The organism is Micromonospora sp. WMMA1998, from assembly GCF_027497375.1.
Classification (GTDB): Bacteria; Actinomycetota; Actinomycetes; order Mycobacteriales; family Micromonosporaceae; genus Micromonospora; species Micromonospora sediminicola.
In genome coordinates this window covers 3591497-3705173 of sequence record NZ_CP114911.1, presented here as the reverse complement: position 1 = coordinate 3705173, position 113677 = coordinate 3591497, and the positions used below count along the sequence as shown (strand labels likewise).

At 72.3% G+C, this 113677-nt stretch carries 107 protein-coding genes, 1 tRNA gene, 1 pseudogene and 1 riboswitch (2 of these 110 cut by a window edge); of the genes and pseudogenes, 50 read left to right on the top strand and 59 right to left on the bottom strand.

The features are described from left to right. The 4 genes from hisC to hppD form a co-directional block, all read right to left on the bottom strand. On the bottom strand, positions 1-565 hold the 5' portion of the coding sequence (gene hisC, locus O7600_RS16705) for a histidinol-phosphate transaminase (RefSeq protein ID WP_281588457.1). The gene continues 539 nt to the left of window position 1, outside the view; only the first 565 of its 1104 coding nucleotides appear in the window; the start codon lies at positions 563-565; the stop codon falls past the left edge of the window. Continuing rightward, complete coding sequence (locus tag O7600_RS16700) at positions 562-1572, bottom strand: RDD family protein (protein WP_281588455.1); 1011 nt, start codon at positions 1570-1572, stop codon at positions 562-564. The genes hisC and O7600_RS16700 overlap by 4 nt, the downstream gene beginning before the upstream one ends. Before the next feature lie 82 nt (positions 1573-1654). Continuing rightward, a complete protein-coding gene (locus O7600_RS16695) occupies positions 1655-2356 on the bottom strand; it encodes an RDD family protein (protein WP_281588453.1) in 702 nt (233 codons plus the stop codon). 10 nt (positions 2357-2366) lie between these two features. Further along, entirely contained in the window at positions 2367-3572 is a 1206-nt protein-coding gene (gene hppD, locus O7600_RS16690; RefSeq protein ID WP_098747629.1) for a 4-hydroxyphenylpyruvate dioxygenase, read from the bottom strand. Positions 3573-3712: 140 nt separating this feature from the next. On the opposite strand from hppD, the gene O7600_RS16685 reads away from it, so the two are divergent. The 6 genes and pseudogenes from O7600_RS16685 to O7600_RS16660 all read left to right on the top strand — a co-directional run bounded on the left by O7600_RS16685 (position 3713) and on the right by O7600_RS16660 (position 12856). Beyond that, positions 3713-4219, top strand: coding sequence for an Lrp/AsnC ligand binding domain-containing protein (locus tag O7600_RS16685; RefSeq protein ID WP_181570690.1), 507 nt, complete (start codon positions 3713-3715; stop codon positions 4217-4219). Between the two features lie 103 nt (positions 4220-4322). Continuing rightward, positions 4323-5756, top strand: a complete 1434-nt coding sequence (locus tag O7600_RS16680) for a PQQ-binding-like beta-propeller repeat protein (protein ID WP_281588448.1) — start codon at positions 4323-4325, stop codon at positions 5754-5756. 76 nt (positions 5757-5832) lie between these two features. Continuing rightward, positions 5833-7500 carry a fumarate hydratase gene (locus O7600_RS16675; protein ID WP_281588446.1) on the top strand — a complete coding sequence of 556 codons (1668 nt, stop codon included), beginning with the start codon at positions 5833-5835 and terminating at the stop codon, positions 7498-7500. Between the two features lie 265 nt (positions 7501-7765). Further along, a pseudogene (locus tag O7600_RS16670) lies at positions 7766-10746 on the top strand (BTAD domain-containing putative transcriptional regulator). Positions 10747-10789: 43 nt separating this feature from the next. Further along, positions 10790-12199 (top strand): class II fumarate hydratase, encoded by a 1410-nt coding sequence (locus O7600_RS16665; RefSeq protein ID WP_281588444.1) that lies wholly within the window; start codon positions 10790-10792, stop codon positions 12197-12199. Positions 12200-12262: 63 nt separating this feature from the next. Then, the gene (locus tag O7600_RS16660; RefSeq protein ID WP_091568777.1) at positions 12263-12856 is read left to right on the top strand and encodes a GNAT family N-acetyltransferase; all 594 of its coding nucleotides are present in this window, start codon (positions 12263-12265) and stop codon (positions 12854-12856) included. Here O7600_RS16660 and O7600_RS16655 read toward each other — a convergent pair. Further along, positions 12823-13368 carry a CGNR zinc finger domain-containing protein gene (locus tag O7600_RS16655; RefSeq protein WP_281588442.1) on the bottom strand — a complete coding sequence of 182 codons (546 nt, stop codon included), beginning with the start codon at positions 13366-13368 and terminating at the stop codon, positions 12823-12825. The two genes, O7600_RS16660 and O7600_RS16655, sit on opposite strands and share 34 nt — an antisense overlap. A 72-nt stretch (positions 13369-13440) precedes the next feature. On the opposite strand from O7600_RS16655, the gene O7600_RS16650 reads away from it, so the two are divergent. From O7600_RS16650 to O7600_RS16640, 3 genes are all read left to right on the top strand, one after another. Next, positions 13441-14403, top strand: a complete 963-nt coding sequence (locus O7600_RS16650; RefSeq protein ID WP_281588440.1) for an EamA family transporter — start codon at positions 13441-13443, stop codon at positions 14401-14403. After that, positions 14400-15098: an HAD family hydrolase gene (locus O7600_RS16645; protein WP_281588438.1), complete on the top strand. Its 699-nt coding sequence runs from the start codon at positions 14400-14402 to the stop codon at positions 15096-15098. Before O7600_RS16650 ends, O7600_RS16645 begins: the two co-directional genes overlap by 4 nt. Before the next feature lie 88 nt (positions 15099-15186). Next, complete coding sequence (locus O7600_RS16640) at positions 15187-16875, top strand: S8 family serine peptidase (RefSeq protein WP_281588436.1); 1689 nt, start codon at positions 15187-15189, stop codon at positions 16873-16875. A 157-nt stretch (positions 16876-17032) separates the two neighbouring features. On the opposite strand, the gene O7600_RS16635 is transcribed toward O7600_RS16640, so the two are convergent. Continuing rightward, positions 17033-18070 (bottom strand): hypothetical protein, encoded by a 1038-nt coding sequence (locus O7600_RS16635; protein ID WP_281588433.1) that lies wholly within the window; start codon positions 18068-18070, stop codon positions 17033-17035. A gap of 225 nt (positions 18071-18295) precedes the next feature. Next, positions 18296-18943: a helix-turn-helix domain-containing protein gene (locus tag O7600_RS16630; RefSeq protein WP_281588431.1), complete on the bottom strand. Its 648-nt coding sequence runs from the start codon at positions 18941-18943 to the stop codon at positions 18296-18298. 62 nt (positions 18944-19005) lie between these two features. Here O7600_RS16630 and cysS point away from each other — a divergent pair, with 62 nt between their 5' ends. Both cysS and rlmB read left to right on the top strand, forming a co-directional pair. Continuing rightward, positions 19006-20421 carry a cysteine--tRNA ligase gene (gene cysS / locus O7600_RS16625; RefSeq protein WP_281588429.1) on the top strand — a complete coding sequence of 472 codons (1416 nt, stop codon included), beginning with the start codon at positions 19006-19008 and terminating at the stop codon, positions 20419-20421. Continuing rightward, a complete protein-coding gene (gene rlmB / locus O7600_RS16620) occupies positions 20421-21536 on the top strand; it encodes a 23S rRNA (guanosine(2251)-2'-O)-methyltransferase RlmB (protein WP_091568801.1) in 1116 nt (371 codons plus the stop codon). Before cysS ends, rlmB begins: the two co-directional genes overlap by 1 nt. A gap of 60 nt (positions 21537-21596) precedes the next feature. On the opposite strand, the gene ugpC is transcribed toward rlmB, so the two are convergent. Then, positions 21597-22688, bottom strand: a complete 1092-nt coding sequence (gene ugpC / locus O7600_RS16615) for a sn-glycerol-3-phosphate ABC transporter ATP-binding protein UgpC (RefSeq protein ID WP_099163439.1) — start codon at positions 22686-22688, stop codon at positions 21597-21599. Between the two features lie 364 nt (positions 22689-23052). On the opposite strand from ugpC, the gene O7600_RS16610 reads away from it, so the two are divergent. After that, positions 23053-23129, top strand: a tRNA-Thr gene (locus O7600_RS16610). A 73-nt stretch (positions 23130-23202) separates the two neighbouring features. Here the strand turns inward: O7600_RS16610 and O7600_RS16605 are convergent. The 10 genes from O7600_RS16605 to O7600_RS16560 form a co-directional block, all read right to left on the bottom strand. Then, positions 23203-24444, bottom strand: a complete 1242-nt coding sequence (locus O7600_RS16605) for a site-specific integrase (protein ID WP_281588424.1) — start codon at positions 24442-24444, stop codon at positions 23203-23205. Beyond that, the gene (locus tag O7600_RS16600) at positions 24444-24641 is read right to left on the bottom strand and encodes an excisionase family DNA-binding protein (protein WP_281588422.1); all 198 of its coding nucleotides are present in this window, start codon (positions 24639-24641) and stop codon (positions 24444-24446) included. The genes O7600_RS16605 and O7600_RS16600 overlap by 1 nt, the downstream gene beginning before the upstream one ends. A 59-nt stretch (positions 24642-24700) precedes the next feature. Then, positions 24701-26425 carry a replication initiator gene (locus O7600_RS16595; RefSeq protein ID WP_281588420.1) on the bottom strand — a complete coding sequence of 575 codons (1725 nt, stop codon included), beginning with the start codon at positions 26423-26425 and terminating at the stop codon, positions 24701-24703. 68 nt (positions 26426-26493) lie between these two features. Beyond that, a complete protein-coding gene (locus O7600_RS16590; protein ID WP_281588418.1) occupies positions 26494-27108 on the bottom strand; it encodes a DUF2637 domain-containing protein in 615 nt (204 codons plus the stop codon). After that, positions 27105-28532: an FtsK/SpoIIIE domain-containing protein gene (locus tag O7600_RS16585; RefSeq protein WP_281588417.1), complete on the bottom strand. Its 1428-nt coding sequence runs from the start codon at positions 28530-28532 to the stop codon at positions 27105-27107. The genes O7600_RS16590 and O7600_RS16585 overlap by 4 nt, the downstream gene beginning before the upstream one ends. Further along, entirely contained in the window at positions 28523-28816 is a 294-nt protein-coding gene (locus O7600_RS16580; protein ID WP_281588415.1) for a hypothetical protein, read from the bottom strand. The genes O7600_RS16585 and O7600_RS16580 overlap by 10 nt, the downstream gene beginning before the upstream one ends. 95 nt (positions 28817-28911) lie before the next feature. Then, positions 28912-29340, bottom strand: a complete 429-nt coding sequence (locus O7600_RS16575) for a hypothetical protein (RefSeq protein ID WP_281588413.1) — start codon at positions 29338-29340, stop codon at positions 28912-28914. 114 nt (positions 29341-29454) lie between these two features. Beyond that, positions 29455-30186 (bottom strand): GntR family transcriptional regulator, encoded by a 732-nt coding sequence (locus O7600_RS16570; RefSeq protein WP_281588411.1) that lies wholly within the window; start codon positions 30184-30186, stop codon positions 29455-29457. Positions 30187-30223: 37 nt separating this feature from the next. Next, on the bottom strand, positions 30224-30478 hold the full coding sequence (locus O7600_RS16565) for a DivIVA domain-containing protein (RefSeq protein ID WP_281594177.1): 255 nt from the start codon (positions 30476-30478) through the stop codon (positions 30224-30226). A gap of 54 nt (positions 30479-30532) precedes the next feature. Further along, positions 30533-30844, bottom strand: a complete 312-nt coding sequence (locus O7600_RS16560; protein WP_281588409.1) for a hypothetical protein — start codon at positions 30842-30844, stop codon at positions 30533-30535. A gap of 683 nt (positions 30845-31527) precedes the next feature. Between O7600_RS16560 and O7600_RS16555 the strand changes: the two genes are divergently transcribed. The 4 genes from O7600_RS16555 (at position 31528) to O7600_RS16540 (ending at position 34416) form a co-directional block, all read left to right on the top strand. Next, complete coding sequence (locus tag O7600_RS16555) at positions 31528-32808, top strand: hypothetical protein (RefSeq protein ID WP_281588407.1); 1281 nt, start codon at positions 31528-31530, stop codon at positions 32806-32808. 14 nt (positions 32809-32822) lie between these two features. Beyond that, the gene (locus tag O7600_RS16550; RefSeq protein WP_281588405.1) at positions 32823-33368 is read left to right on the top strand and encodes a GNAT family protein; all 546 of its coding nucleotides are present in this window, start codon (positions 32823-32825) and stop codon (positions 33366-33368) included. Continuing rightward, positions 33347-33790 (top strand): hypothetical protein, encoded by a 444-nt coding sequence (locus tag O7600_RS16545; protein WP_281588403.1) that lies wholly within the window; start codon positions 33347-33349, stop codon positions 33788-33790. The genes O7600_RS16550 and O7600_RS16545 overlap by 22 nt, the downstream gene beginning before the upstream one ends. Positions 33791-33936: 146 nt before the next feature. Next, positions 33937-34416, top strand: a complete 480-nt coding sequence (locus tag O7600_RS16540; RefSeq protein ID WP_281588401.1) for a hypothetical protein — start codon at positions 33937-33939, stop codon at positions 34414-34416. Positions 34417-34440: 24 nt separating this feature from the next. Here O7600_RS16540 and O7600_RS16535 read toward each other — a convergent pair whose 3' ends face one another. From O7600_RS16535 to O7600_RS16520, 4 genes are all read right to left on the bottom strand, one after another. Then, a complete protein-coding gene (locus O7600_RS16535) occupies positions 34441-34698 on the bottom strand; it encodes a hypothetical protein (RefSeq protein WP_281588399.1) in 258 nt (85 codons plus the stop codon). A 6-nt stretch (positions 34699-34704) separates the two neighbouring features. Then, positions 34705-35799 (bottom strand): type VII secretion target, encoded by a 1095-nt coding sequence (locus tag O7600_RS16530; RefSeq protein WP_281588397.1) that lies wholly within the window; start codon positions 35797-35799, stop codon positions 34705-34707. A 9-nt stretch (positions 35800-35808) separates the two neighbouring features. Next, complete coding sequence (locus tag O7600_RS16525; RefSeq protein ID WP_281588395.1) at positions 35809-36195, bottom strand: hypothetical protein; 387 nt, start codon at positions 36193-36195, stop codon at positions 35809-35811. Positions 36196-36340: 145 nt separating this feature from the next. Then, on the bottom strand, positions 36341-36733 hold the full coding sequence (locus tag O7600_RS16520) for a hypothetical protein (protein ID WP_281588393.1): 393 nt from the start codon (positions 36731-36733) through the stop codon (positions 36341-36343). A 775-nt stretch (positions 36734-37508) separates the two neighbouring features. On the opposite strand from O7600_RS16520, the gene O7600_RS16515 reads away from it, so the two are divergent. Beyond that, positions 37509-38054: a hypothetical protein gene (locus tag O7600_RS16515; RefSeq protein WP_281588391.1), complete on the top strand. Its 546-nt coding sequence runs from the start codon at positions 37509-37511 to the stop codon at positions 38052-38054. A gap of 33 nt (positions 38055-38087) precedes the next feature. On the opposite strand, the gene O7600_RS16510 is transcribed toward O7600_RS16515, so the two are convergent. The 4 genes from O7600_RS16510 to O7600_RS16495 all read right to left on the bottom strand — a co-directional run bounded on the left by O7600_RS16510 (position 38088) and on the right by O7600_RS16495 (position 43711). After that, positions 38088-38324 (bottom strand): hypothetical protein, encoded by a 237-nt coding sequence (locus O7600_RS16510; RefSeq protein ID WP_281588389.1) that lies wholly within the window; start codon positions 38322-38324, stop codon positions 38088-38090. A gap of 879 nt (positions 38325-39203) precedes the next feature. Then, positions 39204-40883, bottom strand: coding sequence for a hypothetical protein (locus tag O7600_RS16505; RefSeq protein WP_281588387.1), 1680 nt, complete (start codon positions 40881-40883; stop codon positions 39204-39206). A 590-nt stretch (positions 40884-41473) separates the two neighbouring features. After that, positions 41474-42046 (bottom strand): GIY-YIG nuclease family protein, encoded by a 573-nt coding sequence (locus O7600_RS16500; RefSeq protein ID WP_281588384.1) that lies wholly within the window; start codon positions 42044-42046, stop codon positions 41474-41476. A 1173-nt stretch (positions 42047-43219) separates the two neighbouring features. After that, positions 43220-43711: a hypothetical protein gene (locus O7600_RS16495; protein WP_281588382.1), complete on the bottom strand. Its 492-nt coding sequence runs from the start codon at positions 43709-43711 to the stop codon at positions 43220-43222. 1110 nt (positions 43712-44821) lie between these two features. Between O7600_RS16495 and O7600_RS16490 the strand changes: the two genes are divergently transcribed. Then, positions 44822-45046, top strand: a complete 225-nt coding sequence (locus tag O7600_RS16490; RefSeq protein ID WP_281588380.1) for a hypothetical protein — start codon at positions 44822-44824, stop codon at positions 45044-45046. A 406-nt stretch (positions 45047-45452) separates the two neighbouring features. On the opposite strand, the gene O7600_RS16485 is transcribed toward O7600_RS16490, so the two are convergent. The 4 genes from O7600_RS16485 to O7600_RS16470 form a co-directional block, all read right to left on the bottom strand. Then, positions 45453-46094 carry a hypothetical protein gene (locus O7600_RS16485; RefSeq protein WP_281588378.1) on the bottom strand — a complete coding sequence of 214 codons (642 nt, stop codon included), beginning with the start codon at positions 46092-46094 and terminating at the stop codon, positions 45453-45455. 410 nt (positions 46095-46504) lie between these two features. After that, a complete protein-coding gene (locus O7600_RS16480; protein WP_281588376.1) occupies positions 46505-47398 on the bottom strand; it encodes a hypothetical protein in 894 nt (297 codons plus the stop codon). Positions 47399-47480: 82 nt separating this feature from the next. Then, on the bottom strand, positions 47481-48290 hold the full coding sequence (locus O7600_RS16475; protein ID WP_281588374.1) for a hypothetical protein: 810 nt from the start codon (positions 48288-48290) through the stop codon (positions 47481-47483). A 112-nt stretch (positions 48291-48402) separates the two neighbouring features. Continuing rightward, a complete protein-coding gene (locus O7600_RS16470; RefSeq protein ID WP_216642296.1) occupies positions 48403-48867 on the bottom strand; it encodes a carboxymuconolactone decarboxylase family protein in 465 nt (154 codons plus the stop codon). Between the two features lie 128 nt (positions 48868-48995). Between O7600_RS16470 and O7600_RS16465 the strand changes: the two genes are divergently transcribed. The 4 genes from O7600_RS16465 to O7600_RS16450 all read left to right on the top strand — a co-directional run bounded on the left by O7600_RS16465 (position 48996) and on the right by O7600_RS16450 (position 51404). Further along, positions 48996-49853 (top strand): sigma-70 family RNA polymerase sigma factor, encoded by an 858-nt coding sequence (locus O7600_RS16465; RefSeq protein ID WP_281588368.1) that lies wholly within the window; start codon positions 48996-48998, stop codon positions 49851-49853. Continuing rightward, positions 49850-50251, top strand: coding sequence for an AraC family transcriptional regulator (locus O7600_RS16460; RefSeq protein WP_281588366.1), 402 nt, complete (start codon positions 49850-49852; stop codon positions 50249-50251). The genes O7600_RS16465 and O7600_RS16460 overlap by 4 nt, the downstream gene beginning before the upstream one ends. A 35-nt stretch (positions 50252-50286) precedes the next feature. Then, entirely contained in the window at positions 50287-50721 is a 435-nt protein-coding gene (locus tag O7600_RS16455; protein WP_091568982.1) for a VOC family protein, read from the top strand. A 68-nt stretch (positions 50722-50789) separates the two neighbouring features. Next, positions 50790-51404 (top strand): histidine phosphatase family protein, encoded by a 615-nt coding sequence (locus tag O7600_RS16450; protein WP_281588364.1) that lies wholly within the window; start codon positions 50790-50792, stop codon positions 51402-51404. Between the two features lie 60 nt (positions 51405-51464). Here O7600_RS16450 and O7600_RS16445 read toward each other — a convergent pair whose 3' ends face one another. Beyond that, the gene (locus O7600_RS16445; protein WP_281588362.1) at positions 51465-52121 is read right to left on the bottom strand and encodes a type 1 glutamine amidotransferase domain-containing protein; all 657 of its coding nucleotides are present in this window, start codon (positions 52119-52121) and stop codon (positions 51465-51467) included. A gap of 72 nt (positions 52122-52193) precedes the next feature. Between O7600_RS16445 and O7600_RS16440 the strand changes: the two genes are divergently transcribed. Further along, a complete protein-coding gene (locus O7600_RS16440) occupies positions 52194-53078 on the top strand; it encodes a LysR family transcriptional regulator (RefSeq protein WP_281588360.1) in 885 nt (294 codons plus the stop codon). 9 nt (positions 53079-53087) lie between these two features. Here O7600_RS16440 and O7600_RS16435 read toward each other — a convergent pair whose 3' ends face one another. Next, entirely contained in the window at positions 53088-53543 is a 456-nt protein-coding gene (locus O7600_RS16435) for a protealysin inhibitor emfourin (RefSeq protein WP_281588357.1), read from the bottom strand. A gap of 172 nt (positions 53544-53715) precedes the next feature. On the opposite strand from O7600_RS16435, the gene O7600_RS16430 reads away from it, so the two are divergent. The 3 genes from O7600_RS16430 to O7600_RS16420 all read left to right on the top strand — a co-directional run bounded on the left by O7600_RS16430 (position 53716) and on the right by O7600_RS16420 (position 57632). Next, entirely contained in the window at positions 53716-56115 is a 2400-nt protein-coding gene (locus O7600_RS16430; protein WP_281588355.1) for a M4 family metallopeptidase, read from the top strand. A gap of 78 nt (positions 56116-56193) precedes the next feature. Next, complete coding sequence (locus O7600_RS16425) at positions 56194-56961, top strand: enoyl-CoA hydratase/isomerase family protein (protein WP_281588353.1); 768 nt, start codon at positions 56194-56196, stop codon at positions 56959-56961. 59 nt (positions 56962-57020) lie between these two features. After that, complete coding sequence (locus O7600_RS16420) at positions 57021-57632, top strand: hypothetical protein (protein ID WP_281588351.1); 612 nt, start codon at positions 57021-57023, stop codon at positions 57630-57632. On the opposite strand, the gene O7600_RS16415 is transcribed toward O7600_RS16420, so the two are convergent. Next, a complete protein-coding gene (locus O7600_RS16415; protein ID WP_281588349.1) occupies positions 57607-58158 on the bottom strand; it encodes a peroxiredoxin-like family protein in 552 nt (183 codons plus the stop codon). The two genes, O7600_RS16420 and O7600_RS16415, sit on opposite strands and share 26 nt — an antisense overlap. Positions 58159-58227: 69 nt before the next feature. On the opposite strand from O7600_RS16415, the gene O7600_RS16410 reads away from it, so the two are divergent. Next, the gene (locus O7600_RS16410) at positions 58228-58851 is read left to right on the top strand and encodes a TetR/AcrR family transcriptional regulator C-terminal domain-containing protein (RefSeq protein ID WP_281588347.1); all 624 of its coding nucleotides are present in this window, start codon (positions 58228-58230) and stop codon (positions 58849-58851) included. A 145-nt stretch (positions 58852-58996) separates the two neighbouring features. Here O7600_RS16410 and O7600_RS16405 read toward each other — a convergent pair whose 3' ends face one another. The 3 genes from O7600_RS16405 to O7600_RS16395 form a co-directional block, all read right to left on the bottom strand. Continuing rightward, entirely contained in the window at positions 58997-59437 is a 441-nt protein-coding gene (locus O7600_RS16405) for an HNH endonuclease (protein ID WP_281588345.1), read from the bottom strand. Between the two features lie 272 nt (positions 59438-59709). Next, positions 59710-61236 carry an FAD-dependent oxidoreductase gene (locus O7600_RS16400; protein ID WP_281588343.1) on the bottom strand — a complete coding sequence of 509 codons (1527 nt, stop codon included), beginning with the start codon at positions 61234-61236 and terminating at the stop codon, positions 59710-59712. 217 nt (positions 61237-61453) lie between these two features. After that, on the bottom strand, positions 61454-61933 hold the full coding sequence (locus O7600_RS16395; protein ID WP_281588341.1) for an MSMEG_6728 family protein: 480 nt from the start codon (positions 61931-61933) through the stop codon (positions 61454-61456). Positions 61934-62074: 141 nt separating this feature from the next. On the opposite strand from O7600_RS16395, the gene O7600_RS16390 reads away from it, so the two are divergent. Beyond that, the gene (locus tag O7600_RS16390; RefSeq protein ID WP_281594176.1) at positions 62075-63805 is read left to right on the top strand and encodes an NAD-binding protein; all 1731 of its coding nucleotides are present in this window, start codon (positions 62075-62077) and stop codon (positions 63803-63805) included. Positions 63806-63811: 6 nt separating this feature from the next. Here the strand turns inward: O7600_RS16390 and O7600_RS16385 are convergent, their stop codons facing one another. The 3 genes from O7600_RS16385 to O7600_RS16375 form a co-directional block, all read right to left on the bottom strand. Beyond that, positions 63812-65041, bottom strand: coding sequence for an APC family permease (locus O7600_RS16385; protein WP_281588339.1), 1230 nt, complete (start codon positions 65039-65041; stop codon positions 63812-63814). 72 nt (positions 65042-65113) lie between these two features. Then, positions 65114-67645, bottom strand: a complete 2532-nt coding sequence (locus O7600_RS16380) for a glycosyl hydrolase family 18 protein (RefSeq protein WP_281588337.1) — start codon at positions 67643-67645, stop codon at positions 65114-65116. Positions 67646-67729: 84 nt separating this feature from the next. Beyond that, positions 67730-68467, bottom strand: a complete 738-nt coding sequence (locus O7600_RS16375) for a phosphatase PAP2 family protein (RefSeq protein ID WP_348651383.1) — start codon at positions 68465-68467, stop codon at positions 67730-67732. A 130-nt stretch (positions 68468-68597) separates the two neighbouring features. Here O7600_RS16375 and O7600_RS16370 point away from each other — a divergent pair, with 130 nt between their 5' ends. Then, positions 68598-69806: a DUF4032 domain-containing protein gene (locus O7600_RS16370; protein ID WP_281588333.1), complete on the top strand. Its 1209-nt coding sequence runs from the start codon at positions 68598-68600 to the stop codon at positions 69804-69806. 8 nt (positions 69807-69814) lie between these two features. Here the strand turns inward: O7600_RS16370 and nagA are convergent, their stop codons facing one another. From nagA to O7600_RS16355, 3 genes are read right to left on the bottom strand one after another with little or no spacing between them, the layout of a single operon-like run. Then, a complete protein-coding gene (gene nagA, locus O7600_RS16365; protein ID WP_281588331.1) occupies positions 69815-70924 on the bottom strand; it encodes an N-acetylglucosamine-6-phosphate deacetylase in 1110 nt (369 codons plus the stop codon). Continuing rightward, on the bottom strand, positions 70921-71853 hold the full coding sequence (locus tag O7600_RS16360) for an ROK family protein (protein ID WP_281588329.1): 933 nt from the start codon (positions 71851-71853) through the stop codon (positions 70921-70923). Before O7600_RS16360 ends, nagA begins: the two co-directional genes overlap by 4 nt. A 55-nt stretch (positions 71854-71908) precedes the next feature. Then, a complete protein-coding gene (locus O7600_RS16355) occupies positions 71909-72838 on the bottom strand; it encodes a sugar isomerase (protein WP_281588327.1) in 930 nt (309 codons plus the stop codon). Between the two features lie 199 nt (positions 72839-73037). Between O7600_RS16355 and O7600_RS16350 the strand changes: the two genes are divergently transcribed. The 4 genes from O7600_RS16350 to O7600_RS16335 all read left to right on the top strand — a co-directional run bounded on the left by O7600_RS16350 (position 73038) and on the right by O7600_RS16335 (position 76511). Then, positions 73038-73823 carry a DeoR/GlpR family DNA-binding transcription regulator gene (locus O7600_RS16350; protein WP_281588325.1) on the top strand — a complete coding sequence of 262 codons (786 nt, stop codon included), beginning with the start codon at positions 73038-73040 and terminating at the stop codon, positions 73821-73823. Positions 73824-73966: 143 nt separating this feature from the next. Further along, complete coding sequence (locus O7600_RS16345) at positions 73967-74968, top strand: ATP-binding cassette domain-containing protein (RefSeq protein WP_281588323.1); 1002 nt, start codon at positions 73967-73969, stop codon at positions 74966-74968. After that, a complete protein-coding gene (locus O7600_RS16340; RefSeq protein ID WP_099163465.1) occupies positions 74965-75978 on the top strand; it encodes an ABC transporter permease subunit in 1014 nt (337 codons plus the stop codon). The genes O7600_RS16345 and O7600_RS16340 overlap by 4 nt, the downstream gene beginning before the upstream one ends. A gap of 137 nt (positions 75979-76115) precedes the next feature. Next, positions 76116-76511: a DUF3263 domain-containing protein gene (locus O7600_RS16335; protein WP_281588320.1), complete on the top strand. Its 396-nt coding sequence runs from the start codon at positions 76116-76118 to the stop codon at positions 76509-76511. 6 nt (positions 76512-76517) lie between these two features. On the opposite strand, the gene O7600_RS16330 is transcribed toward O7600_RS16335, so the two are convergent. After that, entirely contained in the window at positions 76518-76730 is a 213-nt protein-coding gene (locus O7600_RS16330; protein ID WP_091569036.1) for a hypothetical protein, read from the bottom strand. 157 nt (positions 76731-76887) lie between these two features. On the opposite strand from O7600_RS16330, the gene O7600_RS16325 reads away from it, so the two are divergent. From O7600_RS16325 to O7600_RS16310, 4 genes are all read left to right on the top strand, one after another. Beyond that, on the top strand, positions 76888-77790 hold the full coding sequence (locus tag O7600_RS16325) for a hypothetical protein (protein WP_281588318.1): 903 nt from the start codon (positions 76888-76890) through the stop codon (positions 77788-77790). A 150-nt stretch (positions 77791-77940) separates the two neighbouring features. Further along, a complete protein-coding gene (locus tag O7600_RS16320) occupies positions 77941-78450 on the top strand; it encodes a GNAT family N-acetyltransferase (RefSeq protein ID WP_281588316.1) in 510 nt (169 codons plus the stop codon). Between the two features lie 256 nt (positions 78451-78706). After that, entirely contained in the window at positions 78707-79159 is a 453-nt protein-coding gene (locus O7600_RS16315) for a hypothetical protein (RefSeq protein ID WP_281588314.1), read from the top strand. 2 nt (positions 79160-79161) lie between these two features. Beyond that, entirely contained in the window at positions 79162-80319 is a 1158-nt protein-coding gene (locus O7600_RS16310) for an SRPBCC family protein (protein ID WP_281588312.1), read from the top strand. 52 nt (positions 80320-80371) lie between these two features. Here the strand turns inward: O7600_RS16310 and O7600_RS16305 are convergent, their stop codons facing one another. From O7600_RS16305 to O7600_RS16275, 7 genes are read right to left on the bottom strand one after another with little or no spacing between them, the layout of a single operon-like run. Further along, a complete protein-coding gene (locus tag O7600_RS16305) occupies positions 80372-82588 on the bottom strand; it encodes an AAA family ATPase (protein WP_281588310.1) in 2217 nt (738 codons plus the stop codon). Between the two features lie 39 nt (positions 82589-82627). Continuing rightward, the gene (locus tag O7600_RS16300; protein ID WP_281588308.1) at positions 82628-83125 is read right to left on the bottom strand and encodes a hypothetical protein; all 498 of its coding nucleotides are present in this window, start codon (positions 83123-83125) and stop codon (positions 82628-82630) included. Between the two features lie 46 nt (positions 83126-83171). After that, complete coding sequence (locus O7600_RS16295) at positions 83172-83933, bottom strand: ATP/GTP-binding protein (protein ID WP_176558981.1); 762 nt, start codon at positions 83931-83933, stop codon at positions 83172-83174. Continuing rightward, positions 83911-84360, bottom strand: a complete 450-nt coding sequence (locus tag O7600_RS16290; protein WP_281588305.1) for a DUF742 domain-containing protein — start codon at positions 84358-84360, stop codon at positions 83911-83913. The genes O7600_RS16295 and O7600_RS16290 overlap by 23 nt, the downstream gene beginning before the upstream one ends. Continuing rightward, positions 84357-84821, bottom strand: coding sequence for a roadblock/LC7 domain-containing protein (locus O7600_RS16285; protein ID WP_091569071.1), 465 nt, complete (start codon positions 84819-84821; stop codon positions 84357-84359). Before O7600_RS16285 ends, O7600_RS16290 begins: the two co-directional genes overlap by 4 nt. Then, positions 84818-87655, bottom strand: coding sequence for an ATP-binding protein (locus O7600_RS16280; protein ID WP_281588302.1), 2838 nt, complete (start codon positions 87653-87655; stop codon positions 84818-84820). Before O7600_RS16280 ends, O7600_RS16285 begins: the two co-directional genes overlap by 4 nt. After that, the gene (locus O7600_RS16275) at positions 87642-88814 is read right to left on the bottom strand and encodes a hypothetical protein (protein ID WP_281588300.1); all 1173 of its coding nucleotides are present in this window, start codon (positions 88812-88814) and stop codon (positions 87642-87644) included. The genes O7600_RS16280 and O7600_RS16275 overlap by 14 nt, the downstream gene beginning before the upstream one ends. A 375-nt stretch (positions 88815-89189) precedes the next feature. Between O7600_RS16275 and O7600_RS16270 the strand changes: the two genes are divergently transcribed. The 3 genes from O7600_RS16270 to O7600_RS16260 all read left to right on the top strand — a co-directional run bounded on the left by O7600_RS16270 (position 89190) and on the right by O7600_RS16260 (position 93686). Next, a complete protein-coding gene (locus O7600_RS16270; RefSeq protein WP_281588298.1) occupies positions 89190-92057 on the top strand; it encodes an alpha/beta fold hydrolase in 2868 nt (955 codons plus the stop codon). After that, entirely contained in the window at positions 92057-92938 is an 882-nt protein-coding gene (locus tag O7600_RS16265; protein ID WP_281588296.1) for an ABC transporter permease subunit, read from the top strand. The genes O7600_RS16270 and O7600_RS16265 overlap by 1 nt, the downstream gene beginning before the upstream one ends. A gap of 298 nt (positions 92939-93236) precedes the next feature. Next, on the top strand, positions 93237-93686 hold the full coding sequence (locus O7600_RS16260; protein ID WP_281588294.1) for a DoxX family protein: 450 nt from the start codon (positions 93237-93239) through the stop codon (positions 93684-93686). Positions 93687-93737: 51 nt separating this feature from the next. Here the strand turns inward: O7600_RS16260 and O7600_RS16255 are convergent, their stop codons facing one another. After that, positions 93738-94415: a DUF4232 domain-containing protein gene (locus O7600_RS16255; RefSeq protein WP_281588292.1), complete on the bottom strand. Its 678-nt coding sequence runs from the start codon at positions 94413-94415 to the stop codon at positions 93738-93740. 7 nt (positions 94416-94422) lie between these two features. Beyond that, complete coding sequence (locus tag O7600_RS16250) at positions 94423-94731, bottom strand: metalloregulator ArsR/SmtB family transcription factor (RefSeq protein ID WP_281588290.1); 309 nt, start codon at positions 94729-94731, stop codon at positions 94423-94425. Positions 94732-94821: 90 nt separating this feature from the next. On the opposite strand from O7600_RS16250, the gene O7600_RS16245 reads away from it, so the two are divergent. From O7600_RS16245 to paaN, 3 genes are all read left to right on the top strand, one after another. Beyond that, complete coding sequence (locus O7600_RS16245) at positions 94822-95796, top strand: DMT family transporter (RefSeq protein ID WP_281588287.1); 975 nt, start codon at positions 94822-94824, stop codon at positions 95794-95796. Between the two features lie 72 nt (positions 95797-95868). After that, a riboswitch (SAM riboswitch) is annotated at positions 95869-96001 on the top strand. Between the two features lie 12 nt (positions 96002-96013). Beyond that, positions 96014-97303 carry a threonine synthase gene (thrC, locus tag O7600_RS16240; RefSeq protein WP_281588285.1) on the top strand — a complete coding sequence of 430 codons (1290 nt, stop codon included), beginning with the start codon at positions 96014-96016 and terminating at the stop codon, positions 97301-97303. Between the two features lie 350 nt (positions 97304-97653). After that, complete coding sequence (paaN, locus tag O7600_RS16235) at positions 97654-99327, top strand: phenylacetic acid degradation protein PaaN (RefSeq protein ID WP_281588283.1); 1674 nt, start codon at positions 97654-97656, stop codon at positions 99325-99327. A gap of 58 nt (positions 99328-99385) precedes the next feature. Here paaN and O7600_RS16230 read toward each other — a convergent pair whose 3' ends face one another. After that, positions 99386-99901: a GNAT family N-acetyltransferase gene (locus O7600_RS16230; RefSeq protein WP_091569099.1), complete on the bottom strand. Its 516-nt coding sequence runs from the start codon at positions 99899-99901 to the stop codon at positions 99386-99388. A 223-nt stretch (positions 99902-100124) separates the two neighbouring features. Here O7600_RS16230 and O7600_RS16225 point away from each other — a divergent pair, with 223 nt between their 5' ends. The 3 genes from O7600_RS16225 to groL all read left to right on the top strand — a co-directional run bounded on the left by O7600_RS16225 (position 100125) and on the right by groL (position 103683). Then, positions 100125-100328 (top strand): cold-shock protein, encoded by a 204-nt coding sequence (locus tag O7600_RS16225; RefSeq protein ID WP_067305333.1) that lies wholly within the window; start codon positions 100125-100127, stop codon positions 100326-100328. Positions 100329-100452: 124 nt separating this feature from the next. Continuing rightward, entirely contained in the window at positions 100453-101787 is a 1335-nt protein-coding gene (locus O7600_RS16220) for a hypothetical protein (RefSeq protein ID WP_281588278.1), read from the top strand. A gap of 273 nt (positions 101788-102060) precedes the next feature. Further along, a complete protein-coding gene (groL, locus tag O7600_RS16215; RefSeq protein ID WP_018787968.1) occupies positions 102061-103683 on the top strand; it encodes a chaperonin GroEL in 1623 nt (540 codons plus the stop codon). A 69-nt stretch (positions 103684-103752) separates the two neighbouring features. Here the strand turns inward: groL and O7600_RS16210 are convergent, their stop codons facing one another. The 3 genes from O7600_RS16210 to O7600_RS16200 form a co-directional block, all read right to left on the bottom strand. After that, a complete protein-coding gene (locus O7600_RS16210; RefSeq protein ID WP_281588276.1) occupies positions 103753-103995 on the bottom strand; it encodes a hypothetical protein in 243 nt (80 codons plus the stop codon). Positions 103996-104057: 62 nt separating this feature from the next. After that, positions 104058-104984: a GNAT family N-acetyltransferase gene (locus O7600_RS16205; protein WP_281588274.1), complete on the bottom strand. Its 927-nt coding sequence runs from the start codon at positions 104982-104984 to the stop codon at positions 104058-104060. Between the two features lie 43 nt (positions 104985-105027). Beyond that, a complete protein-coding gene (locus O7600_RS16200; RefSeq protein WP_281588272.1) occupies positions 105028-107487 on the bottom strand; it encodes a S8 family serine peptidase in 2460 nt (819 codons plus the stop codon). A 68-nt stretch (positions 107488-107555) separates the two neighbouring features. On the opposite strand from O7600_RS16200, the gene O7600_RS16195 reads away from it, so the two are divergent. Both O7600_RS16195 and O7600_RS16190 read left to right on the top strand, forming a co-directional pair. Further along, positions 107556-109358, top strand: a complete 1803-nt coding sequence (locus tag O7600_RS16195) for a glycerol-3-phosphate dehydrogenase/oxidase (protein ID WP_281594175.1) — start codon at positions 107556-107558, stop codon at positions 109356-109358. A gap of 69 nt (positions 109359-109427) precedes the next feature. Next, entirely contained in the window at positions 109428-109937 is a 510-nt protein-coding gene (locus O7600_RS16190; RefSeq protein WP_281588270.1) for a hypothetical protein, read from the top strand. 1 nt (position 109938) lies between these two features. Here the strand turns inward: O7600_RS16190 and O7600_RS16185 are convergent, their stop codons facing one another. Then, on the bottom strand, positions 109939-111339 hold the full coding sequence (locus O7600_RS16185; RefSeq protein WP_281588268.1) for an FAD-linked oxidase C-terminal domain-containing protein: 1401 nt from the start codon (positions 111337-111339) through the stop codon (positions 109939-109941). Positions 111340-111372: 33 nt separating this feature from the next. Here O7600_RS16185 and O7600_RS16180 point away from each other — a divergent pair, with 33 nt between their 5' ends. Beyond that, the gene (locus O7600_RS16180) at positions 111373-111705 is read left to right on the top strand and encodes a DUF4031 domain-containing protein (RefSeq protein WP_281588266.1); all 333 of its coding nucleotides are present in this window, start codon (positions 111373-111375) and stop codon (positions 111703-111705) included. On the opposite strand, the gene O7600_RS16175 is transcribed toward O7600_RS16180, so the two are convergent. Next, positions 111631-112266, bottom strand: coding sequence for an HD domain-containing protein (locus tag O7600_RS16175; RefSeq protein ID WP_281588263.1), 636 nt, complete (start codon positions 112264-112266; stop codon positions 111631-111633). The genes O7600_RS16180 and O7600_RS16175 overlap by 75 nt on opposite strands. Before the next feature lie 109 nt (positions 112267-112375). Between O7600_RS16175 and O7600_RS16170 the strand changes: the two genes are divergently transcribed. Then, positions 112376-113599, top strand: a complete 1224-nt coding sequence (locus O7600_RS16170) for an FUSC family protein (RefSeq protein WP_281588261.1) — start codon at positions 112376-112378, stop codon at positions 113597-113599. Between the two features lie 72 nt (positions 113600-113671). Here the strand turns inward: O7600_RS16170 and O7600_RS16165 are convergent, their stop codons facing one another. Continuing rightward, a protein-coding gene (locus O7600_RS16165) for an aminotransferase class V-fold PLP-dependent enzyme (RefSeq protein ID WP_281588258.1) crosses the window boundary here: on the bottom strand, positions 113672-113677 show its 3' end. It continues 1257 nt past the right edge of the window; 6 of the gene's 1263 nt are visible here — the last part of the coding sequence; its start codon lies off the right edge, out of view — the gene reads right to left on this strand; the stop codon is at positions 113672-113674.

Genomic DNA, 113677 nt, shown 5'->3' with positions numbered 1-113677 from the left:
GGAAGCGGTCCAGCTCGGCCCGGCGCACCGCGGTACCGGTGGGGTTGTTCGGGTTGCAGACCAGGACCATCCGGGTCCGGTCGGTCACCGCCGCCGCCATCGCGTCGAGGTCGTGCCCGTGTCCGGCGTCGTTCGGCACCCGCACGCTGGTCGCGCCGCTGGTCGCCGCGATGATCGGGTACGCCTCGAAGGAGCGCCACGAGTAGAGCAGCTCGTCACCGGGCAGGCAGGTCGCCCGCACCAGGTGCTCGGCCAGCGCCACCGAACCGCAGCCGGTGGCGATCCGGTCGGCGTCCACGCCGTACCGCTCGGCGAGCGCCTGGCGCAGCGCCACCACGCCCATGTCCGGGTAGCGGTGCGAACCGGCGACCGCCTCGGCGACCGCCTCCACCACGCCGGGTAGCGGGCCGTACGGAACCTCGTTGCTGGCCAGCTTGATCGCCTCGGGCAGGCCCAGCTCCCGGGCCAGGTCGGCCGGGCTACGGCCGGGCACGTAGTTGGGCAGCGCGTCCAGGTCGGCGCGGGTGAGCCGCAGCGGAGGCTGGTGACGTCCGGTGTCGGTCATGGGGTGTCTCCCGGGGGGTCGGCGCGGTCGCGCGGGGCGGTACGGGGGTCGGTCCGGTCGCGGGGGAGCTGGACCACCACGGTCTGCGCCCGCTTGTCGTGCAGCGCCTGACGCAGCGGCTGGTCGAACAGCGGCGAGACCGCGTCGACGAACTGGAGCAGCAGGCCCAGCCCGCAGCAGTACCAGAGCAGCGTGGGCAGGCCCATCGTGCTCCAGCGCCGGGTGGCCCGGCCGAAGCCGAGCGGCTGGTCCGCCTCGATCGGCACCGCGCGTACGCCCATCAGCCGCTTGCCGAAGGTCTGCCCGCGCGCCGCCATCGACGGCACCTCGTACGCGTACCAGAGCGCGGTGGCGATCAGCAGGATGGCGATCTGCAACCCGCCGGCCTGCTGGTCGATCTGCGGCAGCCCCTCGGTGGAGGTGTCCCCGTTCAGGGCCCGGCGCATCGACTCGCGCAGGTAGGGCGAGACCGCCTCGAAGTAGCGCCAGACGAACCAGCCGTTGACCACGGCGTTGAGCAGGAACACCACGCCGAGGTCGATCAGGCGGGCGACCAGTCGCGAGCCGTACGAGGCGAGCGGCAACCCGTGCGGACGCGGCGCCGGCGGACGGCCCGGCCAGTGCGGGTACGGCCAGCCCGGCGGCGGCCCCTGCGGCCCCGGCCCCGGCCCCGCCTGGCCCGGTTGCCCGGGCTGCCCCGGCCACGGCCCGGTCGGGCCCGACGGTCCGGGGGCGGCGGTCGGCGGGAGCGGGTACGGCCCGGCCGGCGGCTGGCCCGCACCCGGCCCGGAGACCGGCGGGACGGCCACGCCACCGGCCGCGCCCGAGGTCGGCCGGGCGGCGGTGGCGTCGATGCCCGCCGGGGTCGGCTCGGGCTCGGCGGGCGGTGGGCCGTCGGGTGGGGTGACGTCGACCGGGATCGGCGCGCCGATCCAGCCCTCACCGTCCCACCACCGGCGGGTCTCCGGATCGGCCGGGTCGACGTGCCAGCCAGGTTCCACACTCACAGCTGTGCCCTCGGGTGCGCGCTCACGGCGCTCGCCTTGGTTCCCGACTGCGGGGCTCGCAGGCCCGGCTCACTCCTCGCGCTCACGGTGCAACCTTAACGACGACCGTGCCGGCCGCCTTGTCGTGCAGGCACTGCTGCCAGGGCTTGTCCCAGAGCTGCCAGAAGCCGTCCAGGTAGTTGAGGAACGGCACGAGCGAACCGGCGACGAACTCGACGAGGTAGCGCCGGCCGAGCATGCCCCGGGTCAGCGGGGCATCGGGTTGTGCCGGGACGATCCGCAGTTTCATCACCTTCTTGCCGAGCGTCTGGCCGGTCCGGCGGGCGTACTCGACGTGGTAGAGCCAGTAGAAGACCAGCAGGAGCAGGAACAGCACCAGTTCGGCCAGGAGCAGCGGCAGGAAGACGTCGTCGAAGATCACCGACGGGTCGGGCTCGGTCACGGTGCCGTCCGGGGCGACCGTCGACATCCGGTCGATCAACCGGACGAACAGCCAGATGAGGACCGGCGCGAACAGCACCATCAGCACCGCCGACGCGAGGGCCGTGTCGATCAACCAGGCCACCAGCCGTTCCCCGAAGCCGGCCAGCGGTTGGCCGTTCGGAGCGACGGCCGGCGGCACGAACCCGGCGTGCGGGGCGTACCCCGGGGGCGGGTAGCCGGCGGCGTACGCCGGCGGGGTGTGCTGCGCGGGCACCGCGGGGGCGGTGGGCGGCGCGAAGCCGCCGCCCGCGGGCGGGGGCCCGGCGGGCGGCGGCGTCGTGTTCGGGGGAGGCTGCGTCACGCGGACAGTGTCACAGATTGCCGCGCTTCTCCTGCTCCCGCTCGATCGCCTCGAACAGGGCCTTGAAGTTGCCCTTGCCGAAGCCGAGGGAGCCGTGCCGCTCGATCAGCTCGAAGAAGACCGTGGGGCGGTCCTGCACCGGCTTGGTGAAGATCTGGAGCAGGTAGCCGTCCTCGTCCCGGTCCACCAGGATCTTGCGGGACTGGAGCTCCTCGATCGGCACCCGGACGTTGCCGATGCGCGCGCGCAGCTCCGGGTCCTCGTAGTAGGAGTCCGGGGTGTCCAGGAACTCGACGCCGGCCGCCCGCATGGCGTCCACGCTGGCCAGGATGTCGTTGGTGGCCACGGCGACGTGCTGGGCGCCCGGGCCCTGGTAGAACTCCAGGTACTCGTCGATCTGCGACTTCTTGCGGGCCACGGCCGGCTCGTTGAGCGGGAACTTCACCTTGCGGGTGCCGCTCGCCACCACCTTGCTCATCAGCGCCGAGTAGTCGGTGGCGATGTCGTCGCCGACGAACTCGGCCATGTTGGTGAAGCCCATGACGCGCTTGTAGAACTCGACCCACTCGTCCATCCGGCCCAGCTCCACGTTGCCGACCACGTGGTCGACGGCCTGGAAGAAGCGCTTCGGCTGGAGGCCGGCGTCGATCATCGGCTGCCGGTCCACGATCGGGCCGCGGGCGACGAAGCCGGGCAGGAACACCCCGGTGTAGCGGGACCGGTCGACCAGCGTGTGCCGGGTGTCCCCGTACGCGCCGATGGACGCCATCCGGACGGTGCCGTGCTCGTCGCTGACGTCGTGCGGCTCGACCAGACCGGTCGCGCCCTGCGCGGTGGCGTGCGCGTACGCGGCGTCCACGTCCGGCACCTCCAGCGCGATGTCGGAGATGCCGTCGCTGTGCTTGGCCACGTGCGCCTCGCCGTCGGCGCCGGGGCGGACCACGCCGGTCAGCACGAACCGGGCCGAGCCGCTGGTCAGCACGTACTGGGCGTGGTCCCGGTAGCCCTGCTCCGGGCCGCGGTAGGCGACGCAGGTCATGCCGTAGGCGGTGGAGTAGTAGTGCGCCGCCTGCTTGGCGTTGCCGACCAGGAAGTGCAGGTGGTCGAGGCCCTTGACCGGGAACGGGTCCCGGCTGATGTCGTGGTCGACGGCGCCGACGAGAACGTCGGCGTCGACGTCCTCGGTCGACTGGGGTCGGTCGATCGCCTGGGTCATGGTGGCCTCCCTCGCGTACCGGCCGGCCTCGTGGGCCGCCGTGGATGTGCTCTTCCGGCGAGGATCTACGGCCGACCGCGGGGTGGGCAATAGTTGACGATTTTCCTGGTCAGGTTGCGCATTCGGTACGGTTGGTCGCCATGAACACTGGTCAGGATGTACAGCTCGACGAGTTGGACGCCCGCTTGATCGAACTGCTCGCCGAGGAGCCCCGGATCGGGGTGCTAGAGTGCTCGCGGCGGCTCGGCGTGGCCCGGGGCACGGTCCAGGCACGGCTGGATAAGCTCGTCGGTCGCGGGGTGGTGGGCGGGTTCGGGCCGGAGATCTCCCCGGCCGCGATCGGCTTCGGGGTGACCAGCTTCGTCACCCTGGAGATCAGCCAGCGGCACGGCCACGACCAGGTCACCGCGCACCTGGCCGCCATCCCGGAGGTGCTGGAGGCGCACACCATCACCGGCTCCAGCGACCTGCTCTGCCGGATCGTGGCCCGGTCGAACACCGACCTCCAGCGGGTCATCGACCAGATCGTCGCCTCGGAGGGGATCCGGCGCGCCTCCACCATCATCGCGTTGGCCGAGCAGATCCCCTACCGCACGCTCCCCCTCGTCCGCTCCGCCGCCCGGGGAGAAGGAAGGGCCCCCGCTTAACGCCTCCGGTAGAGGAGGGGCCCCCTCTTAACATCCGAACCCGGGCAAGAAGCGGCGCGACACGCCCCGCGCGCGGCCCGGGGGAGCGGTGATCGTCGCTACCGTGTGCGGTGTGAAGGGCCTAGGCGTACGCGGCTGGTTGCTGCTCGGGCTCGTCACCGTGGTCGTGCTCGCCGCCACCGGGGTCTGGAACCCGTTCCCCGGCCTCTGGGACTGGGTCGACCGGAGCAAGCCGATCTCCGAGCCCGACGTGGTCTGGCAGCAGCGCGTCGGCGGCACCCCGCGCAGCGTCACCATCGCCGGCGACACCGTGATCGTGGAGCAGCGCACCCGGATCGAGGCGCGCACCCTCGCCGACGGCAGCCAGCTCTGGGAACGCAAGGCCGACTGGTCGGCGGTGGCGGGCAGCGGCCGGGAGTCCGTCGTCGCGGTGGGCAAGCTGCTGGACAAGGGGTACGAGGTGCTCGACCCGGTGACCGGCGTGACCCGCCGCCGGGACGAGCGGGCCATCGCCGTCTGGACCTACCGGAACCTGCTGCTGGACGCGTACTGCGTGCAGGCCACCGACTGCACGCTGCGGGCCTGGGAGCCGCGCGGGACGACTCCGCTGTGGAGCGCGTTCCTGCCCGGCGTGCACAGCGGCGTGCTCGCCGACAACCCCGAACTGCTCGGCACCCGGCGACTGGGCGCGACCCGGATCGACGGCGGGGTGGCCGGGCCGGAGTCGGTCCCGCCGCTGCTGGGCTTCCCGGTCGACGGTCGGGTGCACGTGGTCGACACCGCCACCGGCCGGGTGCTGCAGAACGTCCAGCCCGGGCGGGAGGAGCGGCTGGCGGTGGTCGGCGGGCGCCTGCTCCGGATCGCGGCGACCTCCCGGGACGGCAGCTGCTACTTCGTGGTCACCGCCGTCGACCCGGCCACCGGGCAGCAGGTGTGGCGGCGGACCGGGATCAACCTGCGCACCGCCGACTACGCCGGCTGCGTGCAGCGGGAGGATCCGCAGGGCGCCCGCAACGTGCTCATCGGCGTCGCCCCGGACGGTCGGGAGGCGGTCCTCGACGGCTACGACGGCCGGTTGCTCCAGGTCGGCGCCGAGGGCGAGAAGCTGCTCGCGGTCGACGACCGGTACGCGGTGGTGCGCAGCGCCGACAAGGACTCGCTGCTCGGCCGGGAGCTGTCCGCCGACCGGACCCGGTGGACCCGGCCGTCCGGCGGCAAGAGCGGCGCGGCGCTCACCCCGTACGCGGCGGTGATCAGCGAGGAGAAGCCGTCCCGGCTGGTCGCGGTCGAGCCGCGTGGGGGTCGGGTGCTGGCCGAGCTGCGCACGTCGGCGAACGCGCTGGCGGTCGGCCCGAACGGCATGATCATCGGTGAGGGGCGGGAGATCGGGTACGTGCGCTGGGGCGCCGGGTCCCCCGGAGCACCGCCGCCGAACGAGGACGCCGTGCCGGCGCCCGACCCGGGTGACACCTGGCGTCCGCCGACTGACCAGGGCAGCTGCGGTCCGAAGCGGGAACTCTGCGCCGACGGCAAGTGACGCCGGGTGAGAGCGCCGTCCCACGACCGACCTGCGGGTGTCACCGATCGACGGCTCTGCCCTAGGCTTTTCGGTCATGAGCAGTGCCGCCGCCTTCTCGTACGCACCCCTGCTGCCGACCGGTCCCGACCAGACGGAGTACCGCCTGGTCACCGACGAGGGCGTGGACGTCGTCAACGGCCCGGGGGGCCGCCGGTTCCTCACCGTGGAGCCGACCGCGCTGACCGCGCTGACCGCCGAGGCGATGCACGACATCGCCCACTTCCTGCGCCCGGCGCACCTGGCCCAGCTCCGGTCGATCATCGACGACCCGGCGGCCTCGCCGAACGACCGGTTCGTCGCGCTGGACCTGCTGCGCAACGCCAACATCGCCGCCGGCGGCGTGCTGCCGATGTGCCAGGACACCGGCACCGCGATCGTGATGGGCAAGCGCGGCCGGCACGTGCTCACCGACGGCGCCGACGCGGAGGCGATCTCGCGCGGCGTCTACCAGGCCTACACCCGGCTCAACCTGCGCTACTCCCAGCTCGCGCCGCTGACCATGTGGGACGAGCGGAACACCGGCAGCAACCTGCCCGCCCAGGTGGAGCTCTACGCCGAGGACCCGGACGGCCACCCGGACGCCTACAAGTTCCTGTTCATGGCCAAGGGCGGGGGTTCGGCCAACAAGTCCTACCTCTACCAGGAGACGAAGGCGCTGCTGAACCCGACGCGGATGATGCAGTTCCTGGAGGAGAAGCTGCGGCTGATCGGCACCGCCGCCTGCCCGCCCTACCACCTGGCGATCGTCATCGGCGGCACCTCCGCGGAATACGCGTTGAAGACCGCCAAGTACGCCTCCGCGAAATACCTGGACGCGCTGCCGACGCAGGGCTCGATGAGCGCCCACGGCTTCCGTGACCTGGAGCTGGAGGCCGAGGTGCTGGAGCTGACCCGCAACTTCGGGATCGGCGCGCAGTTCGGCGGGCGCTACTTCTGCCACGACGTGCGGGTGGTCCGGCTGCCCCGGCACGGCGCCTCCTGCCCGGTGGCGATCGCGGTCTCCTGCTCGGCCGACCGACAGGCGGTCGCCAAGATCACCCCGTCGGGTGTCTGGCTGGAGCGGCTGGAGACCGACCCGGCGCGGTTCCTCCCCGATGTCACCGACGAGACGCTGGAGACCGAGGAGGTCGTCCGCGTCGACCTGAACCGGCCGATGGACTCCATCCGCGCCGAGCTGTCGAAATACCCGGTGAAGACCCGCCTCTCGCTGACCGGCCCGCTGGTGGTCGCCCGGGACATCGCCCACGCCAAGATCGCCGAGCGGTTGGACGCCGGTGAGCCGATGCCGCAATATCTGCGCGACCACGCGGTCTACTACGCCGGCCCGGCCAAGACGCCCGAGGGCTACGCGTCCGGTTCGTTCGGCCCGACCACGGCCGGCCGGATGGACGCCTACGTGGAGAAGTTCCAGGCCGCCGGCGGTTCGATGGTGATGCTGGCCAAGGGCAACCGGTCCGGCCAGGTCACCCGCTCCTGCGCGGCGCACGGCGGCTTCTACCTCGGCTCGATCGGCGGACCGGCGGCCCGCCTCGCCCAGGACTGCATCAAGCACGTCGAGGTGCTCGAATATCCCGAGCTGGGCATGGAGGCGGTCTGGAAGATCGAGGTGGAGGACTTCCCCGCGTTCATCGTCGTCGACGACAAGGGCAACGACTTCTTCGCTGAGGTCACCAAGCCAGTGCTCACGGTCGGCCGGCGCTGACCCGCTGACGGCGCGAGGGGCGCCCGGGAATCCTCCCGGGCGCCCCTCCGCGTGTCCGCTGTGCACCGACATCGGTGCGCCCGCCCGGCTGGACGGCCGGACGGGCGCACCGCCCCCGTCGGATGTCGTCACCGACAACCCGGGACGAGTCTGGTCGCCGCCGCTGTCGATCCGCTATCACATCGCTATCGCCTCGACAGGGCGTTCCGTGACCGTCGGGCTACGCTGCTGGAAGTTGCACTCACGGGGGCGGGTGGTGGCACAGATGCGCTTCGGGATCCTGGGACCCCTGCGGGTCGGCGGTGGTGAAGCCACCGTCACCGCGGGTCGGGACCGGATCGTGCTCGCCATGCTGCTGCTGCGCGCCGGGCGGGTGGTGTCGACCGAGGAACTGGTCGACGCGGTCTGGGAGGAGCGTCCGCCGGCCACCGCGCGGGCCCAGCTCCAGATCTGCGTGTCCCGACTGCGGCAGCGGTTCGCGCTGCTCGGGCTGCCCGCCGAGACCATCGTCACCGACCCGGCCGGCTACGGCATCCGGGTCGAGCCGGACGACCTCGACGCCGAGGTCTTCGCCCGCGGGGTGGAGACGGCCCGCGCGGCGGCGGCCGGCGGCCGGGTGGTGGACGCGCGGCGGCACTACCGGGCGGCCCTGGCGCTCTGGCGGGGCCCGGCGCTGGCGGGGGTTCCGGCCCGGAGCGTCCGTCGGCGGGCCCAGACGCTCGACGAACAGCGGCTCGCGGTGCTGGAGGAGTGCGTCGACGTGGAGCTGCGGCTGCGGCGGGCGGCCGACCTGGTCGACGAGCTGACCGAGAACGTCGAACGCCACCCGTTGCGCGAGCGGCTGCGCGGGCAGCTGATGCTGGCCCTGTCCGCCCTCGGACGCCAGGCGGACGCCCTCGCCGTCTACCGGGAGGGCCGGCGGATCTACGCCGACGAGCTGGGCATCGAACCCGGTGCGGCGTTGCAGGAGCTGCACCAGCGGGTGCTCGCAGGCGACCTGGCGCTGGGCGGGTCGGAGACGCGCGCCGCCACGCCGGTGCGGGCGCTGCCCCGGGCCATCAGCGACTTCACCGGCCGGCAGCAGACCGTGGCCCGGCTGGTCAAGGAGATCGACCAGGACGGGGTGCGGGTCCACCTGGTCGACGGCATGGCGGGCAGCGGCAAGACCACGCTCGCCGTCCAGGTGGCGACCGCGCTGGGCGAGCGCTTCCCGGACGCGCAGCTCTTCGTCGACCTGCACGGGCACAGCGAACGCAGCCCGTTGAGCACGGCCGCCGCGGTGGCCACCCTGCTCCGGCAGCTCGGTGTGCCGGCCGAACGCGTACCGGTGGATCTGGCGGACCGGCTGGCCATGTGGCGCTCCGAGCTGGCCGGACGGCGGGCCGTCGTGGTGCTCGACAACGCGGCGGACGCCGCCCAGGTCGTACCGTTGCTGCCCAACGGCCCGGACTGCCTGGTGCTGATCACCAGCCGTCGGCGGCTGATCGGCCTGGACGGCGGTCGGCCGTCCTCGTTGCCGGTGCTCGACGCCGACGAGGCGGTCGAACTGCTCGCCCGGGTGGCCGGCGCGGAGCGGGTCTGGGCGGAGCCCGACGCCGCCGCGGAGGTGGCCCGTCGCTGCGGTCATCTCCCGCTCGCGCTGCGACTGGCCGGCGCCCGGCTCGCGCACCGGCCGCGGTGGCGGGTGGCCGACCTGGCCGAGCGGCTGGCGACCGCGGCGGATCCGCTGGCCGAGCTGACCGCCGGGGAGCGTTCGGTGGCCCGGGCCTTCGCCCTGTCGTACGAGCAGGTGGCACCGGACGCGCAGCGTGTCTTCCGCCTGATCGGGCTGCACCCGGGCGCCCGGGTCGACAACCGGGTGGCGGCGGCGCTCGCCGACCTGTCGCTGCCGGAGGCGCAGGACGCGCTCGACGACCTGGTCGACGCGCACCTCGTCGAGGAGGTGGAGCCGGGCCGCTACGGGCTGCACGACCTGATCCGGGAGTACGGGCGCACGCTCGGCGCGGACCGGGAGACCGCGACGGAGCGGCGGGCGGCGCTGGAACGGCTCCTCGAATACCACCTTCAGGTCGCTCTCGCCATCGCCCGCGTGATGGAGCTGCCCGGCAACGGTCACCTGTTCGACCTGCCCGAGCCGGCCCGGCCGGACCTCGTGGCCACCGCCGCCCCCCTCGGCCGGCCCTGGTTCGACGAGAACGGGGCCGCCCTGCTCGCCCTGATCCGGCTGGCGGAGGTCGAAGGATTTCCGCGGTACTGCTGGCAGCTCGCCCGCGCCTGCTGGAAGGCGCACTTCGACGGGGGTCACCTCGACGAGCTGGTCGAGGCGCACACGATCGGCCTGCGCGCCGCCCGGTCCCTCCAGGACGACGAGGCCGTGGCGATGACGCTCAACTATCTCGCCTCGGCGCACTTCCGTCGGGCCCGCTTCGCCGAGGCCGTGCGGCTCACCGAGGCGTCCGTCGAGGTCTACCGGGGGCTCGGCCGGCGTCACGCGCTCCGCAACTCACTGAACAACCTGGGCACCGCCTACTCCCACAACGGCGACCACCGGCGGGCGATCGAGACGTACGCGGCCGCCACGCAGCTCGCGCGGGAGCTGGACGAGGCCGCGGCGCTGGCGAACGTGCTCAACAACACGGCGCTGTCGTTGCTGTTGTGGGGGCGGTACGACGAGGCGCTGGAGGTGTCCCGCCGGCATCTCGTGCTGGCCCGGGAGACCGGTGACTTCCGGCAGCTCAGTCAGGCCGTGGGGCACGTCGCGATGGCCCGGCACCGGCTGGGTCACCTGGGCCCGGCCCGGCGGCTGCTCCACGTCGCGTTGCGCCTCAAGCGCCGGGCCGCCAACCGCTACGGCGAGGGTGAGGTGCTCAACGAGATCGGCGTGCTGGAACGCGAGGCCGGCTTCCCGGACCGGGCGGCCGGCCGGCACCGGGCCGCGCTCGCCGCGATGACCGACGCCGGGGACCTGGTCGGGCAGTGCGCCTCCCGGAACCTGCTCGCCCGGGCGATCCTCGACCAGGGCGACGTCAGCAGCGCGTCGGACCTGCACCGCCGGGTGCTCACCGACGCCACCCGGCTCGGCGCGCGCTACGAGCAGGCCCGGGCGCTGGACGGCATGGCCCGGTGCCTGCGGTACACCGACTCCGACCAGGCACGGCGGTACGCCAACCGGGCGGTGGCGGTGTTCCGTCAGATCGAGTCGCCGGACCGGTGGGCACCGAGGAGTTGCTGGCCGAGCTGGGTTGAGCGCCCCCCGCTTTCCCTGCACGCCGGCGGCCGGCGCGGCAGGATGGTATGCGTGACGACTCCAGAGGCGACCGGTTACCGGATCGAACGCGACTCGATGGGCGAGGTGGAGGTGCCCGCCGAGGCACTGTGGCGGGCGCAGACCCAGCGCGCGGTGCAGAACTTCCCGATCTCCGGGCGCGGGCTCGAACCGGCCCAGATCAAGGCCCTGGCGCAGATCAAGGGGGCGGCGGCCCAGGTCAACGGTGAGCTGGGGGTGATCGACGCGGACGTGGCGGAGGCGATCGCCACCGCCGCCGCGCACGTCGCCGACGGCGGCTACGACGATCAGTTCCCGGTGGACGTCTTCCAGACCGGCTCCGGCACCTCGTCCAACATGAACACCAACGAGGTCATCGCCACGCTGGCCGGCCGGGAGCTGGGCCGCGACGTCCACCCGAACGACCACGTGAACGCCTCGCAGTCCAGCAACGACGTCTTCCCGACCTCGATCCACCTGGCCGCCACGCAGTTCGTGGTGGAGGACCTGATCCCCTCGCTGACGCAGCTCGCGGGTGCGCTGGAGGCGAAGGCGGCCGAGTTCGAGACGGTGGTCAAGGCGGGCCGCACCCACCTGATGGACGCCACGCCGGTCACGCTCGGGCAGGAGTTCGGCGGCTACGCCGCCCAGGTCCGCTACGGCGTGGAGCGACTGGAGTCGGTGCTGCCCCGGCTGGCCGAGCTGCCGCTGGGCGGCACCGCGGTGGGCACCGGCATCAACACCCCGTTCGGTTTCGCCGGCAAGGTGATCGGCCGGCTGCGGGACTCCACCGGCCTGCCGCTGACCGAGGCGCGTAACCACTTCGAGGCGCAGGGCGCCCGGGACGCGCTGGTGGAGACGTCCGGCCAGCTCCGCACCATCGCGGTCGGCCTCTACAAGATCGCCAACGACGTGCGCTGGATGGGCTCCGGGCCGCGCGCCGGCCTGCGCGAGCTGCGCATCCCCGACCTCCAGCCCGGCTCGTCCATCATGCCGGGCAAGGTGAACCCGGTGGTGGCCGAGGCGATGCGCCAGGTCTGCGCCCAGGTGATCGGCAACGACGCGGCGGTGGCGTTCGCGGGTTCGCAGGGCGACTTCGAGCTGAACGTGATGCTTCCGGTCATGGGCCGCAACCTGCTGGAGTCGATCAAGCTGATCGCCGCGTCGAGCCGGCTGTTCGCCGAGCGCCTGGTGGTCGGCCTGGTCGCGGACGCCGAGGTCTGCCTGGCGTACGCGGAGGGGTCGCCGTCGATTGTCACCCCGCTCAACCGCCACCTGGGCTACGACGAGGCCGCCTCGATCGCCAAGGAGGCGCTGGCCAAGCAGGTCTCCATCCGGGAGGTGGTGATCTCCCGGGGGCACGTCGACTCGGGCACGCTCACCGAGACCCAGCTCGACGAGGCGCTGGACCTGCTCCGGATGACCCACCCCTGAGCGGGACGCCGCGACGCCGGTAATTGCCTCGCCCCGTCACCGGGTGCGCGGGATGATCCGACCGTGCCTGACGACGGGGTGTTGCTGGAGACCGCGCGGCTGACGCTGCGCCGGTTCACCATGGACGACGTGGACCGGCTGGTCGAGCTGGACGCCGACCGGGAGGTCATGCGGTTCCTCACCAACGGTGAGCCGACGCCCGCCGGGACGATCCGGCACGAGGTGGTGCCCCGGCTGCTGGGGCAGTACGGCCGTCACCCCGGGCTCGGCCGCTGGGCGGCGCTCGACCGGTTCACCGGCGAGTTCCTGGGCTGGCTCGCGCTCGACCCGTCCGACGACGGCGCCGAGGGGGAGCTTGGCTACCGGCTGCGTCGCGCCGCGTGGGGGCACGGCCTGGCCACCGAGGGGGCGCGGGCGCTGGTGCGGCACGCGTTCGAGACGGTCGGCGTGCGGCGGGTGTGGGCCGAGACCATGGCGGTCAACGACCGCTCGCGCGCGGTGATGGCCCGCGCGGGGTTGCGCTACGTGCGCACGTTCCACCTGACGTTCGACGACCCGATCCCGGGTACGGAGCACGGTGAGGTGGAGTACGAGCTGCGCCGCGAGGAGTGGCCCGCGGCGCGTCAGGAGTGGGACGCCGCCCTGCGGGCGCGGTAGGCGCTCACCGCGGCCCGGTTGCCGCAGCCGGCGTCGCAGAACCGGCGGGAGCGGTTCTTCGACAGGTCGACCAGCACGTTGGCGCAGTCCGGGTGGTCGCAGTGCCGCAGCCGGCGCAGTTCATTCATGCGGATCAGGTCGGCCAGGGCCATCGCGGCCTCGACGGCCATCCGGGTCGCCAGCGGCGCGTCCCGCGGCACGGCGTGCAGGTGGTACGGCTCGTCGTCGTGCCGGATGAGCTGCGGCAGCGCGTGCGACTCGCGGAGCAGGCCGTTGACGATCTCCACCACCTCGTCCGCGTCGGCGTACCAGACGCGGTGCAACCGGGGCCGCAGGGCGCGGACCTGACGCAGCTCGACGTCGGTGTGCTCGTGCCGGCCGCTGAAGCCGTGGACGCTGACGAAGTCGTCGAGGGCGGCCACGTCGGCCAGCTCGTCCCCGCCCGGACCCGCCGTGTTCACCAGTGCGGCGGCGGCGACCAGCGCGCACTCCGTGTCATGAGCAAAGAGCACCTTGACTCCTGTCGGAGGTTCCGCCTAGCGTCATCAGCATAACGCCTTTTTACTCATGACCAGGAGTTGCCCATGCGTGAACGGCCCCGCGCCGGGCTCGGTCTGGCCCTGCTCTCCGCGCTCGCGTTCGCCACCTCGGGCACGTTCGCCCGCCCCCTGCTCGCCGGTGAGTGGTCGGCCGCCGCGGTGGTGATCGCCCGGGTCGGTGTCGCCGCGCTGGTGCTGGGCGTGCCCGCCCTGCTCGCGCTGCGCGGCCGATGGCCGGTGCTGCGCCGCAACGGGGTCGCGGTGGTGCTGTTCGGTCTGCTCGGCGTGGCGCTGGCCCAGGCCTGCTTCTACAACGCGGTCCACTATCTGCCGGTCGGGGTGGCGCTCATGCTGGAGTACCTCGGCATCGTGATGGTGGTCGGATGGATGTGGTTGGTCCACGGGCAACGTCCGCGGCTGCTGACCGTGGCCGGCTCGCTGACCGCCCTGTGCGGGTTGGCGCTCGTCCTCGACCTCACCGGCGCCGGCGGCCTCGACCCGGTGGGCGTGCTCTGGGGCCTGGGCGCCGGCGTCGGGCTGGCCGGTTACTACGTCATCGCCGGCCGCGTCGACGCCGAACTGCCGTCGGTGGTGATGGCCAGCGGCGGCATGGCCGTCGGGGCGCTGGTGCTGCTGCTGCTCGGCGCGGTCGGGGCGTTGCCGCTGGCCGCCGGCACCGGGGACGTCAGCTTCGCCGGACACCGGATGAGCTGGCTGGTGCCGATCGTCGGGCTGTCGCTGATCGCCGCCGTCGTCGCCTACCTGGCCGGCGTCGCCGGGGCCCGGCTGCTCGGCGCGCGGCTCTCCTCCTTCATCGGGCTGACCGAGGTGATGTTCGCGGTGCTGATCGCCTGGCTGGTGCTGAACGAGTTGCCCAGCGGGATCCAACTGGTCGGCGGCGTCTTCATCGTCGGCGGCGTCGCGCTGGTCCGGATGGACGAGTTGCGGCCCGGATCCGAGTCGGCGGCACCCGCTCCGCCCGCGCCGGCACTGGCCGGCGAGCGATGAGCGCACCCCGCGCCGCGGTCGTCTTCGACGCCGACGAAACCCTGATCGACCTGCGTCCGGCGGTCACCGGCGGGCTGGTCGCCGTACTCGAGGAGATGCGGCGGCGGACCCCGGCGGCGGCCGACGTGTCCCTCGCGGACCTGGAGGGGGACTGGGGTGCGGTCTTCGGCGCGCTCAGCGCCGCACCGGTGCAGGAGATCCGACGGGCCGCGCTGGCCCGGTCGCTGGCCCGGGCCGGGCTGGACGCGCACCTGGACGAGTTCGCGACGCTGTTCTTCGCCCGCCGGTATGCGCTGAGCAGGCCGTTCCCCGACGCGCTGCCGGCGCTGGCCGCGCTGCGCCCGCACCACCTGCTGGGCTTCGCCACCAACGGCAACAGCCGCGCCGAACGCTGCGGCCTACCCGGCCAGTTCGCCTTCGAGCTGTACGCGCACGAGGGCGGCCTGCCGAAGAAGCCGGCGCCGGCGTTCTTCGCGGCCGTGGTCGCGGCCGCCGGGCTGCCCGCCGCGCGCATCGTCCACGTCGGCGACTCGCCGGAGCACGACGTGGTCGCCGCCCAGCGGGCCGGGCTGCGCGCGGTCTGGCTCAACCGGGGCGGACTGCCCCGCCCGCCCGGGCTCGACCCCGACGCGGAGGTGTCCACGCTGGCCGAGTTGCCCGAGGTCATCACCGCGTTGACAAGTGCGAATGCCTGATTGCGGTCTATACCGGACGGGGATCTGGCGGAACTCGCTCCCGTGATGTGGGATGACACCACGTCCCTCAACGAGAGGATCTGATGTGGTGAGCAAGCGCTTCACCGCCGGCGCGGTCGCGGCTGCGGCCTCGCTGGCACTCACGGTGACCGGCCTGGGCGTTCCGGCGGCCGCCGCGCCGTCCAGCACCCGGACCTTCACCGTGCTGGCCGAGAGCGGCGTCTCCAACGACGCCGCCATCGCCGCGATCACCGCGGCCGGTGGCAAGGTCGTCTCCCGTACCGACGACGTCGGCCTCTTCCAGGTGACCAGCGACCGGGCGGACTTCGCCAGCCGGGCCACCGCCGCCGGCGCGCTGCTCGGTGCGGCCGAGGAGAAGGCGATCGGCAGCAAGCCGAAGCTGGACCGGGTCGAGCAGGAGCACCTGCTGGCCGCCGTCGCGAGCAAGGGCAAGGCCGCCAAGGGCAACGCCAAGAAGATGGACCCCCTGGACGACAAGCTCTGGGGTCTGGACATGATCCGGGCCGACAAGGCCCGCAAGATCGAGCCGGGTGACCGTCGGGTGACCGTCGGCGTGCTGGACACCGGCGTCGACGCCAGCCAGCCGGACCTGGCCCCCAACTTCAACTGGGCGCTGTCGCGCAACTTCGCGCCGGACCTCGTCGACGTCGACGGCCCGTGCGAGGTGGCGAGCTGCCTCGACCCGGTCGGCACCGACGACGGCGGGCACGGCACGCACGTGGCCGGCACCATCGGCGCCGCCGCCAACGGCTTCGGCCTCTCCGGCGTGGCGCCGAAGGTCTCCCTGGTCGAGCTGAAGGGTGGCCAGGACAGCGGCTACTTCTTCCTCAACCCGGTGGTCAACGCCCTGGTCTACGCGGGCCGTTCCGGCCTGGACGTGGTCAACATGTCGTTCTACGTCGACCCGTGGCTCTACAACTGCACCGCCAACCCGGCCGACTCGCCGGAGGCGCAGGCCGAGCAGCGGACCATCATCGAGGCCATGAAGCGGGCGCTCACCTTCGCGCACCGCAAGGGCGTCACGCTGGTCGGCGCGCTGGGCAACAACCACGAGGACCTGGGCAACCCGCGCACCGACGTGAGCAGCCCGGACTACGGCGCCGACCCGTACCCGCGGCCGATCGACAACGCGAGCTGCTGGGACCTGCCCACCGAGGGCCCGCACGTGATCGGCGTGTCGGCCGTCGGCCCGTCCGGCAAGAAGGCCGACTTCTCGAACTACGGCACCGAGCAGATCTCGGTGGCGGCTCCGGGCGGTTGGTTCCGGGACGGCTTCGGCACCGACACCTACCGCGCCGACGCCAACATGATCCTCTCCACGTACCCGAAGAAGGTGCTGCAGGAGGAGGGCTCGGTCGACGAGGACGGCAACATCGTCGCCGGCTTCGAGAACTCGGTGTTCAAGCAGTGCACCGCCAAGGGTGAGTGTGGCTACTACACCTACCTCCAGGGCACCTCGATGGCGTCCCCGCACGCCGCGGGCGTGGCGGCGCTGATCGTCAGCCGCTACGGCAAGCAGCAGGGCCGCAACGGCTTCGGCATGTCGCCGGACCTGGTCGAGCAGCACCTCTACCGGACGGCGGCCGAGCACGCCTGCCCGGAGCCGCGGCTGCAGACCTACACCAACGAGGGTCGGGACGCCGAGTTCAACGCGTACTGCGCGGGCTCGCTGAACTTCAACGGCTTCTACGGCTACGGCATCGTCGACGCCTACGCCGCGGTGAAGACCCCGCTGAAGCCCAACGCTCGCCCGTAACACCCGTTCGACCGTCGTGGCGGTGTCCGGAGTTCCCGGACGCCGCCACGTCGGCGTTGCGGCCCGTGTCGGGGCCGCTCGATGAGTTGCGGCGGGCGTTGTCGTCGGTGTGACGGCCACTAGGTCGGCTGGGGCGCGGCCCCGGCGGCGCGGTCGCTCACGGTCGCCATCCCCGGGCCACCAGGGCGGCGCGGACCTCGCGGACCAGGGCGGGGAACTCCGTGCGCAGGCGGCGGCCCGTCACGTGCAGCACGAGCCAGCCGGCCCCGACGAGCTGGTTGAGCCGGCGCCGGTCGAGGTGCGTCCGGTCCGGGTCGGCGTGCCACTGGCCGTCGTACTCGACGGCCACCCGGAACTCCGGCCAGGCGAGATCGGGATGCAGGACGAGGGCGGTCGACACGCGCACCGGATGCTGCGCCGCCGGACGCGGCAGGCCGGCGAACATCAACCGCACCCGCAGGTGGGACTCGGGCGGGGACTGGGCCAGCCCGTCGGTCAGCCCGAACACCCAGGCCGCCCGCCGGGCACCCGGACGACCGGCGTTCCGGGCCGCCTCGCCGGCCAGCTGCGCGCGGCCCACCACACCGGTGCGCAGCAGGCCGTCGATGACGCCGACCGCTTTCACCGGGTCGGCCCAGACCGCGGTCTCCCAGGCGCAGGTGGCCGGATCGGTACGCGGCGGCGGGCCGGCCAGGATCATCGGCGTGTCGGGCGGGCGGTCCGTCAGGGGTGACGTGCCGGTGCCCGGGGGAGAGGTGATGCGGGCGGCCGGGAGGGTGCTCGCGGCGGCGCGGGAGCCGGCGGGCAGGGCGGTGCCGGCGGGGGCCAGGAGGACGTCCCGGGTGCTCGCGACCGGTGCGTGGTGCACGCGCACCCCCGGCTGCGAGTCGGCCCGAACCGTGGCCGGCAGGAGGACGTGCACGTCGTCGGTGAAGTCGGCCGCGTGCTCGACGCCGTGCAGACAGGCCGCCGACGGGCCGGCGATCAACGCGCCAGGTGGCATGCGGAGCAGCACGGCGCGGCAGGCCAGGGCGTGGTCGCGGTCGAGCCGGGCGTCGGCGTAGACGTCCTGCCGGAGCCGAACCCAGGACGCGCCCCGGAGTTGGTGACGGGACAGCAGACCGCGGCGGATCGCGTCCGAGCCGCGGAACACCTGCCAGGCCAACTCCGGCGGTCGATGAGGATGAGGTGGCATACGAGAAAGCGTGGCCGCGCCCGGGCGGCCCCCGACACCCCTGTGGACAGTCCCGACGGCCCCGACGGCCGTGCCCTGTGGACAACCCCCGCCCGACCCAGGTTCGTGCTATGACCGCCGATCACGCTCGTGCCGTTCGATGATCGGTTCCACTTCGGGGAGGCGGGGGTGTCCGGGGAGTGCGGATACCGCCACTTCGGCGTGGTGGCCGGACTGACGGGCGGGTCAGGAGAGGGCGGTGGCGACCGCCTCGGCGGCGGCGGTGACCTGGGCGCCGACCTCGGTCACGTCGAGCGGGGTCAGCGAGACCACCCCCACGCTCCCCTCCAGCCCCGGCACCCCGAGCACCGGCGCCGCCACCCCGTACGCGCCGGACTGCAACTCGCCGTTGGTGCTGACCGGCCCGGGCTCGCCGGCCCGCCCGGCCAGCACCGCCCGGCCGGCCGCGCCCCGCTCCAGCGGATGCCGGGAGCCGGTGCGATACGCCACGTGGAAGGCGGTCCAGCTCGGCTCGACCACGGCCAGCGCCACCCCCTCGCCACCCTCGACGACGGTCAGGTGGGCGGTCGCCCCGGTCCGCTCGGCGAGCCGGCGCAGCGCGGGCAGCGCCCCCTCGGCGAGCAGGGGCTGGGCACGACGGGCCAGGTGCAGCACGCCCACCCCGATCCGCAACCGGCCCTCGCCGTCGCGCCGGAGCATGCCGTGCCCGGTCAGCGCGCCGACCAACCGGTAGACCGCCGCGCGCCCGATGCCGAGCCGCTGCGCCGCCTCGGTGACGGTCAGCCCGCCCGGGGCGTCCGCCACGAGGTGCAGCAGACGCAGCCCGCGGTCCAGGGTCTGCGCCGTCTCGCCCGGGCGTGCCGCCGTGTCCACGCACGCAGCGTACGACCCGGCTCCGCCCAACCGGGAAATGTGCGGACGGCTACCCTTGTGAGGTGACGCTACGCCTGTATGACACCGCCACCCGATCGGTGCGGGACTTCGTCCCGCGGGAAGCCGGCAAGGTGGGGGTCTACCTGTGTGGTCTCACGCTCCAGGCCCCGCCGCACATCGGTCACCTTCGCTCCGGCGTCAACTACGACGTGCTGCGCCGCTGGCTGCTGAGCAAGGGCTTCGAGGTCACGTTCATCCGCAACCTGACCGACATCGACGACAAGGTCCTGGCCAAGGCGATGGAGCAGGGGCGACCGTTCTGGTCGATCGCCTACGCGAACGAGCAGCTCCTCACCGCCTCCTACCGGGCGCTGAACGTGCTCCCGCCGACGTACGAGCCGCGGGCCACCGGTCACGTGCCGGAGATGCAGGAGCTGATCGCCCGGTTGATCGAGACCGGGCACGCCTACCCGGCCACTGACGGCTCCGGCGACGTCTACTTCGACGTGGCCTCCTGGCCGGCCTACGGGTCGCTGTCCGGCCAGTCGCCGGCCGACATGCAGTCCGCCGGGGACGCCCCCGACCGGGGCAAACGGGATCCGCGTGACTTCGCGCTCTGGAAGGGTGCCAAGCCGAACGAGCCGGCCGACGCCTACTGGCTGTCGCCGTGGGGTCGCGGCCGACCCGGCTGGCACATCGAGTGCTCGGCCATGTGCTGGCGCTACCTGGGCGCCGAGTTCGACATCCACGGCGGCGGGCTCGACCTGACGTTCCCGCACCACGAGAACGAGATCGCCCAGTCCCAGGCCGCCGACCTGCCGTTCGCCCGCTACTGGGTGCACCACGGGCTGCTCGGCATCGGCGGCACCAAGATGGGCAAGTCGCTGGGCAACACGCTCGACCTCGACTACGTGGCCTCGCTCGGGGTGCGTCCGGTGGAGCTGCGCTACTACTACGTCGCCGCGCACTACCGCTCCCGCATCGACTACTCGGAGGACGCGCTGCGCGAGGCCGCGGTCGCGTACCGCCGGGTCGAGGGCTTCGTGCAGCGGGCGGTCGAGCGGGTCGGCGCGGGCCGGCCCGGCGACCTGCCGGCCGGGTTCGCGGCGGCGATGGACGACGACCTGAACACCTCGGCGGCGCTGGCGGTGCTGCACGAGGTGATTCGGGACGGCAACACGGCGTTGACCGCCGGTGACGATGTGACCGTCCGCACGACGCTCGCCGCCGTGCGGGCGATGCTGGATATCCTCGGCGTCGACCCCCTGGACCCGGCGTGGACCGGCGGCGGGCACACGGACGACCTGCGTGGCGTGGTGGACTCGCTGATCGCGCTCGCCCTGGAGCAGCGCGCCCAGGCCCGCAGCCGCAAGGACTGGACCGCCGCCGACGCGGTCCGCGACCAGCTCAAGCAGGCCGGCGTGGTCGTCGAGGACACCCCCCAGGGCCCGCGTTGGACTATTGGAGAGCAGGACTGATGGCCGGCAACTCGCAGCGCCGTGGCCGGCGACTGACGTCGAAGTCGGGCGCCCCCAAGGGCACCGGTGGCAAGAACAAGGACTCCCTCGCCGGGCGGGGCCGCACCCTGCCGGCGGACGAGCGGCCCTGGCACAAGGCCTACTCGGGCACCGAGAAGCTGCCCCAGCGCACCGCCTGGAAGCAGGACAAGGAGCGCCGCGCCGCCGCCGAGGAGGGGCGTGCGCCCAAGATCGGTAACCCGGGCACCAAGGACACCACCTGGGGCAAGGGCACCCGGGCCGGCGTGCCGCTGAAGGGCGGCAAGGGCAAGCCCGGCGGCCGCGGTGGCCCGCGGGTGGCGCCCGGGCGCAAGGCCAACCCGGCGAAGGACAGCCCCGAGCTGCTGGTCGGGCGGAACCCGGTGCTGGAGTCGCTGCGCACCCAGGTGCCGGCGACCGCGCTCTACACCGCGCAGGGCATCGACGTGGACGACCGGGTCAAGGAGATCGTCCGCACCGCCGCCGACCGGGGCATCGCGATCCTGGAGGTCAGCCGCGCCGAGCTGGACCGGATGACCGGCGGCGTGCTGCACCAGGGCGTCGGCCTCCAGGTGCCGCCGTTCGCCTACGAGCCGTTCGACGACCTGGTCGCCGCCGCGCTGGAGCAGGCCGCCCCGCTGCTCGTCGCGCTGGACGGGGTCACCGACCCGCGTAACCTCGGCGCGGTCATCCGGTCGGCCGCCGCGTTCGGCGCGCAGGGTGTCTTCGTACCCGAGCGGCGCGCCGCCGGGATCACCGCGACCGCCTGGCGGACCAGCGCCGGCGCGGCCGCGCGCGTGCCGGTCGCCCAGGTCACCAACCTGACCCGGTCGCTCAAGGCGTGCAAGGACGCCGGCTTCGTCGTGGTCGGCCTCGACGCCGACGGACAGACCGACCTGTACGACCTGGAGGCCGCCGTCGGCCCGCTGGTCGTGGTGGTCGGCTCGGAGGGCCGCGGGCTGTCCCGCCTGGTCGGCGAGACCTGCGACCTCACCGTCAGCATCCCGATGGTCTCGGACGTGGAGTCGCTCAACGCCAGCGTCGCCGCTGCGGTCACGCTCGCCGAGGTCGCCCGCCGTCGGTCCGTCGAGGCCTGACCGCACGTACGACGAAGGGGCGGCCCGCCACGGCGGACCGCCCCTTCTCTGTCGCTGACGTCAGATCCGCTTGCCGGTGGTGGCGTGGAAGACGTGGTTGCGCCCGGCACGCGGCTTGACGAACACGGTGTCACCCATGTTCGGCATGCTGCGCCGGTCGGTGCGGACCACGAACCGCTCGTTGTGGCCCTCCAGCGCGGCGTGGCCGTAGATGTTGGCGTCGGAGCCCAGGTCCTCGACCAGCTCGACCACGACCGGCATGCCACCCTCGGACGGGCTCACCAGGTCGCAGTCCTCCGGACGGAAGCCGACGGTCACCTTGCCGTCGCCGCCCTCGGCCCGGGCCGCCGCGACCTGCTCGCGGGTCAGCGGCACGGTCATCTCGGCGAACGCGGCGCCCTGCTCGGCCAGCGGCACCGTCTTGATGTTCATGGCCGGGGAGCCCATGAAGCCGGCGACGAAGACGTTGGCCGGGGTGTCGTAGAGCGCCCGGGGGGTGTCCACCTGCTGGAGCACGCCGTCCAGCATGACCGCCACCCGGTGACCCATGGTCATGGCCTCGACCTGGTCGTGGGTGACGTAGACCGTGGTGACGCCGAGCTTCGCCTGGAGCGAGGCGATCTGCGTACGGGTCTGCACACGCAGCTTCGCGTCGAGGTTCGACAGCGGCTCGTCCATCAGGAAGACCTGCGGCTCGCGGACGATCGCGCGGCCCATGGCGACACGCTGGCGCTGACCGCCGGAGAGCGCCTTCGGCTTGCGGCTGAGGAACTCCTCCAGCTGGAGCAGCCCGGCCGCCTCCTTGACCCGCCGGTCGATCTCCGACTTCGAGGTCTTGCGCAGCTTGAGGGCGAACGCCATGTTCTCGTACACCGTCATGTGCGGGTAGAGGGCGTAGTTCTGGAAGACCATCGCGATGTCGCGGGCCTTCGGCGGGAGGTGGGTGACGTCCCGGTCGTCGATGTAGATCGCGCCGTCGTCGACGTCCTCCAGGCCGGCGAGCATCCGCAGGCTGGTGGACTTGCCGCAGCCGGACGGGCCGACCAGGACGAGGAACTCCCCGTCACCGATCTGGAGGTCGAGCTGGTTGACGGCGGGGCGCTCGGTGCCCGGATAGATCCGGGACGCCTTCGCGTAGGTGACCGTAGCCATGATGGAGCGCTTCCTTTCACCGGCAGGAACGTGCCGGACGATCCGAGTGAAGGAGCGACCGGCGCCCAAGGCACCGGCCAACGGGGTCGTCGCCCGGGCAGCCGAGGCCGGCCGGAGTGTCGTCCGTGTCACTGCACCGTAAACGGCTTTCGCGGCCGTGCCAAGACGAGGAACAGCGGGTGGGACGGACGGCATACACATTTCGGTCACCCGGGCACGGCGAGGCATCAATCTCCCGGTTGGGAGCGCGCCCGCCCGAGGATCCGTCGGCGCCGCCGGTCGGGAAATTGACGTTTTCCGTGCTCGGGAGCCCTGCCAGGCGGGATTTCCGGAGGCCACTCGCTATGCTGAGCCCGTCACACGTGCCCCTGTAGCTCAGCTGGCCAGAGCACTCGCCTTGTAAGCGAGATGTCGCCGGTTCGATCCCGGCCGGGGGCTCCAATTCCACAAGGCGATCCCTGCCGGTGGTCGTCGTGATTTCCCCGGTTGACAGCAACGTTGACAGCAACGGGGGTCACGACAGCCGTCCGTCGAGCTTGCCGAGCGCCTGGCGCATCGCGTCGAGGTTGGCGTGAGCGTAGACCTTGAGCGTGACCTTGACGTCGGCGTGCCGGGCGATGGCTTGGACAACGTGCGGGGGCACGCCCAGCTCCATCAGCAGGGAAACGACCGTGTGCCGTAGGTCGTGCAGCCGGACGCCGGGTAGGCCGGCGGTTTCCCGGAGCCGGGCGAAGGAGCGGCTGAGGTTGGTCGGCTCCATCGGCGTACCGCGCTCGGAGGGGAAGACGAGCCCGTGATCCTCCCAGACCTCGGAGAGGGCGGCCCGCTCCGCCTGCTGGCGCTCCCGGTGCTCCATCAGCGTGAGCCAGGTGAACTCGGGCAGCGGTAACACAGCCTCGGAGTCCTCGGTCTTGGCGTCCAGTACGTGAAGCGTCCCGGCGACCCGCTGAACGGTCTGCTGCACCCGGAGGGTGCCGTCGTCGAGGTCGACGTCCGACCAGCGGAGCCCGACCAGCTCCCCGCGGCGGAGGCCCATCGTGGCCGCCACGACATAGAGGGCGTGGAGCCGGTGACCGGTGGAGGCGGCGAGGATCTTGCGCACCTGGTCGACGGAGAGGCCCTTGCCGATCTTGTAGCGCGGCGAGGGGACACGCACCAGCTTCGCCACGTTGCGCGACACCAACTCCTCCCGCATCGCGTGTTGCAGCGCGTTGCGCAGGACCGCGTGCACGAACTGCACCTGACGAGCGCTCGGGTAGCTCTGGCAGCAGCGACCGACGGAGCAGCACCGCCGGTCAGCCGGGCGGATCTTGTCGAGACCGTTGGTGCAGCAGAGGCACTTGCGGCGGAAGCCGTCCATGAACGCCTTGACGTGCTGCACCTGCAAGCCGTCAAGGCGCTTCGTGCCGAGCGCCGGCACCAGGTGCAGCCGTACGGCGCTCTCGTAGCCACGAAGGGTAGTGGGCTTCAAGTCGTTGACGTACGTCTTCAGCCAGTAGGGCAGGTAATCGGCCAACTTCCAGGCCCGGTCGGGGGTGGGGATGCCGCGCTGAGACTGCGCCTTCAACTCGATGAGCTTGGCGTGTGCCTCGTCCCAGGTGGCGCCGTAGACGAACTTTCGCTTGCGAGTGCCGTCGGTGGCGAGCACGTACGCCTGCCCGACCCACCGGCCGTCACTGGAGCGCTGATAGATCGAGCCTTCCCCGTTGGGGTTGCGGCGGGCGGCCGACTGTCGTTGCTTCGGTTCTCTGGGCATCAGGCGGCTTCCTCCATGAGCGTGGCAATGGCCTCGTCGATGGCCGATGCGGGGATGAGCCGGCGGCTTCCGACCTTGAAGGAGCGAAGCCGGCCGGAGCGGATGAGGTCGTAGACGAGCGAGCGGCCGATGCCGAGCGCCTGGGCGGCTTCCTCGACGCGCAGCACCCGACGAGTGATCGAGCTGGAGGGGTTCATCGCCTGGCCTTCCTCGTGTGCGGAGGGGTGGGTGCGGATAGTCGGACCGGCAAGGGCGATCACTTCTCGCCGGCGCAGGCCGCGAGCGCGGTGGGTTGGTTGGCCAGCGCGGTGGCGGTTGTTCGTAGGCGTGCGGTGTCGAGGTCTGTGCGCCAGCGGATGCGGGCGGATATCGCGCGGAGGAGTCGGTGTTCCAGTGGCGGCACGTCGGGGTCTTCGGGTCGGGCGAGTTCGAACCGGTACCGCTTGGATCCGTCCGCGTCATCGGCCGCCTGGTCGTGGTCCTCGGTGTCGGCCATGCCGCCGGCGAGGATCGCGCGTACCCACGCGCGGTTGTCGGCGCGGTGGTCGGCGAGGGTCTTTCCGGACCATTGGCGGGAGACGAGGACGCGGCGGCCGGTGAAGCCGAGGGTGGAGCGTTGGTGGACCTTCCCGGTGCACCGGCCGGGGGTCAAGCCGGCCTTGACGCCGTCGGGCTGGACGCCGTAGAGAAGCCAGTTGGCGCACGTCGGGGAGCACGGCAGGACCGCCAGTTCCGCGTGGAGGCGGTCGAAGTGGGCCTTCTGTGGGTCGGAGCGGGGTTTGGCCTGGTCGGTCAGGTCTTTGGTGACGTACTTGGTCACGTAGCGGATGGACCGTTCGGCGTCCTTGGTGCCCTGCTCGATGCCGCGGGCGTCGATGCGGCCGAGGCGGGCGACGTAGGCGGGTCGGCTGTCGGGTTCCTCCAGAGCGTCGAGGGCTTCGCCCCAGGTGGGCAGCGGCTCGCGGGACGTCGGGTCGACGTATGCCTGACGGTCGACGTCCCAGACCGGCGGCTTGTCCACGCGGAAGACCAGCTCGTTGAAGGGTGGCCACCACACCTGGTGGTAGGTGGCGGCGGCGATCTGCTTGAGCAACCGGCGCGGGAGAGTGCCCCGGATGGCGAAGTGCGCGTGAGGGGCGAGGCGGCGTTGCAGTTCGACGGCTCCGGCGTATTGGACGTTCCAGCCGGCGGCGCGGCGGACGTTCTGCCACCACCGGTCGAGGACCCGGGCGAAGTGGATCGCATCCAACGCTGCGCGCCGGTAGTCGTAGCCGGCGGGGTCGACGGGGGTGCCGAGGAGGTCGTCGTGCGGGCCGTGCCGGGTGCCGCACTTGCAGGGAGCGATGTAGGCGCCGCGGCGGAGGTGGGAGTGCACCGGCCCGTGCGAGTCCAACGTCAGCGTGACCAGCATCGACGGCCGGTGGGTCTTTCCCGTCCTACCCGAGTAGGCCCGGCCCACCGTGCGGGGGTCGACGGGCAGCCGGGGCAGGTCCGGTGAGTCTTGACGCCGCCGGGTGGACCGCTTGCGGCGGGGCCGTTCGTCGCGTTCCTTCGGCGTGAGGTGCCCGCGCAGGCTGGTTGCGCCGAGGGCTTCGTCCAGGTCGGCGATCGCGGCGTCGATCTCGGCCACCTGGGCGGCCCGCTCGTCGGGGGTCATCGGCTGGTACTGGACGGCTTCGCGTTCGAACTCCAGGTGCGCCCGGACTCGAACGAGGGCGAGCGCGTCCTCACCGGGCTTGTCGGGGCGGATGGCGGGTTCGTCGGCGAGGTGCCAGCCTTCCCGGATCTGTTGGATGCGCAGCCGCCGGCCCTTCTCCGCGCACGGCTTGCACTTGACGGCCAGGGTCGCCCCGCACGGCACCTCCACCACCTCGGTAAGGCCGGTGGTGGTGTCGGTGCGGCGTAGCGCGAGGGGGCGGACGCAGACTCCGTGGGACTCGGCGAGTTGCTTGAGCGCGTCCTTGGCGAGGGGCTTGCGCATCCGGTCGGCGCGCGACCCGGGCCGCGGCTGCGCCTCTGTCGGAGTCCCGGGGATGAGGGGAAGTTGGGTCACTGGTCACGCTCCGCGCCGTACGGGGTGCCGTTGCGGGCGGGGAACGCTGCTGCGGTCACGGGCACCAGGCCGGGCCGCTGCACCGCCACCGCCGCCGGCCGGACCGGCTCGTGAGTGACCGCCTGGTCCTCGTCGATGGCGTCGACCACGACGGGCCGGTGGTCCTCGATCGGGTCGTAGCCGGGCGGCACCTCGCCCCGGTCGCCGGCCGGCTCGGCTGGCGTCGCCGGGGCGGTGGAGAAGACGAGCTTGGACAGGCCGAGGAACGCCAGCGCGGGCACGGCCGACAGCAGCCACCCTGACGGACTCGGCTTCGCCACGGCGAGTTGCGCGGCGAGGGACAGGGCGACGGCGCAGACGAGTAGGAACAGCGGGTAGCCGATCGGGCCGCCGGTGCGGCGGCGTCGCCGGATGGTCAGCAGCGCCGCCAACGGGAGCAGTTCGGAGATGGCAGCGTTGGCCCAGCCGAACCAGTCACCGGTACCGGTAGGCGAGTTGGCCATGGTCCAGTCGTGGACGTGGGTGAACGAGGCGGCGCCGGCGAGGCCGCCGACGGTGAGGACGATGAGCACCAGGGCCAGCCCTTCCACACGCTCGGTATCGGCCTTCACGGGGTCACCTCCCGCTCGGTGTCGTCGCACAGCCGGCGGTAGTCGCGGCCGAGCTGGCGGATGTCGTCGTCGGTGAGGTAGGCGAAGCGGACCCGGACGGGTTCACGGACGCCGTCGAGGACCACGAACCCCACCCCCGGCATGGATTCGGGGATGCGGTCGCAGAGGGCTCCTCGGTCGCGGGCGGCGTCGCCGAGGACCATGTCCACCTGCTCGGGCTCGGTCAGCCGCAGTCCGATGCGGGTGGGGAACAGGTCGCGGAACGGCAGCACGTCTTTGCGTGGGTCCTGCAACGCGGCGACCATATGCACGCCGACCGCCCGGCCTTGCGACAGCAGCAGCCCGAGTGATTCCTTGATCCGGTCGCGGACCTTCCGATCCGTGATGTACGCGGTGAGCGCGGCCAGCTCGTCGACGACCAGGACGAGCAACGGATCCTCCGGGGTCGGCACGTGCTGGCGGGTCACCCCGCGTAGCCGGGCCGCGCGCAGGCGCATCCGCTTGACGGCCTCTTCGAGGACGCCGGCCATGCTGTCGGGGTCGTCGTAGGCGAAGCGGGTGAACAGCGGCACCCCGGCCGCCAACTCCATCCCGCCCTTGGGGTCGAACGCCCACACCTCCACCAGCCCGGAGCGGATGCCGCCGGCCAGGGAGCGCAGCAGCGACCACAGCACCGACCCTTTGCCCGACCCGGTCGCCCCGGCGATCAGGACATGTGACCCGGCCAGCCGCAGCCGGTAGGGCTGGCCGTCCTCGTCGACGCCGAGGGTGAGCCCGTCCAGGTTCGGGACCTCAGCCACGGGGAGCGGCGCCACGACGTTGGCGAGGGGGTCTCGGCGTACGAAGCGCACCACCACCCGATCCGGCCGGTCTGTGGAGCGTGCCTGTCCGCTGCGGCGGTGGAACGCGTAGGCGAGGCGTTCCGCGGCCTGTCCCCAGTCATCGGGGATCTGCCCCGGCAGCAGCCGGACGGTCAGCTCGTCGCCGAACCGGTCGCACCGCACCCGCAGGAGTTGCGGCACATAGCGGTCACCGGCGAACGCCGTCGCCAGCCCGCAGGTGGCCATCACGGATGCCCACCGCCGGCGGTAGACGACCAGCGCGCGGACCCGGCTGACGAGCGGGTACCAGCCGAACCGCAACCACGACGACGGATGCCACCGCCACCACCCGACACAGCCGCCGGCGACGGTCAGGACGACGCCGGCCAGGACCAGGCCGCCGAACTCCGCCCGGATCCACAGCGCCAGCGCGGCGGGGGCGGTGAGCCACCAGTACCGGACCGCCAGCACGGAGGCGCGGAACAGGCCCCGGGCCAGCCACCAGAGCACGAGCAGCCAACCCGGAACCCGCCACGCCGGAAGGCGCACGTTCATCGGCGCCATGGGGATCTTGTCCCCGGGAATGACGTTGATCAGAGGCACACGTCATCACCCCAGTGCGGACGCCCCAGCGTCGCGATGCACGAGTGGCAGGACATACGGCGCAGGTCGAACCGGCGCGGCTTCACCCACCGGCAGCAATGGGGACAGCGGATCGCGCACACCCGAGCGGAAGCCGGCGGCAACCCCAGCGCCGACCGGACGGCGGCCTCCACCTCCCGGTAGGCGTGACGCAGACCGGTCAGGCGGGCGCGGCCGATTGCCAGGGCCGCGCCGAGCAGCAGGGGCACGGCGATGAACAGGGCAGGGGGAATTACGGTGGGCATCACGCCCTCCTTCACCAGATGAGGGGTGGGAGAGCGCGGGACGGGTCGGGACTCTTGGCGGGGAAACGACCCGCCCCGCGCGCACAGAGCAGCGGTCAGGCCGCCACCGACCCCGGCACCATCGACGCCGGACGGATCGCAGTGGCCCGCAGCGAGTACGCCATCCGGGACCGGCAGTCACCCGAGGACCGACCCGGCTTGCACCGCTGCGAGTCCACGTACGGGGTCAGGGTCAAGCCCTCGAACTCCACCGCCGGCGGATACCCCGGCACCGTCGACGGCGGCGGCACCGGCTGCTGCGGAGCCACAACCTTGACCTTCACCTCGGTCGACCGGCCGAACTTCCCCGCCTCCGGGTCCAGGTCCATCACCCGCACCACCCAGACCCGCTCGCCGGTCTCCTTATCCCGCGCCTGGTTGTCCGCCTCGCCACGCCGCTCAAAGTCGATCTGCGGCGACACTCCGAGGCACAGCGCCCCGGCGGGGAAGACGTACTCGGACGGAACGGGCACCTTCAATGTCATCGGAACCACGTCAAGACCTCCAAGTCGACAAGCCAACTCAACTGGTTGACTTGTTAAGTTAGATCGAAGGTAGGGAGTGTCAACTTGCCTTGTCAAGTGGCTGATCCACTTTGGTTAGTCGAGCGGGTAGACGTCTTCCAGATCGTGCCGGGCGGCGGGAAGGAGTACGTCCACCGCCAGCAGCGGTGTGGCGCTCCGATCGCAGATGACCAGGAGCACGGTCAGCACCGGATCGCTTTCGCGGACCTGCAAAAGCTCGGCTTCCTCTGTGCTGGGCAGCCGTGCCGAGATGCGTTCAGTCACGTGGTCGAGCTTGCGGCGCTTGCGGGAGGCCACGTGCCTGAGCAAGCCCTCCGGCATCACGTCCTGAGAGCCCACGCCAGTGCCTTCGGCCAGCTCGACGGGCAGGAACGCCGTACCCAGTTCCACCGGCCCGACGTCATCGACGGTGATGAGGCGCCGACGTGCCACGACCGGAGTTCCAGGTTTTACGCCGAGGGCGGCAGCGGCTCGTGGGGGAGCGGGAACGGTGCCGGCGGCCAACAGCGTCGACCCGGCCCGCTCGTCGTCATCGAGTAGGCCATAACGCCGTTCACGTGATCGCCGGTCAGTACCGCCCGGACGGCCCAGGACGAACCGACCCTTGCCCTGGCGGCTCTCGATCCAGCCGCCCTGCCGTAGTAGCTCCAAGGCTCGGACCACGACGGGCCGGGATGCGCCGAACTCGCGGATGAGTTCGGTCTCGCTGGGCAGCATCGCACCCGGCGCGTAGGTGCCATCTTCGATGCGCTGTTGCACCGCGTTGACGATCACCACGTACTTCGGCGGCGCAACCTCGATCGGCACCTTGTCACCCCAGATGAAAACTCAAGTTGTCAACAGGCTATCTGCGCTGCTGATCCCCTGTCCATGCGCTGCCGTCCATCCGACTAGGCCTCGGTGCGAATTGGCCCTGCCAGTCTCGGAGAGCGTTCTTCAGCCGGGTGTTCTCCTCCCGGAGGCACGCCTCGACCGCATCCCTGGCGGTCAGCTCGTCGACGACCCGGCGCAGGAACGCATAGACGTGCTCCTCGGCCAGGCCCCGCCGACCGAACCCGGTCCGCCGGAATCGCTGTCGGCGCACCTGGTCCGGAGCCATCGGCACGAGCCGTGACGCCACGCGAAAGACTCCCACTGCCATTGAAATCTCCCATCAAGTTGTCACGCGTATCTCCTGCATCGGGCCGTTCCAGGCTCGCGTTACCGCTGTTGGCCTCCTGCCTGGTTGGCGGATCACGGCCCGCGGCGGATCCGCCCGATAAAGGCCTGCCTTCTGCACGAAGATCTCTCGACGGGCCAGAGCGTTGCCCTTCTGGTCGAGGACGTAGCCCGTCAGCCAGATCCAGTCGTGGAAAGCCAGTTCGCCGGAGACCTTGATGACTCGGAAGATCAAGGCTCTGTCGCCGTCGAACTGCACCGACGCGCCGCCACCGACGTGGAGCACGTCTCCCGGTTTCGGAATCATGGCCGCCCCGCCTTCCACACCTTGGACGAGCGGGCACCGAGGCGGGCGGGCTTCCGGACGCGGCCGACACCGCGTTTTCACCAGCACCCGCCCCGGGCCAACTCAGGACACGGCGGAACGCCGCGTGATCGTGGAGGACTGGCGGTCGTCGCTGTCAGACGACCGCCAGCCCCGCCCACTGCCCCTGGGTGCCGGTGCCCACGCAGTCTGGGCAGTCACGCCGTTGCAACCGGTTCGGGTCACCGGGTGCCCGGAGCGAGCGCCGAGGGCTGGCCATCTTCCAGCCCCGCCCCTCGCACGCGGGACACGCAGCCGGCGGGGACGGCGAGGACCGATGTGGCCCCCGCTGCGGACGCGGCCCATCCACGCACCGGACGACCCGGACCCCGGTTTGCTCAGCGCCCCTCCTCGCTGAGCTCACCTCCCGGTGTCCGCGCCGACGCTGCCGCCCATGTGCATCGACGGGATGCACATGCACAATTGCGGTGGGTGAGCCGTCCATGTAGGAGAGATTGCACGGGACCTACCGGACCGATCGAGGACCCGTAGGGACACCTCTGGGAGACATCGAGCGGACACCACGAGGACCTGCATTGCCGGAAGGACCTCACCCGGGCGAGCGTGGAGACAGCCCATTAGGAAGGCGTAGACGGATGGCACGAGAACGCCGCGAACCTCGCACTGTGCTGGAGCACCTGATCCAGCAGAGCGACCGCACGTACGAGGAACTGGCCGACGAGTTCTCCCGGATGGATCACCGGGCGGCGATCAGCGCCCGGCACCTCGGGCGGTTGGCACGCGGCGAGCGCGACCTGGCCTCATCGACCCCCGCCACCCGGCGGGCACTACAAGCGATGTTCAGCAGACCCATCGACGAACTACAGCGCCCCTGGGCTCCCCACCAGTTGACCCCTGCGCCGGAACGACACATCCTTGTCGACCCCGCCGGCGCCGGCCCGGAAAGGAACCTCCTCGCCATGGCCGCACAACGCGCCCGCCAGTACGCCATGCTCGCCGCCGAGTCCACCAGCCCAGCCGCCATCGAACAGCTCGCCGAAGATGTGCAGCGCCTGGCGCTCGCCTATCCGCAGCGCCCCATCAGCCACGTGCTGCCCGACCTGGCCGAGACACAGGACACCTTGTTCACTCTCCTGGAGCGCCGCCAGGCCCCGAACCAGTCCAGAGAACTGCACTTCCTCGCGGGCATCACCAGCGGCTTGCTCGCCAAGGTCTCCCATGACATGGCCGACCCCCACTCGGCCATGCTCCAGGCGCGCACCGCGGTTCTCTGCGCCGAGCAGGCCGGCCACCCCGGTCTCCAGGCCTGGCTGCGCGGCCTGCAATCCCTCGTCGCCTACTGGGCCGGCCGCTACGCCGAGGCGGTCCGCTACGCCGAAGCCGGCCGCGAGTACGCCACCCAGGCCGGCGGAACCTCTGCCGTGTGGCTGCCCGCCAGCGCCGCACGCGCGTACGCCGCCCTGGGCAACGCCGAGAAGGCCAAGGCCGCCATCATCGAGGCCGAGGAAGCCTGGAGCCGGGTGCACCCCGACGAGATGGACGAGATGGGAGGCATCTGCACCTTCAACCAGCCCCGCACTCTCTACTACGCCAGCGACGCCCTGGCCTGGCTCCCCGGCGAGGCCACCAACACCGAGCGGTACGCCCTGCGCGCCGCCCAGGCGTACGCCGACCCCAACGACCCCGCATGGGCCTTCGGTGACCAGGCCGGCTCACACGCCAACCTCGCTATCGCCCGGGTGGCCGGCGGGGACCTGGACGCCGCAGCCGACGCCCTGGCGCCCGTGCTCGGCCTGCCCGCCGATCAGCGCATCAACGGCATCGTTCACTCGGTGCGTCGGGTCCACCAGGCCATCACCCGCGCCGGCCACGCCAACGACGCCCGCGAACTCGTCGACGACATCGAACACTTCACCCACACCCCAGCCAACGCCCTTCCTCGATAGGGCACGATCGAAGCATGGAGCCGATCACCATCCCCGGCCGCGTCATCACCCTGCGCGACATGCGCTCCGATGACGCGGCCGACGCTTGGGCAATCGTCGGAGACGACCGCGTCACTCAGTGGCTCTCGTTCGACAGCCGGGACCAGACCGCCGCCATCGCCATGGTCGAAGGTGCCATCCAACGCGCCCAAGTCACCCCGCGCACCGAGTACTACCTTGCCGTTGCCGACACTTCAGACCGCATGATCGGCTTCGCGCGACTCGGCCTCACCGGCCACCAGGCCGCCAAACTCGGGTACGCGATCGGGGCCGACCACTGGGGCAACGGCTACGCCACCGACGCCGCCCGCACGATGGTTGACTTCGGTTTTCAGGCGCTGAAGCTCCACCGCATCACCGCGGCCATCGGCCCCGACAACGCCGCCTCCGTCACCGTTGCCGAAAGACTCGGCATGCGGTACGAGGGCCGCCTACGCGACCACGTCTTCACCAACGGCGCATGGCGCGACTCTCTGCTCTACTCCATCCTTGCCCAGGAGTGGAGCAGCAAAGCCGGCTGACCAACCGACGGCGGCTCGACGGCCAATGCCGGCCGGATCATGGCGCCGGTACGATCGCCGGCATGCGCGACGCCGACACGCCGCCGCAGGAACCCGCCGACCGCCGTTACGCCGACACCGCCCCCACGCCCCAGGAGCATGCAGCCCGCATCCGTGCCGCCGCAGCCGAGGTGCGCGAACGTGTCCAGGACTGGCGGCACGCCCCTGGTTGGCAGGAGACACCAACAAACGCGCTCCGGTACGCAGTGACGGCGGACGCTGTCGCCGCGCTCAGTGCGCTACCCAAGCCCGAGACCTTGGAGGATCTGGCCGCAACCGTCGACGCGGTTCGTCCCGTGCTCGCCGAATGGCGCCCGAGCCGGCCAGGCCCTGAGCAACAGATCTTTGCGGCAGTCGAGCGACTTCGGCAGGCATGCGGATAGCGAAGCTGCCCCAGTTCTAAGCAGCCCGGACCGACGAAGCCTCCAAGGTCATCTCTAGACTCACATAAGTGATCTTGGGGGAGGCTCCGCAAGGGTGGCGGTCGCGTCGAGTCCGACAAGCTGGGAGTCCCCGGCGGTGGCACTGGGTGCTGTTGGCTTTGGTGGTGATCAGTTGCGCTGGCCTTGTTGCGGTGCCGGCCTCGTGGGCCGTGCGCAAGCAGCTGCAGGCAGAGCGCGGCGAGGCGACACCGGAGGCCGCGGCCCGGGTGTGGCTGTTGAAGCTCAGCGCCGGTGAAGAGGTGGGGCTGTCGCGGGTGCTCGCTGGCGCGCGTCATGACGAGCTGCGGCAGCAATGGCGGGACTATCGGGCCGAGATGACCGGTACTGGCCGGGAGCCTTCGAAGCTGGAGAGCGTGGGGCCGAGCGCGATCGAGCACCAGGGCGCCGACCGGGCGTCGGTGACCGACCAGGTCCGCGCGGTCTGGTGGAACGACGCGCAGATCCTCGCCGGTACCGCGCATCCGTGGCGGTGGGAGCTACGAAAGGACCGCGGCGGGTGGCGGGTCTGGTCCGTCGAGCTACCGGCATGGTGCGGGGTGCACGTCCGAGCGAACCTGTGCCCGTGACGAGCGGTGAGCGAGTCCGGACGGTCAGCCGCGAGGAAGGTTGTCGCGCTCCTCAGGGGTCATCTCCTGGTACGCGGTCCAGAAGGACACGAAGGGGCCGGCTAGCGCGTCGCCGTAGGTGCCGCTGGTAGCTGCCTCCCGGAGTGTGAGTTGCCCGTCCTGGACTGCGGTGGCCATCTCGCGAAGTAGCGGGTTGTCACTGCGGGCGAGTTGGTCCAGGAGCTGACGTAGGGTGCGCGTCCGTTTCTCGTCGCCGCCGGTGATGTCGTCGAGGTCGTCCACGGCGGTTCAGCCCTTTGCGCCGGCGAGGGGGTGGTCGTATCGGCCGCCGTCGGGCAGTGCGGGGAGGGCGACGGTGTCGAGGTCGCTGAGTTCGCGGGTGAGGGCGGCGCGGAAGATGAGGACGGCGGCGGCGATCTGCTGGCAGAGCTTGGTGGCTTCGCCCCAGAGCCGGAACATGTTCGCGACTTCGACGGCGGCGACGCCGTAGCCGACGAGCGCGCCGACGCCGGTTTCGGCGCTGATGGTGCCGGCTGCGGCGGCCACACCGGTGATGATGGCAGCGTCGATGAGGCTCTTGACGACACCGCCGAGAGATTCACCGGCGGACCACACCGCGTCGGCCATCTCCCGGTAGGCGCCGCTGATGGCGGTCAGCGGAGCGTGGAGGTCGGCGGTGGCGTTGGCGGTGGTGGTGAAGTAGCGGAAGGCTCCGTCGCCGGCGATGCCGTGCCAGAGGGGGCGCAGGGTGGTGGTCCCGGATTGGACGTTGTAGGCCAGGTCATGCAGGGCGCCGCCGATGTTGTCGACGACGGGCGCCATGGTGGCGAGGGCTTCCCAATCGCCGGACACCTCGGCTTGGATTCTGCCGATGGGGTCGAAGCCGAAGACGTGGTTGAAGACTTCGTTGAGCCAGTTCGCGGGGCTGATGTAGTCCATCCAGCCCAGCGGGTTCGCGGGCTTGTCCGGGTCGCCTGGGGTGTCGAGGTGGCCGCGGACGTCGCGGACGTCGACGAAGTTCGCCGGCGCGCACGGGTTGTTCGCCAGCTCCAGCTCCAGCGCGGTGATGCAGCGGTCGGCCGCCGGCGGAAGGGTGCGGTCGAGGCGTTCGGCGTTGGCCGCGTCGGTGGTGCGGTAGTAGCCGGCGGCTGCCCGTAGTTCGGGGGCGGAGTTCTCCAGCAGGCAGGCGAGCCGGTTAAGGGTGCCGTTGATGACCTGGACCGCATGTTCGTGCGCCGCTTTCGCGATCTTGAGCTGTTCGCCGCCGGTCGCGACGTCGGCATACCGGTTGAGGTAGGCGCGGATTTCCCACACATCGGAGGCGGCGCGGTCGACCTGCCGGGCGAACCCGACCAACGCTTCCGGCTCGACCGACAGCGTCACCAGTGCCGCCTAGTTCGTCAGGAACATGCCGGTCACACCCACCACCGCCAGGACAACAGCAACGGCAAGGACGTACAGCCGCGGACGCGACTGCCGAACGAAGTACGTGGCCAGACCGAACGCACCGCTGAGAATCGCCACCGCGTACCACGGGAAGGTCGCCGGCGTCGCCTGGCCGATCAAGAGCATCCACGTGGCGATGACTGCGACGAAGATCGTGGCGTAGGCGACCGTCTGCCGCATGTTCCGGTAGGCGGTGTGCTGCAACCGGCCGACAGACTCCCGGTAGTCCTCCACGGCGGCGGCGCGTTCCTGCTCGCTAACCTGCCGCCGCCTGTTGCGGCTACCAGCACCCCGGCCCCGACCCATGCCGCAGAAGATATCAACGACAGTCACGCCACCGCTGCCCTGAGTAACGCGACGAGCCTTCAGACGGTGTGATCCCCAGTTGACGGGCGACACATCTTTGCCAGGTGATGTTCGACAGCGCCTCTCAGATGGCCCGTCCTTCACTGGAGAGGTTCGAGCAAGCCGAGCTAGTTCAGGAGGGGCGCCGTTCGTAGCCGCACTCATCGTGTACCCAGCGATCGAGGTACGCCGCCCTGTCCTCCGGCGAATCCACGGCCGTCAGCCACTCTGCCGCCGCCTGCTTCATGTGTCGGACCGCCGCGGCGTCCTGCTCCGGCGCTCCTCTGCCAGGAGCGTCCATCTCATCCGTCAGCGCCCCCCAGATGAGGTTGAGCGCTGTCGGTGTGCTCGGAAGGTATTCGCCTTTGGGGGTCTCCGACATAGCGCTCACGGCCAAGCCCTGAAACTCCAGACCCGCGTCATAGGTAGGCCAGCCTTCCTCGACCTGGAGCACGCGGCGCGCCTGCTGGGCGGCTGCTGCGAGGAAACCATCCGGTCCGACTTCCGGATTCCATTGACCTGCCACGGCGCAGACCTTACGCCAGCTGGAAAGTCCATCAGAGCTAGGCGCACTCAGCCCTGCCGGCTCCGCGCACGTCGCACATCACCTGGCGGAGGTGTGTTGCGCATCAACCGACGGAGGACACGAGCCTTCAGATGGCGACTGCCGAAACACTCTCTTTAGGATCAAGCGCGTTCCGCGCGGCGCGGGCCGGGGCGCGGCAAGCGGCTCCTGCGAAGCTGCCGCCCCGGCCGCCTACGGCACCGGGGCGGAAAATCAACCGGCCCGAACCCCACGCCCCGCCCCGCGCGTCACACCTGGGTCAGTGAGGTGACCCGGTGACGAGTCCCGAAGGACGACCAGGGCCAGGCGGACACCTTCCACCCGATGCCGGCGATCCCGAAGCAGCACGAGATCCGGCAGGCCAACCGCGGCGGACGAGTTGCCGAACGGTTCCGCACGGTCGCTCAGGCCCCAGGTGGGGAAGGGGTGGAGGTGCGTGTAGGGGTGGTGGGTGAGGGAGGGGTGCGGGTTAGAGCTGTGCCTCCGGCGGGGGCCAGACGACTCCGAGATGGAGTTGCCGAACGGTTCCGGTCGGAGAGTGGTTGACGTGGGATGCCATCCCGCCAGCCACCGACCCAGGCAAGCCGAGCGGGCCAGGGCCAGGGCGACAAGGTCGTACGTCCGGTAGGGCGCTCCACCTTGTCGCCCTGGCCCTGGCCCGCTCCACGGTGTGTGGGTCGGCGGCAGACGGGATGGCAGTTACATGTTCGTTGCAGCGGGCTGCGACCATCGGGACATGGCGTGGGAGTGGGCAGTTCCGGTAGTTGGAACGGTGATGACGGGAGCCGTAGGGATCGTCAGCACGATAAGCGCCAATAGAGCAGGAAAGCGGCAAGAGCGAGCCTTGGAAAGGCAAGCCAGCATTCAGCGATCCGACAACGTGCGGGACAAGACGCGAGAAGAAAGAAAAGCGCTCTACGTCCGCTTCCTAGACGTCACAGCCCGAGCATCCGACGCCGCTCGACGACTGATCACCACATCTGACCCACCAAGCCGTCTAAAGGTCGAAGAAGAGGCCGATTTATACCTGCACGAGTCCGAAGTCGTCGGTTATGAGATGAGCATTACCGCGAGCGAGGACGTCATTGCGGAATGCGCAATATTTGAAAGCGTGCTGTTGCGTTTTCGTCTTGCAATGACCTCGATCAAGTTAAAGGGCGAATTGCAGCGTCGGGATGTGGAGGAGGTCATGGAGGTTACCAGCGACTTGGGTCTCTCACGACAGCGTCTACTCAAGGCGATGCGGGCGGACCTTCAGTTCGAGTCGAGCGGCGAGTCATGACAGACGATGGACGGCTCTGAGTCCAGTCAGCGATTACCGTGACCTTAGGGTGCGGATTTCGCTGCGAAGGCGCGCATTCTCCGCAAGTTGCTTTTGCAGCCGCGCATCTGCCCTGCCCTCGGCCTGCTGACGTTGACTCACCTCATATGCTGCGATCTTAGTCTGCATCATAAATTGTGCCCGCTCAAGTTCTCGACGCGCCTCCTCCGACTTCTCCTGCTGCTGCTGCGAATAGATGGCGAAGGCGAAAGCGAGAAGCGCCAGAACCATAGAAAGGAACGTAGCGAAGGCATTCCCCCACTCCCGAACCTTGTCGAGGCGAGATGAGGACCCGGCCCTGCCCGAACCGGCCGTGCGTTCGGATTCGAAGGCGTGGTCCTGGTCTCGGTCTTGAGTCGGCGAAGACGCAGCCCGCGGAAGGATCAGTCCCGTATCGGACTCCACCCACTCTTCGCGTCGGTAGCCATGCAGTCCAGGTTTCACGTACTTCGCCTGCGGAACCATCCCCTGCCTCTCTGCTTCAAGTAGCCTCTGCGGGCCGCCGTCGGCGGCTCAGGCTCATGGTGGTCGGTAGCGTCAAGGCGATCCGACGGATGAGTGGCCGTACAGCCATGCGTACAGCCAAGCCACCGGCGGAACCAGTCCGGTACCGACTGCAGGCGACAGGCCGAGCAGGTCAGCAGCAGTCATCGACGCTGGCCGACAGTAGGCTTGATCTTTGCAAGGCAGGGGAGGGTGGCGTGCCCGTTGCGTGCCTGATGGGGTGGGAACCGACGGTCAACGACGGGCAGCTCCAGGACGTGGTAGTAAGGACGGCGGTGCAGGTCGCGCCAGCCCACTGCCGAGCAGCTTCCGGCCGTGTCCACACTTTCCGACCAGTGTGGCTTTACAGCCAGTCGTAGAGCCAAGACCGCCATCTGGCGCTGACGGACGGGCTGAGCAGGTGCCTAGCCACCCGATCAGCCATCCGCGATCGTCTTCCAATCCCCAAGCCGCCGGCGCCCGCGCTTGACAACTTTCATTGAGACTCGTCCGGTGGGCGCTCCACCTTGTCGCCCTGGCCCTGGTCTGCTCCACGGTGTGTGGGTCGGCGGCAGACGGGATGGCAGCAGGACGGGCTGGGCTCGCGCACTGCGGGGATTGGACTGGTTAGTCCTTGAACAGGAAGGACTCAAATTCGTATAGCGCCATGACGCTGGGCAATTGGTTGTCACGGGGCTGAAGAAGGGCAGGATCGACAAAGGTCGGATCGGGTGTCAGAACGAGCGGAATAGCCTTCACGAGGCCGGTTAGGTCGTAATTGGGGCCCGGGGAAGCCCACAATGCCGAAACCTTTCGCTCCCAGTCGGTATAGTCATGAGCTAGCTGAGATCGAACAGTACGCGCCTGCGGGGCAGTTGCTCTACCAAGCGCAGTCGTTCGGTAGTTCTTGCACGCAATCAAGATGCCAACGCCATCCTTTACCGCCAAGGCATCAATGTCGGTAATCGAGGATCCATCTCTCCTTCTCAGCGTTCGGCGCACAAGGGATCTGAGTTCGGCCGGAGGTGCCCATCCTGACGCATCGATCATACGCTGAACTTCTAATTCAAAGTTCTCAGCTCTAACGTTCTGAACCTCGCCGGTCGATGGCGAATTCATGTCGAGTAATATTTTGCGACCCAAAGCCCAAAGGTCAAGCACGACTGCATCTGAGCCAGCCGATACTAACACGGGAACCTTCGTGTCTGGGTGGGCCTGAAGCGGATCATTTAACGCATTCATCATCCCGTCCATTGTCAATGGGTGATCGGAGGGGAAGAAGTTTGCGTACATCTGGGCCGTGGGTGATTGGAGCAGGGCCTCGAAGTTTCGCTCGAACAGTCTTCGCGACATCGTGACTAACCCGTAACGACGTATCGCCAAGTCCGAGGCCCTGTCCTGACCGAACTTCAGGATCATGGCGGTTGACGCCAGCGCCAAGTATGGAAGGGATGGCGGATACCACCTATGTCCGCGCATCAGGCCCGGGATTCTACTTCCAACGGGGATATACGAGAATGACGCAAGGCGAACGCCGACATCTTTAAACCAATCGACATATGTGTGATCGGTCCAAGCGTTGGATAGAGTGATCGTTGCGACAATGAACCGATCATCGGGAGATGGTAATTCGAATCCCGAATCCTTATTCAGAATCACCCCAAAGTAACCGAGGTGGGCTCCTCGCCGTTGATCAAGCCGCTGCATGGCTGCCCATAGCGGATGGATGCGATCAACGTCAGGAAGTTTGCCCTCCTCGAAAAGGATAGGAATATCCATAGCGGCACACCGCTTTAGTACCTGCATAGAGGCGTAAATCCGAGTCACCTCAGCGAATCGGAGCAACGCGGGAAGGTTCTTCTGATCAATGAGAATTTGATCAGCGAAATAAATTGGCCCGGCGGCTGGGGGTGAGGCGTACTTGAAGGCTAGCACCTCAGCCCACTCGCGGCGCTCCATGTAGGAATTGGGGCTCTTGAAGTGCCATGAGCCGTAGATCGGCGCAGGAAGGAGTCGTAGGCGTTGAATCAGGCGATGATAGGTGTGACGGGCGGCGTACTCAGCGGCTCTTTCCTCAAGAATCTCTGACAGAGACTCGAGCAATTCAAAAGCCGGCGGTCCACTAAGCGACGAGTTAGGGGGAACGCCCTCTTTCTGCAGAAACTTTTCTATCAACTTGAACGAATTCTGCTCAGCGTAGATGTCCTGCCAGAGGTCGAGTGCGAACGAGGTGAGCTTCTCGCCCGCCTCATCCACTAGAATCTGCCGTCTGTCTCGATTTTTGGATCCCGACGAGCGCCTTCCCATGATTGCATGCTAGTCGACAATCATGGAGGCGACGGGGAAGGAATGTCGATACTTCAGTTGGCGTTGGCTGGCCTGCCCGGCCTGCACGCACCGACGCCGGCCGGCATGAGTCTCGATCTTTGGCAAGCAGAGGAGCCGGGCGTACCCGTTCCGTGCCCGATGGGGCCGGTGCCGAGGGTCAATGGCGGTCAGCTCCTGAACGTGCGAGCCGGGGCCGAGACGCAGGCCAAGCCAGGTCATTGCCGAGCAGGCTCGGGCCGGGTCCAAACTTCCTAAACGGTGTGCGGGGCCGAGCCGCCGGCAAGCTAGCGGTCCGCATCTGGTCCGCAAGAGGTCGACGGACGTGGGGGAGTGGTGAGAGATGTTGAGACGTGTTTCCGCTGGTAGGGGCCTCGTGACGCAGGTCGCCGGGTCGCCCGTCTTGATCTCATAATCCCTCGGTCGCCGTGCCCGTTGGCGTGTCCCTTGGGGCCGAAGGTCGAGGGTCAACGGTGGTCAGCTCCTGGACACGGTCGGCGCGAGGCGAGGCAGCTCCAGCCAGGTCACTGCCGAGCGGCTTCCGGCTGGGTTGGGAAGAACCTGCCGGACTCTTATGCTGCCGCACCTCGGCCAGTGCGGTTCATCGAAGGCCGGCGCTCGTCGAGGAGTTTGCTCTCAAGCAGGTATGCCGCCTCCCGGCTATCGCACGGGTACGCCAACCAGGAGGTCATCGGCTTGCCGTCCCTCCGGTGACTTCTCATCCGATCTCTGAACGCCTTCGTGCTTCCGACGTAGATCGGATTCGCATCGGCGTCGTACAGCACATACACGACCGCCTGTCCCCGAGGCGGAGTGATCGTGTCCCTCTCGTATGGGTAGCACCCGTGCCAGTGGGTGCCTCCGGGCGCGTTCGGTCGTGTCTTTACCCGGCTGCGCCAGTGGTACTGCACGGTGCCTGCGGGGATCGACATATGCTCATCCCATCTCGTGGTGAACCCAGGCCCGAGCCCACGCGCCCGCTCGTAGATGAGCGCGAGATCGTCCATGTCCAACCGTCCGTCGCGATACTCGCGGTCGATAGCGGTGTAGAGCTGTGCCTGGGCTTCGGCCAGTCGCTTACTTAGATCATTGATCTTCCGGCGAATCAACTCGCAGTGCTGAAACGTCGCTTCGTAGGTCGTCACCGTCTACCTTCCGATCGGGGAATGCCTCGATATCTCGACCACCGCGCCGGACTGACGGAGACCGCGACAAGCGGACGAGCCGATCGACCACACGCACGGGTCGGCGAACTACGAGTACCACGGGTGTACGACAACACCTCTGACGCTGACAGCCTGGGAGCCACGCGTGGAAGCCACCGGGGCGGACCGGACCGGTGGGTACGGGGACCGATCGGGTTGTCGAGCGCCGAGAACCGGGACTAGGCGGACGGCGTCGGACGGCCTAGACAGGGTCTTGGGAATCTACGGATCAGATGCCGGCACCGCGCACTGCATCAGTCCTCATTAGTCCTCAAGAGGCCGGACCGCGACCACCGACTCTGAGAAGATGCCGAGAGGGATTTCCGCAGGCCAGGCGGCGGTTAGGGCAAGTAGACTGAGGTGGGCAACTTGATCTCGTAATTCATAGATCAAGGGGGCAGCTGCGCTTGCGGTCCGCCCTGCGGGCGGCCTCCGGCCGTCCTCGGGCGTCCGCAGCGCTTCACGCAGACCGTGTGTAGTGGCCTTGGTGCATGGAGACTGTGGCTTCCGGACATCCACGTAAGGCCCACTACTAGCGCAGACAAGCGAACTGGCGTTGGAGTACTAGGCGCGTGACGGCAGCTGCCGCTGTCGCTGTGCGGCCGTCACGTCTGACGCCCGGCGGCTGGCGCGGAGAGCGGGGAGCCCGGTGGGCCGCCGCAGAACGACAGGACGTTGACGGGTGAGGGGTGGGCCGGCAGCCGGCCGGGCCGCGCGGCCACAAGCCCGCGCGTCGTAGGGGAGCGCACGCCGGCCGCATCGGCGAGCTGGCGGAAGTCACGTGCTGTGGTTGCTGCGCCTCAGGCGGGGGCGCAACGATTCCTGGATGGCCAGGGCTCCGCCGGCGGGTCACCGTCCGCGGGTGGTTGCGGAAGCCATCCCGCCCACCTCCGACGACCGAGGCCGAGCCGAGCAGACCACCGCCCCAAAACGCCAGCGTCCGTACGAGCCGTTAAGGTGCGCTTGACATGGCGGGCCGGGCGCCTGCCCGCTCCCCCAGCGGGGTGGGTCGGTGGCAGGCGGGATGGCAAAAGCTTGGCGAGTGCGGTCCCTGAAGAAACTACGAGCCGCCCCTGGCCCATCAAGGGTTAGGGGCGGCGCGTTTTGAGGTTATTAGCAGGCGACAAGATGACGCACAGCTTCCTGCGCCTTCTTGAAGTCCTCTCTCCTACTGGCAGGAAGTCCTTCATCAATTGCAAGCTGAAGAGCTGCCGTAACATCCTCAATCAAAGAGCGGAGGATCTCTCCATGCTTTGCTTCAGCCGGAATGCTCCACTCGCGCTCGAACAGGAGCCTGTAGTAGTTGGCAACGCCGACAGTCACATAGCGCTGCCTAGGCGAGTTGTAGACGATTCCGTCCAAGAGACCAGGGCCCTCGTCATCCTCTAGGGTCTCCTCATCTCCATCTGACAGCGGAACGTACAGCCAGAGAGAGATGTCGCCCGTATAGCCAAGCACGCGCCAAAACAAGTGGGACTGGCCGCCCGTTCTGAACACGCCCAATGAAGGTACACCGTTGTATCGGTCGAAGATCTCGACCTCCTCCACTGACGTGACCGGCGCCCATGCCAAGTTGCCTAGCGTTGGAAGAACGGACTTACTCACGAGTATCACCTCCCGTGGACTCAGTGAAGCACTTGTCGAAGCTCATCGCCATAGCGTCATCCCACTCGGCGGGCCCGTGTGGTCCGGACGGTGGGAAGACCGAGACGTGGAGGGGATTGCCTCGGGTGGGTGAGTGAACGACTTCGAAGCCGGCTTGACGGAGCGCGCCGACGGTGGTGTACCGGGCCGTCGCCCAAGGTGGTGCAGCCTTGGTGACCAGCAGTGCGACTGCCATCTTGGACTGGCGCCCGATGATCAAAGACATCTCCGTCTCACCGATGCTTACCCGCAGACGGTTGCGGAAACCCTCGCCATCCTCTCCGTACTGCGTGAGATCGACGTCATCCCGTAGCTCCTGGACCTCGGCTTTGCCGCCTTTTCCTCCGGGCACTCGGGTCCACCTTTAGTAACTTCATCGGTCAGGGGTTGCATGAAGTTACCAACGGCACACCAGAGGTAGTGTCAGAAATCCGACAGTCGGCGTGTCCAGACGCCGAGGCTGTCGTTATCACGATCAAGGCGCACTCTACCTCCAACACCGCTACAACTGCCGCGATTCGGGCAAAGCCGTCCAAGTGTGGCTTGCTTGCGCTACGCTCTGCGCCGCCGAATAGCTCTGCGTCCCGCGCCGAAGTCGACCTTCCTCACCTCGTCGCTCCGAGTCGGCCCGACTTGACCCTTAATGCCAAGAGTCAGTTGAGGAGTAGGTGCGATTGACCTTAGCAGCGTCGGGTGGATTGCTAACGCGTCTGCGCCCTGGAGATAGGGGCGCTCACCATACCGACGGGAAAGCAGTGTCCATAGCAACTTGGGTGATTCGTGACCCACAGCTACCGGCTCTTGCTTACGCCATCCCTTTGCTGACAACTGCACGAACAGAGAGTTCTTCCGAGTGTCACCAATGGTGCCAACGGTATGCCCGCGCATGATCAAAGCCTGGATGGAGACACCCCAGGTTGCCTTCAGTCGGGCGTAATCAGTCAGCGAAAGGCTGTCTGACATGCTGGCGCGGGCGCGGTCGATAGGCATCAGCAAGGCCGTGGCGAAACGGTTCGCCTCCTCTTCCGCCTGGCCGTGGGTTGTCCTCGGTCGAAAGGTATGCAACACCAAATGCCCGAGCTCATGGGCAAGGGTAAAGCGGTCACGATCACCCTGATGCCCTGGAAAGTACCCGATCAAGGCCGTAGCGCCCAGTCCCCCCCAGTAGGAGACGCCGAAGTGCCCGACGGCAACCTGCTCGTCTCCTTCGATGTCTGGCAGGACCATCGGGGCAACGGCGATCCCGGCCCGCTCGAGCGCTCGCGTCAGATGCGGGATGGGCTTGTCGGGAGCTAGCTGAAGCGCCTCTCGCGTCTCGCTCGCAAGCTGTTCTATCTCGGGGTTGGTGAGACTGGTGTCACCAGAGGCGAAGGGTAGTGACGGCGTGGGGTAACCCTCAACGTCTACCAAGTCTTCTGTGACCCGGTAGCTCTCGCCGTAGATCGCGTGAACCCGGCGGGCAGTCGTCTTCCTCGCTGCGGACGACTTCCGGAAGCGGAGTGTGTCGAGTGGGACGGACGCTGGACGGGCTGTGAAGAAGCTAGCGGGTGTGCCTGTCGAGCTTGCAATCTGCTGCAGCTTGTCCTGGGTTGCTTCCCTGCTGGATGTCTCAACTTCAGAGATCCAGGGTTGGCTGACGCCGGACACCTCGGCTAGCTGACTCTGCGTCAGCCCGAGGATGTCGCGCAGGGTTCTAAGCCGCTCACCCGGCGCTGCCGCCAGCATTCTCAATCCCGCCTTCCATCTCGTCCTCGTTCGGGATGTCCAACTCCATGCCCTCGTCCGAAGGCTCGAACTCTAGTGCAGCAAGATCCTCTGCCGTCTCCGGCAGGATGAAGTCGATGTCAGTCTCCGCGTGGTCCCCCCACTTCCAGTTCCCGATCGGTCTAACGACCCGGAAGACGGGGGCGCCGGTCTTCGGATCCATCCGCCAGACGAACAGCAGCCGATCGTCCGGCGGTCCCACGAGCCGCTGCTGCGGCAAGGCGAACAGCGGCACGTTCCGGTAGTACGCCCGACGTGCGGCATTGTTTCCAGCCGGCGGGACGTCCGCATCGCGGAGGGCGTGCAGGAGCCGTGCGCGGTAGTCGCCGTCACTAAGCCAGAGTTCCCCATTGCGGGCGTGCTTCCCGGCAAGCCGCCAGGGGCCGATGTTGAGGCTGGTCAGCCGGAGGTGAGCGAACGCGCGGACGGTATGTGTCCCATGCCATCCGTACTCCGGCCGACCATCGAACTCGGGCAGCGTCTCCTTGCGCCGCTGGTCAGCCCAAGTGAAGACGTCATGAAGCGGTTCGCAGAGTGGGCTGAGGGCTTCCCGGATGCGCTCGACGTCTTCGTTAAGCATGGCGGCGATATTATCAGCAAGATTCTTAACGCGGAAGCAGCGACAAGTATCGAGGCAGGCGCACGGCGACGGTGCATAGAGCAGCAAGAAGGCAGCCGAAGGATCGTTAGTAGCCGAGGTGCGACCGCACGATCAAGCAGGACGGCCGCTGTCTGCGCCACTAGGCAACACCGGACGGCACCGGACGATGCCGCGCACCCACGTTCGGGACGAAGGGGTCAAGCTCCGCCGGCGGAATGGCTGTCGACAGCAACGCTGACAGCAACTGGCCCGGACTCGGGCACCCTGAGGAGCGCTGGCATGGACGAAGCTCCGAGCGTGCAGCCGTTTCCGGACGTCTGCGGACACGGCGCACAGAGCTTGTAAGCGAGATGTCGCCGGTTCGATCCCGGCCGGGGGCTCCAATTCCATCAGGCGACCCGGGCCGACTCGCGCGCCGGGCCGGCGGTGGCGTCCTCCTCCGGCAGGCGTGCCGCACGCCGGTGCGAGAGTCGGAGCGCGAGCGAGAAGAGCAGCGACATCGCGACGGCCGCGAGCCCGAACGCGGCGGCCGTGGTCGCCGTGCGTGTCCCACCCCAGACCGCCCCGGCGGCGCACGCCCCTGCCACACCCGCGGCCCCGACGATCCCGCGCCAGGTCAGCACCAGTGGCACGGCGCCCGCTGTCCGGCCGACCACGGCGGCGACGATCATGACGGCCACGCCGGCGACCGTGGGCCACATCGTCCAGTTGGTGTCGGTGGAGCCGTCGTCGACGACGAGCCAGCGCAGGAACAGCACGCACCAGGGCGGGTACACCGCGAGGAGCAGAAGGATCGCCGCGCCCCGGCGGCGGATCCGCCGGTCCAGCCGAGCGCTGTGCCGCGCGGGCGCGCTGCTCGGGTCGACGGTGAGCGCCCGCCGGTAGAGCTCGCGGAACCGGGCCACGTCGCGGTCGACGGTGAGCACGTTGGCGGCGAGCAGGCTCAGCGCCTCCGGATCGTCCGGGGCGAGTTCGACCGCGCGTCGCGCGTCGGCGTACGACGCCCGGTGCCGGCCGAGCAGGTGCCGGGCCAGCGCACGGTACCGCCAGGCCGCCGTGTCGCCGGGGTCGATGTCGATCGCGCGACCGGCCGCGTCGATCGCGGCGGCCCAATCGTCCAGCCCGATGAGCGCGCCGGCCAGTCGACGCCACGCGAGGCTGTCGTCCGGGTGGGCCCGCAGGTGCGCGCGGAGCAGCGCGACCGCGGGCCGGAACTCCTGGGCGAGGGCCAGGTCGCGGGCACGCGCGACGGCGTCCTCGACCGGGGTGGACTTCGGCTCCAACGTGGCTGCTCCTCGGCGGGATGATCGGTGGGCACCGAAGTATCGCGCGGCGGACGCGGAATCGGAGGCCGAGGTGGGCCGGTCAGGTCACCTCCACCTGACGAATCTGGTCCAGCAGGGCCTGGTGGTCCGCCTCCCGGGTGGTGGCGTCCACCGGCACCTCGTTGAGGACGGTCTCACCGCCGAGAGAGCTGGCCCAGACGCGTTCGGCGTCGCCGGCGTCGGTGCGCCGGCCTGCGGCGGTCAGTTCGCCCTGGCCGTTCTCGGTGTACCCGAGCAGTTCCTTGATCAGTGGGGAGTCGCTGTCGACGCCGGCACGGGATCGGAGATCCAGGGTCGCCAGTTCACTGCTGGCCTGCCGTAGTAGGTGAAGCAGGCCGCTGACCCCCGATGGCAATGTCGGTTTGTCCTCGAAGCGGAAGCGCACGCGAGTGACCAGGTCGACGGTCTGCCGCCAGTCGGAGAAGCGTGTCTCGCCGGTCAGGGAGCGGACGTCCCATTCGACCGCTGTCGCGTTGCGGAGGACGGAGCGCAACGCCCCGGTGAACGACATGACTCTGATGTCCCGGCGGACCTGGAAGACCACGACGAGATCGGCGAGGCGAAGTGCGAAGGGGGCGGCCATCCCGCTGGCCACGGCGGTGGGGGTGAAGTCCTGGCTGCGGTCGTCCCACAGGTCCGCGTCCACCTGCTTCTGGAAGCCCAGGTGCCCGTAGACCAGGCCGTCGCGGACGCTCGTCTGGCCCACGCGCCAGAGCCGACCGTAGCGTTCCTCCCGCAACCCGGGCTTGAGTGCGTCCAACACCTGGTCTGCGGCAGTCTGGAAGAGATCGAGCTGGCCGGGAGGGATGATCCTGGCGCGGGCGACCCGGCCCCTGGGGGGTGGGGGCATGGCTCGATCGTAGAACGGAATTCGTCTATTTCATAGACGCTGGGTCACCGTCTGGGAACGCTGGGTGGCGCGGGATGCCGATGGCACCCCGCGCCGGTCCCCGCTTCGCGTGTCAGCCCCAGTTCTGCGGGGCCGGCTGCCGGGTGGTGGCGTTGATCCGGTTGAAGAAGTTGGTGGTGGCGATCCAGAGCACCAACGCCGCCAGTTCCTTCTCCCCGAAGTGCCGGGCCGCCTCGGTCCACACCGCGTCCGGCACCGCGTCGCCGCGGTCGGCGAGACGGGTGGCGTGCTCGGCCAGGTCGAGCGCGGCCCGCTCGGCGTCGGTGAAGTACGGCGTCTCCCGCCACGCCGCCACCGCGAACAGCCGCTCCTCGGTCTCGCCGTTCTTGCGGGCGCCGCGCGCCCCCGAGTCGACGCAAGCGCTGCATCCGTTGATCTGGCTGGCCCGCAGGTGGACCAGCTCCAACGTGCCGCCGGGCACGCCGGCCGAGTGCGCGGCCCGGTAGAGCAGGTTGACCGCCTTGACGGTGTCCGGGAGCAGCGCGGCCGGGTTCGGCATGCGGGCTTCGAGGCTCATGGTCGTCCGTCCTTGTCCTTGTACGCTGGGCGTCGTCCGTGCGCCGCCCCTCGCCCGTCTGTCGAGATCCGGGCCGGTGGTGTGACGGATGTGACGGCGATCACGCGGCGGTGGGGGGGCGAGAGGGCGTGACCGACGCGGACCTGGTGGCCCGGCGCTTCGAGGAGCAGCGGCCCCGCCTGCGGGCGGTGGCCCACCGGATGCTCGGCTCGGCGGCCGAGGCGGACGACGCCGTGCAGGACGCCTGGCTGCGGCTGAGCCGCGCCGACGTGGCCGGGATCGACAACCTGCCGGGCTGGCTGACCACGACCGTCGGGCGGGTCTGCCTGGACCGGCTGCGGTCGGCCGGGCACCGGTACGAGGAGACCGTGGACGAGGTGGGCGAGGAGCCCTCGACCGTGCCGGAGCCGGAGCAGGAGGCGCTGCTCGCCGAGCGGGTCGGGCACGCGCTCCAGGTCGTGCTCAGCACGCTCGGCCCCACCGAGCGGCTGGTGTTCGTGCTGCACGACATGTTCGCCGTCTCCTTCGAGGAGATCGCGCCGGTGGTCGACCGCAGCGCCCCGGCGGTCCGGCAGATCGCCGGCCGGGCCCGCCGTCGGGTGCAGCGCAGCTCGGCCGACCCGGTGACCGACCCGGTCGGGCAGCGTCGGGTCGTCGAGGCGTTCCTCGCCGCGTCCCGTGAGGGTCGCTTCGACGACCTGGTCGCGCTGCTCGACCCGCACGTGGTGCTGCGGGAGGACGCCGCCGCTGTGCGGATGGGTGGCAGCGCCGAGGTCCGGGGCTCGTCGGCGGTCGCCGGCTTCTTCAACGGGCGGGCGCAGGCGGCGGTGCCCGCCTGGGTCGACGGGGCGGCCGGCGCGGTGGTGGTGCTCGACGGCCGGATCCGACTCGCGCTCAGCTTCGCCGTCTCCGACCGGATCATCGGCATCGAGGTGGTGGCCGACCCGGACCAGCTCGCCGACCTCGACCTGGTGGTCGCCGGATGAGTCGGGCGACCGAGGAGTCCAACCGGGCCATGCTGCGGGCCCGCGACGCGATGGACCGGGCGTACGCGCAGCCGCTGGACATTCCCGCGCTGGCCCGGATCGCGCACGTCTCCGAGTCGCACTTCATCCGGACGTTCCGGGCCACCTTCGGCGAGACGCCGCACCGCTACCTGCAACGGCGTCGGGTCGAGCGGGCCATGTCCCTGCTGCGGGAGACCGACCGGGACGTCACCGACATCTGCCTCGCGGTCGGCTTCACCAGCCTCGGCACGTTCAGCCGGACGTTCCACGACATCGTCGGGGAGTCGCCCCGCGACTTCCGGCGGCGCCGGTCCGCCGCCGGGAGCGTGCCGAGCTGCTTCGCCAAATCCTGGACCAGACCCAGCAGTTTTGGATAAGCAGCAGGTCAGGGCGTTGCTCTAGCGTCGACGGCATGACGATGACTTCGATTTCCCGCTCGCAGATCTACGTGCTCGACCAGGACGAGGCGCTCGACTTCTATGTCGGCAAGCTGGGCATGGAGGTGAACACCGACCAGGATCTCGGCTTCATGCGCTGGCTCACCGTGAACGTGCCGGGTGACGCCGAGCGGGAGATCCTGCTGGAGAAGCCCGGCCCGCCGGCGCTGGACCCGAAGACCGCCGAGCAGGTCCGTGAGCTGCTCACCAAGGGCGCCGCCGGTGGCTTCCTGTTCCTGACCACTGACGACGCGCACAAGACGTACGCGGATCTGGTGGCCAAGGGGGTCGAGGTGACCGACGAGCCGACCGACCGGCCGTACGGGATCGACTTCGGCATCCGGGACCCGTTCGGCAACCGGATCCGGATCGGCCAGATGCACCCGCGGGAGCAGTGGGCGAACGGCTGACCACTGGGCTGCGGGGTCGGGCAGCGACCGACTAGGGTCGGCCACTCCCGATCCTGAAGGGGTGACCGATGGCGAGCCGCCTGTTGTTCCTGGCCCGGCACGGCGAGCAGGAGGACACCGGGACGGAGGCGCCGGAGGTCGGCCTCTCCGCCCGGGGCCGGCGGCAGGCGACGCTGCTCGGCGAGCGGCTGCGCGGCGCGCGGATCGACGCCGTGCACCACGGGCCGCTGGCCCGGGCCGCGGAGACCGCCGCGCTGGTCGCCAAGGAGCTGCCGGGCGTTCCGGTCCACGAGGACGAGCGGGCCGGCGACCACATGCCGCACGACACCGACCCGACCGGCCTGCCGGCACGGTACGCCGCGTTCCTCGCCGAGTTCACCGACGCGGAACGGCGAAACGGGCCGCGCGTGACGGCGGAGGCGGTGGCCCGGTTCGCCACCGCCCCCGCCGAGGGCGACGTCCGGGAGCTGGTGATCACGCACAACTTCCTGGTCGCCTGGCTGGTCCGGCACGCGCTGGAGGCGCCGGAGCGGCGCTGGATCGGGCTCAACCACGCCAACTGCGCGTTGACCGTGATCCGCTACAGCGACGCCGGCCCGCCGACGGTGGTCGCGCTGAACGACGCCGCCCACCTGCCGCCCGACCTGCGCGCCACCGGCTTCCCCGACGACTACCGGTTCTGACACCCGAACCACGCCCGCCTCGCGGAACGACGCGCGAGGGCGGGCGGCGCGCCCGACGGGTCAGCCGCGGAGCTTGACCACGGCCTCGGCGAGCGCGCGGGCCGACTGCGGGTTCTGCCCGGTGACCAGGCGACCGTCGACCACCACGTGCTCGGTGAAGTTCGGCGCCGGGACGTGCTGCGCGCCGGCCTCGGTGAGCTTGTCGGCGAGCAGGAACGGCACCTCGTCGGTGAGGCCGACGGCCGCCTCCTCGTCGTTGGTGAAGCCGGCCACCCGCTTGCCGGCGATCAGCCGCGAGCCGTCGGAGAGGGTGAGGTTGACCAGCGCCGACGGGCCGTGGCAGACGGCGGCCACCACGCCGCCGCGCTCGTAGACCGCGCGGGCGATCCGGGCCAGGTCCGGGTCGTCGGGGAAGTCCCACATGGTGCCGTGGCCGCCGGCGAAGACGATCACGTCGTAGCCGGCCGGGTCGACGTCCGCCGCCTTCGGGGTGTCGGTCACGCCGGCGGTGGCGAGGAAGTCGTTCTGGGTCCGGTCGTCGGTGTCCCGGCCGTCGACCGGCGGCTCGCCGCCGGCGACCGAGACCAGGTCGACGTCGTACCCGGCGGCCCGGAAGACCTCCCACGGCTCGGCGGCCTCGCCGACGTAGTAGCCGGTCGTGCGGCCGGTGCGGCCGAGTTCGGAGTGGCTGGTCAGGGCGATGAGTGCACGAGTCATGTGTTCCATGCTGGCGCGCCGATCCATAGCTGACCAATAGGTGAGAGTCACGTCAGCGATAGGTTTACTGATGTGAAGGTGTCCCTGGACCTGCTCCGCAGCTTCCTCGCCGTGCACCGGGCCGGGTCGGTGACCGGCGCGGCCGAACTGCTGGGTGTGGCGCAGCCCACGGTGACCGCGCAGCTGCGCGCGCTGGAGGAGGCGGTCGGTCGGCCGCTCTTCGACCGGCTGCCGCGCGGTGTCACCCCGACCGCCGCCGGGGACGAGCTGGCCCGCCGGGTGGCCGAGCCGCTGGACCGGCTGGCGGCCGTGCTGACCGACGAGCCGGGTGCCGCGTACGCGCGGACGGTCTTCCTCGGCGGGCCGGCCGAGCTGCTCGCGGAGCGGGTGCTGCCGGCGCTGGGCGGGCTGGTGGCCGAAGGGCTGGAGCTGCGGGTCGTGGCCGGGCTGCCGGAGCGGCTGCTGGACGACCTGGTGGCCGGCCGGCTCGACCTGGCGGTGACCAGCGTGCGACCGCGTCGGCGGGGGGTGGTCGTGGAGCCGCTCTACGACGAGGAGTTCGTTCTGGTGGCGGCGCCGCTCTGGGCCGACCGGCTGCCCGATCCGGTGACCCCGGTGGCGCTGCGGGACGTGCCGCTGGTCGCCTACGGGGAGGAGGGGCCGATCCTGCGCCGGTACTGGCGGACCGTCTTCGACACCCGGCTCACCCGGACGCCGAGCCTGGTCGTGGCGGACCTGCGGGCGGTCCGAGCGGCGGTGGTGGCGGGGGCCGGGGCGAGCGTGCTGCCCGCGTACCTCTGCCGGGGTGAGCTGGCCTCCGGCGCGGTGCGGGCGTTGCTCGCGCCGCCGGTGCCCCCGCTCAACACGCTCTTCCTCGCGGCGCGGCCGGGAGTGGCCGGCCGGCGCGAGGTCCAGGCCGTGCGCCGGGCGTTGCTCGCGGCGACGCCCGGCTGGTGAGCGGGTGGGTCAGCCGGTGGCGCGGGTGAGCAGGTCGACCACCTCGGCGGTGGCGGCCGGCGGGGTGGCCTGCGGCGGGCAGTCCACGTAGGAGCTGGTGGTCGGCCCGATGGTGAGCCGGTAGCTGAACGCGTCGGCGCACATGGTCGCCGGCACGGTGACGGCAGCCTCGGCGGTGAGCCGGGGGTCGGCGGCGAGCCGCCGCAACCGGTCGAGGTCCGCCTCGGAGAGCCGGCCCTCGCGTTCGGCGCCGGCCCGGTCGGTAGTCGTCCAGGTGCCGTCCGCGTGCACGGTGATGGTGTCGGTGAGCCCGGCGATGCCGCCCGACTTGACGAGCACCACCTCGACGCCGGGCAGCGGGGTGGCCTGCGGCAGTGTCGACGTCGGTGCGTCGGCCCGGGCGCAGCCGGCGAGCGGGATCAGGAGGGCGGCGACGGCGGCCGCCACGGCGGGGGCTGCTCTCATGCCGGATCGGACGCACGGCGGGGCCAGCCGGTTCCGGAGCACCGCGTCCTCCTCATCCGTTCGGTCAGTGTCTCGGACGAGAAGCCGCCGACCTCTTTCACGTTCTTCGATGTATCGCTATATCTACATCAGTGACTACCCCCGTCACAACTTCGCCTTCGGAGGAGGGCCCGTGAAAAGATCCGTCGCCGCCGTCAGCGCAGCGCTGCTCACCAGCGGCGTGCTGACCTGCGTCACCACCACGGCGCAAGCGGCAGCGCCCAGCGCCCCCAGCCCCGAGCCCGCCGCCGCGGCCCGGGCCGACAGCCTGGTCCGTGCCAACCCCGGCGCCGTCCAGGGCGCCAGCGGGGAGGCCTACCAGGCCGTCCGCACCAAGGTCGACCCCTCGGGGGCGGCGCACACCCGCTACACCCGGACCTACCAGGGCCTGCGGGTCTACGGCGGTGACTTCGTCGTCCACACCGCCCCGAACGGCACCATGACCGGCACCTCGGTCGGCCTGTCCGCCCCGCTCACCCTGGGCACCAGCGCCAAGGTGGGCGCGTCCGCGGCCAAGGCCAGCGCGCGCAAGGCGTTCTCCGGCACCCTCACCTCGATCGGCGCACCGGAGCTGTTCGTGGACGCCAGCAGCGGCAAGGGCCGGCTGGCCTGGGAGACGGTCGCCACCGGGTGGAAGGCGGACAAGCAGACGCCGTCGAAGCTGCACGTGGTCACCGACGCCAGCACCGGCAAGGTGATCGGATCGTACGACGAGATCGAGTCGGTGGTCGGTAGCGGCCAGGGCATCTACACCGGCACGGTCAGCATCGACACGACGCTCTCCGGCAGCACCTACCAGATGATCGACCCGTCGCACGGCAACGGCCGCACCTGCGACATGAACAACGGGACCTCGACCTGCACCACGTTCACCGACGCGGACAACGTGTGGGGCAACGGCGCCACCTCCAACCGGCAGTCCGCCGGCGTGGACGCCCACTTCGGCGCCGCCAAGACGTTCGACTACTTCAAGAACGTGCACGGCCGTAACGGCATCTTCGGCAACGGGCAGGGCGTGCCGAGCCGGGTGCACTACGGCAACAACTACGTCAACGCCTTCTGGGACGGGTCCCAGATGACCTACGGCGACGGCTCGGGCAACTCCCGTCCGCTGGTCTCGCTGGACGTCGCCGGGCACGAGATGAGCCACGGCGTGACCGAGGCGCTGGCCGGGCTGGTCTACTCCGGTGAGTCCGGTGGCCTGAACGAGGCCACCAGCGACATCTTCGGCAACATGGTGGAGTTCTACGCTGCCGCGCCGAGCGACCCGGGCGACTACCAGGTCGGCGAGAAGATCAACATCAACGGCAACGGTACGCCGCTGCGCTACATGTACAACCCGTCGCTGGACGGCTCGTCCGACTCCTGCTGGTCCACCAGCACGAAGAACAAGGACGTGCACTACTCCTCCGGCGTCGGCAACCACTTCTTCTTCAACCTCGCCGAGGGCACCGGCTCCACCGCGTACGGCACCTCGCCGGTCTGCGGCTCGGCCCCGGCGGTGACCGGCATCGGCCGCGCCAAGGCGGAGAAGATCTGGTACCGGGCGCTCGACGTGTACTTCACCTCGAACACCCAGTACGTCAGCACCAGCAGCCCGAACAACACCGCCCGGGCGTACACCCTCAAGGCGGCGACCGACCTGTACGGCAACTGCTCCACCGAGTACAAGGCCGTCCAGGCGGCGTGGACCGCGGTGAACGTGGCCGGCAACGACGCGCCGTGCAGCTCCACCGGCAACAACTTCTCCGTCTCGGTCTCGCCGACCGCCGGGTCGGTGACCGCGGGTGGCTCGGTGTCCACCACCGTCTCCACCGCCACCACCAGCGGAAGCGCCCAGACCGTGACGTTCTCCGCGTCCGGCCTGCCGAGCGGCGCCACCGCGTCGTTCAGCCCGTCGTCGGTGACCTCGGGCGGGTCGTCCACCCTGACCATCGCCACCAGCTCGGGCACCCCGTCCGGCACGTACTCGGTGACGGTCACCGGCAGCGCCGCGTCGGGCACGAAGACCGCCACCTACACGCTGACCGTCAACGGCAGCGGCGGCGGTTGCACCAGCCCCGGCCAGAAGCTCGGCAACCCGGGCTTCGAGTCCGGCAACACGGTCTGGTCCGCCACCTCCGGTGTCATCGGGCAGTACGGCTCGCAGGGCCAGCCGACCCACGGCGGGACCTGGAACGCCTGGCTGGACGGCTACGGCAGCACCCACACCGACACGCTCTCGCAGTCGGTGAGCCTGCCGTCGGGCTGCGCGAGCTACAACTTCAGCTTCTGGCTGCACATCGACTCGGCGGAGACCACCTCGAGCGTGCAGTACGACAAGCTGACCGTGCAGGTGCTCAGCTCCTCCGGCAGCGTGCTGGCGACGCTGGCGACCTACTCGAACCTGAACAAGGCCAGCGGCTACAGCCAGAAGTCGTTCTCCCTGGCCTCGTACGCCGGACAGACGGTCACCCTGAAGTTCACCGGCACCGAGGACAGCTCCCTGCAGACCTCGTTCGTCGTGGACGACACCGCGGTCAACGTCTCCTGACCTGACCGCCCGACCCCAGGGGCCCGGCGGCCACCCCACACGGGTGGTCACCGGGCCCCGCCCGTTACGGTCGGACCCATGTCCGACGCGGAACTGACCGTCACGGTGGACGGCCCGGTGGCGACCGTGGTGATACGCAACCCGGCCCGCCGCAACGCCATGACCCCGGCCATGTGGCGACAGCTCCCGGTGCTGCTCGACGGCCTGGAGGCCGACCCGGCGGTCCGGGTCCTGGTGCTCACCGGAGCGGGTGGCACGTTCTGCGCCGGCGCCGACCTCGGCGACCTGGACGAGCTGCTGGCCGCCGGCGACGGCAGCATCGCGGTGGCCGCCGAGGAACGGCTCGCCGCGTTCGGCCGCCCCACGGTGGCCGCGATCGAGGGCGCCTGCGTCGGTGGCGGATGTCAGCTCGCCGTCGCCTGCGACCTGCGCCTGGCCGCGGCGGACGCCCGGTTCGGCGTACCGCCGGCGCGGCTCGGCCTGGTCTACCCGGCGCCGACCACCCGCCGGCTGGCCGGGCTGGTCGGGCCGTCCGCGGCCAAGCACCTGCTCTTCACCGGCGAGCTGGTCGACGCCGAGCGGGCGCTGCGGATCGGCCTGGTCGACGAGGTGCTGCCGGCCGACGCGCTGGCCGACCGGGTCGCGGCGCTGACCACCGCGATCGCCGAGCGCTCCCGGCTGACCGTGACCGCCGCCAAGGAGATCGTCGACGGGCGCGCCGACGCCGACCGGCTGGCCTGGTGGCACGCCCAGGTGCGGGACAGCGGCGAGGCCCGCGAGGGGGTGTCGGCGATCAACGAGCGGCGGGCCCCGCGCTTCGGCTGGACCCCGCCGGCCGCCCGCTGACCGCCGTTTGACCGGCACCCCCCGACGGGTACGTTCCGACCGTCGAACGGGGGACCATCGTGGACAGTGATGCGGAGCGTCGGGAGATCCGACGGAAGCGGCGTCGGTTCCGCCTGCTGCTGGTCGGCACCGTGCTGGCGTTCGGGCTGGTGTCGCTGCTGGTCGGGCTGGCGGCGGGCGGCGCGTTCCCGGGCAGCTGGGTGGAACGCGGTGACCCGCCCACCGGGGTGGCGGTGACCGGCGCGGTCCTGGCGGTGCTCGGCCTGGTGCTCGAGATCGTCGGGCTGGTCGGCCTGGTTCGCAGCGGCAGCTACCGGGCCGACCGGGAGTCCCGGCTGTGGGCGGTGAGCTTCCGCCGCCGCCGGGAGCTGGTCCGGGCCGTCCGGCGCGGTGTGGTGGACTCCCCGGACGACCTGCCCTTCCTGCGGACCGCCGCCGCGCAGATGGTCCGGCTACGGAGGCAGATCCCCATCATCGGCGGTCTGGTGACGCTGAACCTCGGCCAACTGTTGCTCAGCCTCGCCCCGATGTGGTTCCTCCTGTTCGGCGTCACCTCGGTGATGTTCGCGATCGGCAGCTGGCAGATCCTCCGGGACGCGCCGCGGGCCGAGGCGTTCCTGCGGAAACACCCCGGCGATCCGGCGGTCACCGCGCCGACCGGCTCCCGCTGACCCGGGCCAGCAGCTCGTCCACCGACCACTGGTCGGAGGCGTGCTCACCGTGCTTCGCCGCGAGCACCCGGCCGTCGGGGGCGATCAGGAAGTCGGCCGGCAGCCCGAGCCGACCGCCGTGCGGGGTACGCGACGGCAGCCGCTCCCGGCCGCGCAGGACGTGCCGGGTGCCGCTCGCCACGGCGCGCAGGATCGGCAGCCAGGCGCGCGGGTCGAGCAGCGCCCGCCGCGCGGACTCCACGCCGAACTCCCGGTAGAGCCGCCGGTCGGGATCGGCCACCACGGCGAAGGGCAGGTCGGCGACGTGTTCCCGCAGTTCGTCGGCGGGGGAGTGGAAGAGCACCACCTCGCGGACGCCGGCCGCCTCGATCTCGGCGTGCCGGCGGACGATCGAGCGCAGGTGGAGATTGCAGACCGGGCAGCCGGCGAACCGCCGGAACTGGAGGTGGGCCAGGCGGTCCGGATCCGGCAGGGCGACCTCGGCGCCGGTGACGCTGGTCAGGTGGCGGGGGGTGACGACGTCCATGCGCGCTCCCGTTGTAGGCGTACGACGTACTCCTACAACCGTAGGCGTATCTTGTACGCTGTCAAGGCCATGCCGCGTCCCCGTTCCCTGACCCCCGCCCAGCTCGCCGACGCGGCGCTCGCGGTGCTCGACCGGGACGGCCTCCCCGGCCTCACCATGCGGGCGGTCGGCGCGCGGCTCGGCACCAGCACGATGGCCCTCTACCGCTACGTCGCCGACCGCGACGAGCTGGAGGCGCTAGTCGTCGAGCGGGTCCTCGACGGGGTGGACATGCGCCCGCCGCTCGACGTGCCGTGGCCGGACGGCATCCGGGAACTGGTCCACCGCGTGCGCGCCGCGGTCGGCGCCCACCCGGCCGTGGTGCCGCTGCTCCCCGCGCACCGGCACCGCTCGCCCGGCATCCTGCGCTGGGGCGAGGCCGCGCTCGCCGTACTGACCCGGGGCGGCTTCGCCGGCACCCGACGGGTGGTCGCGTTCCGCGCCCTGCTCGCGTACGTGGTCGGCGCGATCCAGATGGAGCACCTCGGCGCGCTGGGCGGCCCCGGCACGGCGGTCATCGCCGCGCTGCCCCGCGACGAGTTCCCGCTGCTGGCCGAGACCGCACGCGCGGCCGGTGCGGTCGGCCCGGACGACGAGTTCGGCGGCGGACTCGACCTGCTGCTCGACGGGCTGGCCCGGCAGCTCGATGGATGACCCGGCCCCGGCGACCGTCGCCGGCCGTCACCGGTCGGCCCTGATGACCGTCACCGGCCGGGCCAACGACCGGTGACGGTGGGGCCGGCGGGCGCCGCGCCGGGGAAGTCCCCCGACACCGCCCCCTGTGCCCGCCGGCCGTCCGTCACCGCGCCAGCGCGGCCCAGCTCGGCGTCACCGGCTCCCGCCGCAGCGGCATGCCCGCCTCGGCCGGGGTCCGGTCGCCCTTGCGCTGGTTGCAGCCGTAGCAGGCGGCGGTGGTGTTCCCCCAGGTGTTCCGGCCACCGCGCGAGCGGGGCAGGACGTGGTCGATCGTGTTGGCCGGACCGTCGCAGTAGGCGCACCGCCGGCCGTCGCGGCACAGCACCCCGGCCCGGGACCAGGCGGGACCGGCGGTGAACCGCCAGCGGGTCACCACGTACCGGACGAGGCGGACCACCCGCGGCAGCGGGAAGACGCCGATCACCCGGTCCGGCTCGGACTCGTGGATCTCGGCGACCCGGCGGCAGAGCATCCGGATCGCGTGCTTGACGGTGACCCGGTGCAGCGGGCCGAGGTCGGCGTTGATGACGAGGACGGCGTCCACCGGGCTCTCCCTTCACGATCGGTGGTACGGCGACGAAAAAGCCGCCCGGTCCACGGGGACCGGGCGGCGACGACACGAACGCGCGGCGCGCGTCAGTCGGACCTTCCGGGCCGTGGGCCTTCCGCCCGGCAGCCGTCGCTGAGCAGCCACGACGTCATCGTGGTGGCGGGTCGTAGCGACATCGACGGCTCCTGGAGCGGCGGTTGACCTTGCGCGTTCACGGTAGGTCCACACCGGAGAGGCGGGCAACGCATTTCGATCCCACCCGCGCCTCAGCGACGGGCCAGCAGACCACGCGGGCGGATCGAACGGACCGGCTCGGCCGCCGCCCCCTCGGCGCGCAGGATGTGGTTGGCGGCGATGATCCCGGTCGCCGCCGACCGCTCCATCAGCGCGCTCGGGAACTCGGTGCGGATCCCGTCGCCGGCCAGGTAGAGACCCGGCGCGTCGGTGCGTACCCCGGGCCGCCCGGCGTGGCTGCCCGGGGTGAACGCCGGGGCCCGCGCCTCGACCCGGGCGCGCAGCTCGCGTACCCGCAGGTCGGCCACCTCCGGCCAGAGCGTGGTCAGCTCCCGCAACATCCGCGCGGCCAGCTCGTCGGCCGGGACGTTCGGCTCGCAGGCGTACGCGTGCAGCTCCAGCACCGAGCCGCCGGTGCGCTCCGCCCAGCGGCGCGGCTCGGACTCCAGTCGGTGGTAGAGCGTCACCGAGTCCAGGGTGGGCTGCCGGGAGACCCCGCTGAACACCGCCCGCTCCGGGCGCACGTCCCCGTCCATCCAGTAGCGCGCCACCGCGTACGGGGGACCGGGCCGACCGAACGCGGGCATCCGCGCCACCAGCTCGGGCGCCGCCACGGCCAGGCCGGGGGAGGCGTCGACCAGCGCGGCCAGGGCGGGCGGGTCGACCGCCAGCACCACGTGCGCGGCCTCCCACACGTCGCCGTCGGCGCCGGTCACCCGCCAACCCTCCGGCGTACGGTCCAGCCGGGCGGCCGGAGCGCCGGTGAGCACCCGGCCGCCGTGCTTCTCCACGTGCCGGGTCAGTGGCTCCCAGATCGCCGTCGCGTAGTCCTCGTCCGGGCAGTCGAAGGCCAGCCCTTCGGGGTTGCCGAGCAGGTAGAAGTGGAACTGGGCGATCATCTCGGCGGCGGACATCTCCGCCTCGTGGTTGAAGAACGAGTGCGAGAAGACCTCGAAGAGCATCGCCCGGGCCCGGTCCGGCAGCCGCAACGAGCTGAGCAGCTCGTCGGCGGTCCGCTCGTCGAACTCGGCGTAGGTCCGCACCGGGTCGTAGGTGAGCAGCGGCAGCGCGGCGTCCCGGTCCATCGACCGCAGGTCCGCCAGGCGCAGGCTCGGGCTGCGCAGCAGCAGCGCCAGCAGGTTGGCGGGCGGGGCCGGCGGCAGCTTGCCGAACTCCTCGGTCGGCCACTGCGCGGACAGGATCGGATAGCCCGGGATCGGCTTGAGGAAACCCAACGCCGGGTCGACCCGGCGCAGGATCGACCGCCAGTTCCAGTACTGCCGGAAGAAGGCGTGGAAGCCGTGCTCGTTGCGCTGGACGCCGTCCGGCAGCTCCTCCGGCCAGGCGCCGAGCCGGCCGCCGAGGTGCGGCGCGGCCTCCAGCACGGTCACCTCCACCCCGCGCTCGGCCAGCACCACCGCCGCCGACATGCCGGCGATGCCGCCGCCCACCACCAGCGCCGTCACCGGTCGCGGCACGCGCGGGGCGCCACCGCCGCCCGGGTCCACCACGTGCTCCCGTACGCCGATGAGGCGACCTACCACTTGCGACAGACCCACGGGGCATCCTCCAGTCGGCGGTCCCCCCAGTCTGCCTGAGGTGAAAGGAAGGGACCCCTTTTAACGCATAGGGATGTGCGGGGCCCCTTCTTAACGCCCGGCGCCTCGCGGGTCCGCGCCCCGCGCGCCCGGCGCCCACGCGCCTGCGCGGGCGCGCGGGCGCGTGTTAACAAGGGGCCCTTCCTCTACCGGAGGCGTTAATAGGGGGCCCTTCCTTTCACGGGAGGCAGCGGCGGGGGCGGTCGGAGGGGGGCCAGACGTACTCCAGGTCGGGGGAGACGTCGGTGAACAGCGGGGCGTAGTGGGCGGGGTCCTTGCGCAGCAGCGACGAGCGGTGGCTGCGGTGCAGGTCGTCCCGGCCCAGCCAGGGCGGCAGCTCGCCGGTCGAGGCCAGCTCGTCCTGGGTCCGGATCACCGCGATGCCGCAGGCGGCGGCGAGGTCGGTGGCGAGCGTGGCGGCGCAGGTGTCCGCCCGGCCCGGCTCGCACCACACCGCGCACATGTCCAGCCCGTAGCGGGTCAGCGCCTCCTCGTACCCGGCCCACATCTTCACCGCGGGATGGTTGCGCCAGCCGTAGTCCGGGCGGGTCAGGCCGCGCAGCACCTGGATGGTCTCCACCCGCTGCTTGCCCAGCCGCTTCTGGTCCAGGGTCCGGGCGCTGGCCAGGAAGTCCGGATACGGCAGGAACGTCTGCATGCGGGTGCTCTACCCGTACCCGGCGACGCCATGCGTTCATGATCGAGGGGGCTGCGCCCACCGCGAGCGGCTGACTACGATCCGGGCATGGCCGAGCCCCTGCGCGACCGCGCGCGCCGCGCGACCGGCTGGCGACTCCGGATGAACGGGGACGAACGGCCCCACTACGTGATCTGCGGCGCCGACCCGCTGGCCTACTGGGTCGCCCGGTCGCTGCTCGCCACCGACTCGGCCGAGGGGCAGGTGCGGGTCACGCTCGTGGTGCCGGAGCGCCGCCGATCCGAGGGCCCGGACGGGCGGGATGTGCCCGGGGTACGGGTCGTCACGGCCGACCGGCTCGATGAGGCCACCTTCCGCCGGGCCGGGCTGGGCGGCGCGGCCGGGTTGGCCCTGCTGCGCCAGGACGACGTCGGCAACATGCATGCCGCGCTCTGCGCCCAGGAGGTCGAACCCCGGCTACGGCTGGTGGTCCGGATGTTCAACACCGGCCTGGCGGACGGGCTGCGGCAGCTGTTCCCCGACTCGGCGGTCATCTCCGACGCCTCGATGGCCGCCCCGGCCTTCGTCGCCGCCGCGCTGGGCGAGCTGGCCCCCACCCACTTCCGGCACGCCGGCCGCACGCTCTACGTCGCCCGCCGTGTCGACGTACGCCCGGCGGACGTGGTGTGCGGCCTGGCCGTCACCGACGATCCGGAGCTGGTCCGGGTACTGCCCGCGGACGAGGCGGCGGCCGACGTGGTGCTGGCCGAGGCGACCGGCCGGCCGGCCGGCACCGAGCTGGCCGCCCGCCGGTTGGTCCGGGCCCGGCGGCGCCGGCAACCCGTCGAGGTGCTGCTCCGCGCGGTGCGCAGCTTCGCCACCCGCAAGATCGGCGCCGCGGTGCTGGTGCTGCTCGGGGTGATCGTCGCGCTGGGCTGGCTCAATGCCCAGGCCGCCGGCGTCAACTGGAGCGAGGCGCTGTACCTCACCCTGGTCACCACGCTCAGCGGCCAGGACCCGGACGTCACCAAGCCGGTCGCCGCCCAGGTCATGCAGGTGGTGCTCAACCTGGCCGGGCTGGCGCTGATCCCGCTGATCACGGCCGTCGTGGTCGACGGGATCGTGAACGCCCGCCTGGCCCTGCACTCCGGCCGGATCCAGCCGGACCGCTCCGGCCACGTGGTGATGGTCGGGCTGGGCAACATCGGCACCAGGGTGATGGCCCAGTTGCACGACTTCGGCGTCGAGGTGGTGGCCATCGACAAGGACCCGGACGCGCGCGGCGCCGCGCTCGCGCACCGGCTGGGGGTGCCGCTGATCGTCGGCGACGCCGGCCTGGAGGAGACGTTGCGCTCCGCCTCGGTGGACACCTGCCAGGCGCTGGTGGTGGTCTCGACCGACGACGGGACGAACCTGCGTGCCGCGTTGATCGCCCGTTCGCTCGACCCCGACCTGCGGGTGGTGCTGCGGCTGTTCGACGGCGACTTCGCCGAGCGGATCCAGCAGGCGTTCGGCATCGGCATCTCGCGCAGCGTGTCCTACCTGGCCGCGCCGTCCTTCGCGGCGGCCCTGCTGGACCGCGCGGTGATCGCCACCATCCCGGTCGACCGGCACGCGCTGCTGGTCACCGAGGTGCCGGTGGTGGCGGGTTCCCCGCTGGACGGGCGACCGCTCGGCACGGTGGCCCGTCCGGGCGAAGTGCGCCTGTTGGCGCACACCCGCGCCGGCCAGAAGGCCGACTGGTCGGTCGACCCGCGCATGGTGCTGCAGGCCGGCGACCGGTTGACCGTGGTGGCCCGGCGGGCCGGGCTGACCGCCCTGCTCCGGGAGACCACACCCGCGCCGCCGCCCGCGCCGACCGGGCCACCAGCGCCCCGCGAGGCGGCTGAGTGAGCCTGCTCAGCGGTGGCGGAGGGCGTACCAGGCGGCGCCGAGGGCGAGCACGCCGAAGCCGGCGAGCACGCTGGGCAGCGGCAGGTTGACCGCGAGCAGCAGGCAGCCCACCAGTCCCAGGGCCGCGAGCGCCCGCACCGGCAGCTTCCGGGCCGGGTCCCGCCCCAGCGTCAGCGCCGCCGCGTTGGTGATCGCGTAGTAGACCAGCACGGTGCAGCTGGAGAAGCCGATCGCGCCCCGCACGTCGCCGAGCGCCACCACGACGATCACCACGGCGGCCACGGCCAGTTCGGCGCGGTGCGGCACCCGGTGGCGCGGGTGCACCGCCGCCAGGGTCGCCGGCAGGTCGTGGCGGCGGGCCATCGCCAGCGTGGTGCGGCCGACGCCGGCCAGCAGGGAGAGCAGCACCCCGGTCACCGCGACGGCCGCCCCCGCCCGGACCAGCCAGGCCAGCCCGGGGCGGCCCGCTGCCGACACCACCTCGACCAGCGGCGCGGAGGCGGCGGCCAGCCGGTCGGTGCCCAGCACGCCGAGCGCGACCACGGCCAGCGTCAGGTAGACGGCCAGCACCGCGCCGAGCGCGAGCGGCACGGCGCGCGGGATCGTGCGCTCCGGGTCGCGTACCTCCTCGCCCAGCGTGGCGATCCGCGCGTAGCCGGCGAAGGCGAAGAAGAGCAGGCCGGCGGCGGTGAGCACGCCGCGTGCCCCGACGTCGCCGCCGCCGGTGAGCCGGTCGACGGCCACCTGCGGCGCGCCGGTCACCGCCACCACGGCGAGCACGGTGAGCACCACGCCGACCAGGACCCGGGTGGCGGTCGCGGTCCTGCCGACGCCGCGCAGGTTCACCGCGGTCACCGCCACCACCGCGAGGACCGCGACGAGCCGGGCCCGCCCCGGCCACAGGTAGGCCCCGACGGTCAGCGCCATGGCCGCGCAGCTCGCCGTCTTCCCGACCACGAATCCCCACCCGGCCACGAAGCCGGCGAACGGGTGCAGTCGTTGCCGGCCGTAGACGTAGGTGCCGCCGGACTCCGGGTAGCGGGCGGCGAGCCGGGCCGAGCTGGTGGCGTTGCAGAACGCGATGAAACCGGCCAGCGCGAGCGCCACCAGCAGCCCGGCGCCGCCGGCCGCCGACGCGGCGGGCGCGAAGACCACGAAGACGCCCGCGCCGAGCATCGACCCCAACCCGATGACGACCGCGTCGGGTACGCCGAGCCGTCGTGCCAGCCGTTCCACAACCGCAGCCTAGGGGCGGGACGTGAACGACCGGTGCCGCCGGCATGATCCGCCGGCGGCACCGGTCCCGGTTCAGCAGGGCCCGTTGTCGGTCCAGACGCCCTGGCTGTTGGCCCCGGGGACGTCACCCTGGGTCCACCACCGCGCGGTCCACCGGTGCCCGCCGTGGGACACCACAGCGCCGCCGGAGTACGCGGTGCCGGCGGCCCAGGCCGGGGCCGTGCACGCCCCACCCGTGGACGTCGGGGAGGCGGTGGGCGTCGGGGAGCCGGCGCAGGCGCCCTGGTCGGCCCAGACCGCCGCGCTGCCCGGCGTCTCGCCCTGGGTCCACCACTTCGCGCTCCAGGTGTGCCCGCCGTACGAGACGGTCGCGCCGCCGGAGTACGCGGTGGCCGCCGACCACACCGGGGCGGTGCAGGTGCCGCCGCCGGGCGGGGTGGAGCCGCTCGGGCTCGGCGACGGGGTGACCACCGCGCCGCCGCGCGCCCAGTCGCCGGTCAGCGCGTACGTCTGGCCGCCGAAGGCGAGCGTGAGGTTGGCCGGGCCGGAGATCGGGAGTTGGTAGTTCAGCGTCACCTCGGCGTACGCGCCGGGCGCGATGGCGGCCGGCACGGTGAGGCGTACCCGGTTGTGGTCGCCCTTGAGGCCGCCCACGTTGCTGCCGGTGTGGCCGGTGGAGACCGTGGTGAGCGCCCAGCCGGACTGCTGGCTGAGCGTGGCCGGGGTGGTGGTGGGGTAGTCGAACTCCAGCTGGGCGCCGGCCGGGATCGGCGCGCCGGTGTTGTTGGTCAGCCGCAGCTCCGGGTTGATCGGGTAGTTGTTGTCGCCGAGCGCGAAGCCGCCCATGCCGACGGCCACGTCGAGCGTCTTCGTGGGCATGGTGGTGCCGGCCTTGCGGGCCCCGTACGCGGGCGCGGCCTTGAACCTGTCGTAGAGCAGCGTGGTGAGCGTGTCGCCCATGCCGTACTGGCCCTTGGCGGAGTCGTAGGCGTAGTCGCCGGCGAGTTCCCAGATCATCACGCCGCCGACGCCCTTGGCCGTGACCCAGTCGGCCTTGGCGGCGAGCGACTGGTCGTCCTCGGTGGAGAGGAAGACCTTCTTCTCGGCATTCCACAGCCAGGGCGCGACCAGCGCCGACGAGTAGTTCCGGGCGTAGCTGCCGCTGATCCGGTCGGCCGGGTCGGTGGCCGGGGTGAGCCCGTACGCGGTCAGGTAGTCGCCGGTGATGCCCTGCTGGAGGTTCTTCGCGTGCCACATCGGGTTGGCGCCGGCGGGCACCTCGTCGCCGGCGGCGTCGAGGTCGTGCCAGAGGTTGTCGATGCCGACCGCGCCGTTGCCGCAGGGGATGGTGGAGCCGATCGAGCCGCCGGTGCCGGCCGGGCACTTCGTCTGGTCGGGCAGCGCCGCCCGCCCCCACAGGCCGTTGGTGCCGCCGGTGACGCCCTGCCAGCCCCGGGTGTAGTAGGGCACGCCGATGTTCACCCGGCCGCTGGGCAGCGCGCCCCGGAAGTAGTGGTAGGCCCAGTCGGTGTTGAGGTAGCCGATCCCGGAGTACGCGCCGTAGACGCCGCCGGAGGCCAGCTCGGCGTCGTCGCCGTTGTCGTAGAGCGCCGCGTTCGGCCCGACGAAGTGGTTCCACGCGCCGTGCAGGTCGTAGGACATCACGTTGACGTAGTCGAGGTACTGCAACGCCTGGTAGGACTCCATGCCGCGCAGCAGCCACCCGGACGCGGGCGCGGCCACGGTGAGCAGGTAGTGCTTGCCGTCCGCGGCGGCGGCCCGGTCGAGTTTCTCCCGCAGCGTGCGCATCAGCACCTGGTAGGAGGCGTTGAGCCCGGCCCGCTTGGCGTCGGCCTGGGCGAAGTCGAGCGGGTTGCCGGCCTTGTTGTTGGAGGTCGGGTACTCGTAGTCGATGTCGACGCCGTCGATGCCGTAGGTGCGCAGGAACGTGACGACCGAGTCGGCGAACGTGTTGATGCCGGCGGTGTTGACCGTGTTGGTGCCGGTGGTGGTCATTCGGTAGAAGCCGCCGGAGTCCACCCGGTTGCCGGTGTCGTCGATGAAGCCGCCGGTCTCGGCCCAGCCGCCGACGCTGATCAGGGTGCGGACGTTCGGGTGCTGCTTCTTGTACTTGTTGAGCAGGTTGAAGTGCCCGGTGTAGGGCAGGCTCGGGTCCATCTCGGCGCCGGCCACGCCGGGCCAGGTCATGTTCGTGGCCGGGTTGTCCGGCGCGGCCGGGTTGCCGACGGAGATCCGGTTGTTCCCGTCGACGTGGGCGAACGCGTAGTTGATGTGGGTGATCTTCTGCCACGGGATCTGGTTCACCAGGTAGGCGGGTGCGCCGTTGCGGCCGGTGCGCCAGCTGGTGAAGTAGCCGATGATCCGGCGCGGGTGGTCGGCGCCCATCTTCTCCCGGCCCGCGGTGTCGTAGACGGTGCAGTAGGGCACCGCGACCCCGGGCGTGCGGTAGAGCCCGTCGGGCCGGCAGGCCTCGTCGTCGACGACGGCCGACCGCGCGTCCGGGGCGACGGCGACCGCCAGGGCCGCGGTCAGCAGACCGGCGGCGCCCGCCGACAGCCAGCGGCTGATTCGTCTCACCAGCACGTGCACCTCCTACATTTAACAAACTTAACTGTTAAGGTTGCTAAATGTATACCGGCGTCGATGCGTCAGGACAAGAGGCGGGATTCAGCCCAGCTGGTCGGTCGGCCGGGCCCACGGACCGAGCCGCCCGGGCAGCGGCAGGTCGTCCCAGGGCACCCGGTGCAGCAGCCGGTCCAGCAGCAGCCCGAGCAGCAGCCCGGCGAGCGAGTCGGTGAACCAGTGCCAGCCCAGGTAGACGGTGGTGCAGAAGACCACCGCGGGCGGCACCACCCGGACCACGGTGACCAGCCGGGGTCCGACGGCGCGGCCGACCGAGCGCAGCAGCGGGGCCAGCAGGAGGGCGAGCACGCCGTACCAGACGATCGCGTTGGCCACGTGTCCCGACGGGTACGACTGGGCGAACCGCACCGGCAGGTCGTGCTGGAACAGCGGCAGCGTCTGCTCGGCCGGCAGGAACGGCTCCTTCACCGACGCGCTCGGCGCCGGGCGGGCCGTCCACACCTTCAGCGGACCGATCGTGAAGAACGTCAGCACGAACGCGGTCACCGGCGGCAGCACCGGCCGCACCGAGCGCAGCCGCAGCGCGAGCAGCACCCCCAGCCCGGCCGCCAGCAGGGTCAGCGGGGTGCCCTGGCCGAGCAGGTTGAGCGCCATCGCCACCCAGCGGGCGGCGGTCGGGCGGTGTGCGGCCGACCAGTCGGCGACCGCCCGGTCGAGCCCGAACAGATGGTCGGTGGCGAGCGCCACGGTCAGCGCCACCAGGGCCGCGAGCAGCAGCCCGTCGAACCACCACCCGGCCGGTCGGACCGGTCGCAGCCGCAGGTCGCGGCGTACCCCTGAGGTCTGGCGCACGCGACCACGCTACCGGCCGAGCGCGCCGACCCAATCGGTGGCTGTGTGCCGAGCCACGAAGGGAAGCGCGGCGCGGGGGTCACCGGTCACACTGGTTGCCGTGCGGATCACCTCGGCCCTCGTCGACCCGGCGCTGCTCGACCTCCCCTGGTCGACCCCGCTGGAGCAGTGGCCTGCCGAGCACCTGGTGGCGCTGCCCCAGGGCATCTCCCGGCACATCGTGCGGTTCGTCCGGCTCGGCGGCTTCGTCTACGCGGTGAAGGAGACCGGCGAGCGGGTCGCCGAACGCGAGTACGACCTGCTGCGGGCGCTGGAGCGGATCGACTTCCCGTCGGTCGAGGCGATCGCCATCGTGGCCGACCGGCAGACCGACGACGGCGAGCCGCTCGACCCGGTGCTGATCACCCGGCACCTCCAGTTCTCCCTGCCCTACCGCGCGCTGTTCTCCAACACGCTGCGGCCGGAGACGATGAACCGGCTGCTCGACGCGCTGGCCGCGCTGATCGTCCGGATGCACCTGACCGGCTTCTTCTGGGGCGACTGCTCGCTGTCGAACACGCTGTTCCGGCGGGACGCGGGCGCGTTCGCCGCCTACCTGGTGGACGCCGAGACCGGCGCGCTGCACCCCTCGCTCTCCAACGGCCAGCGCGGCGAGGACCTGGAGATCGCCCGGGTCAACATCTTCGGCGAGGCGCTCGACCTCCAGGCCGCCGGCCTGCTGCACGAGTCGATCGACCCCGAGCTGGTGTGCGAGGAGGTCGTGCGGCGCTACGAGCGGCTCTGGCACGAGATCACCTACGAGCAGCAGGTCGAACGCGCCGCCCGGCACGACATCGAGGGCCGCATCCGGCGCCTCAACGAGCTGGGCTTCGACGTCGCCGAGGTGGCCATGTCGACCGTCGACAACGGGCGCTACCTGGTGCGACCCAAGGTGGTCGACGCCGGCTACCACACCCGACGGCTGCTGCGGCTCACCGGCCTGGACGCCGAGGAGAACCAGGCCCGCAAGCTGCTCAACGACCTGGACGCCTACCGGGTGGAGAGCGACCTCACCGACGAGCAGCAGGCGGCGCACCGCTGGCTCACCGAGGTCTTCGAGCCGGTGGTCCGGGCGGTGCCGGCGCACCTGCGCCGCAAGCTGGAGCCGCAGGAGCTGTTCGCACAGATCATCGAGCACAAGTGGCTGCTCTCCGAGCAGGCCGGTCGGGACGTCGGGATGCGCCGGGCCGTGCAGTCCTACCTGGCCGACGTGCTGGTGCACCGCCCGGACGAGCAGGCCGTGCTCGGCGTCGAGGTCCCCACCGCCTGACGGCCGGGTCACTCCACCCAGTCGCCGCCGCGCATCACCCGGACCACGTTCAGGTCGTCGTCCAGCACCACCAGGTCGGCGCGCAGGCCGGTCTGGAGGGCGCCCACCCGGTCGCCGAGGCCGATCGCGCGGGCCGGGGTGGTGGACACCATGCGGCAGGCGTCCGGCAGCGCGACCCCCGCGTCGACCGCGTGCCGCAGGGCGGCGTCCATGGTCAGCGTGCTGCCGGCGATCGCCCCGTCCCGGCTGAGCCGGGCCACGCCGTCGGCCACGGTGACCGCCTGGCCGCCCAGCTCGTACTCGCCGTCGGGCATGCCGGCGGCGGCCATCGCGTCGGTGATCAGCGCGGCCCGTTCCGGGCCGGCGACCGAGGTGGCGAAGCCGAGCATGCCGTCGTGCAGGTGGACGCCGTCGGCGACCAGCTCGCAGACCACGTTCGGGGCCTCCAGCAGCGCCACCACCGGGCCGGGCTCACGGTGGTGCACCGGACGCATCCCGTTGAACAGGTGGGTGCCGACGCTCGCGCCGGCGGCCACCGCCGCGCGGGTCTGCTCCCAGGAGGCGTCGGTGTGCCCGACCGCCGCGACCACACCGCGCCCGACCAGCAGCTCGATCGCCGCCGTCGCGCCGTCCCGCTCGGGGGCCAGGGTGACCATGCGCACCGCGCCGCCGCCCAGCTCGATCAGTTCGGTCAGCTCGGCCGTGGACGGGTCACGGAGGAACTCCGGGTTCTGCGCGCCGCAGCGGTCGGCCGACAGGTAGGGGCCCTCGAAGTGGATGCCGGCGAGCACCCCCTCCTCGACCAGCGGACGGAAGGCCGCGGTGGCGTCCCGCATCAGCGCGAACGGGGAGCTGACCAGGCTGGCCAGCAGCGTGGTGGTGCCGTGTCCGAGGTGGAACGCGGCGGCCTGCCGGGCCGACTCCGGGTCGCCGGTGGTGAACGTGTGGCCGCCCCCGCCGTGGGTGTGCATGTCGACGAAGCCCGGCACGATCCAGTGGCCGTCACGCACCGACGGGTAGTCGGCCACCGCGCTGATCCGGCCGTCCCGGATCTCCACGCAGCCCTGCCGGATGACCCCGGTCGGGGTCACCACCTTGCCGGTCACGCGCGCGGTCATCGGCTCTCCTTCGCCAGGGTGTCCAGGGCCAGCAGGGCGGCGCCCAGGCAGCCGGCCTCGTCGCCGAGGGCGGCCGCGACCAGGCGCGGTTCGCGGTGGAAGGTCAGCCGCTCCCGCAGCGCGTCGCGCAACGGGTCGAACAGCCGGGAGCCGGCCTGGGCGAGCCCGCCACCGAGCACCACTGTCGCCACATCGTAGAGCGCCTGCCCGGTGGCCAGACCGTCGGCGAGCGCCTCGACCGCCTCCCGCCAGACCCGCTCGGCGAGGCGGTCGCCGGTCGCCGCCCGGTCGGCCACCTCGGCGGCGGTCGCCGGTGTGCCGGCCAACTCGGTGTAGCGACGGCCGATCGCCGAGGCCGAGGCCACCGCCTCCAGGCAGCCGGCCCGGCCGCAGCCGCAGGGCGGGCCGCCGGGGCGTACCAGGATGTGGCCGATCTCCCCGGCGGCGCCGTGCGCGCCGACGGCGGCCGACCCGTCGACCACGTGCGCGGCGGCGATGCCGGTGCCGATCGCGACGAAGAGCACGTGCCCGGCGTCCCGGCCGGCGCCGAGCCGGGCCTCGGCCAGGCCGCCCACCCGCACATCGTGGCCGAGCGCCGCGGGCAGGTCGAGGCGCGTGGCCGCCAGGTCACCCAGCGGTACGTCCCGGAAGCCCACGTTGGCCGACCAGACCGCCACCCCGCGGGCCTCGTCGACCACCCCGGGCACGGCGATGCCGCAGGCCACCGGCGTGAGGCCGGCGGCGCGCGCCTTCCCCGCCAGCCCGTCGGCCACCTCCAGGACGGTGTCGACCACGGCGTCCGGGCCGCGCTGGGCGTCGGTGGCGTGCCGTTCGGTGTGCACGGTCGTGCCGTCCGGCCGGACCAGGGCGCACTTCATTCCGGTGCCGCCCACGTCCAGCGCGACGACGACCTCGTCGCCGCCCCTCACGCCGTCTGCCAGCCGGGCATGCGCTCATGGCCCTCGCTGCGCTCGGTGCGTTCGCTCATGCCAGAACCACGGACCGGGTGAGATGCCTCGGCGCGTCGGGGTCGAGACCTCGGCTGGTGGCGAGCGCGACGGCGAAACGCTGGGCCAGGATCAGGTCGGCCATCGGGTCGACCGGGTTGCGGCCGGCCGCCCAACTGGTCAGCACCGTGCGGCAGCCGTGCGTGCGGCTGTGCACGAACGCGGCGCCGGTGGCCGCCACGTCCTCCGGCAGACCGTCCGGGATGTCGCCGAACGCCCAGACCAGCCGGCCCGGGGCGGCGACCGAGATGGGGCCGTGCCGATAGTCCATCGCCGGGTACGCCTCGGCCCAGAACGTGGCCGCCTCGCGGCACTTCAGCGCCGCCTCCTGGGCCAGACCCACGGTCCACCCGCGACCGAGGAAGGTGACCTGCTCGATGCGGGCCGGGTCGATCGGCAGCGGCACCCGGACGGCGACCTCGGCGTCGGCGGCGAGCCGGCCGAGGTCCTCACCGAGGTGTGCGCGGAGCAGCGCGAGCGCGGTGGTGGCGAAGCGGGTCTGCACGACCGAGCGCTCGTCGGCGAAGGGCAGCGCGACCGTGGCGTCGGCCAGGGCGACGGCGGGGGAGTCCGGGTCGCCGACCAGGACCGTGGTGGGGATCCGCCCGCGCAGCGCGGCGAGCAGGTCGAGCACCTCGGTGGTGGTGCCGGAACGGGTGATCGCGATCAACCGGTCGTAGCGGCGGCCGGTGGGGAACTCGCTGGCCTGGAAGGCGTCCGTCTCGCCCTGGCCGGCGCCCTCGCGCAGCCCCGCGTACGCCGCCGCCATGAACCACGACGTGCCGCAACCGACCACCGCGACCCGCTCGCCGGGGCGCGGCAGCTGCCCGGCGACGGTCGGGGCGAGCCGGGCCGCCTCCCGCCAGCAGTCGGGCTGGCTCGCGATCTCCGCGTGCACGAACGCCATGACAACTCCTCGCCAGGGGAGACCTTGCGCAATAGGGCGCGATACAGCCGTCTTTCGCGCGTCATTCTGCGCGAAGTCGGGTGGCTGTGGCAACCGTCTCCCGGTTCGCGCAGCACAGGGTTTTGCGCAGACCCAGTTTCGCGCACTACTGTGCACGCAATCAATCACCGTTCGTGCACAGTCAGGGGAGGCCCCCGCGGTGGACCGCTACGCGCGCTGGAACGCGCTGCTCGAGATGCTGACCGACAGCGGCCGGGTCAGCGTCGAGGAGGCGGCCGAGCGGCTCGACGTCTCCCAGGCCACCATCCGGCGGGACTTCGACCAGCTCGCCCAGCAGCAGATGATCACGCGGACCCGAGGCGGCGCGGTCGCCAACGGCGTCTCCTACGACCTGCCGCTGCGCTACAAGACGGCCAAGCACTCGGCGGAGAAGCAGCGGATCGGCGCCGCCGCCGCGGCGCTGGTCACCCCGGGCACCGTGGTGGGGCTCAACGGCGGCACCACCAGCACCGAGGTGGCCCGCGCCCTGGCGGTCCGTCCGGATCTCAACACCAGTGCCGAGGGCGCCCAGCTCACCGTGGTCACCAACGCGCTGAACATCGCCAACGAGCTGCTGGTGCGCTCGCGGATGAAGGTGGTGGTGGCCGGCGGCGTGGTGCGGCCCAAGTCGTTCGAGCTGGTCGGCCCGCTGGGCGGGGCGCTGCTGCGCGAGGTCACCCTGGACGTCGCCCTGCTCGGCGTGGACGCGATCGACCCGCAGCTCGGCGCCGCCGCCCACCACGAGGGTGAGGCGGCCATGAACAGCCTCATGGTGGCCCGGGCCAAGCGGGTCGTGGTCATCGCCGACTCGTCCAAGCTGGGCGGGCACGCGTTCGCCCGGATCTGCCCGGTGGACCGGATCGAGACGCTGGTGACCGACTCCGGTGCTTCCCCCACGGTGGTGCAGGCGTTCCGGGACGCGGGCGTGCACGTCGTCTGCGCCTGAGGTGCAAGGAAGGGCCCCCGGTTAACGCCTCCGGTAGAGGAGGGGCCCCTTTTTAACACGCCGACACGTGCATACCCGGTATTGCCTTCGCGTGCATACCGCGTATGGTGTCGCTGTCACCTACTCATCGGGGGAGGTCAGCTGTGTCGGCTGTCCTGGAGATCGAGGGTCTCCGCAAGACGTACCGGAGCCGGAAACGCGGGGTACGCCACGCGCTCGACGGCTTCGACATGCGGGTCGAGGCCGGCCAGGTGCACGGCTTCCTCGGCCCGAACGGCTCGGGCAAGACCACCACGCTGCGTACGCTGCTCGGGCTGATCCGCCCCAACGGCGGCCGGATGGCGATCCTCGGCCAGGAGTTGCCGCACGCGCTGCCGGCGGTCGCCGGGCAGGTCGGCGCCATCGTGGAGAGCCCGCAGTTCTTCCCGCACTTCTCCGCGCGGGACACCCTGGGCCTGCTCGCCCAGGCCGGCGAGCTGCCCAGGCAGCGGGTCGACGAGGTGCTGGAGCTGGTCGGGTTGCGCGACCGGGCCGGCGAGCGGGTGAAGACCTACTCGCTCGGCATGAAGCAGCGACTCGCCGTCGCGTCGGCGCTGCTCAAGAACCCGAAGCTGCTGATCCTCGACGAGCCGGCCAACGGCCTCGACCCGGGCGGCATCCGGGAGATGCGCGGGCTGATGCGCGGGTTGGCCGAGTCCGGGATGACCGTGGTGCTCTCCAGCCACATCCTGGGCGAGATCCAGCTCATCTGCGACTCGGTCACCATCATCTCGCTCGGCCGGCGGGTCGCGTACGGGCCGGTCGAGGAGGTGCTCGCGGCGCACTCGCAGGGCAGCGTGCGGGTGCGGCTGGAGGCGGTCAGCGACCTGCCCCAGGCCGCCGCGACGCTGACCCGCTCCGGCATCCGGGTCGCGGCCAGCGAGGCCGACCACCTCATGCTGTCGGGCGTGGACAAGCCGGCCGAGGTCAGCCGGCTCCTCGCCGAGCAGGGTCTCTACGTCAGCGAGCTCACCCCGGTCGCGGTCGACCTGGAGAGCGTCTTCCTCGAACTGACCGCGACCGCGCCGGTCCCCGGCCAGCACCGTCAGGTCGATCAGTCCGCCAAGGTCGACCAGACCGGCACCGCGGGAGGTTGGGGCGCATGAGCCTGTTCGTCACCGAGCTGCGCCGGCTCGGCAAGCGCCGGCTCACCCGGCTGCTGCTCGTCCTGCTGCTGGTCGGGCTCGCCACCGTCGCCACCGCGTTCAGCTTCTCCAGCCACAAGCTCTCGCCCGAGGTGGTCGCCGCCGCGCAGGCGGAGTCCGACGCCCAGTACAAGCGGTCGGTGGAGGACTGGAAGCGCACCGTGGCCGACTGCGAGGCCGCCCAGGCCCGCGGCGAGCAGACCGAGGAGCGGTTCGGCCCGAACTGCGGCAAGGACTACCAGCCGCAGCCCGAGATGTTCGACCCGAAGTGGAACCTGCCCTACCAGTTCGACTTCCGGGCCGAGTTCCCCACGTTCATCGCCGTCTTCGCCGGGGCCGTGGCGCTCTTCGCGTTCATCGTCGGCGCCTCCTTCGTCGGTGCCGAGTGGAACACCGGCGGCATGATGAACCTGCTGCTCTGGCGACCGAAACGGCTCGCCGTGCTGGGTACGAAGCTGGCCGCCCTGCTCACCACCGTGCTCGGCGTGACAGTGGTGCTCGGCGCGCTCTGGACGGCGGCGTTCTGGCTGATCGGCACGTCCCGCGGCACCACCGCGAAGATGACCGCCGGCGTCTGGCGCTCGATCGGGCTGGACGGGCTGCGGGCGGTGGCGCTGGTGCTGGTGGTCGGCGCGGTGGCCTTCGCGCTCGCCTCGCTGGGTCGGCACACCGCCATGGCCCTGGGCGCGGCGGTGGCGGTCTTCGCGATCAGCGAGATCGGCATCCGGATCGCGGTCGGCGTGCTCTCGGTGCCGTTCGGCGACCGCTACGTGCTCTCCACGTACGCCCAGTCGTGGTTCTTGAAGCAGGCGGAGCTGTTCGACTACGACACCTGCCAGTTCGCCAAGGGCGCCTGCGAACCGGCCAAGTACGTGGTGACCTGGCAGCAGTCGGCAGTGGTGTTCGGCGTCGGGGCCGTGGCGGCCCTGGTCGGGGCGTTCTGGACGATGCGCCGGCGGGACATCTCCTGACCGCCGTCCGCGCCGCCGGCCGACGCCGGCGGCGCGGACCGCGCGTGCGATGCGGCCGGGGACGGCCCTGGTTACGCTGGGGTCCCCCCGGCCGGCGCGTACCCCGCGCCGGTCATCTGCCGTCGGAGAGGAGCGCCGTGTCCGCCGACGCCACCCCACGGGCCACCGACCGGGCCGAGCCGTCCACCCCGGACGCGCCGCCCACCGTCCCCCCGCCCCGCTCGGCGCCGCCGGTCGAGTCCGCGCCGCCCGACGAGGCGCCGTCCCCCGACGCGGCCGAGCCGGTCGGGCAGGAGCCGGTCGCCGGGCTCACCGAGCGGGAGCGGCGGATCCTCGCCTTCGAGTCCCGCTGGTGGAAGCACGCCGGCGCCAAGGAACAGGCCATCCGGGACACCTTCGGTCTCTCCGCGACCCGCTACTACCAGCTGCTCAACGCGTTGCTGGACCATCCGGCCGCGCTCGCCGCGGAGCCGGTGCTGATCGGCCGGCTGCGGCGGCTCCGCTCGTCGCGGGCACGCAACCGCCGGCGCTGACCGGCCTCACTTCTCGTACGTGCGCAGCCCGTTGCCGATGGCGAAGAAGGTTGGCGCCCACTCGCCGATGAAGATGCCCCAGCGGTCCGCCCGCGCCACCCCGGCACGCTCCAGGCTCTTGGAGAGGAACCAACTCGTGAATGAGAGCCCGATACTGACGAACCCGGCGACGTAGGCGTGCTCCGCCCGGATTCCCGACTCGTGCAACCGTTCCAACATCGCGACCCCCTGGCGCTCGTTCGGACCCGATCGGGGATGACGCTACCGGCTGCGCCGATGCGGTGACGCAAGGTTGCCGAGATGTGCCGGTGGGGCGAGGTCGCATGGCCCCGCGCCCCCCGGGTAGGCGGCGTGCGACGACGGAGGGAGTGCAGCGATGGGTGCACCGGACCGCCGGTACGCGACCGGCAGCAGCCCGGCCCGGGCGGTGGGGCAGGCGCCGCTGATGCGGGTGCGCTCCGCCTCCGACCCGGCGCCCGGCCGGCCGGAGAACGAGGACGTGGTCTTCCGGTTCGGTCCGCTGGTCGGCGTCCTCGACGGGGCGACCGTGCCGGAGGGCTTTGACACCGGATGCGTCCACGGCCCGGCCTGGTACGTCCGTCACCTGGCCGCCCGGATCGGCGTGGCGGTCGCCGCCCGACCCGGTGCGACGCTGATGAGCAGCCTGGCGGCGGCGATCCTGGCGGTACGGGCCGACCACGGCGGGGTGTGCGACCTCGACCACCCGGGGACCCCGTCGTCGACCGTGTGCCTGCTGCGCGAGGGTGGCGACCGGGCCGACTACCTGGTGCTCTGCGACAGCCCGCTGGTGCTGCAGACCGACCGGGAGGTCGAGGTGGTCACCGACGACCGGTTGGAGACCGCGCTGGCCGACCTGCGGCGCGTCGCCGCCGCGCTGCCCGACGACGAGGTCGACCCGACGGTCCGGTTCCGGCGCGCGATGAGCGTGCAGCGGACGCGGATGAACCGCACCCACGGCTACTGGGCGGCGGCCGCCGATCCGGACGCCGCCTACCACGCGGTGACCGGCGCGGTCCCGCTGCGCGGGCCGGGTGCGCTGCGCCGCGTGGCGCTGCTCAGCGACGGAGCCTCCTGCGCGGTCGAGCAGTTCGGCCTCTTCGACTGGGCCGGCCTGCTGGAGGTGGCGGCCGTGGAGGGGCCGGAAGGGCTGATCGACCGGGTCCGCGTGGCCGAGCGGGACCACCCCGACCGGCTGCGCCGGCGCAAGCGCAGCGACGACGCCTCGGTGGCGCTCTGCGAGTTCGGACCGGTCGGGTGAGCACGCTCACGCCGGAACGGACCGGTCGGATGACAACGCAGCGTGAGGCGGAACACCCCGGGGGTACGACCGGCCGACCCGCTCCGCCGTACCGGCAGTAGGTCCCCAAAGGGGTGGACGCGCGGCGGAACGGGCGGCAGACTGCGGCTCGTGACGGGTGCGGTACGGCTGGAGCCGGTGGACGAGCGCAACCTGGAGCCGTTGCTCTCCGTAGCGGCGGCCGAGGCTGAGCCGGAGGACGTGATGCCCCCGGTGGACGCTCCGGCCGGCTGGTCGTTGGCCCGTCGGGACGCCTTCCGTGAGTTCCACCGGGCCAGCTCCGGCGGTCTGGCCGGCCCGACCCGCACCGCCATGTACGCCGTCGTCTCCGGCGGCGAGGTGGTCGGGATGGTGCGGATGGCCCGCCGCGACGAGCCCGGGGTGGTGGAGACCGGCATGTGGCTGGGCCGGTCGGCCCGGGGGCGGGGCCTGGGTGCCGCCGCGCTGCGGGAGTTGCTGCACGTCGCTGCGGCGGCCGGAATGCACACGGTCGTCGCGGACACCACGCCGGACAATGCCGGCGCTCTTTCCGTTCTTCGTCGATGCGGCGCGGAATTGCACGAAGAGAACGGCAAGGTGCACGCCAGAATGTGTCTCGACTCGACCATTCCGAGCCACTGAACACACGCTTGCCGCAAGGCAATCATTCTGTGTTCTCCCTGCTCATTTAGGCTTCGGTGCGATTTTCATCCTTTTCTGCGACACCATTCGCATTCCCCAAGGAAATGTTTCGCACATGTGCTGACGGGTACTGCCCGCCGGGTCCGCTGATGGCGGGACACCGGTCGCAGGCCCTTTTTCGCTGATCCCCGGCAGCTGTCTCCCGGGTTTGCTCCAGCATGTGGTGTCCCTTCCGCCGGGGAGCGAAGGAGAACTGATGAAGAGCGGAGCTCGGATCGCCCTGGCGGTCGGTTTCGGATATGTCCTCGGCCGCCGCAGGAAGCTGCGGACCGCACTCACCCTGGCCGCCGCCGTCGCGGCCGGCCGGGCCAGCCAGAACCCCGGCGGCCTGAAGCAGATGGCCACCGGCCTGCTCGGGTCCAGCCCTCAACTGGGCAACCTCGGCAAGCTCGGCGCGCCGCTGGTCACCGCCGGCCGGGCCGCGGCGACCGCCGCCGCCGGCAGCGGCATCGACGCGGTCAGCGGCAGGCTGCGCAGCGGCGCCGACGCGTTGCGCCGCCGCTCCGGCGAGCAGCCGGCGGACGAGCGCTCGGCGCCCGACGAGGAGCAGGAACTCGACGAGCAGCCCATGGTCGACGACGACGAGGACCGCGACGACGAGGACCGGGCCGAGCGGCCGGCGCCGGTCCGTCCTGGACGGGGGCGGTGACGATGGCCCCCACCAGCCTCACCGACCGGGCACGTGAACAGATCGGCGACGAGCTGCGCAACCTCGCCTCCGCGATCGGGGAACGGGCCGTGCAGGTGGTCACCGAGCGGGTCACCGGCGCCACCGGTCGACTCAGCGAGTACGCGAAGCAGGGCGGCGGTCCCGGCCTGGTCGCCGCGGCCACCGGCGCGCAGAAGCTCGCCGACGGCAACTCCCCGCTGAAGGCCATGTTCCATGCCGGCGTGGCCGGCGGTAAGGAGAAGCTGATGTCGGCGTTCGGCGGCGGCAAGGGTGGCAAGGGCGGCGGCAAGAAGCTCAAGGTCACCAACATCGTCGAGACCATCGAGGTCGGCGTGCCGGTCCGGGTGGCCTACAACCAGTGGACGACGTTCGGCGACTTCCCGAGCTTCATGAAGAAGGTCGAGCAGGCCGACAACGACGAAGACGAGAAGATGACCTGGAAGGCGCAGGTCCTCTGGTCGCACCGGACCTGGGAGTCGACCATCGTCCGGCAGATCCCGGACCGGCTCATCCACTGGCGGTCGAAGGGCGAGAAGGGCTCCGTCGACGGAACGGTCAGCTTCCACGAGGTCGGCCCCGAGCTGACCAAGATCCTGGTGGTGCTGGAGTACCACCCGCAGGGTCTGTTCGAGCACACCGGCAACCTCTGGCGGGCCCAGGGTCGCCGCGTGCGGCTGGAGCTGAAGCACTTCGTCCGGCACGTGATGACCGAGACCGTGCTCGACCCCGACTCCGTCGAGGGCTGGCGCGGCGAGATCGAGGACTCCCAGGTGGTCAAGGACCACGAGACCGCGCTCCGCGAGGAGCAGGAGGGCCGCGCCGAGAAGCCGGAGACCGAGTCCGAGGAGCCGGAGGAGGAGCGCCGACCCGCCGAGCGTGGCCGCCGCCGGCCCCCGGCACGCCGTCGCCCCACGCCCGCGGAGGAGGAGTACGCGGACTACGACGACGGCGAGGACTTCGAGGACGACGAGTACGACGAGGAGCCCGAGGAGGAGGAGCCGCCGCGTCGGCGGCAGCCCGAGCGGGCCCGCCGCCCGCAGCGCGCGGAGCGGGAACCCCGCGAGGAGCGGGCCCGTCGTGCCCCCGAGGCGCCCCGCCGTCCGGTGGTCCGCCGTCGGCGTGAGGAGCGTGGGGAGTGAGCGTCGCCGCGACGGCCGGGAGTCCCGGCGGCGCTGCCCACCGACTGAGCCGTCACCGCCGGGTGGCGGCGTACGACTCGAGGTGGGCGAGCTGCACCGGATCGAGCGACGGGCGTACCCGGGCGCGGGCCGCCTCGACGTGCGCCGCGGTGACCGTGCGGGCGCTCAGCGACTCGCGCATCGCGGCCAGCGCCGCCTCCCGCACCAGCGCCGCGCAGTCGGCCGCGGAGAAGCCGTCCAGGTCGCCGCCGAGCGCGTCGAGGTCCACCTCCGGCGCGAGCGGCACGTTCCGCGCCGCCGCCCGGAGGATCTCGGTCCGGGCCGGACCGTCCGGCGGGGGCACGTAGACCAGGCGTTCCAGCCGGCCGGGACGCAGCAGCGCCGGGTCGACCAGCTCCGGCCGGTTCGTCGCGCCGACCACCACCACGTTGCGCAGCGCCTCCACCCCGTCCAGCTCGGTGAGCAGCGCGGCGACCACCCGGTCCGTGGTGCCGCCGTCGGTGGCCTGGCCGCGTACCGGGGCCAGGGCGTCCACCTCGTCCAGGAAGACCAGGGTGGGCGCCGCCTCCCGGGCCCGGCGGAACAGCTCGCGGACCGCGCGTTCGCTCTCGCCCACCCACTTGGAGAGCAGTTCGGCGCCCTTCACCGACAGCACGTTCGCGCGCCCGGAGCCGGCCAGCGCGGTGACCAGGTAGGTCTTCCCGCAGCCGGGCGGCCCGTAGAGCAGCACCCCGCGCGGCGGCGTCACACCCAGCCGGGCGAACGTGTCCGGATAGGTCAGCGGCCAGAGCACCGACTCGGTCAACGTCTGCCGGACCTCGTGCAGCCCGCCCACGTCGTCCAGCGTCACCGACGCCAGCTCCAGCGTGGAGGCGGCCATGGTGGTCGGCCGGACCACCTCCAACGCGGCGGTGAAGTCGGCCATCGCCACGGTCGGCGTCTCCGCCGTCTTCTGCCGCAACGCGGCCCGCACCCCGGCCTCCCGGACCAGCGCCGCGAGGTCCGCGGCGACGAAACCGGGGGTACGCGCCGCCACCTCGTCCAGCCGGACGTCGCCGGCCAGCGGCACCTGGCGGGTGAGCACTGTCAACTGCTCCCGGCGCAGCGCCGGGTCGGGCAGCGGCACGGTGATCCGCAGGGCCAGCAGGTCCGGGCCGCGCAGCGCCGGGTCCACCGCCTCGGGGCGCGCGCTGGTGCAGACCACCGCCGCGCCGGCCCGTACCGTCTCGGCGACGACCTGCCGGAACACCGTGGCCAGCGGGCCCGGCTCGTCGGCCGGGGCGATCGCCTCCACGTCGGTGACCAGCAGCACGGCGGGTCCGCCGGCGCGTACCGCCGAGGCCGCCTCGCGCAACCGTCGGGCCGCCGCGTCGGCGGTCGACGCGGCCAGCTCCGGTGCCCAGAGCGGACGGATCCGCGCGCCCACCCGGGCGGCGACGGCGCGGACCAGCGCTGCCTTGCCCGAGCCCGCCGGGCCCTCGACGAGAACCCCGAGCGAGACGGTGGTGCCCAGTCGGCCCAACACCTCGCCGTGGTGGAAACCCAGGTCGAGCAGCTCGGTCAGCTCCTCGGCCTGGGCCCGCAGGCCGGGCAGCTCGTCCACGTCCGGCGCGTCCTCCGGACCGAGCAGACCCTCCGCCGCCGTCGCGACGGGCGCGGAGTCGGGCACCTCCGCCGGGCCGGAGCCGCGGGTGGCCGGGCCGTGTTCCCAGCCCACCACCGTGTCCATGGTGACCAGCGCGCCGGTCGCCGGCTCGGCCGCGACCACGGTGAGCAGGGTGCTGGTCCAGGCGTACCCGACGGAGCTGGCGAGGCTGCGCCGCGCCGCCTCGACCAGGCCGCGCACGGCGGCGTCCGGGAGCACGTCCTGCGGCAGCAGCGAGACGTCGTCGCCGGCGGTGACCACCTTGCCCAGCAGCGCGAGCCGCAGCATCTCCGGCGGAACCGCGGCGACCACCGCGGCCGGGCCGGCCACTGTCACCCGGCGCGCCGGGGCGGCTTGCAGCGGGCTCACCGTGACCTGCCCGCCGGCCCGCACGCCGAGGTTGCCGAGCAGCAGGTCGTCGGCGTACAGCAGGGCGCTGCTGGTGCCCGGCTCGGCGGCGGCCGCGATGCCGGCGGTCACCCGGCGACCGGTCAGGCGCACCGGGTCGCCGGGGCGCAGGGCCAGCGCGGTCAGCACCTCGGGGTGCAGGCGTACGACGCCCCGGCGGGCGTCCAGCGCGGCCGGCCGCAGGCTCGCGGTCAGGGTCAGGTCGGGTTCCGCCACCCGCCGACAGTAGCCGCCGGCACCACACCCCGCCGGGGGTCAGCGCGGGCCGGGGTCCTCCAGCAGGGACGGGTCCCGGCGGATCATCTCGGCGAGCCGGGCCGCCGGGTCGGTGTCCAGCGGGTCGTGCCCGGGGGCGGGCACCGTCTTCACCGACATCGGCCAGGCCGGCGGGGGCGCCGGCGCGGCGGCCGGGCCGACCGTCACCGCCGGGCCCGCCCAGGAGACCCGCAGCGGGTACGCCTGGCCGCCCAGCTCGACCCGGAGCGTCACGTCGAGCCCGGGATGCTCGGCGACCACCCGTCGGACCGCCTCGGCGACCTCCTCGACCGGGTCCCGCCGGTGTGGCGCCTCACCGCCCCGCAGCCGGTACGCGCCGTGCCCGGCGCGCCGGTCCGGCGGCCCGTCCGGCAGCCCGTCGGCGACGCCACCCCGTTCGGCCGCTTCGGCCGGCTCGCCGGGCGGCGGCTCCCGTCGGCGCCGCGCCTCCTCGCGCCGAGCCAGCCGGGCCAGTGTCTCGTCCAGATCACCCCTCATCGCGTCCACCCCCTTCGCCAGAAAACGGACCGGACCGAGCGTCGGTTCAACCCTCCCGGGACCGGGTCGCCCGGTCCAGCGCCCGGTCCAGGACGACCAGCAGGGCGTCCCGGACGGAGAGCCGGTCCCGGGCGTCGAACTGCACCAGTGGCACGTGCTCGGCGATCGCCAGCGCCCAGCGGATCGACGGCAGGTCCAGCGCCAGCTTCCCGTCGAAGGCGTTGACGCCGACGGCGAACGGCAGTCCGGCCCGCTCGAAGAAGTCGATCGCGGGATAGCAGTCGTCGAGCCGGGCGCTGTCCACCACCACCAGCGCGCCGAGCGCGCCCCGGGCCAGGTCGTCCCACATGAAGCCGAACCGGGCCTGGCCGGGCGTGCCGAAGAGGTAGAGCTTCAGGCTGCGGTCGATGGTCACGCAGCCGAAGTCCATCGCCACCGTGGTGGTGGTCTTGCCGGCCACCCCACCCGGATCGTCCACGCCGATGCCGGCGCTGGTCATCTCCGCCTCGGTGGTCAGCGGCGCGATCTCGGAGATGGCGCCCACGGTGGTCGTCTTGCCGACCCCGAAGCCACCGGCGATGAGGATCTTCACCGGGATCGGCGGGCGGGGCGCGGGCGCCCGTCGCACGATCGGGGCCGGTTCGCCGGGCACGCCGGGGGGCCGGTACGGCAGCGGCGGCGGCGCCGGCGGGGGCGGTGTGGCCCGACCGATCAGCGGGGCCGGCCCGCCGTAGCGGGTGGGGGCGCTGTTCGCGGACGGCCCGCCCAGGGCCGCCGCCGGCCATTCAGGAGATCGCACGGAGTCCATCAATCACTCGCAGGATGATGTCGGGATCGAGGGCGTCGTCGACGTCCGCGACGTGCACGTCGAGATGACCGGCGGCGCGCAGGTCGCCGACCAGCACCCGGGTCACCCCGAAGTGCATCCGGGTACGGGCGGAGATCTCGGCGACCGAGACCGGCTCGGCGCAGATCGCGACGATCGCCGCCAGCTCCGGGGCCAGCCGGGCGGTCACCGCCCAGGTGCCGCTGCCCGCGCGGGCGGTCACCTGGGTCTCCAGGCCGATCGCCGGGTCACCGTCCACCCGTCCGGCGGTGAGCACGAACGGGCGTGGGCCGGTCGGCTCCCCATCGACCGCGTCCGGCTCGTCGACCGGGGCGGACGCGCGCAGGAAGGGACGGATCCGGACGCCGGGTTCCGGCTCCGGGTCCCCGCCGGCGGCCCCCGGGATCATTGCTGGACGGCGTTCTTCAGCTCGGCGATCAGGCGGGGGCTCAGGGCGCCGCCGGCGCGGCCCGCGAAGAGCGTCATCTCGTACGCCACGGTGCCCAGGTTGGCCGAGCGGTCGGCGACCACGCCGAGGACCGAACCGCTGCTGATCGCGCTGATCAGCAGGTAGCCCTCGGCCATGTCGACGATCACCCGGTTGAGCGCGCCCAGCGCGTACCAGCTCGCGGCACCGCCGGCGAGGCTGGTCATGCCGGAGACGACGGCGGCGAGGCGCTCCGCGTTGGACCGGTCCTTGATGGCGGACATGGCCATCAGCAGCCCGTCCGAGGAGACCGCGATCGCCTCCATCACCCCGGCGGTGCTGGAGGTGAACGAGTCGAGCAGCCAGTTGAAGGTACGCGCCTCGGGGCTGAGGTCGCCGGTGGAGCTCTGTTCGACGTTGTCGTGCAGGAACGGGCTGGTCACCGTGATGGATCCTCTTCGTAGCGACGGTCGGTACTGACTTCGCGCAGAGCACGGGCGACGCCCGCCTCGAACTCGGTGATGAGGTTGCGGACCTCGACGGGGTCGCCGGGGTCGGAGCTGGCCGGGGGCGCGGCCGGCACCGGGGAGACGGCCAGGTTGGCTCCGGGCACCCGCCGGCTGAGCCGGGGGCGTCCCGGCGTCGGCGGGGCCGGGGTGACGTCGTCCTCGGCCCGGCGTACGCCGTCCTGGAACGCCTCGACCAGCGCCCGGACCGAGGCCGGGTCGGCGGGGACTCCGATCAGCGGCCCGGTGGCCGGGCCGGCGGGGGCCGCCGGGGTGCCCGTGGGCAGGTTCGCCCCGGGCACCCGCTTGCGGATCGGCCGGGTGCCGGCCGGTCCGGGTCGCCCGGCCGGCGGGCCGACCGGGGCCGGTCCGGTGGACGGCCGGCCGGCCGGGGGCACCGGCGGTGGGCCGGCCGGCGGGAAGGCGGGGCCGGGCGGCAGGCCGTCGGACGGTACGCGGGCGGGGCCGGTCGTCGGCCCGGCGGCCGGGGGAGCGGCCGGTGCCGGGCCGACGACCGGTGTCGGCGGGGTCGGGGCGGCGGGGTACGGAGCCGGGCCGGCGGGTGGCGTGGTCGCCGGGCCGGCGGCGGGCGGCCAGGCCGGCGGCGGCCCGGCGGTGGGGAAGCGAAGATCGTCGACCGGCGCGCCGCCGGCCGGGGCGGCCACCGGCACGTCCCGCGGACCGGCCGGGTCCGGGGTGTCGGGCTGACTGCCGAACGCGTCCCACGACTCGCCGGTGGCGATGCTGCGGGTGGCCCGGGTGAGCAGTTCGGCGTCGAACCCGGCCGGTTCGACGGCGGCCGGCGGGGTGTCGACCGGCCGACCGTCGGCGGGCCGGCCGGGTGCCGGCGCCTCGGTGGCCGGTGCCGGCTGCCGCTCCGCGGGTGCGACGGTGGCCCGGGCCGCCGTGGCGGAGGGGCGCTCCGGCCGGCGGACCACCAGCGAGGCGGCCGGGATCTCCACGCCGGCGGTGACCCCGCCGCCCGAGGTCGCGGCCAACCGGACCGTCCAGCCGTGCCGGCGGGCCAGCCGGCCCACCACGAACAGGCCGAGCACCTCGGTCGGCGCGAGGTCGAGCCGTTCCCGCCGGGTGAAGCGGGCGTTCTCCTCGGCGAGCCGCTCGGCGGCGAGGCCGATGCCGTGGTCGACCACGGTGAGGCGGGCGCCGCCGTCGGTCAGCTCGCCGGCCACCACCACCCGGGTGTGCGGCGGTGAGAAGGAGGTGGCGTTCTCCATCAGCTCGGCCAGCGCCAGCACCAGGTCGCCGGCGATCGCGGGCGCGGCCGAGACGCCGGGTGGCACCTGCACGTCGACCCGGGTGTAGTCCTCGATCTCGCCGAGCGCGAGCCGCACCACGTCGGCCAGCGGGACCGGCGCCACGTGTCCGTCCGAGCCGGTGGCGCCGGAGAGCACCACCAGGCTGCCGGCGTTGCGGCGCAGCCGGCTGGAGATGTGGTCGAGCCGGTAGAGGTGCTCCAGCCGGGCCGGGTCGGCCTCCTGCCGTTCCAGCCGGTCGATGAGCGCGATCTGGCGGCCGACCAGGTTCTGCGTACGCCGGCCGACGTGGCCGAACATCTGCGCCACGTTGCGCCGGCCGGCCACCTGCCGCTCGACCAGCCGGGCGGCGGTGTGCTGCACCCGCTCGAACGCGCGGGCCAGGTCGCCGATCTCGTCCCGGGCGTCGACGTCCACCGGGTCGAGGCGTACCGGTGGCACCGACTCGGTCTCGTCGTCGGCGACCCGGGTCAGCTCGGCCTCGGCGACCCGGGCGACGCGTTCGGCGGACCGGGTGAGCCGGCTCAGCGGCCGGGCCACCGTCCGCGCCACGGCCATGCTCAGCAACACCACGAGGAGCAGGATCAGGACCGCCGCGACGCTGACCAGCCAGGCCGCGGTCAACGCGGTCCGCTGCTCGGTGCGGGTCTCCGCGATCACGTCCGCGACGACCTTCTTCTCCACGAACTGGCCCAGGGTGATCATCGAGCGGACCGAGGGGAAGAGCGCTTCCAGCGGCACCGGCGCGATCGCCCCGATCGGGTCCCGGACGCTGTCGACCAGGAACGTCGGGCTGGTCCGGGCCGCCACGGCCGCGTCGTCCAGCCGGGCCAGCTTGAGCTGCTCCGGCGTGATCAGCTTGCGGAACCGCTGGTTGTCCACGTTGAGCGCGGCCATGCAGGCGATGTACGAGCCGGCCACCTTCGCGTCGCCGGTCGCCTTGACCAGCACGATCTGGGTGGCGCAGGAGCTCAGCCCCTCGTCGGCGCGCAGCAGCGCGTCCAGGGCGAGCACCTGCCGCCCGGCCGCGGTGTCGGTGTCCACCTGGAACGGCAGCCGCAACGACTCGATCAGGGCGGTGTCGACCGCGGCGAACGCGGTGAGGATCTGTTCCGGTGCGGCCCGGCCGGCGAGCACGGCGGTGCGGACGTCGGCCAGCGTGCGTACCCCGTCGAGGGCCGTGCGGACCGGTGCCGGCAGCGTCTCGGCGCGCAGGTCGGCGACCCGGTCGTCGACGGTGACGGACTTCTGGACCAGTTCGGTGCGGGTGACCCGGCCGAGCAGCAGCCCGATCGAGAGCAGGCGTTCCTGCTGGAGGTCCTGGACCAGGCTGCCGATCCGGCTGGCGACGCGGACGGTCTCGGCGGTGTCGGCGGCGCGCTGCGCGGTGGTCACCCGGTCGACGACCACCGGCACGGCCAGCCCGACCATGCTGAGCAGCGGGATGATCACCAGCAGGGCGAGCTTGCCCCGGATCCGCAATCTAGCGAGCAGCATCGAACGGCCTCCACCGCTCGGCGTCGCCGCCGCCGACCGTGACGGGCTGGCGGTCGGCGGGCCGGGTCGCGACCGGCTGGTCCGGGCGGCCGGTCGGCGGCCGCCCGGCCTCGGCCGGCTCCCGCGCCTCGGTGGAGCGGTGCCGGCCCCGGCGCAGCGCGGCGAGCTGGACCACGGCGAGCCCGGCCAGCAGCGCCACCGCGACCCCGGCCGCGATCCGGGCCAGGAGCCGGTCCCGGTCGAGCGTGTCCAGCCGCTCCTGCAGCAGCGCGTCGAGCTGGTCGAGGATCACCGTGCGGAGTTCCTTGGCGGCGTTCTGGGCGGTCAGGCCGGCGTTGGTGAGCTGGTCGGTGCTCGGCGCGGCGCGCCCGGCGGTGGGTGCGGAGAACGCGGTGAACGCCTCCAGCGAGCGCTGGTAGGTGTCCAGCGGGGTGAGCACGTTGGCGCCCAGGTCGGTGCTCTCCGAGCTGTCCACCGCCGAGCGCAGGTCGGCGACCAGGTCCATGGCGGGGCCGAGCGCGGCGACCCGCAGCTCGGCCAGCTCGGTGCCGGTCTTCACCCGCTCGGCGGCGGGGCGGGCGGGGGCCAGCCGGACCAGGTCGGCGAGCCGGCCGGCCAGCACGGTCGCGGTGGGCAGGTCGCCGCCGATGCCGTCCTGGAGGAAGAAGGAGTCGGCCCGGGGGTCGCGGATCAGGCCGGAGCTCTCCCGCACCTTCCGGTAGAGGGCCAGCAGCAGGTCGGTGGCCTCCCCGTACGCCCGGTAGGCCGCCTCGGGGTCGCCGAGACCGCGGTCCGGCAGCGCCTCCAGCTTGGCCCGCAGCCCGGCCCAGCGCTCGTGACTGCGCAGCTCGTCGCCGACCTCGGTGTCCACCTCGGCCGCCCGCTCGATCGCGGCGTTGAGCGCCGCGCGGGAGACCGGCGCCCCGGCGACGGCGGTGGACTGGGCCTCGACCAGCGCGTCGGTGACCGGCCCGAGGGCGCGCAGGTAGCGGACTCCGAGGCGTTCCCGGGTCGCCAGGTCGTGGTCGTCGGCGGTGGTGCCGGAGGCCTGGGCGAAGAGCAGACCGAGCGGGGCGATCAGCGCCAGCACCAGCAGCAGGGGCAGGACACGGCCCGGTACGGAGGGCCGCCGACGGACCCGCGGCGCGGGAACTGTCATGGTCTGTCTCCTCCGGCGACGGCAGGGTGATGCGGTGCCCCGGGAGGTCGCCGTACGCAGTCCCGTGCACCGGACCGGAAAAGTAGCCGAACCGGGCGTGGTCGGAACCTCGGTCGATGAGTCGGCTTCACGTCACTTCGGTGGGTATGACGGAACGTCAAGGAGGTGAACACGGAGCGTTCGATCGACGTGGCGAGACGCGACATCGACGGTGATTTGCGGTTGTAGATGTGAATTCACGTGATCCGAATACATCCCGCTGGGATGGTCTGGACCTTCTGCAGACGACGGACGGCACACGCCGAACGGCCCAGCCGGACGGACGTACGGCGGATCTCAGGGAACGCTCAGCCGACGGCCCGTACCGTGTGCCGCATGAGATCACCCGTCGCGCGGGTCCGGCGCGCCCTCGCCGGCCGTCCGCGCCGGATCGTCGCCGCCGTCGTGGTGGTCGTCCTGGTCGTGGCCGCCCTGGTCTGGGCGGTCCGCCCGCAGGGACCGGGCTTCCGGACCGAGGCGGCCGTGGTGACCGTCCGGTCCGGACCGACCGGGGACGAGCCGGTCGACCTGGACACCACGCTCTATCTGCCCGGCGACGCCTCGGACACCAACCGGGTGCCGGCGGTGCTGCTGGCGCACGGGTTCGGCGGCACCAAGGAGTCGGTCCGCGCCGACGCCGAGGACCTGGTCGCCCGGGGGTACGCGGTGCTCACCTGGACCGCCCGGGGCTTCGGCCGCAGCGGCGGCCAGATCCACCTGGACAGCCCGGACCACGAGGTGCGGGACGCGCAGCGCCTGCTGGACCGGCTCGCCGCCCGCCCGGAGGTGCGCCTGGACGCGGCCGGCGACCCGCGGGTCGGCGTGGTCGGCGGCTCGTACGGCGGCGGTCTGGCCCTGCTGCTGGCCGCGCAGGACCAGCGGGTCGACGCGATCGTCCCGATGATCACCTGGAACGACCTGTCCCGGGCGTTCCTGCCGGAGAGCACCGGCCGGGAGCCCACCGACGGCGTGTTCAAGAAGGGCTGGGCCGGCATCTTCTTCGGCGGTGGCGGCAACGCCGGCTCCGGTCCGGCCGGCCTCTCCGGCGCCACCGCGGCCCAGCCGGAGGGCGCTCCCGCGTCGGCCGGCCCGGCGAGCCCGCAGCCGGGCGCCGGTCCGGGCAGCAGCTCCGGACGGGCGCCGGGTGGCGCCGCCGCCGATCCGTCCTGCGGTCGCTTCGCCGCCGACGTCTGCGCCGCGTACCTGCGCATCGCCACCACCGGCCGGGCCGACGCGGCGGCGGTCGCGCTGTTGCGGCGGTCGTCGCCGGCCGGCGTGCTCGACCGGATCAAGGCACCCACCCTGCTGGTCCAGGGCGAGGCCGACACGCTCTTCCCGCTCACCGAGGCGGACGCCAACGCGCGCGGCATCGCCGCCGCCGGCACGCCGGTGCGGGTCGCCTGGTTCACCGGCGGGCACGACGGGGGCGCCGGCCCGACCTCCGACTCGGACCGGGTGAAGTTCCTGACCGCCCAGTGGCTCGACCACTACGTCAGGGGCGACGGCCCGGCCCCCGGTGACACCTTCACGTTCTCCCGGATCGCCGGCTTCGACGCGCTCGACCGCGGCCTGGTGGCCACCGGCTTCCGCACCGACGACTATCCGGGCGTCGCCGGCCAGGACCGCCGGGAGATCACCCTGACCGGTGAGGCCCAGCCGGTCGCCGTGCCGCCCAACGGCAACCCGGCGGCGATCTCCGCGGTGCCGTTCGCGGGCGCGCTCGGCTCGTTGCTCGACGGCGTGGCCGGGGACATCCCCGGCCAGCACGCGCGCTTCGAGTCGGCGCCGCTGGACGACCCGGTCGACGTGGTGGGCGCGCCGACCGTGCGGATCCGGGCCGCCTCACCGACCGGCGAGGCGGTGCTCTTCGTCAAGCTCTACGACGTCGACCCGCAGGGCGCGTCCACGTTGCCGTCCGGCCTGGTCGCGCCGGTGCGGCTGACCGGCCTGCCGCGCACGCTGGACGCGGCGACCCCGGTCACGGTCACGCTGCCGGCGATCGTCCGCCGGGTCGAGGCCGGGCACCGGCTGCGGCTCGTGGTGGCGACGTCGGACCAGGCGTACGCCACGCCGGCCGAACCGACCGTGCACACGGTGGCGCTCGGCGACGGCCCGTTGGTGCTGCCCACGGTCGACGCCGCGCCGATCCCGACCACCGCCGCGGTGTGGCGCTGGGTGCTGGCCGGCCTGCTCGCCGCGATCGTGGTCGGGCTCGTCGTGGTCGTCCTGGTCACCCGCCGCCGGCACCGTCGCCAGGACAGCTCCGTGCACCCGGAGTACGCGGGCGTCCCGCTCGCCGTGCGCAACCTGCGCAAGGAGTACGCGGACGGGTTCGTCGCGGTCTCCGACGTGGACTTCGAGGTGCATCCCGGCCAGGTGGTCGGCCTGCTCGGGCCGAACGGCGCGGGCAAGACCACCACGCTGCGGGTACTGATGGGCCTGACCCAGCCCACCGCCGGGGAGATCCACGTCTTCGGCCACCGGCTGGTGCCCGGCTCGCCGGTGCTCTCCCGGATCGGCGCGCTGGTCGAGGGGCCCGGCTTCCTGCCGCACCTGTCCGGTCTGGACAACCTGAAGGCCTACTGGCGGGCCACTGGGCGGCCCTGGGAGGACGCCCACTTCGACGAGGCGCTGGAGATCGCCGGTCTGGGCGACTCGGTGCACCGGCGGACGAAGAAGTACAGCCACGGCATGCGGCAGCGGCTCGCCATCGCCCAGGCCATGCTCGGCCTGCCCGAGCTGCTGGTGCTCGACGAGCCGACGGACGGGCTGGACCCGCCGCAGATCGCGGAGATGCGCCGGGTGCTCCAGCGGTACGCCACCGACGGCCGCGCGGTGCTGGTCTCCAGCCACCTGCTCGCCGAGGTGGAACAGACCTGCACCCACGCGGTGGTGGTGAACAAGGGTCGGATCGTGGCCTCCGGGCCGGTCGAGGAAATCGTCGGCGAGTCGCCGAGCGTGCTGTTCGAGGTGAGCGACCCGGACGCGGCGCGTACGGTGCTCGACCGGCTGGACGGCGTACGGGTGCTGCCGGACTCCGACGGCGGGCTGGTGGTCGACACCAACGGCACCGCCCGCAGCGAGGTGGTGGCGGAGCTGGTCCGGGCCGGCATCGGGGTGGACCGGGTGGTGCCCCGGCGCCGCCTGGAGGACGCGTTCCTCGCCCTGGTGGGCGAGAACTCTCGGGGAAGCGGTGACCGGTGATGGCGGGTTCTTCGGTGGCGCGCGAGGCGGGCGGGGCGGCGGCCGGCTACCGGCCGTCGGCCACGATGCCGTTCGGCGCGGAGTTCCGGCGGCAGGCGTCGCGGCGCCGGACCCAGCTCGCGCTGGGGTTCATGGTGCTGCTGCCGCTGATCATCCTGGTGGCGTTCCAGTTCGACTCCGGGGACGACGACGGCGGCGGCCGGGGCGAGTTCGCCAGTCTGGCCGACCTGGCCACCTCCGGCGGCCTCAACTTCACCCTGTTCTCGATCCTGGTGTCGGCGTCGTTCCTGCTGGTCGTCGTGGTGGCGTTGTTCTGCGGCGACACGGTCGCCAGCGAGGCGAGCTGGGGCAGCCTGCGCTACCTGCTGGCGGTGCCGGTGCCCCGGGCCCGGCTGCTCGCGGTGAAGCTGGTGGTCGCGCTCGCGTACTCCGGGCTGGCGCTGGTGCTGCTGGCCGGCACCGCGCTGCTCGCCGGCACGCTGCGGTACGGGTGGAAGCCGCTCAGCAGCCAGGTCTCCGCCGAGCTGGCGCCGGCCGACGGGTTGCTCCGGCTGCTCGGGGTGCTGGGCTACCTGGCGGTGGTGCTGCTGGTGGTGGCCGGGTTGGCGTTCCTGCTTTCGGTGACCACGGACGCCGCGCTCGGCGCGGTCGGCGGCGCGGTGCTGCTCTGGATCCTCTCCAGCATCCTGGACCAGATCACCGCGCTGGGCGGACTGCGGAACCTGCTGCCGACCCACTACAGCAGCGCCTGGCTGGGGCTGCTGTCGTCGCCGATGCAGACCGACGACGTGGTCAAGGGCGCTATCTCGGCGATCGTCTACGCCACGCTGTTCTGGGGCCTGGCCTTCTGGCGCTTCACCCGCAAGGACGTCACGAGCTGAGGTGTCCGTCACCGGCGGCGGTCACTCTCCGCAACACTCCGTCAGAAGCAATGTCCTTCGAACCTCTTATGACTCAGAGTCATAATTATGACTCTGAGTCATGTCGCACTCGGGAGAAGCTTCACCCGACCGGGGTTCGCCGAGCCGAGTCGGGCCGCGGGTCTTCCCGGCGGCTTTCGGACTTCCATATCATGGGAGCGTTCCCACGAAGTTGTCCCGCTTGCAAGGAATTGATTAACTTCAATCTCTTGTCCCGCCATCCTGGACGTCGTCCGATACCCGTCCCAGGAGGTTTCCCATGGTTCCGAGCCAGTTGAAAGGCCCTGTGCTCTCCCTGTTCCGCATCGTCGTCGGCCTGCTCTTCCTGCTCCACGGCGCGGCGTCGATCTTCGGGATACTCGGCGGCAACCCGGCGACCGGCGGGGCGGTCCCGTTCGGCACCTGGCCGGGCTGGTGGGCCGCGCTGATCCAACTGGTCTGCGGCGCGTTGGTGCTCGTCGGCCTGGGCACCCGGCCGGCCGCGCTGCTCGCCTCCGGCTCGATGGCGTACGCGTACTTCGTGGTGCACCAGCCGCACGGCCTGCTGCCCCTCGGCAACGGCGGCGAGCTGGCCGCGCTCTTCTGCTGGACGTTCCTGCTGGTCGCGGTGCTCGGCCCCGGCCCCTGGGCGCTCGACGCGCTGCTCTCCCGCCGTCGGGGCGAGCCCGCGGACGCCACCCCCGCGCCCCGCGCGTCGGTCCCCGCCTAGGTCGGTCGCCCACCGGGTCCTGGTGCGGGGCTCCTGTCCCGTGCCAGGGCCTCAGAGCGGGTTGACCGGGGTGGTCGCGAGCGACGGCGGACCGATCGGCGCGGACGGCGCGGGCGCCTCCGTGGTCGGCGCCGGGTCGCGGCGCTTCCAGGCGCTGACGCCGAGCCGACCGGTGTTGCCCAGGTCGATCGGCCCGTCCAGCGCGACCGGGTACGCCGGCCGGCCGGCCACCGGGGCGACGTCGAGTTCGACGCCGTCGGTCGCCACCACCGTCGCGTCGGTGACCAGGTTGCGCCAGATCAGCGCGGCGCCGGCCCGTTCGCCGGGGCGCAGCACGAGCGCGGTGGGTGGGTCGTCGAAGCCCGAGGTGATCGGGCCGGCCCCGGGGATCACCCGCACCGTGATCGGGTCCCCGTCGGCGTCCCGCAACGCGACCGCCGGATAGCCGCGCAGCTCGTACGGCCGGTTGCCGCAGTTGACCAGGTCGAGGCCCATGGCCCGCAGCCCCATCGCGGCGCTCACCCCGAGTTCGACGATCCGGATGCCCTCCGGGGAGCAGGCCGGCGTGGGCGCCGCGGCGTCGGGGGTGACGCCCGGCCGCGGTGGTGGGGTGGACAGTGGGTCCACCGGGCGCGGCGCCGAGGCGTCGATCGGGCGCGGCGTCGGGGCGCAGGCGGTCAGCAGGGTCAGCCCCGCGATGACGCCGAGTCGGGCCGCCGGGTTCCGCATCCGGTGATCATGCCACCCGGTCGGGCGCGGCGAGGACCGCGTCGAGCAGGCCCGGGTAGAGGCGGTCCAGCTCCTCGCGGCGCAGTCGGACGTAGCGGCTGGTGCCGGCGACGCGGGTGCGGGTGACGCCGGCCTCGCGCAGCACCTTGAGGTGGTGGCTGCGGGTGGCCTTGGAGACGCCGAACTCGAACGTGCCGCAGGCGTGCTCGCCGCCCCGGGCCAGCGTGCGCACGATCTGCAGTCGGACGTCGTCGGCCAGCGCCGCCAGCACCGCGGTCACCGGCACGTCGCGCAACTCGGGTTCGTGCAGCTCCATGTGACCAGGGTAACCCATGTTCGACATCCGTCGAACAACCTCCTAGAGTCGGCTCCGTTGGTTCGACGATACTCGAACATAGGAGCTGCGATGCGTTCCCGTTCCGCAGCCCTCCCGCTCTTCGCGGTGCTCAGTTGGGGCGTCATGTTCCCCGTCCTGGCCAGCGCGCTCACCCGGGTGGACGCGCTCAACCTGACCACCGCCCGGTACGTGCTCGCCACCGCCGTGCTGGTCGCCCTGCTCCTGGCCCGGGAAGGGGTGACCGCCCTGACCACGCAGCGACGCGGGGTCGAGGTGCTGCTGCTCGGCGCGCTCGGCTTCGCCGGCTTCAACACGCTCACCAACCTCGCGCTCGGACACGCGGCCCCACAGCAGATCGCCCTGTTCGCCGCCACCGTGCCGGTCGTCACCCAGCTGGTCCGCTGGGCGCGGGACGGTGTCCGGCCCCGACCCGCGCTGCTCGGCCTCTCCCTGGTCGCGCTCGTCGGCGTCGGTCTGGTGATCACCCGCGGCCGGCTCGACGGGCTGGGCGAGTTCGGCCTCGGCGGGCTGCTCATGGTCGGCGCCGTGCTCGGCTGGGCGTTCTACACCCACGGCGCGACCCGGTTCCCCGAGTGGTCGCCGCTGCGCTACACCGCGCTGACCGCGGTCGCCGGCACGATCGCCATGGTCGCCGCCAGTGCCGCCGCCGACCTCACCGGGCTCCAGCACGCCCCGCACGCCGCCGACCTCGTCGCGGTCGTCCCCCAGCTGACGTACGCGGTGCTGGTCGCCGCCGTGATCGCGGTGCTGGCCTGGAACACCGGCGTCCGGCGGCTCGGCGCGGCGGACGCCGCGTTGTTCATGAACCTGGTCCCGGTGACCACGTTCGCGGTGCAGATCCTGCGCGGCTACCGGCCGGGCGCGGTCGAGCTGGTCGGCGCCGGGCTGACCGTCGCCGCCCTGGTGGCGGCGAACCTCGTCACCCGTACCCCGGCCCGGCGGGCCACGACGGCGACCCCCGTGCCGGTGGCCGTGGTGGACCGGCCGGCGGTGGTCGAGCCGGTCGCGGTGGTCGGTCGCTGAGCCGGCCCACAGCGTGGGATCCCGAGGTGGCGTGGCCGTGAGCGGCGCATAGACTCGGCGGCACAACTGCATACCTCATCCAGAGGGGCTGAGGGATACGGCCCGACGACGCCCCGGCAACCACCCGCGCGCTCGACGACGAGCGACCGCGGGCAGGTGCCAATTCCGTCCCCGCCGCACCCGGCGATGCGGGGAAAGATGAGAGGAAACCCTCGACATGACGTCGACGCTTCCCGCCGCACCCGGCATCGACACCACCCGCAGCCCCGCCCGCGCCCTGGTCTGTCGCGCCTGTTCCGCGCGGTACCCGCTGGCCGCCCAGCACGCCTGCTACGAGTGCTTCGGGCCGTTGGAGGTCGACTACGACACCACCGCCCTGGCCACCGTCACCCGGGAGCGCATCGAGGCCGGCCCGAACAGCATCTGGCGGTACGCGGACCTCCTGCCGGCCGGCCAGGACCCGGCCACCCGGGTCACCCTCGACCCCGGGTTGACCCCGCTGGTGTCCGCCCCGCACCTCGCCGCCGAACTGGGCCTCACCGGCCCGCTCTGGGTCAAGGACGACAGTGCCAACCCCACCCACTCGTTCAAGGACCGGGTGGTGTCGGTGGCGCTGACCGCCGCCCGGGCGCTCGGCTTCACCCGCTACGCCTGCGCGTCCACCGGGAACCTGGCCAACTCCGTCGCCGCGCACGCCGCCCGCGCCGGCGTGCCGTCGGTGGTCTTCATCCCCGGCGACCTGGAACAGGGCAAGGTCGTCACCACCGCGGTCTACGGCGGCGACCTGGTCGCCGTCGACGGCTCGTACGACGACGTGAACCGGCTCTGCGGCGAGCTGGTGGAGACCGACGACTTCGAGGACACCGCGTTCGTCAACGTGAACGTCCGGCCCTACTACGCCGAGGGGTCCAAGACGCTCGGCTACGAGGTGGCCGAGCAGCTCGGCTGGCGGATTCCGGCCCAGGTGGTCATCCCGATGGCCAGCGGCGAGCTGCTCACCAAGATCGACAAGGCGTTCACCGAACTGGTCGAGATCGGCCTGGTCGAGGCGCCGGCCGGCGGCTGGAGGGTGTTCGGGGCGCAGTCCGCCGGCTGCAACCCGATCGCCACCGCGCTGCACGGCGACAGCGACACCATCGTCCCGGTCAAGCCGACCGGCATCGCCAAGTCGCTGAACATCGGTGACCCGGCCGCCGGCCTCTACGCGCTGGAGGCGGTCCGCCGCACCGGCGGCTGGATGGAGTACGCCGACGACGACGAGATCCGGGCCGGCATCCGGCTGCTCGCCCGCACCACCGGCGTGTTCGCCGAAACCGCGGGCGGCGTCACGGTCGCGGTGCTGCGCAAGCTGGTCGAGTCGGGCCGGCTCGACCCGACGGCGGAGACGGTCGTCTTCAACACCGGCGAGGGTCTCAAGACGCTCGACGCGGTGGCTGCCCAGGTCGGCCCCACCCACCGCATCAAGCCCAGCCTCCGCGCCGCCCGCGACGCCGATCTCCTCACCTGACTCGACCTCGCGGTGGAGGTGGGACTCGCCCGGGTGGGGGATCGGGCAGGACCGGTGGGTAACCGGCGATGTGCGGTGAGTGCCAGAAACCCGCCGACAAGGACTTGACGACAGGAACCGGACGGCGCAAGATGCTTCGTGCGGGAGGGCATCCGCCGGAGACTTTTCAAGTTCTTGCGACCCAACGCCGGAGGCGTTGTGCGGACGTCCCTCCCGACCAACCTCGCGCAGGGCCAGCGGACATCCGCTGGCCCTGTCGCCGTTCCGGCCCGCTCCGCTCGCCGGCGACCGATCTTCAGTTGTGACACGCCCCTACTGATCTGGTGGCTTCCTGTTGCATGATGGCGGGCATGACGGAGACCCCGCACCCCCTGTACGACAGGCACCGCGAGACCCTCGACCGGGCGCTGACCGCGATCACGGAGCGCGGGTACTGGTCGGCCTATCCCGAGTCGCCCAGCCCCCGGGTGTACGGCGAGAGCGCCGCCGCCGACGGCAAGGCCGCGTTCGAGACGTACCTGGGCGGGGACTTCCCGCTCGACCAGCCGGGCGACGGCAGCACCGTCGCCACCGAGGCCAGCCCGTTCGGGGTGCCGCTGGACGTGCGCTACCCGCACGCCGGCGCCGACCAGCTGGTGTCCGCCGCGACCGCCGCGCTGCCGGCCTGGCGCGACGCCGGCCCGCAGGCTCGGGCGGGGGTCTGCCTGGAGATCCTCGACCGCCTCCACAAGAACGTGTTCGAGCTGGCCAACGCCGTGCAGTTCACCAGCGGCCAGGCGTTCGTGATGGCGTTCCAGGCCGGTGGCGCGCACGCGCTGGACCGGGCGCTGGAGGCGGTGGCCTACGCGTACGCGGAGATGAGCCGCCACCCGGGGACCGCCGGCTGGGAGAAGGCCGCCGGCAAGGGCGACCCGCTGCGGATGACCAAGACGTTCCACGTGGTGCCCCGCGGCGTGGCCCTGGTCATCGGCTGCAACACGTTCCCGACCTGGAACTCGTACCCCGGTCTCTTCGCGTCGCTGGTCACCGGCAACCCGGTGGTGGTGAAGCCGCACCCGCGCGCGGTGCTGCCGCTCGCCGTCACCGTGCGGTACGCCCGGCAGGTGCTCGCCGAGGCCGGGTTCGACCCGAACCTGGTGCAGCTCGCCCCCGAGGCGGAGGGGGAGAAGCTCGCCTCGACGCTGGCCCTGCACCCGGCCGTGAAGATCGTCGACTTCACCGGCTCCACCGAGTACGGCGACTGGCTGGAGGCGAACGCCCGGCAGGCCGCCGTCTACACCGAGAAGGCCGGCCTGAACACGGTCGTCATCGACTCCACCGACGACTTCGCCGGGCTCTGCCGCAACCTCGGCTTCACGCTGACGCTCTACAGCGGCCAGATGTGCACCACCTCGCAGAACCTGCTGATCCCGCGCGACGGCATCGACACCGACCAGGGGCACAAGAGCTTCGACGAGGTGGCCGCCGGGATCGCCGGCGCGGTCGCCAAGCTGACCGCCGACCCGGCCCGGGGCGTCGAGCTGACCGGCGCGATCGTCAACGACGGGGTGCTGGAGCGGTTGGAGGAGGTCACCAAGGTCGGCGAGCCGGTGCTGGAGTCGCGGACCGTCGCGCACCCGTCCTTCCCGGGCGCGGTGGTGCGGACGCCGACCGTGGTCAAGCTGGACGCCGGGGACACGGCGACCTACTCGCGGGAGTGGTTCGGGCCGATCTCGTTCGCCATCGCCACCGACTCCACCGAGCACAGCCTGCGCATCCTGCGCGAGACGGTGGGGGAGAAGGGCGCGCTGACCGCGGCGGTCTACTCCACCGACGAGGCGGTGCTGGACGCGGCCGAGGCGGCGGCGATCGACGCCGGTGTGCACCTGTCCTGCAACCTGACCGGTGGCGTCTTCGTCAACCAGTCGGCGGCGTTCTCCGACTTCCACGGCTCCGGCGCCAACCCGGCGGCGAACTCCGCGCTGACCGACGGCGCGTACGTGGCCAACCGGTTCCGCGTCGTGCAGAGCCGCCGGCACGCGTGAAAGGAGGGGCCCCTTCTTAACGCCTCCGGTAGAGGAGGGGCCCCTGCTTAACACCCCGTCAGGCCGCGCGGCGCATCTGGAGTTCGTGCAGGCCGGGGATGCGCGGGTGCGGGACGCGTACGCCGGTGTCGGTGAAGCCCAGCTTCTGGTAGGCCCGGTAGGCGCGGTCGTTGCCGACCACCACCTCCATCATCAGTTCGGGCCGCCCGCAGGCCCGGGACCAGGCCGCCACCTCGTCGACCAGCGCGGCCAGCAGCCCGCTTCCCCGCCGGGCCGGCGTCACGTAGACCGCGTAGACCAGCGTCAGGCCCGGCTCGTCCGGCGCGGCGACCCCACCCGCGTGACCGACCAGGCGGCCGCCCGGGTCCGCCACGAACTGGGCGGTGTGGTCACCGCGCGAGACCGCCGCCACCCGGGCGGCGAAGTCGGCGTGCGGCCGGGCCGCCGCCTCGGCCACGGTCTCCAGGAACGCCAGCGGGCTGTCCGCGAGCATCTCCAGCCGGAGGGCGCGCATCCGGGCGGCGTCCTCCGGACGGATCCGGCGGACGGTGGTCAGGACGGTCGTGCTGGTCATGCCGCATGCATACCGGACCGTCCCCGGACGGCGTACGCGGGTGCCGTGTTCCGGGCCGGAATATGCCCGATTTGTGGTCGTGCGCGGTCGTCACGCCTCGTGTAGCGTGCGATTTCGGTCACCGATTCAGCGGCCGTCGCCGATCGCCGAAACCGGTGCGCCGCCGGTGCCGGTCCGCCGGTTCCCGGGTCTTGGAACGCCGCGCAGAGTGAGGAAGTGCACCGTGGCACAGGGCACCGTGAAGTGGTTCAACTCCGAAAAGGGCTACGGCTTCATCGCCGTCGACGGCGGGCAGGACGTGTTCGTCCACTTCTCCGCGATCGAGATGGACGGTTACAAGGCGCTGGACGACGGCCAGCGGGTCGAGTTCGAGATCGCCCAGGGCCAGAAGGGTCCGCAGGCCGAGCGGGTCCGCGTCATCGCCTGACCCGGCCGGGCCCGCCGCCGGCGGCCGAGCCACCCCGACCGAGCCACCCCGACCGGGGCTGCGGTGCGGCCCCGCACCGTGGAAGATCATGAGCCGTTCCAGCCATTGCCGCTGAGGAGGGCCCATGTCCGACCTGCCCCCGTCGGGTTCCACCGAACCGATGCCCCCGGCGTCGTCCGGTGCGCCGACCGACCCGACCCGGTCCACGCCGCCGACCGCCGGGCCGGTGCCAGGGCAGCCGGACCCGTCCGGATCGCCCACACCGGCCGCCGATCCCTGGGCCCGGCCGGTCGTGCCCGAGCAGCCGGGCCCCGGCGCGTCGCAGCCCGCCCACCCCGACCCCGCCACCCCGGCCACGCCTGCGCCGGGTTGGCCCGCGTCGTCCGGCGCCACGCCTGCGCCGGGTTGGCCCGCGTCGTCCGGCGCCACGCCTGCGCCGGGTTGGCCCGCGTCGTCCGGCGCCACGCCTGCGCCCGGCTGGCCCGCGCCGCCGGGTGACCCGTCGACGGGTTGGGGCTGGCCGTCCGGCGGGCCGGCGTATCCGGGCCACCCGATGCCCGGCGCGCCGTACCCGGCCCAGCCGATGCCCGGTGGCCACTACGGCTGGTATCCGCCCACCGACCCGAACGACCCGCTGGTCACCCCGCCGCACGCCGGTGTCGCCGGCTGGTTCTCGCGGTGTGCCGGCGCGGCACGGCGCGGTTGGCGGCAGCTGCTGCCGATCATGTTGCTCACCCAGTGCGTCCCGGCCGCGATCATCTCGGTCCTCTCGCTCTACCTGGTGCCCACCGACGAGCCGGTGACCGGCCCGGACGGCGCGCCGGTGCTGCCCGACGGCTACCTGGAGCAGTTTTTCGCCTTCTACGGCGTGGTCATGCTGGCCGCGCTGATCTTCGGCCCGGTGCAGGCCGCCGGCTGGGGCGCGGGCACGTGGGTGGTCGCCCGTCAGGCGGCCGGTGAGGCGGCCGGTCTCGGCGCGGCCCTCCGGTACGGGCTGCGCCGCGCACTCGGTCTCTGGGGTTGGACCATCGTGGCCTCGCTGCTGATCACCGTGGGCGCGTGCCTCTGCCTGCTGCCCGGCGTCTACGTCGGGTTCGCGGTCGCCCTGTTCGGACCGGTCTACCTGTTCGAGCGGCAGGATCCGATCGGGCGGGCCTGGCGGATGTTCCACCAGCGGTTCGGCATGGTGCTGGGCCGGGTGGCGCTGGTGATGTGCGCGCTGCTCGCGGCGACCGTGCTGGACCTGGTGGTCAGCACCGTCAGCGGGGTGGTGTTCGGGGCCGACCCGACGAGCGCGCCGGGCACCACCGTCGGCGCGGTGGCGCTGGCCGTGGTCGGCGCCGCGTTGGCCGCGCCGGCCTACCTGGCGCAGCTGGTCGGGCTGGTCGTCGCGTACGCCGAACAGCGGGCGCAGGAAGGCCCGGTGAACGCGGCCCGACTGGCGGCGGAACTCGGCTGAGCGGGGCCGTCGTGCTTGCACTCGGCTAGGGAGAGTGCTAAACAAGTCATTGGCACTCGCGTACGGTGAGTGCCAGAAGGTCGGGGCGGTAGGGCCACGATCGCGCCGGTGCCCGAAGGGTGCCGGAGCGGTACGAGGCCGGTCGTCGCGGGCTGTCCGGCCCGACCGAGGAGACGTCGTCGTCGCCAGGTGGCGACGTCCCCAAGGTGCGTACACCAGACGGCCCATCCGGGCATCCGGGTGGCCCGTGAGTGTCCAGGAGGACAACGCCGTATGGCCAAGATGATCGCGTTCGACGAAGAGGCGCGCCGCGGCCTCGAGCGGGGCATGAACCAGCTCGCCGACGCCGTGAAGGTGACCCTCGGCCCCAAGGGCCGCAACGTCGTGCTCGAGAAGAAGTGGGGTGCCCCCACCATCACCAACGATGGTGTGAGCATCGCCAAGGAGATCGAGCTCGAGGACCCGTACGAGAAGATCGGCGCCGAGCTGGTCAAGGAGGTCGCGAAGAAGACCGACGACGTCGCCGGTGACGGCACGACGACGGCGACCGTCCTGGCCCAGGCCCTGGTTCGTGAGGGTCTGCGCAACGTGGCCGCCGGCGCCAACCCGATGGCCCTGAAGCGGGGCATCGAGGCGGCCGTGGCCAACGTCTCGGAGGAGCTGCTCAAGCTCGCCAAGGACGTGGAGACCAAGGAGCAGATCGCCTCCACCGCCTCCATCTCCGCCGCCGACCCCAGCGTCGGTGAGATCATCGCCGAGGCGATGGACAAGGTGGGCAAGGAAGGCGTCATCACCGTCGAGGAGAGCAACACCTTCGGCCTGGAGCTCGAGCTCACCGAGGGCATGCGCTTCGACAAGGGCTACATCTCCGCCTACTTCATGACCGACCCGGAGCGTATGGAGGCCGTCTTCGACGACCCCTACATCCTGATCGTCAACAGCAAGATCTCGTCGGTGAAGGACCTGCTCCCGATCCTGGAGAAGGTCATGCAGTCGGGCAAGCCGCTGCTGATCATCGCCGAGGACCTGGAGGGCGAGGCCCTCGCCACCCTGGTGGTCAACAAGGTCCGGGGCACCTTCAAGTCGGTCGCCGTCAAGGCGCCGGGCTTCGGTGACCGCCGCAAGGCCATGCTGACCGACATCGCCATCCTCACCGGTGGTCAGGTCATCAGCGAGGAGGTCGGCCTCAAGCTGGACGCGACCGGCCTCGAGATGCTGGGCCGCGCCCGCAAGGTCGTGGTGACCAAGGACGAGACCACCATCGTCGACGGTGCCGGCGACGCCGAGCAGATCCAGGGCCGGGTGAACCAGATCCGGGCCGAGATCGACAAGAGCGACTCCGACTACGACCGGGAGAAGCTGCAGGAGCGTCTGGCCAAGCTGGCCGGCGGTGTTGCGGTGATCAAGGTCGGCGCGGCCACCGAGGTCGAGCTGAAGGAGCGCAAGCACCGCATCGAGGACGCCGTCCGCAACGCGAAGGCCGCCGTCGAGGAGGGCATCGTCCCGGGTGGTGGCGTCGCGCTGGTGCAGGCCGGCAAGACCGCCTTCGACAAGCTGGACCTGGCGGGCGACGAGGCGACCGGCGCGCAGATCGTCAAGATCGCGCTGGACGCCCCGCTGCGGCAGATCGCCGTCAACGCCGGCATGGAGGGTGGCGTCGTCGTCGAGCGGGTCCGCAACCTCGACCCGGGTCACGGCCTCAACGCCGCGACCGGCGAGTACGTGGACCTGCTGGCCGCGGGCATCATCGACCCGGCCAAGGTGACGCGTTCCGCGCTGCAGAACGCCGCCTCGATCGCCGCGCTGTTCCTCACCACCGAGGCCGTCGTGGCGGACAAGCCGGAGAAGACCCCGGCCGCCCCGGCTGGCCCGGGTGGCGGGGAGATGGACTTCTGAGTCCAGCTCCATCCAGTACGCCGAAGGGGGCGGGCCGCGTCAGCGGTCCGCCCCCTTTCCGCGTACGTGTCAGGTGGGCAGTGGGCGTTGGTTGCGGCGCTTCTTCGCCCGGTCGTACGGGGGCGGCAGCCACCTCGGTTCGTCCACCGGTTGCCGTGGCTCCTCCGCGGGTGGCTGGTCGGCCCCGGCCAGCTCGGCGAGCTGTTCGGCGTCGCCGACGTCGAGCCGGTCGAACGGGAGCTGCCCGGGAAGCTCGTCGGTCGGGCGTCGGCCCGTGGCCGGGTCGTCGGCCCGTTCGTCATCCGTGGTCATGCACCGCCTCCTCCTGCCTACCGACCGTAGGGCCCGGGTGACGCCATGGAGGGTGAACGGCGTTATGCCCTTTTGATGGCTTTCCGGTAGAGGAAGAAGACGCGCTCGATCCGGGCGCCCGCCGCGCCGGAGTAGAACGGCACCGGACCCACCCAGCCGATCTGCGCCGCGCCGATCCCGGCCGCCGCCTGGTCCCGCAGGCAGCGGCGCAGCAGCACCCCGCCGATGCCGGAGCCCTCGGCCGCCGGGGCGGTGCCCATCGGCCCGAACCAGCTCGGTCGCGCCGACCCCCAGGCCGCGAAGCCGAGGATCTCCCCGTCCCGTTCGGCCAGGTGCGCGCCCGCGTCCGGGCGACCCACCGAACCGGCCAGCTCGCCGTCCCAGGTGCCGCCGAACGTGGCCCGGGCGAACGCGGTCAACGCCGGCAGGTCCGCCGGTCCGGCCCGACGTACGGTCACGCCCCGCCCGGCCAGCCGCTGCTCGGCGACCTCGGTGGAGCGCAGCGCTGGCGACCCCTCGGTCAGCTCGGCGGTCATGTTCCAGGCCGTCCGGTCCTGCCGGAAGCCGAGCCGCGACGCGGCGCAGACCGCCGGCGTGTAGCGCACGTCGATGCCCGGCCAGGCGTAGTACGGCGGGTTGCCGGCCAGCAGCAGCTCGGTGGCGCCGAGCGCGGCCAGCCGGGCCTCCGCCTCCGCGAGCAGCGCGCCACCGACCCCCTGCCGGCGTTCCGCCGGGGTCACCGCGACCAGGTCGACGTGGCCGAGCCGCGGATCGGTCGCCGACAGCGACCCGACCAGCACCCCGACGAGCGTGCCGTCGCGTACCGCGCCGAACCGCAGCACGGTCCGGTCGGCCGCGGCGCGGTCGGCCAGCGTGGTCACCACGGCCGACGCCTCGGCCGCGTCCTCCGGCAGGTCGAGCGACCGCCGGCAGAGTTCGACGACCTCGGGCAGGCGGTCCCGGCCCAGCTCGATGATCTCCACGTCCATGGTCGCCGACCCTAGGTCATCGGCGCGGCATTGGACAGGGTTCCTAACCGTTGGAGGCCGCCCGGGCGGCCCGCACCGCCGCGTAGGCGTCGACCAGGCCCGCGCCGACCAGGTCCCGGGTGCCCCCGCAGGGCGCGCCGGCGGGGACCGTGGCCGGGGTGGCCGTGTCGGCGAGAATCCGCCGGGTCCGGTCCAGGTCGCCGACCAGCGCCGGGTTCGCCGACCACATCAGCGCCACCACGCCGGCCACCTGCGGCGTCGCCATCGACGTGCCGTCCAGGGTGGCGTAACCACCGCCGGGGAACGCCGACGGCACCGCCGCGCCCGGGGCCACCAGATCGGGCTTGCCGGCCGTTGCGGCGGGGCCCCGGCTGGAGAAGTCGGTGAGCCGGCGGCTCCGGTCGACCGCGCCGACCGTGAGCACGTCCGGGTACGGCGCCGGCGGGTCGACGATCGACCCGCAGTGCGGGCCGGTGTTGCCGGCGGCGGCCACCACCAGGATGCCGGCGGCGGCCAGCGCGGCGGTGGCCGGGCGCAGCGCCCCCGGGTCGCAGCCCTCCAGCGGCGGGCAGCCCCACGAGTTGGTCAGCACGTCCGGGGCGCGCGCCGGACGGCCGTCGGTGAACGGGTCCCCGCCGGTCGGGAACGGGGCCAGCATGAACTGGAGACAGTCGAGGTAGCGGGCCGGGCTGCCCAGGTTGCGGTCCAGGTTGACGCAGCCCACCCAGCGCGCCCCGGGAGCCACCCCGATCCCGTCGCGGCCGACCGCGCTGCCCAGCGTGTGGGTGCCGTGGCCGCCCCGGTCGGCCGGCGCGCGGCGGTGCTCCCACGGGTCGTACCAGGAGTCGTCGCCGCCCCGGAAGCCGGCGGCGAGCGCCGGGTGCCGGCCGTCCACCCCGGAGTCCGAGCTGCCCACCACCACGCCGGCGCCGGTGACGCCCAGCTCCGACCAGACCCGGTCGGCACCGATCAGCGACACGTTCCAGCTCGGACCGGTCGGCGCGGGCGCGTCGCCCCGGGCCGCTGGCGCCGCCGCGGGCAGCGGGCGCGGGCGCTGGCTCACCAGTACCCGGGCCACCTCCGGCCGGCCGGAGAGCCACGCCCGCACCGCCGGCCCGCCGTCCGTCTCGATCGCGTTGACCAGGTAGTAGGGCGTCGGGTTCAGGCGCAGTCCGCGCAGCGTGCGGCGCAGGTCGCCCTGCGTCCGGTCGGCGGTGGCCACCAGTCGCCGGTAGACCTCGGCGGCCCGCGCGTCCCGTCCCGCCCGGCCCGGCGCGCCGGCCGGCAGGCCACCCAGGTCGGCCTGCTCGCGCAGCACCACCAGCAGCCGCTCGCCGTACAGGCCCGGTTGGCCGGGCACCACGTACACCACCGCCACGGCGGCCAGCAGCGCGCCGGCGGCCAGCGCGGCCGGACCGCGCCGGGGCGCGCGGGCGCGGGTCCGGGCGAGCAGCACGCCGTACCCGACGGCGAGCAGCACCGCGACGGCGAACCCGGCGCCGGTGCCGACCGCGACCCAGTACGGCACGTCGCGCGCGGTGGCCAGCAGGAGCGTGACCTCCTCCGGGTCGGTGAACGCCAACGGCCCGGCCAGCGCCAGGCCCACCAGCCACCGCACCGGCGCCGGCCCGGCCGGCCGGCCGCCGTGCCGGGCCGCGGCGTCCAGCGCGCCGAGCACGAAACCGAGCGGCGGCAGCAGGACCAGCGCCGGAAGCTGCGCGCCGGACTGCCCGGCCCCGGCGGCCAGCAACGTCAGCGTGACGCCGGCGACCAGGCCGCCGAGCAGCACCGGCCGGACCGGCCGGCGCGACGACCCGGCGCCGAACGCGGCCCAGAACGCGGGACCGAGCAGCACCCCCGCGAGGACGCCGAGCGCGGCGGCGGCCAGCCCGGCGAGCAGCGTCTCCGACGCGCCGCCCAGCGCGCCCACCCAGGCCCATGGCAACAGCACCGCCAGCCCGGCCGCGATCGCCAGCAGCGACACCGACCCGAATCGGCCGCCCCGGCCCGCCGCTCCGGCCCCGGCTCCGCCCGGACCGCCCTGAGCCGTCGCCGGAGGGACGACCGGGCGACGGCGGGTGAGCCGCGTCGTCACCAGCGCGAGCAGCGCGGCGGTCAGCGCCAGCGCCGCCAGGTACGCCTCGTGGTGCACCGGCGGCACCACCCGGAGCAACGTCGCCGCGCCGAGCGCGAGCACACCGGCGGTCCAGGCGCGGCCGGTCGCCCGCAGCGCCGGTGAGCGGGGCGCCAGCGCCAACGCCAGTGCGGGCGCGCCGACCAGCAGCACGGTGGCCGCCGCCACCGTCGGCCACACCGCCAGCGCCCGGTCCAGCCCGCTGACCAGCACCACCTGGTCGACCAACCAGCCGGTGACCTGGCCGGGCACGGTGACCAGCACGGCCCAGAGGCCGGTCAGTACCGCCGCGACGACCGGCCACGGCCCGGTCTCGCGGGGCGGCGGCGGGGGTACGGGAACAGCGGGCGGGCCGGTGAGCATGGTCATCACGGTACGGCCGGGACGTGTCGCGGTGGCGCGGGGACGGTTACCGTGGACGGGTGCGCGACCCCAACGTGTCCCGATCCGAGGCCGGTCAGCTCTCCGCCGAGCGCCGCGCCGACGACCTGCGCCGGCTCCGCGCCGAGCGGTTCGACGTGCTGGTCATCGGCGGTGGCGTCACCGGCGCGGGCGCCGCGCTGGACGCCGCGTCCCGGGGCCTGAAGGTCGCCCTGGTCGAGGCGCGCGACTATGCCGCCGGCACCTCCAGCCGGTCCAGCAAGCTCATCCACGGCGGCCTGCGCTACCTGGAACAGTTGGAGTTCCACCTGGTCCACGAGGCGCTGACCGAACGCGGGCTGCTGGCCACCCGGCTCGCCCCGCACCTGGTCCGCCCGGTGCCGATCCTGGTGCCGCTGCCGGCCGAGGGCGGTGCCCGTGACGTGCCCCGACGGATCTTCCGCCGCTCCTACTACGGGCTCGGCGTGGCCGCGTACGACGTGTTCGCCGGGGTGTTCGGCGGCGGCCGCGGGATGCCGCTGCACCGGCACCTGACCCGCGAGGGCGCCCGGCGGGTCTTCCCCAGCCTCCGGCCGGACACGCTTGCCGGCGCGATCCGCTACTACGACGGTCAGGTCGACGACGCCCGCCTCGTGGTGACGCTGGCCCGCACCGCGGCCAGCCTCGGCGCGACGGTGGTGACCAGCGCCCGGGCGGTCGGCCTGATCCGCCAGGCCCGCGAGGTGACCGGCGTCCGGGTGCGCGACCTGGAGGCGCCGGCCGGTTCGCCGGACGCCGAGTTCGAGGTACGCGCCCGCACCGTGATCGCCGCGACCGGCGTGTGGAGCGACGACATGTCGCGGATGCTCAACGACGTCGGGCTCCGCCCCAAGCTGCGGGTCCGGGCCTCCAAGGGCGTGCACCTCGTGGTGCCCCGCTCGGCCATCGTCGGCGAGACCGGGCTGATCCTGCGCACCGCGACGAGCGTGCTGTTCGTCATCCCGTGGGGCGGCCACTGGATCATCGGCACCACCGACACCGACTGGCAGCTGGACCGGTCCCATCCGGCCGCCACCGCGGGCGACATCGACTACCTGCTGTCGCAGGTCAACACCGTGCTGGACCGGCCGTTGACCACCGCCGACATCGAGGGCGTCTACGCCGGGCTGCGACCGCTGCTGGCCGGCGAGGCGGACTCCACCTCCAAGCTCTCCCGGGAGCACGCCGTGGTGGAGCCGATGCTGGGCCTGCTGCTGGTGGCCGGCGGCAAGTACACGACCTACCGCGTGATGGCCGCCGACGTGGTCGACCGGGCCATGCACCGGCTCGGGCAGACCCGGCCGTCGCGCACCGCCGACCTGCCGCTGCTCGGCGCCGACGGGTACGCGGCCCTGTGGCGGGACCGGGCCGACCTGGCCCGCCGGCACGGGGTGGCGGTCGGCGTGGTCGAGCACCTGCTCGAGCGCTACGGCAACCTCACCCTGGACCTGCTCGCCCTGGTCGACGCCGACCCGCTGCTCGGCTCGCCGCTGGCCGGCGCGCCGGAATACCTGGCCGCCGAGGTGACCTACGCGGCCCGCGCCGAGGGCGCGCTGCACCTGGAGGACGTGCTCACCCGGCGTACCCGGATCTCCATCGAGACCACTCATCGCGGCATGGAGTCGGCCGAGCACGCCGCGGAGTTGATGGGCGCGGTGCTCGGCTGGGACGCCTCGACCCGGGCCCGCGAGGTCGCCCACTACCGGGCGCGGGTCGAGGCCGAGCGGGAGTCGCAGCTCATGTCGGACGACGTCGCGGCCGACGCGGCGCGGCTCGGCGCGCCGGACGTGCGCGGTTTCGCCGCCGATCGGGGGACCGAACTCCCCACCTCGTCGCGCTGAGGAAACCGGAACCCCTACCGGCCGCTCGGCCGGTGGTGCGCGCTACCTACGGAAGTGTAGGTTTCCCGCGTGGTTCGCCCAACCTGGTCGCGCGTCGCCGCCCTCTCCGCCGGCATTCTGCTGGCGACCACCCTGACCGGCTGCACACTCTTCGGCCGGGCCGAAGGGGCCACCACACCCGGTCAGCAGGGTTCGGCCGCACCGACCCCGGCCGGGAAACGTGTCTCCCTGGTGCAGCGGCTGGGTGCGGACGGGCCGGTCCGCACGCTCGACGTCGACCCGACCGGCCGGTGGCAGTGCCGTGACTGCGCCGGCGACGGCGTCGACGCGACCGGCACGCTCAACCCCGAGCAGACGCAGCGGTTGCAGCAGATGCTCAGCGACCCGACGCTGGTCGGGGAGACCGACCAGGCGCGGCAGTACAAGCAGGGCTGCATCGGCGTGCTGACCTCGACGCTGCTCGTCCCGCCCGGGCTGACCGTGACCATCCAGGACTGCCCGGGTGAGCCGAAGCCGACGGTCGCCTACGACGTGCTGCTGTTGCTCACCCAGGCGACCCCGGCCGAGGACAAGGGCTGACTCAGATCACCTTGCCCGGGTTGAGCAGCCCGGCCGGGTCCAGCGCCGCCTTGATCGCCTGGTGCACCCGGACGCCCACCGGGCCGATCTCCCGGGCCAGCCAGTCGCGCTTCAGCAGCCCGACGCCGTGCTCCCCGGTGCAGGTGCCGCCCAGTTCCAGCCCGAGCCGCATGATCTCGTCGAAGGCCCGCCGCCCCCGGTCCAGACTCACCGGGTCGGCCCGGTCGACCACGATGTTGGGGTGCATGTTGCCGTCCCCGGCGTGACCGACCACGCCGATCGGCACGTCGCACGCCTCGGCGATCCGGGCCACCCCGTCCAGCAGTTCGGCGAGCCGGCCGCGTGGCACCGCCACGTCGTCGATGACCAGGCCACCGTTGCCGCCGGGGAACGTCTCCGCGGCGAACCGTTCCATCGCCGGATGGGCCAGCCGTCGGGCCTCGAGCAGGGCGGCCGCCTCGGTCGCGTCGGTGGCCACCCAGACCTCGTCGGCGCCGGCCCCGGTGCACACCTCGGCGATCCGGGCCAGGTCGTCGGCGGCCCGGGCGCCGGTGTCCACCGCAGCCAGCAGCAGCGCCTCGGCGTCGGTGCGCAGACCCATCGGCCGGTACGCCTCGATCGCCCGCAGGTGGGTCCGGTCCAACAGTTCCAGCAGGCTCGGCGTGAGGCCGTGCCGGGCGATCCCGGCCACCGCCCCGCCGGCCGCCGCCGTGGTCGGAAAGACCGCGACCAGGGTCAACGATTCCTCCGGCGCCGGGCGCAGCGCCACCGTCACCTCGGTGATCACGCCGAGCGTGCCCTCCGAGCCGACGAAGAGCCGGGTCAGGTCGTACCCGGCGACGCCCTTGGCGGTGCGGCGGCCGGTGCGCAGCACCTCGCCGGAGGCCAGCACCACCTCCAGGCCGAGCACGTACTCGGTCGTCACGCCGTACTTCACGCAGCACATGCCGCCCGCGTTGGTGGCCACGTTGCCGCCGATGGTCGACGACTCCCACGAGCCCGGGTCCGGCGGGTACCAGAGACCCTGCTCCCGGACCGCACCGGCCAGCGCCGCGTTGACCACGCCCGGCTGCACCACGGCGAACCGGCCGACCGGGTCGATCTCCCGGATCCGGTCCATCGCCGTGGTGCTCAGCACCAGCGCGCCGGACACCGCGTTCGCCGCGCCCGCCAGCCCCGTCCGCGCCCCCTGCGGGACCACCGGTACGCCGTGCCGGCCGGCCGCGCGGACCGCCGCCACCACGCCCTCGGTGTCCCGCGGCCGGACCACCACCAGCGGGGTGCCCGCGGCGCACAGGTCCGCCTCGTCGCGTTCGTGCCCGGCCAGCAGGTCCGGATCGGTCAGCACGGCGGCGTCGCCGAGCGCGGCCCGCAGGTCGTCGAGGAGGGGATGGGCGGCCATGCCGGGAAGGCTACCGGCGTACCGTTGGTCGCCGTGCTCTACCTGGACCCGCCCACGGTGCCCTGGCGCGGCCGGCTGTGGTCGCACCTGATCAGCGACGTCTCCTACGCGGAGCTGCACGCCTTCGCCGAGCTGCTCGGCGCGCCCCGGCGCGGCTTCGACCGGGACCACTACGACCTGCCCGCCGAGCGGTTCCGGGTCGCGGTCTGGCTGGGCGCGACGGTGGTCGGATCCCGGGACATCGTCCGCCTGCTGCGCGCCGCCGACCTGCGCCGTCCCAAGCCCCGCGCCTCAGCCCAGGCGCGCGAGTTCCCGGCTCAGGTTGGCCCGGGCGGCGTCCTCCCAGCGGGCGTGCGGCTCAGGTAGGCGGTAGAGCGCCGGCAGGCCGAGCAGGTGCCGCAGCACGACCGCCCGGCCGGCGCGGAAGTCCGGCTCGGGGACGTGGGCGTACTCCCGGCGGATCGCGGCGGCGTAGCGGTCGTAGCCGTCCGGTGGGGCGGCCAGCACCGCCAGGTCGGCGTCGCAGAGCAGCGCGCCGTCCGGGTCGTCCGGGCCGACCGCGTGGCCGGCGGTGAGCAGCACCAGGCGGCGTACCTCGGTCACCGCCGCGGCCGGCAGCCCGGCGGCCGTGAGCAGCGTGTCGCCCAGCTCGGCGCTGGCCCGCTCGTTGGTGTCGCCGCCCGCCCGCGGGTCGTAGACCACGTCGTGGCACCACGCGGCCAGCCGGACCAGGTCGGGTCGGCGGGCCCGGTCCGCGTACGCGTCCACCACGTCGAGGACCGCCCGCAGGTGGTCCAGCGTGTGGTACCGCCGGTGGGGTTCCCGCCAGCCGGTCAGCAGGCGCGCCCCGGCCCGGTCCACGCCCGCCGGGTCGGTGGCGCCGGCCGCGAGGGCGGCGTCCCGCCACCGTGCCGTCAGGTCGTCCATCGGCTGAAGTCTGCCCCATGGCGGGCGGCGCGAGGATTCACCCGGGGTGGGACGGGTAGTACCGGCCATGGCCGTGGCCCGGGACCGACGACAGCCGTTCCTGCGGCGCATGACGTCACGCGAAGCGCTGGGCGACCTCGACGGGCCCCGGATCGCCGCCGCCATGGACGAGCTGCGGGACCGGAGCAAGGCCACCCTGCACGACCGGCTGCACCGGGTCCGTACCGCCTTCGGCCTGGCGTTGCAGGCCGGGCTCGCCGCCGGCCTGGCGTACCTGATCTCGCACCGGCTGCTGAAGAACCCGCAGCCGGTCTTCGCCCCGATCTCCGCGGTGGGCACGCTCGCCGCCTCGGTGGGCCAGCGGTTCCGGCGTACCGTCGAGCTGATCGTCGGGGTCGCGGTCGGCGTCCTCGTCGGTGACGTGCTGATCTACTTCCTCGGCACCGGCGCCTGGCAGCTCGCGCTGGTGGTGACGTCGGCGATCCTGTTGACCATCTTCGCCGGGGCGAGCGTGGCCATCGTGATCCAGGCGGCGGCCACCGCGGTGCTGATCGTGACGCTCAGCCCGTCCACCCAGAACCTGGAGTTCCCCCGCTTCGTCGACGCCTTCCTCGGCGGTGGAATCGCGTTGCTGGTCACCGCCATCCTGCTCCCGCTCAACCCGCTGCGGGTCATCAACCGGGCCGCCCGCCCCGCGCTGGACCTGCTCGCCGGTCAGCTGGACACCTGCGCCGAGGCGCTGCGCAACCAGGACCGGGGCGCCGCCCAGCGGGCGCTGTTCCGGCTCCGGGAGAACAAGGAGGAGCTGGCGGCGCTCTCCGAGGCGATCGAGGGCGCCAAGGAGACCATCACCATCTCGCCGGCCCGCTGGCACCGGCGCAGCGAGCTGACCCACTACGCCGAGGCGGCCGAGCCGATCGACCGGGCGATGCGCAACAGCGGCACCCTGATCCGCCGCTCGGTCACCATGATCGAGGACGAGGAGCCGATCCCCGAGCCGATGCCGGACGCGGTCGCCCACCTCGCCGAGTCGGTACGCCTGCTGCGGCACGAGTTCGCCGCCGGCGAGGAGCCGGAGCAGGCCCGCGAGCGGTCGCTGCGCGCGGTCAGCGAGGCCGGCCGGGCGTACGCCGAGGGGGTGGGCTTCTCCGGCAGCGTGGTGATCGCGCAGGTGCGGACCACCGCCAGCGACCTGTTGGTGGCCTCCGGCGTCGATCAGGAGGAGGCGAACCGCCTGATCCGGCAGGCGTTCGGGGAGAAGGAGCAGCGCAGCGGCGAGCCCACCGACCAGAGCCCCACCCCCAAGCCCCCCACCGCCCCTCCGGTCGGCTGACCTCCGCCGGCCCCGGGACCGACCCCCTTGCTCCGTTGATCAAGGGCGGGGCAGGGTGGGGCCGGGGGGCAGTCAGGG

Bases quoted from the DNA above. Each gene is read 5' to 3' on its own strand.
- hppD (WP_098747629.1), bottom strand. From the start codon at position 3,572: ATGACCCAGGCGATCGACCGACCCCAGTCGACCGAGGACGTCGACGCC.
- O7600_RS16685 (WP_181570690.1), top strand. From the start codon at position 3,713: ATGAACACTGGTCAGGATGTACAGCTCGACGAGTTGGACGCCCGCTTG.
- O7600_RS16675 (WP_281588446.1), top strand. From the start codon at position 5,833: ATGAGCAGTGCCGCCGCCTTCTCGTACGCACCCCTGCTGCCGACCGGT.
- O7600_RS16665 (WP_281588444.1), top strand. From the start codon at position 10,790: ATGGTATGCGTGACGACTCCAGAGGCGACCGGTTACCGGATCGAACGC.
- O7600_RS16650 (WP_281588440.1), top strand. From the start codon at position 13,441: ATGCGTGAACGGCCCCGCGCCGGGCTCGGTCTGGCCCTGCTCTCCGCG.
- O7600_RS16645 (WP_281588438.1), top strand. From the start codon at position 14,400: ATGAGCGCACCCCGCGCCGCGGTCGTCTTCGACGCCGACGAAACCCTG.
- O7600_RS16635 (WP_281588433.1), bottom strand. From the start codon at position 18,070: ATGCCACCTCATCCTCATCGACCGCCGGAGTTGGCCTGGCAGGTGTTC.
- rlmB (WP_091568801.1), top strand. From the start codon at position 20,421: ATGGCCGGCAACTCGCAGCGCCGTGGCCGGCGACTGACGTCGAAGTCG.
- ugpC (WP_099163439.1), bottom strand. From the start codon at position 22,688: ATGGCTACGGTCACCTACGCGAAGGCGTCCCGGATCTATCCGGGCACC.
- O7600_RS16605 (WP_281588424.1), bottom strand. From the start codon at position 24,444: ATGCCCAGAGAACCGAAGCAACGACAGTCGGCCGCCCGCCGCAACCCC.
- O7600_RS16600 (WP_281588422.1), bottom strand. From the start codon at position 24,641: ATGAACCCCTCCAGCTCGATCACTCGTCGGGTGCTGCGCGTCGAGGAA.
- O7600_RS16595 (WP_281588420.1), bottom strand. From the start codon at position 26,425: ATGCGCAAGCCCCTCGCCAAGGACGCGCTCAAGCAACTCGCCGAGTCC.
- O7600_RS16580 (WP_281588415.1), bottom strand. From the start codon at position 28,816: ATGCCCACCGTAATTCCCCCTGCCCTGTTCATCGCCGTGCCCCTGCTG.
- O7600_RS16575 (WP_281588413.1), bottom strand. From the start codon at position 29,340: ATGACATTGAAGGTGCCCGTTCCGTCCGAGTACGTCTTCCCCGCCGGG.
- O7600_RS16565 (WP_281594177.1), bottom strand. From the start codon at position 30,478: ATGGCTCCGGACCAGGTGCGCCGACAGCGATTCCGGCGGACCGGGTTC.
- O7600_RS16560 (WP_281588409.1), bottom strand. From the start codon at position 30,844: ATGATTCCGAAACCGGGAGACGTGCTCCACGTCGGTGGCGGCGCGTCG.
- O7600_RS16550 (WP_281588405.1), top strand. From the start codon at position 32,823: ATGGAGCCGATCACCATCCCCGGCCGCGTCATCACCCTGCGCGACATG.
- O7600_RS16515 (WP_281588391.1), top strand. From the start codon at position 37,509: ATGGCGTGGGAGTGGGCAGTTCCGGTAGTTGGAACGGTGATGACGGGA.
- O7600_RS16510 (WP_281588389.1), bottom strand. From the start codon at position 38,324: ATGGTTCTGGCGCTTCTCGCTTTCGCCTTCGCCATCTATTCGCAGCAG.
- O7600_RS16505 (WP_281588387.1), bottom strand. From the start codon at position 40,883: ATGGGAAGGCGCTCGTCGGGATCCAAAAATCGAGACAGACGGCAGATT.
- O7600_RS16490 (WP_281588380.1), top strand. From the start codon at position 44,822: ATGCCCGAGCTCATGGGCAAGGGTAAAGCGGTCACGATCACCCTGATG.
- O7600_RS16485 (WP_281588378.1), bottom strand. From the start codon at position 46,094: ATGCTTAACGAAGACGTCGAGCGCATCCGGGAAGCCCTCAGCCCACTC.
- O7600_RS16475 (WP_281588374.1), bottom strand. From the start codon at position 48,290: ATGCCCCCACCCCCCAGGGGCCGGGTCGCCCGCGCCAGGATCATCCCT.
- O7600_RS16470 (WP_216642296.1), bottom strand. From the start codon at position 48,867: ATGAGCCTCGAAGCCCGCATGCCGAACCCGGCCGCGCTGCTCCCGGAC.
- O7600_RS16460 (WP_281588366.1), top strand. From the start codon at position 49,850: ATGAGTCGGGCGACCGAGGAGTCCAACCGGGCCATGCTGCGGGCCCGC.
- O7600_RS16455 (WP_091568982.1), top strand. From the start codon at position 50,287: ATGACGATGACTTCGATTTCCCGCTCGCAGATCTACGTGCTCGACCAG.
- O7600_RS16450 (WP_281588364.1), top strand. From the start codon at position 50,790: ATGGCGAGCCGCCTGTTGTTCCTGGCCCGGCACGGCGAGCAGGAGGAC.
- O7600_RS16445 (WP_281588362.1), bottom strand. From the start codon at position 52,121: ATGACTCGTGCACTCATCGCCCTGACCAGCCACTCCGAACTCGGCCGC.
- O7600_RS16435 (WP_281588357.1), bottom strand. From the start codon at position 53,543: ATGAGAGCAGCCCCCGCCGTGGCGGCCGCCGTCGCCGCCCTCCTGATC.
- O7600_RS16425 (WP_281588353.1), top strand. From the start codon at position 56,194: ATGTCCGACGCGGAACTGACCGTCACGGTGGACGGCCCGGTGGCGACC.
- O7600_RS16415 (WP_281588349.1), bottom strand. From the start codon at position 58,158: ATGGACGTCGTCACCCCCCGCCACCTGACCAGCGTCACCGGCGCCGAG.
- O7600_RS16410 (WP_281588347.1), top strand. From the start codon at position 58,228: ATGCCGCGTCCCCGTTCCCTGACCCCCGCCCAGCTCGCCGACGCGGCG.
- O7600_RS16395 (WP_281588341.1), bottom strand. From the start codon at position 61,933: ATGCAGACGTTCCTGCCGTATCCGGACTTCCTGGCCAGCGCCCGGACC.
- O7600_RS16390 (WP_281594176.1), top strand. From the start codon at position 62,075: ATGAACGGGGACGAACGGCCCCACTACGTGATCTGCGGCGCCGACCCG.
- nagA (WP_281588331.1), bottom strand. From the start codon at position 70,924: ATGACCGCGCGCGTGACCGGCAAGGTGGTGACCCCGACCGGGGTCATC.
- O7600_RS16355 (WP_281588327.1), bottom strand. From the start codon at position 72,838: ATGGCGTTCGTGCACGCGGAGATCGCGAGCCAGCCCGACTGCTGGCGG.
- O7600_RS16340 (WP_099163465.1), top strand. From the start codon at position 74,965: ATGAGCCTGTTCGTCACCGAGCTGCGCCGGCTCGGCAAGCGCCGGCTC.
- O7600_RS16330 (WP_091569036.1), bottom strand. From the start codon at position 76,730: ATGTTGGAACGGTTGCACGAGTCGGGAATCCGGGCGGAGCACGCCTAC.
- O7600_RS16325 (WP_281588318.1), top strand. From the start codon at position 76,888: ATGGGTGCACCGGACCGCCGGTACGCGACCGGCAGCAGCCCGGCCCGG.
- O7600_RS16315 (WP_281588314.1), top strand. From the start codon at position 78,707: ATGAAGAGCGGAGCTCGGATCGCCCTGGCGGTCGGTTTCGGATATGTC.
- O7600_RS16310 (WP_281588312.1), top strand. From the start codon at position 79,162: ATGGCCCCCACCAGCCTCACCGACCGGGCACGTGAACAGATCGGCGAC.
- O7600_RS16300 (WP_281588308.1), bottom strand. From the start codon at position 83,125: ATGAGGGGTGATCTGGACGAGACACTGGCCCGGCTGGCTCGGCGCGAG.
- O7600_RS16295 (WP_176558981.1), bottom strand. From the start codon at position 83,933: ATGGACTCCGTGCGATCTCCTGAATGGCCGGCGGCGGCCCTGGGCGGG.
- O7600_RS16290 (WP_281588305.1), bottom strand. From the start codon at position 84,360: ATGATCCCGGGGGCCGCCGGCGGGGACCCGGAGCCGGAACCCGGCGTC.
- O7600_RS16280 (WP_281588302.1), bottom strand. From the start codon at position 87,655: ATGCTGCTCGCTAGATTGCGGATCCGGGGCAAGCTCGCCCTGCTGGTG.
- O7600_RS16275 (WP_281588300.1), bottom strand. From the start codon at position 88,814: ATGACAGTTCCCGCGCCGCGGGTCCGTCGGCGGCCCTCCGTACCGGGC.
- O7600_RS16270 (WP_281588298.1), top strand. From the start codon at position 89,190: ATGAGATCACCCGTCGCGCGGGTCCGGCGCGCCCTCGCCGGCCGTCCG.
- O7600_RS16265 (WP_281588296.1), top strand. From the start codon at position 92,057: ATGGCGGGTTCTTCGGTGGCGCGCGAGGCGGGCGGGGCGGCGGCCGGC.
- O7600_RS16260 (WP_281588294.1), top strand. From the start codon at position 93,237: ATGGTTCCGAGCCAGTTGAAAGGCCCTGTGCTCTCCCTGTTCCGCATC.
- O7600_RS16255 (WP_281588292.1), bottom strand. From the start codon at position 94,415: ATGCGGAACCCGGCGGCCCGACTCGGCGTCATCGCGGGGCTGACCCTG.
- O7600_RS16250 (WP_281588290.1), bottom strand. From the start codon at position 94,731: ATGGAGCTGCACGAACCCGAGTTGCGCGACGTGCCGGTGACCGCGGTG.
- O7600_RS16245 (WP_281588287.1), top strand. From the start codon at position 94,822: ATGCGTTCCCGTTCCGCAGCCCTCCCGCTCTTCGCGGTGCTCAGTTGG.
- thrC (WP_281588285.1), top strand. From the start codon at position 96,014: ATGACGTCGACGCTTCCCGCCGCACCCGGCATCGACACCACCCGCAGC.
- paaN (WP_281588283.1), top strand. From the start codon at position 97,654: ATGACGGAGACCCCGCACCCCCTGTACGACAGGCACCGCGAGACCCTC.
- O7600_RS16230 (WP_091569099.1), bottom strand. From the start codon at position 99,901: ATGACCAGCACGACCGTCCTGACCACCGTCCGCCGGATCCGTCCGGAG.
- O7600_RS16220 (WP_281588278.1), top strand. From the start codon at position 100,453: ATGTCCGACCTGCCCCCGTCGGGTTCCACCGAACCGATGCCCCCGGCG.
- groL (WP_018787968.1), top strand. From the start codon at position 102,061: ATGGCCAAGATGATCGCGTTCGACGAAGAGGCGCGCCGCGGCCTCGAG.
- O7600_RS16210 (WP_281588276.1), bottom strand. From the start codon at position 103,995: ATGACCACGGATGACGAACGGGCCGACGACCCGGCCACGGGCCGACGC.
- O7600_RS16205 (WP_281588274.1), bottom strand. From the start codon at position 104,984: ATGGACGTGGAGATCATCGAGCTGGGCCGGGACCGCCTGCCCGAGGTC.
- O7600_RS16200 (WP_281588272.1), bottom strand. From the start codon at position 107,487: ATGACCATGCTCACCGGCCCGCCCGCTGTTCCCGTACCCCCGCCGCCG.
- O7600_RS16185 (WP_281588268.1), bottom strand. From the start codon at position 111,339: ATGGCCGCCCATCCCCTCCTCGACGACCTGCGGGCCGCGCTCGGCGAC.
- O7600_RS16175 (WP_281588263.1), bottom strand. From the start codon at position 112,266: ATGGACGACCTGACGGCACGGTGGCGGGACGCCGCCCTCGCGGCCGGC.
- O7600_RS16170 (WP_281588261.1), top strand. From the start codon at position 112,376: ATGACGTCACGCGAAGCGCTGGGCGACCTCGACGGGCCCCGGATCGCC.